General features: G+C 72.5%; 104 protein-coding genes and 2 pseudogenes. 40 read left to right on the top strand and 66 right to left on the bottom strand.

Annotation, left to right across the window (positions count from 1 at the left end):
• Window positions 1-82: 82 nt before the first annotated feature.
• The 8 genes from E1266_RS00515 to E1266_RS37730 form a co-directional block, all read right to left on the bottom strand.
• Complete coding sequence (locus E1266_RS00515) at window positions 83-1246, bottom strand: serine hydrolase (RefSeq protein WP_207945336.1); 1164 nt, start codon at window positions 1244-1246, stop codon at window positions 83-85.
• A gap of 110 nt (window positions 1247-1356) precedes the next feature.
• The gene (locus tag E1266_RS00510; protein WP_132042483.1) at window positions 1357-1530 is read right to left on the bottom strand and encodes a hypothetical protein; all 174 of its coding nucleotides are present in this window, start codon (window positions 1528-1530) and stop codon (window positions 1357-1359) included.
• Between the two features lie 81 nt (window positions 1531-1611).
• Window positions 1612-2190: a hypothetical protein gene (locus E1266_RS00505; RefSeq protein WP_132042481.1), complete on the bottom strand. Its 579-nt coding sequence runs from the start codon at window positions 2188-2190 to the stop codon at window positions 1612-1614.
• A 217-nt stretch (window positions 2191-2407) separates the two neighbouring features.
• Window positions 2408-3280: a hypothetical protein gene (locus E1266_RS00500; protein WP_132042479.1), complete on the bottom strand. Its 873-nt coding sequence runs from the start codon at window positions 3278-3280 to the stop codon at window positions 2408-2410.
• A gap of 147 nt (window positions 3281-3427) precedes the next feature.
• Window positions 3428-4462 carry a DUF5753 domain-containing protein gene (locus tag E1266_RS00495; RefSeq protein ID WP_132042477.1) on the bottom strand — a complete coding sequence of 345 codons (1035 nt, stop codon included), beginning with the start codon at window positions 4460-4462 and terminating at the stop codon, window positions 3428-3430.
• A 127-nt stretch (window positions 4463-4589) separates the two neighbouring features.
• A complete protein-coding gene (locus E1266_RS00490; RefSeq protein ID WP_132042475.1) occupies window positions 4590-5411 on the bottom strand; it encodes an SAM-dependent methyltransferase in 822 nt (273 codons plus the stop codon).
• 391 nt (window positions 5412-5802) lie between these two features.
• Entirely contained in the window at window positions 5803-6177 is a 375-nt protein-coding gene (locus E1266_RS00485) for a hypothetical protein (protein ID WP_132042473.1), read from the bottom strand.
• A complete protein-coding gene (locus E1266_RS37730; protein ID WP_165965881.1) occupies window positions 6174-6335 on the bottom strand; it encodes a hypothetical protein in 162 nt (53 codons plus the stop codon). Before E1266_RS37730 ends, E1266_RS00485 begins: the two co-directional genes overlap by 4 nt.
• A 167-nt stretch (window positions 6336-6502) precedes the next feature.
• On the opposite strand from E1266_RS37730, the gene E1266_RS00480 reads away from it, so the two are divergent.
• The 4 genes from E1266_RS00480 to E1266_RS00465 all read left to right on the top strand — a co-directional run bounded on the left by E1266_RS00480 (window position 6503) and on the right by E1266_RS00465 (window position 10525).
• Window positions 6503-7519, top strand: a complete 1017-nt coding sequence (locus E1266_RS00480; protein ID WP_165965880.1) for a PH domain-containing protein — start codon at window positions 6503-6505, stop codon at window positions 7517-7519.
• Window positions 7516-8085, top strand: coding sequence for a hypothetical protein (locus tag E1266_RS00475; RefSeq protein ID WP_132042468.1), 570 nt, complete (start codon window positions 7516-7518; stop codon window positions 8083-8085). The genes E1266_RS00480 and E1266_RS00475 overlap by 4 nt, the downstream gene beginning before the upstream one ends.
• A 230-nt stretch (window positions 8086-8315) precedes the next feature.
• Window positions 8316-9899, top strand: a complete 1584-nt coding sequence (locus tag E1266_RS00470) for a GMC oxidoreductase (RefSeq protein WP_132042466.1) — start codon at window positions 8316-8318, stop codon at window positions 9897-9899.
• 71 nt (window positions 9900-9970) lie between these two features.
• Window positions 9971-10525 (top strand): TetR/AcrR family transcriptional regulator, encoded by a 555-nt coding sequence (locus E1266_RS00465; protein ID WP_243718138.1) that lies wholly within the window; start codon window positions 9971-9973, stop codon window positions 10523-10525.
• Between the two features lie 7 nt (window positions 10526-10532).
• Here E1266_RS00465 and E1266_RS00460 read toward each other — a convergent pair whose 3' ends face one another.
• Window positions 10533-11813, bottom strand: a complete 1281-nt coding sequence (locus E1266_RS00460) for a hypothetical protein (protein ID WP_132042463.1) — start codon at window positions 11811-11813, stop codon at window positions 10533-10535.
• Between the two features lie 225 nt (window positions 11814-12038).
• Here E1266_RS00460 and E1266_RS00455 point away from each other — a divergent pair, with 225 nt between their 5' ends.
• A complete protein-coding gene (locus tag E1266_RS00455) occupies window positions 12039-12830 on the top strand; it encodes an NUDIX domain-containing protein (protein WP_132042461.1) in 792 nt (263 codons plus the stop codon).
• 41 nt (window positions 12831-12871) lie between these two features.
• Here E1266_RS00455 and E1266_RS00450 read toward each other — a convergent pair whose 3' ends face one another.
• Window positions 12872-14437, bottom strand: coding sequence for an Nramp family divalent metal transporter (locus E1266_RS00450; protein ID WP_165965879.1), 1566 nt, complete (start codon window positions 14435-14437; stop codon window positions 12872-12874).
• Between the two features lie 153 nt (window positions 14438-14590).
• Here E1266_RS00450 and E1266_RS00445 point away from each other — a divergent pair, with 153 nt between their 5' ends.
• Window positions 14591-16720 carry an FUSC family protein gene (locus tag E1266_RS00445; protein WP_132042459.1) on the top strand — a complete coding sequence of 710 codons (2130 nt, stop codon included), beginning with the start codon at window positions 14591-14593 and terminating at the stop codon, window positions 16718-16720.
• Here the strand turns inward: E1266_RS00445 and E1266_RS00440 are convergent.
• The 10 genes and pseudogenes from E1266_RS00440 to E1266_RS00395 all read right to left on the bottom strand — a co-directional run bounded on the left by E1266_RS00440 (window position 16713) and on the right by E1266_RS00395 (window position 24165).
• Window positions 16713-17084 (bottom strand): CrcB family protein, encoded by a 372-nt coding sequence (locus tag E1266_RS00440; RefSeq protein ID WP_132042457.1) that lies wholly within the window; start codon window positions 17082-17084, stop codon window positions 16713-16715. The two genes, E1266_RS00445 and E1266_RS00440, sit on opposite strands and share 8 nt — an antisense overlap.
• Window positions 17081-17563 carry a CrcB family protein gene (locus tag E1266_RS00435; protein ID WP_207945335.1) on the bottom strand — a complete coding sequence of 161 codons (483 nt, stop codon included), beginning with the start codon at window positions 17561-17563 and terminating at the stop codon, window positions 17081-17083. The genes E1266_RS00440 and E1266_RS00435 overlap by 4 nt, the downstream gene beginning before the upstream one ends.
• On the bottom strand, window positions 17560-18552 hold the full coding sequence (locus E1266_RS00430; protein ID WP_243718137.1) for an urease accessory protein UreD: 993 nt from the start codon (window positions 18550-18552) through the stop codon (window positions 17560-17562). Before E1266_RS00430 ends, E1266_RS00435 begins: the two co-directional genes overlap by 4 nt.
• Complete coding sequence (gene ureG / locus E1266_RS00425) at window positions 18537-19169, bottom strand: urease accessory protein UreG (RefSeq protein ID WP_132042453.1); 633 nt, start codon at window positions 19167-19169, stop codon at window positions 18537-18539. The genes E1266_RS00430 and ureG overlap by 16 nt, the downstream gene beginning before the upstream one ends.
• 23 nt (window positions 19170-19192) lie before the next feature.
• Window positions 19193-19897 carry an urease accessory UreF family protein gene (locus E1266_RS00420; protein ID WP_132042451.1) on the bottom strand — a complete coding sequence of 235 codons (705 nt, stop codon included), beginning with the start codon at window positions 19895-19897 and terminating at the stop codon, window positions 19193-19195.
• Window positions 19894-21618, bottom strand: coding sequence for an urease subunit alpha (gene ureC / locus E1266_RS00415; RefSeq protein ID WP_132042561.1), 1725 nt, complete (start codon window positions 21616-21618; stop codon window positions 19894-19896). Before ureC ends, E1266_RS00420 begins: the two co-directional genes overlap by 4 nt.
• A 170-nt stretch (window positions 21619-21788) precedes the next feature.
• Window positions 21789-22091: pseudogene (gene ureB / locus E1266_RS40000) on the bottom strand (urease subunit beta); the annotation flags it as partial.
• On the bottom strand, window positions 22081-22890 hold the full coding sequence (locus tag E1266_RS00405) for a cobalamin biosynthesis protein CbiX (protein ID WP_132042447.1): 810 nt from the start codon (window positions 22888-22890) through the stop codon (window positions 22081-22083). The gene E1266_RS00405 and the pseudogene ureB, both read right to left, overlap by 11 nt.
• Window positions 22887-23198: an urease subunit gamma gene (locus E1266_RS00400; protein ID WP_132042445.1), complete on the bottom strand. Its 312-nt coding sequence runs from the start codon at window positions 23196-23198 to the stop codon at window positions 22887-22889. Before E1266_RS00400 ends, E1266_RS00405 begins: the two co-directional genes overlap by 4 nt.
• Before the next feature lie 52 nt (window positions 23199-23250).
• A complete protein-coding gene (locus E1266_RS00395) occupies window positions 23251-24165 on the bottom strand; it encodes an urea transporter (RefSeq protein WP_243718136.1) in 915 nt (304 codons plus the stop codon).
• A gap of 284 nt (window positions 24166-24449) precedes the next feature.
• On the opposite strand from E1266_RS00395, the gene E1266_RS00390 reads away from it, so the two are divergent.
• Complete coding sequence (locus tag E1266_RS00390; protein ID WP_132042441.1) at window positions 24450-25661, top strand: ammonium transporter; 1212 nt, start codon at window positions 24450-24452, stop codon at window positions 25659-25661.
• A 43-nt stretch (window positions 25662-25704) separates the two neighbouring features.
• Here E1266_RS00390 and E1266_RS00385 read toward each other — a convergent pair whose 3' ends face one another.
• Together E1266_RS00385 and E1266_RS00380 are read right to left on the bottom strand one after the other, a co-directional pair.
• Complete coding sequence (locus E1266_RS00385) at window positions 25705-26379, bottom strand: YoaK family protein (protein WP_165965878.1); 675 nt, start codon at window positions 26377-26379, stop codon at window positions 25705-25707.
• A gap of 123 nt (window positions 26380-26502) precedes the next feature.
• Window positions 26503-27285: an AfsR/SARP family transcriptional regulator gene (locus tag E1266_RS00380; RefSeq protein ID WP_165965877.1), complete on the bottom strand. Its 783-nt coding sequence runs from the start codon at window positions 27283-27285 to the stop codon at window positions 26503-26505.
• 208 nt (window positions 27286-27493) lie between these two features.
• Between E1266_RS00380 and E1266_RS00375 the strand changes: the two genes are divergently transcribed.
• Genes E1266_RS00375 through E1266_RS00370 form a run of 3 tightly spaced genes read left to right on the top strand, consistent with a single transcriptional unit; the run spans window position 27494 to window position 34377 of the window.
• Window positions 27494-31069 (top strand): WD40 repeat domain-containing protein, encoded by a 3576-nt coding sequence (locus E1266_RS00375; RefSeq protein WP_132042435.1) that lies wholly within the window; start codon window positions 27494-27496, stop codon window positions 31067-31069.
• 48 nt (window positions 31070-31117) lie between these two features.
• Window positions 31118-31789, top strand: coding sequence for a hypothetical protein (locus tag E1266_RS37725; protein ID WP_165965876.1), 672 nt, complete (start codon window positions 31118-31120; stop codon window positions 31787-31789).
• A complete protein-coding gene (locus E1266_RS00370; protein ID WP_165965875.1) occupies window positions 31786-34377 on the top strand; it encodes an NACHT domain-containing protein in 2592 nt (863 codons plus the stop codon). Before E1266_RS37725 ends, E1266_RS00370 begins: the two co-directional genes overlap by 4 nt.
• Before the next feature lie 70 nt (window positions 34378-34447).
• On the opposite strand, the gene E1266_RS00365 is transcribed toward E1266_RS00370, so the two are convergent.
• The 4 genes from E1266_RS00365 to E1266_RS00350 all read right to left on the bottom strand — a co-directional run bounded on the left by E1266_RS00365 (window position 34448) and on the right by E1266_RS00350 (window position 36053).
• Complete coding sequence (locus E1266_RS00365; protein WP_132042431.1) at window positions 34448-34939, bottom strand: flavin reductase family protein; 492 nt, start codon at window positions 34937-34939, stop codon at window positions 34448-34450.
• Window positions 34940-34948: 9 nt separating this feature from the next.
• A complete protein-coding gene (locus E1266_RS00360; RefSeq protein ID WP_207945345.1) occupies window positions 34949-35092 on the bottom strand; it encodes a hypothetical protein in 144 nt (47 codons plus the stop codon).
• Between the two features lie 166 nt (window positions 35093-35258).
• Window positions 35259-35462 (bottom strand): hypothetical protein, encoded by a 204-nt coding sequence (locus E1266_RS00355; RefSeq protein WP_243718134.1) that lies wholly within the window; start codon window positions 35460-35462, stop codon window positions 35259-35261.
• Window positions 35463-35591: 129 nt separating this feature from the next.
• Window positions 35592-36053 carry a cysteine dioxygenase family protein gene (locus tag E1266_RS00350; protein ID WP_132042427.1) on the bottom strand — a complete coding sequence of 154 codons (462 nt, stop codon included), beginning with the start codon at window positions 36051-36053 and terminating at the stop codon, window positions 35592-35594.
• A gap of 305 nt (window positions 36054-36358) precedes the next feature.
• Here E1266_RS00350 and E1266_RS00345 point away from each other — a divergent pair, with 305 nt between their 5' ends.
• Window positions 36359-36655 carry a hypothetical protein gene (locus tag E1266_RS00345; protein WP_132042425.1) on the top strand — a complete coding sequence of 99 codons (297 nt, stop codon included), beginning with the start codon at window positions 36359-36361 and terminating at the stop codon, window positions 36653-36655.
• Between the two features lie 45 nt (window positions 36656-36700).
• Here E1266_RS00345 and E1266_RS00340 read toward each other — a convergent pair whose 3' ends face one another.
• Complete coding sequence (locus E1266_RS00340) at window positions 36701-37129, bottom strand: hypothetical protein (protein ID WP_132042423.1); 429 nt, start codon at window positions 37127-37129, stop codon at window positions 36701-36703.
• A gap of 64 nt (window positions 37130-37193) precedes the next feature.
• On the bottom strand, window positions 37194-37682 hold the full coding sequence (locus tag E1266_RS00335) for a DUF5994 family protein (protein ID WP_132042421.1): 489 nt from the start codon (window positions 37680-37682) through the stop codon (window positions 37194-37196).
• Between the two features lie 395 nt (window positions 37683-38077).
• Between E1266_RS00335 and E1266_RS00330 the strand changes: the two genes are divergently transcribed.
• Window positions 38078-38677 carry a hypothetical protein gene (locus tag E1266_RS00330; protein WP_132042419.1) on the top strand — a complete coding sequence of 200 codons (600 nt, stop codon included), beginning with the start codon at window positions 38078-38080 and terminating at the stop codon, window positions 38675-38677.
• A gap of 213 nt (window positions 38678-38890) precedes the next feature.
• Window positions 38891-39094: a cold-shock protein gene (locus tag E1266_RS00325; protein WP_067460243.1), complete on the top strand. Its 204-nt coding sequence runs from the start codon at window positions 38891-38893 to the stop codon at window positions 39092-39094.
• 86 nt (window positions 39095-39180) lie between these two features.
• On the opposite strand, the gene E1266_RS00320 is transcribed toward E1266_RS00325, so the two are convergent.
• The gene (locus tag E1266_RS00320) at window positions 39181-40542 is read right to left on the bottom strand and encodes a M28 family peptidase (RefSeq protein WP_132042417.1); all 1362 of its coding nucleotides are present in this window, start codon (window positions 40540-40542) and stop codon (window positions 39181-39183) included.
• Between the two features lie 435 nt (window positions 40543-40977).
• Between E1266_RS00320 and E1266_RS00315 the strand changes: the two genes are divergently transcribed.
• On the top strand, window positions 40978-41829 hold the full coding sequence (locus E1266_RS00315) for a universal stress protein (protein WP_132042415.1): 852 nt from the start codon (window positions 40978-40980) through the stop codon (window positions 41827-41829).
• Between the two features lie 67 nt (window positions 41830-41896).
• Here E1266_RS00315 and E1266_RS00310 read toward each other — a convergent pair whose 3' ends face one another.
• The 3 genes from E1266_RS00310 to E1266_RS00300 form a co-directional block, all read right to left on the bottom strand.
• On the bottom strand, window positions 41897-43135 hold the full coding sequence (locus E1266_RS00310) for a glycosyltransferase (RefSeq protein ID WP_132042413.1): 1239 nt from the start codon (window positions 43133-43135) through the stop codon (window positions 41897-41899).
• 352 nt (window positions 43136-43487) lie between these two features.
• On the bottom strand, window positions 43488-45647 hold the full coding sequence (locus tag E1266_RS00305) for a serine/threonine-protein kinase (RefSeq protein ID WP_132042411.1): 2160 nt from the start codon (window positions 45645-45647) through the stop codon (window positions 43488-43490).
• A gap of 29 nt (window positions 45648-45676) precedes the next feature.
• Window positions 45677-47731 carry a serine/threonine-protein kinase gene (locus E1266_RS00300; protein ID WP_132042409.1) on the bottom strand — a complete coding sequence of 685 codons (2055 nt, stop codon included), beginning with the start codon at window positions 47729-47731 and terminating at the stop codon, window positions 45677-45679.
• Window positions 47732-47898: 167 nt separating this feature from the next.
• Here E1266_RS00300 and E1266_RS00295 point away from each other — a divergent pair, with 167 nt between their 5' ends.
• The gene (locus tag E1266_RS00295; RefSeq protein ID WP_132042407.1) at window positions 47899-48129 is read left to right on the top strand and encodes a hypothetical protein; all 231 of its coding nucleotides are present in this window, start codon (window positions 47899-47901) and stop codon (window positions 48127-48129) included.
• Between the two features lie 30 nt (window positions 48130-48159).
• Here the strand turns inward: E1266_RS00295 and E1266_RS00290 are convergent, their stop codons facing one another.
• The 5 genes from E1266_RS00290 to E1266_RS00270 are packed head-to-tail and all read right to left on the bottom strand — an operon-like array spanning window position 48160 to window position 53760.
• On the bottom strand, window positions 48160-48930 hold the full coding sequence (locus E1266_RS00290; RefSeq protein ID WP_132042405.1) for a class I SAM-dependent methyltransferase: 771 nt from the start codon (window positions 48928-48930) through the stop codon (window positions 48160-48162).
• Window positions 48927-50429 (bottom strand): ATP-binding cassette domain-containing protein, encoded by a 1503-nt coding sequence (locus E1266_RS00285; RefSeq protein ID WP_207945334.1) that lies wholly within the window; start codon window positions 50427-50429, stop codon window positions 48927-48929. Before E1266_RS00285 ends, E1266_RS00290 begins: the two co-directional genes overlap by 4 nt.
• Window positions 50426-51268 carry an ABC transporter permease subunit gene (locus tag E1266_RS00280; RefSeq protein WP_132042403.1) on the bottom strand — a complete coding sequence of 281 codons (843 nt, stop codon included), beginning with the start codon at window positions 51266-51268 and terminating at the stop codon, window positions 50426-50428. Before E1266_RS00280 ends, E1266_RS00285 begins: the two co-directional genes overlap by 4 nt.
• Entirely contained in the window at window positions 51265-52212 is a 948-nt protein-coding gene (locus E1266_RS00275) for an ABC transporter permease (protein WP_132042401.1), read from the bottom strand. The genes E1266_RS00280 and E1266_RS00275 overlap by 4 nt, the downstream gene beginning before the upstream one ends.
• A gap of 3 nt (window positions 52213-52215) precedes the next feature.
• Entirely contained in the window at window positions 52216-53760 is a 1545-nt protein-coding gene (locus tag E1266_RS00270; protein ID WP_132042399.1) for an ABC transporter substrate-binding protein, read from the bottom strand.
• Window positions 53761-54021: 261 nt separating this feature from the next.
• On the opposite strand from E1266_RS00270, the gene E1266_RS00265 reads away from it, so the two are divergent.
• Both E1266_RS00265 and E1266_RS00260 read left to right on the top strand, forming a co-directional pair.
• Window positions 54022-55167, top strand: coding sequence for an NDMA-dependent alcohol dehydrogenase (locus E1266_RS00265; RefSeq protein WP_132042397.1), 1146 nt, complete (start codon window positions 54022-54024; stop codon window positions 55165-55167).
• A gap of 49 nt (window positions 55168-55216) precedes the next feature.
• On the top strand, window positions 55217-55831 hold the full coding sequence (locus E1266_RS00260) for a hypothetical protein (protein WP_132042395.1): 615 nt from the start codon (window positions 55217-55219) through the stop codon (window positions 55829-55831).
• A gap of 24 nt (window positions 55832-55855) precedes the next feature.
• Here E1266_RS00260 and E1266_RS00255 read toward each other — a convergent pair whose 3' ends face one another.
• The 5 genes from E1266_RS00255 to E1266_RS00235 form a co-directional block, all read right to left on the bottom strand.
• Window positions 55856-56848, bottom strand: coding sequence for a hypothetical protein (locus tag E1266_RS00255; protein WP_132042393.1), 993 nt, complete (start codon window positions 56846-56848; stop codon window positions 55856-55858).
• Window positions 56849-56859: 11 nt separating this feature from the next.
• Window positions 56860-58407, bottom strand: coding sequence for an AMP-binding protein (locus E1266_RS00250; RefSeq protein ID WP_165965874.1), 1548 nt, complete (start codon window positions 58405-58407; stop codon window positions 56860-56862).
• Window positions 58408-58489: 82 nt separating this feature from the next.
• Window positions 58490-59404 (bottom strand): oxygenase MpaB family protein, encoded by a 915-nt coding sequence (locus tag E1266_RS00245; RefSeq protein WP_243718133.1) that lies wholly within the window; start codon window positions 59402-59404, stop codon window positions 58490-58492.
• Window positions 59405-59654: 250 nt separating this feature from the next.
• The gene (locus E1266_RS00240; protein WP_165965873.1) at window positions 59655-62525 is read right to left on the bottom strand and encodes a BTAD domain-containing putative transcriptional regulator; all 2871 of its coding nucleotides are present in this window, start codon (window positions 62523-62525) and stop codon (window positions 59655-59657) included.
• Window positions 62526-63025: 500 nt separating this feature from the next.
• Window positions 63026-67000 carry a hypothetical protein gene (locus E1266_RS00235; RefSeq protein ID WP_132042387.1) on the bottom strand — a complete coding sequence of 1325 codons (3975 nt, stop codon included), beginning with the start codon at window positions 66998-67000 and terminating at the stop codon, window positions 63026-63028.
• Window positions 67001-67784: 784 nt separating this feature from the next.
• Between E1266_RS00235 and E1266_RS00230 the strand changes: the two genes are divergently transcribed.
• The 7 genes from E1266_RS00230 (at window position 67785) to E1266_RS00200 (ending at window position 75303) form a co-directional block, all read left to right on the top strand.
• Window positions 67785-68582, top strand: a complete 798-nt coding sequence (locus E1266_RS00230; protein ID WP_132042385.1) for a hypothetical protein — start codon at window positions 67785-67787, stop codon at window positions 68580-68582.
• Entirely contained in the window at window positions 68575-69897 is a 1323-nt protein-coding gene (locus E1266_RS00225; RefSeq protein ID WP_132042383.1) for a peptidoglycan-binding protein, read from the top strand. Before E1266_RS00230 ends, E1266_RS00225 begins: the two co-directional genes overlap by 8 nt.
• Entirely contained in the window at window positions 69894-70574 is a 681-nt protein-coding gene (locus tag E1266_RS00220) for an ABC transporter ATP-binding protein (RefSeq protein WP_132042381.1), read from the top strand. The genes E1266_RS00225 and E1266_RS00220 overlap by 4 nt, the downstream gene beginning before the upstream one ends.
• A gap of 20 nt (window positions 70575-70594) precedes the next feature.
• Entirely contained in the window at window positions 70595-71866 is a 1272-nt protein-coding gene (locus E1266_RS00215; protein ID WP_132042379.1) for an ABC transporter permease, read from the top strand.
• Window positions 71867-72019: 153 nt separating this feature from the next.
• Complete coding sequence (locus E1266_RS00210) at window positions 72020-72493, top strand: hypothetical protein (protein WP_132042377.1); 474 nt, start codon at window positions 72020-72022, stop codon at window positions 72491-72493.
• 398 nt (window positions 72494-72891) lie between these two features.
• On the top strand, window positions 72892-73446 hold the full coding sequence (locus tag E1266_RS00205) for a TetR/AcrR family transcriptional regulator (RefSeq protein WP_165965872.1): 555 nt from the start codon (window positions 72892-72894) through the stop codon (window positions 73444-73446).
• 150 nt (window positions 73447-73596) lie between these two features.
• Window positions 73597-75303 (top strand): class I SAM-dependent methyltransferase, encoded by a 1707-nt coding sequence (locus E1266_RS00200; protein ID WP_132042373.1) that lies wholly within the window; start codon window positions 73597-73599, stop codon window positions 75301-75303.
• A gap of 79 nt (window positions 75304-75382) precedes the next feature.
• Here the strand turns inward: E1266_RS00200 and E1266_RS00195 are convergent, their stop codons facing one another.
• Both E1266_RS00195 and E1266_RS00190 read right to left on the bottom strand, forming a co-directional pair.
• A complete protein-coding gene (locus E1266_RS00195; protein WP_132042371.1) occupies window positions 75383-76144 on the bottom strand; it encodes an ABC transporter permease in 762 nt (253 codons plus the stop codon).
• Entirely contained in the window at window positions 76141-76881 is a 741-nt protein-coding gene (locus E1266_RS00190) for an ABC transporter ATP-binding protein (RefSeq protein ID WP_132042369.1), read from the bottom strand. The genes E1266_RS00195 and E1266_RS00190 overlap by 4 nt, the downstream gene beginning before the upstream one ends.
• A gap of 127 nt (window positions 76882-77008) precedes the next feature.
• Here E1266_RS00190 and E1266_RS00185 point away from each other — a divergent pair, with 127 nt between their 5' ends.
• Both E1266_RS00185 and E1266_RS00180 read left to right on the top strand, forming a co-directional pair.
• Entirely contained in the window at window positions 77009-78121 is a 1113-nt protein-coding gene (locus tag E1266_RS00185) for a histidine kinase (RefSeq protein WP_132042367.1), read from the top strand.
• Entirely contained in the window at window positions 78118-78780 is a 663-nt protein-coding gene (locus E1266_RS00180) for a response regulator transcription factor (RefSeq protein WP_132042365.1), read from the top strand. Before E1266_RS00185 ends, E1266_RS00180 begins: the two co-directional genes overlap by 4 nt.
• 9 nt (window positions 78781-78789) lie before the next feature.
• Here E1266_RS00180 and E1266_RS00175 read toward each other — a convergent pair whose 3' ends face one another.
• Both E1266_RS00175 and E1266_RS38690 read right to left on the bottom strand, forming a co-directional pair.
• Complete coding sequence (locus E1266_RS00175) at window positions 78790-79017, bottom strand: hypothetical protein (RefSeq protein WP_184889708.1); 228 nt, start codon at window positions 79015-79017, stop codon at window positions 78790-78792.
• A gap of 267 nt (window positions 79018-79284) precedes the next feature.
• Window positions 79285-79395: pseudogene (locus tag E1266_RS38690) on the bottom strand (zinc ribbon domain-containing protein); the annotation flags it as partial.
• A 23-nt stretch (window positions 79396-79418) separates the two neighbouring features.
• Between E1266_RS38690 and E1266_RS00165 the strand changes: the two are divergent.
• Together E1266_RS00165 and E1266_RS00160 are read left to right on the top strand one after the other, a co-directional pair.
• Window positions 79419-80450 (top strand): permease, encoded by a 1032-nt coding sequence (locus tag E1266_RS00165; protein ID WP_132042363.1) that lies wholly within the window; start codon window positions 79419-79421, stop codon window positions 80448-80450.
• The gene (locus E1266_RS00160) at window positions 80447-81205 is read left to right on the top strand and encodes a TIGR03943 family protein (protein WP_207945333.1); all 759 of its coding nucleotides are present in this window, start codon (window positions 80447-80449) and stop codon (window positions 81203-81205) included. The genes E1266_RS00165 and E1266_RS00160 overlap by 4 nt, the downstream gene beginning before the upstream one ends.
• A gap of 9 nt (window positions 81206-81214) precedes the next feature.
• On the opposite strand, the gene E1266_RS00155 is transcribed toward E1266_RS00160, so the two are convergent.
• Window positions 81215-83953, bottom strand: coding sequence for a LuxR C-terminal-related transcriptional regulator (locus E1266_RS00155; RefSeq protein WP_132042361.1), 2739 nt, complete (start codon window positions 83951-83953; stop codon window positions 81215-81217).
• Between the two features lie 123 nt (window positions 83954-84076).
• On the opposite strand from E1266_RS00155, the gene E1266_RS00150 reads away from it, so the two are divergent.
• A complete protein-coding gene (locus E1266_RS00150; RefSeq protein ID WP_132042359.1) occupies window positions 84077-84637 on the top strand; it encodes a dihydrofolate reductase family protein in 561 nt (186 codons plus the stop codon).
• Window positions 84638-84804: 167 nt separating this feature from the next.
• The gene (locus E1266_RS00145; protein ID WP_132042357.1) at window positions 84805-86409 is read left to right on the top strand and encodes an FAD-dependent oxidoreductase; all 1605 of its coding nucleotides are present in this window, start codon (window positions 84805-84807) and stop codon (window positions 86407-86409) included.
• 24 nt (window positions 86410-86433) lie between these two features.
• On the opposite strand, the gene E1266_RS00140 is transcribed toward E1266_RS00145, so the two are convergent.
• From E1266_RS00140 to E1266_RS00100, 9 genes are all read right to left on the bottom strand, one after another.
• Window positions 86434-86877 (bottom strand): protein-tyrosine phosphatase family protein, encoded by a 444-nt coding sequence (locus E1266_RS00140; protein ID WP_243718132.1) that lies wholly within the window; start codon window positions 86875-86877, stop codon window positions 86434-86436.
• Window positions 86874-89417 carry an ATP-dependent Clp protease ATP-binding subunit gene (locus E1266_RS00135; protein WP_132042355.1) on the bottom strand — a complete coding sequence of 848 codons (2544 nt, stop codon included), beginning with the start codon at window positions 89415-89417 and terminating at the stop codon, window positions 86874-86876. Before E1266_RS00135 ends, E1266_RS00140 begins: the two co-directional genes overlap by 4 nt.
• 43 nt (window positions 89418-89460) lie before the next feature.
• The gene (locus tag E1266_RS00130) at window positions 89461-90447 is read right to left on the bottom strand and encodes a TIGR01777 family oxidoreductase (RefSeq protein WP_132042353.1); all 987 of its coding nucleotides are present in this window, start codon (window positions 90445-90447) and stop codon (window positions 89461-89463) included.
• An 82-nt stretch (window positions 90448-90529) separates the two neighbouring features.
• Window positions 90530-91567 (bottom strand): STM4015 family protein, encoded by a 1038-nt coding sequence (locus tag E1266_RS00125; RefSeq protein WP_132042351.1) that lies wholly within the window; start codon window positions 91565-91567, stop codon window positions 90530-90532.
• Window positions 91568-91774: 207 nt separating this feature from the next.
• The gene (gene gdhA / locus E1266_RS00120; RefSeq protein ID WP_132042548.1) at window positions 91775-93115 is read right to left on the bottom strand and encodes an NADP-specific glutamate dehydrogenase; all 1341 of its coding nucleotides are present in this window, start codon (window positions 93113-93115) and stop codon (window positions 91775-91777) included.
• 191 nt (window positions 93116-93306) lie between these two features.
• Entirely contained in the window at window positions 93307-93957 is a 651-nt protein-coding gene (locus tag E1266_RS00115; protein ID WP_132042349.1) for a DUF4360 domain-containing protein, read from the bottom strand.
• 14 nt (window positions 93958-93971) lie between these two features.
• Window positions 93972-94625: a DUF4360 domain-containing protein gene (locus tag E1266_RS00110; protein WP_132042347.1), complete on the bottom strand. Its 654-nt coding sequence runs from the start codon at window positions 94623-94625 to the stop codon at window positions 93972-93974.
• Between the two features lie 257 nt (window positions 94626-94882).
• Window positions 94883-95236: a DUF488 family protein gene (locus E1266_RS00105; protein ID WP_132042345.1), complete on the bottom strand. Its 354-nt coding sequence runs from the start codon at window positions 95234-95236 to the stop codon at window positions 94883-94885.
• 25 nt (window positions 95237-95261) lie between these two features.
• Window positions 95262-95525: a hypothetical protein gene (locus tag E1266_RS00100; RefSeq protein ID WP_132042343.1), complete on the bottom strand. Its 264-nt coding sequence runs from the start codon at window positions 95523-95525 to the stop codon at window positions 95262-95264.
• An 83-nt stretch (window positions 95526-95608) separates the two neighbouring features.
• Between E1266_RS00100 and E1266_RS00095 the strand changes: the two genes are divergently transcribed.
• Window positions 95609-95875 (top strand): hypothetical protein, encoded by a 267-nt coding sequence (locus E1266_RS00095; protein WP_132042341.1) that lies wholly within the window; start codon window positions 95609-95611, stop codon window positions 95873-95875.
• A gap of 59 nt (window positions 95876-95934) precedes the next feature.
• Here the strand turns inward: E1266_RS00095 and E1266_RS00090 are convergent, their stop codons facing one another.
• Together E1266_RS00090 and E1266_RS00085 are read right to left on the bottom strand one after the other, a co-directional pair.
• On the bottom strand, window positions 95935-96735 hold the full coding sequence (locus E1266_RS00090) for a hypothetical protein (RefSeq protein ID WP_132042339.1): 801 nt from the start codon (window positions 96733-96735) through the stop codon (window positions 95935-95937).
• 9 nt (window positions 96736-96744) lie between these two features.
• Window positions 96745-97002, bottom strand: coding sequence for a hypothetical protein (locus E1266_RS00085; RefSeq protein WP_132042337.1), 258 nt, complete (start codon window positions 97000-97002; stop codon window positions 96745-96747).
• 757 nt (window positions 97003-97759) lie between these two features.
• Between E1266_RS00085 and def the strand changes: the two genes are divergently transcribed.
• Window positions 97760-98299, top strand: coding sequence for a peptide deformylase (gene def, locus E1266_RS00080; protein ID WP_132042335.1), 540 nt, complete (start codon window positions 97760-97762; stop codon window positions 98297-98299).
• Between the two features lie 3 nt (window positions 98300-98302).
• Here the strand turns inward: def and E1266_RS00075 are convergent, their stop codons facing one another.
• Window positions 98303-99919 (bottom strand): CocE/NonD family hydrolase, encoded by a 1617-nt coding sequence (locus tag E1266_RS00075; protein ID WP_132042333.1) that lies wholly within the window; start codon window positions 99917-99919, stop codon window positions 98303-98305.
• A 36-nt stretch (window positions 99920-99955) separates the two neighbouring features.
• Between E1266_RS00075 and E1266_RS00070 the strand changes: the two genes are divergently transcribed.
• On the top strand, window positions 99956-100894 hold the full coding sequence (locus E1266_RS00070) for an arginase family protein (RefSeq protein ID WP_132042331.1): 939 nt from the start codon (window positions 99956-99958) through the stop codon (window positions 100892-100894).
• Here the strand turns inward: E1266_RS00070 and E1266_RS00065 are convergent.
• Window positions 100891-102006, bottom strand: coding sequence for a hypothetical protein (locus E1266_RS00065; protein WP_132042329.1), 1116 nt, complete (start codon window positions 102004-102006; stop codon window positions 100891-100893). The genes E1266_RS00070 and E1266_RS00065 overlap by 4 nt on opposite strands.
• Window positions 102007-102466: 460 nt before the next feature.
• Between E1266_RS00065 and E1266_RS37720 the strand changes: the two genes are divergently transcribed.
• Entirely contained in the window at window positions 102467-102625 is a 159-nt protein-coding gene (locus E1266_RS37720; RefSeq protein WP_165965871.1) for a hypothetical protein, read from the top strand.
• On the opposite strand, the gene E1266_RS37715 is transcribed toward E1266_RS37720, so the two are convergent.
• Window positions 102609-103082 (bottom strand): ATP-binding protein, encoded by a 474-nt coding sequence (locus E1266_RS37715; protein WP_165965870.1) that lies wholly within the window; start codon window positions 103080-103082, stop codon window positions 102609-102611. The two genes, E1266_RS37720 and E1266_RS37715, sit on opposite strands and share 17 nt — an antisense overlap.
• Before the next feature lie 331 nt (window positions 103083-103413).
• On the opposite strand from E1266_RS37715, the gene E1266_RS00055 reads away from it, so the two are divergent.
• Window positions 103414-104808 (top strand): HAMP domain-containing sensor histidine kinase, encoded by a 1395-nt coding sequence (locus E1266_RS00055; protein ID WP_243718131.1) that lies wholly within the window; start codon window positions 103414-103416, stop codon window positions 104806-104808.
• A 37-nt stretch (window positions 104809-104845) separates the two neighbouring features.
• Here the strand turns inward: E1266_RS00055 and E1266_RS39150 are convergent, their stop codons facing one another.
• Complete coding sequence (locus E1266_RS39150; RefSeq protein WP_243718130.1) at window positions 104846-105376, bottom strand: hypothetical protein; 531 nt, start codon at window positions 105374-105376, stop codon at window positions 104846-104848.
• Between the two features lie 439 nt (window positions 105377-105815).
• Between E1266_RS39150 and E1266_RS00045 the strand changes: the two genes are divergently transcribed.
• From E1266_RS00045 to E1266_RS00035, 3 genes are all read left to right on the top strand, one after another.
• On the top strand, window positions 105816-108914 hold the full coding sequence (locus tag E1266_RS00045) for a BTAD domain-containing putative transcriptional regulator (protein WP_132042321.1): 3099 nt from the start codon (window positions 105816-105818) through the stop codon (window positions 108912-108914).
• Between the two features lie 83 nt (window positions 108915-108997).
• A complete protein-coding gene (locus E1266_RS00040; RefSeq protein WP_132042319.1) occupies window positions 108998-109870 on the top strand; it encodes an arylamine N-acetyltransferase in 873 nt (290 codons plus the stop codon).
• 53 nt (window positions 109871-109923) lie between these two features.
• On the top strand, window positions 109924-110112 hold the full coding sequence (locus E1266_RS00035; protein WP_132042317.1) for a hypothetical protein: 189 nt from the start codon (window positions 109924-109926) through the stop codon (window positions 110110-110112).
• Between the two features lie 74 nt (window positions 110113-110186).
• On the opposite strand, the gene E1266_RS00030 is transcribed toward E1266_RS00035, so the two are convergent.
• Window positions 110187-110543 (bottom strand): DUF3140 domain-containing protein, encoded by a 357-nt coding sequence (locus E1266_RS00030; protein ID WP_132042314.1) that lies wholly within the window; start codon window positions 110541-110543, stop codon window positions 110187-110189.
• A gap of 164 nt (window positions 110544-110707) precedes the next feature.
• Here E1266_RS00030 and E1266_RS00025 point away from each other — a divergent pair, with 164 nt between their 5' ends.
• Window positions 110708-111541, top strand: a complete 834-nt coding sequence (locus E1266_RS00025) for a phosphoribosylaminoimidazolesuccinocarboxamide synthase (protein WP_132042311.1) — start codon at window positions 110708-110710, stop codon at window positions 111539-111541.
• 7 nt (window positions 111542-111548) lie between these two features.
• Here E1266_RS00025 and E1266_RS00020 read toward each other — a convergent pair whose 3' ends face one another.
• The 3 genes from E1266_RS00020 to E1266_RS00010 are packed head-to-tail and all read right to left on the bottom strand — an operon-like array spanning window position 111549 to window position 112702.
• Window positions 111549-111938: a YccF domain-containing protein gene (locus tag E1266_RS00020; protein WP_132042308.1), complete on the bottom strand. Its 390-nt coding sequence runs from the start codon at window positions 111936-111938 to the stop codon at window positions 111549-111551.
• 58 nt (window positions 111939-111996) lie between these two features.
• On the bottom strand, window positions 111997-112311 hold the full coding sequence (gene trxA / locus E1266_RS00015) for a thioredoxin (protein WP_132042306.1): 315 nt from the start codon (window positions 112309-112311) through the stop codon (window positions 111997-111999).
• Window positions 112193-112702 carry a MerR family transcriptional regulator gene (locus E1266_RS00010; RefSeq protein ID WP_165965869.1) on the bottom strand — a complete coding sequence of 170 codons (510 nt, stop codon included), beginning with the start codon at window positions 112700-112702 and terminating at the stop codon, window positions 112193-112195. The genes trxA and E1266_RS00010 overlap by 119 nt, the downstream gene beginning before the upstream one ends.
• A 167-nt stretch (window positions 112703-112869) precedes the next feature.
• Here E1266_RS00010 and E1266_RS00005 point away from each other — a divergent pair, with 167 nt between their 5' ends.
• Entirely contained in the window at window positions 112870-113436 is a 567-nt protein-coding gene (locus tag E1266_RS00005; RefSeq protein ID WP_243718129.1) for a DUF5996 family protein, read from the top strand.
• The last annotated feature ends 36 nt before the right edge of the window (window positions 113437-113472 follow it).

Below are 113472 nucleotides of genomic sequence, written 5' to 3'. Positions count from 1 at the left end.
CCGATGTCGCGGACGACGAACTCCGGCTCGTCGTAAGCGGGAGCGCAGGTAGGAGCGCCGGGCTCTGCCTACTCCCGCGGGGCTACCGGACGACGGCCTCGGTGACGACCCTGGCGGCCTCGGCCGGGCCGAACGTCGGCGGCTTCGGCCGCGGTTCGGTCGCCCCGATCCGCACCACGACGGTCTTGGACACCGGATCGACCTGGATGAGCTGGTTGCCGAGCCCCAGCGCCCAGTACAGGCGGCGCGGCGCGCCCGGCACGAGCTGCCCGCGCGCCGCCGCGGAGCTCCGCGCGCCGCCGAGGTCGGTCGCCGCGACCGGACCGCGGACGACGCCGCGCCGGTTGAGCCACCACAGGTATCCGTAGGCCGCGTTCAGCTTCGTCGACGACCGGCCGGTGGCCGCCTCGACATAGTCGGCGGACACGATCCTCCGGCCGCGCCACGTCCCTTTGTCGAGCATCATCTGCCCGAATCTCGCCAGGTCCCGGCAGGTGGAGTTCATCCCCATGAAGGTCTGCGTGTTACCGGCCCCGTCCGGGCTCATGGTGGTGTCCTCCATGCCCAGCGGGACGAAAATGCGTTCCTCGGCGTACTGGGAGACGTCCTTTCCGGTGGCCTCCCGCAGCACGCGCTGCAATGTCTGGATCGCGGAGTTGTTGTACGCCCATACCGTGCCGGGTTCGTGCTGCTGCCTCAGGCCGATGGCGAATTTCGTTCGGTCCTGGGCCGCGAGCAGCTCCTGGTAGTCGGTCTTGAAGGTCCATTCCCGGCCGGAGTCGTTGCTCAGCAGGTCGCGGACCGTCACCGCCTCCGCCGGGGTCCCCTTCCACTCGCCGATCCATTTCGCCGCCTTGTCGTCCAGGCTCAGCACGCCGTCGTCCTGGGCGATCCCGACCAGGACGCTGGTGAACGACTTCGTGACGGACCAGACCGGCCGCCGGGTGTCCCGGTCTCCCCCGAAATTCCATTCGCCGGCCAGCCGCCCATGGCGCACGACGGCCAGGCAGTCCGACTTGCCCTTCTCGGCCTGTGCCGCGACGCGCGCGAGCTTCCCCGCGTCCAGGCCCACGGCCGCGGGCGCCGTCGTCTCCCAGGGGGACGGGTCCGCCGCACGCCGCGACGGCTCGGTGGTCGTTCCCCCGGCCCCGCCGCCTGACCCGGACGAGCACGCCCCGGCGAGCAGGGCGGCGGTGACGGCGGCGGCGGCGAGTCGTCCGGTCATCGCCGCCCGGTCCGTTCGCATCTCGTCATTGCACAACTATTGCACTCCTAGTGCAAGGAGACCAGATGATCTACCGACTCGAATGCGGCACCAGGTGCCTGCTCCCTGAACCCCGCCGGGGCGGGGTCCGGTCAAGGAGGCGCCAGCACGCGCGGGGCGGGGCGCCCGGCCGACTCGGCGGCCTTGGTGATCGCGGGCACGATGTGGTCGGCGATCACGTCGGCGCCGGTCCAGGTCGTCACCGTGCCGTCGGCGAGTCCTCCCGCTACGCGCAGCATCGCCGGGTCCAGCGCGGAGAGGATCACCGGGGGCGGGGTGCGCCCGGGGCGTCCACGGTGCCGTCTCCCGCGTGATGCTGGACGGTCTCAGAGCGGTGCCGCAAGAGCTCAGGGAATCCACATCCGAGCCATTGTGTGGGTTTCCTTCACATCCACCTGCACCTTTTCGAGCTTCCTTTCGTCCAGCAGGTGGTATTCCTGGATCTCCTCATAAAGTTCGGTGGAGATGATGACGGCGAACTCCGCTCCGTGTTCCATCATCTTCGCCTTGAATTCCGGTGCGTCCAGGAGCCGCGCGGCCCTGTTGAGCGGGACGCCCGCGTATCCCCTGTCGTCCTGGTGGACATAGCCGGCGTCCAGGGCCTGGCGGAGTTGTACCCGCACGTCGGGGCTGGCGTCCTCGTTGTACCTGCGCACGGCATCGCCCAGGCGCCGTGGAAAGTCGGTCACCAGCACCTCGATGCCGCAGTCGGTGACGAGCATGAGCCCGTCGCCGCGGTCGCTGTGCACTCCGGGCCGGCAGTTGACCTGGAGATCGGCGGCGACCCCCTCGGTGATCGCGAACAGTTCGGTCCGCACGTGGGCCTGGCCCGCGACATCGAGGGCGGAGAAGCGGGAGACGTCCAGCGCGATGCAGTGCCGGTGACGGGGGGCCAGGGGTCGGACGTAGAAGCTCTGTGGAGGCATCGAAGACCTTGGCTTCGGGTCGGGGCGGTCGGTGGCGGCTCATGCGGGGGGTGCCCGTACTGGGCACCATTGAGCACATGCCTCACCTTGGCATATCTGCTTACCAATCCGGGCCTATCAGGCGATACCTGAGATGAAATCTCAAGAAGGAATTCGGACCCGCGAATAAAAAATCTGAAACGCCCGGCAAGCCGCGGCGGGGAAGGGTGCTCTCGGGTCAGTCGCGCAACCGCGGCGGCCGGGTGCGGAGATCCGGGGACTCGACGCGGTCGGCGCACCGTTCGAAGACGCGGACGGCGGCGTGGTCGCCGCGGCCGGCGGCCGCGTAGGCCAGGACGCGGGCGTGGGAGGCGGCCCGGCCGGCGTCGAGGGCGGCGTCGGCGTCGAGGAGGTCGGACGCCGGTGAGGGGCCCGGGGCGGCGACCGCGGCCGCGATGGCGAACTGGGCCGCGCGCCGGTTGTGCGGACTGGACGCCGTACCGAGGATGACGGCCAGCTCGTAGAACGCGCGGTGGTTCGCGTCGGCCGACTCCATCGCGAGGCTCCGGGCGTAGTGGCCGAGGGCGGTCAACTCGTGCATCTCATCCTCGGTGACCTTGATGGGGGTCGTGGGGATCGGCATGGCCGGGGCCAGCGCCGGCACGGCGGGCGACGGCGCGGGAGATCCGGGCAGGCGCAGCGGCTGGGCGACGTCGTACTCGTCACCGCGGATGTAGAGCTTCCGGGCCCGCTGGGAATGGTCCAGCGCTTTGGCCTGGCTCAGCAGGGCCTGCCACCCGGCCAGCGTGCCGCACCCCGGATCGCGGTCCCGGACGTGTCCGCGGTAGGCGAGGTGCTGGAGGGCGAGGACCAGCACGTTGAGCTGGTCGAGGGTGGGCAGTTTCCGATGCTGGCCCCGCAGGATCTTGTAGATGTTGTTCGCGGACAGCCCCGTCGCCTTCCCGCCCCTGTAGTCGGGATAGAGCTCGTGGACCCGCCCCGCCACCTCGGCGATCTCGTCCGGCTGGTACTCCCCGCTGAGGACGTGGTAGCCGAAGAGCAGCTTGACGAACATCTGGTGCGCGGGGGTCCGCCGCGGCGTCGTTGCCATGGGACTGCGCTCTCCTGCGAATCGAACAGGAACGAGGAAACAAGGGACGGCGTAGCGTGCGGCGCCGGGCGCCCGATGCGCGGCGCGCGTCTGCGGGGAGCGGCGCGCGTACGGGGACCTCGCGGAACCCTGGAAGGCCGCAGCATCTCAGACGCGGGCACTCGCTTCTGTGTCATCGGCCACACTCGCGGCGCCCGGAACACCGGCGTCCCCGGCGGGGGCCGCCGCCTCCTCCGCCAGTTCGCGGATCGCCTGGCGCAGCCGGGCCGGGGTCTGATCGGGGTGGGCCGCCTGGACCGCGAGGTTGTTCAGCCAGTGCCGCGCCCGGTCGGCCTCCAGGGGGTACATGGCGGTGTCGAGCTGCTGCAGGTAGGCCACGCGGGTGACGTCCCGGTCCTGGAGCACCCGCACCAGTGCGATCGGGCCCGGCGGCAGCGCGGTCCCCGCGTCCAGCGGCATGACCTGGACGGTGAGGTGGGGCAGCTCGCACAGGTCCAGCAGGTGGTCGAACTGCCGGTACATCGCCCTGGCCGGGACCGCCCGGCGGAGCAGCACCTTCTCGTCGAGGACCACCCACACGTGCGGCGGCTCGGCCGCGTACAGGATCCGCTGCCGCCGCAGCAGCAGGTCCAGCCGCCGCCGCAGCTCCTCGTCGCCGGCGCCCGGATGCGCCCGGACGATCACGGCGCGGGCGTAGTCGGGATGCTGCAGCAGGTCGGGCACCGCGTCCACGGCGTAGCAGCGGATCATCTGGGCGGCCTGCTCCGCCCCGAGGAAGGGCAGGAATCCCGGGCGGATCAGGCTCCGGTACGGCTCCCACCACCCCTCCTGCCCCGAGTGCAATGCCAGTTGCAGCAGCATCGAGCGGGTCTCGTGGTCGGTGACCCCGTAGAGCGTGGCCAAGGTCATCACGTGGTGCGGGGAGGACGCGGTCACGCCCCGCTCCATCGCCTGCAGCAGCGCCCGGGACCCGACGGACGCGGCGGCGGCCTCCACGGAGATCCGCCGGCGCAGGCGCAGGCCCCGGAGGCGGGCCGCCAGTAGCAGCCGGGGACGGGTCAGCGCGTCCGGCTCGCACTGCGGCACCCACACGGGGGCCATGGTGCACCGGCAGCCGGCCCGGCCGCCCGCGTCGCAGCCGCCCGCGCAGTCCGCGCAGCCGAGGTGCCGCTCGGCGCTCATCCGCGCGCCCGCCTCATCTCCCGTCCGCAGGCCACGTGCTCCCTACCTCCCACGCAGTAGACCCCCGATCCGCCGGACGACCCGGCGAGCCGGGTCGTGTCACCGTACGCCCGGTCACCGGGCCGGTTCAGGGTTTGCGGCCGACGCCGCCGAACTGGTCGACCGGGGCGGGCAGCACGTCGGCGGTCTCGGGGCGCCACCGGTTGCACGACACCACACCCGGTTCGAGCAGTTCCAGCCCGATCGCCGCGAACAGCTCCTCCAGTTGCCGCTTGGACCGGCAGACCCCCTTGGGCGACGCGTCCCGGTTCCACATGTCCACCGCGTCCCGCGCCCGCGGCCCGGTCACCTCGTCGGTCTGGTGGCTGATCGCCAGGTGGCTTCCCGGTGCGACCCGCTCCACCAGCCGTCCCAGCACGCGCACGGCCTCGTCGTCGTCGACGATGTGCCAGACCACGCCGAGCATGGTGATCGCCACGGGGTGGCTCAAGTCCAGCGTCCTGCCCGCGAGGTCCAGGATGCGGTCGGGGTCGTGCATGTCGGCGTCCAGGTACGCCGTCCTGCCCTGCGGGGTGCTGGCCAGCAGCGCGCGGGCGTGCGCCAGGACGAGGGGGTCGTTGTCGACGTAGACGACCCGGGCCTCCGGCCGCAGCCGCTGCGCGACCTCGTGGGTGTTGTTCGAGGTCGGCAGCCCGGTCCCGATGTCGAGGAACTGGTCGAGGCCCGCCTCGCCGGCGAGGAACTCCACCACCCGCCGCAGGAACAGCCGGTCGGCCCGCGCCTGGTCGACGATATCCGGCAGCACCTGCTCGACCTCGTCGGCCATCGCCTTGTCCGCCGGATAGAACTCGTCGCCTCCCAACCAGTAATCCCACACCCGCGCCGAATTGGGCACGCCGGGATCGACACCGGGAATCGACGGCAGCTCCCGTCCATACTGCTCGTCCATGATAATCCCATCTGATCGGACATAAAAGGCTACCCGAGGATAAGCGCCCCACCTCGCCCGATTGATGGCCTCAACAGGACATCCGCTGTGCATTGACGCCCACTCGGGATCGCGGCACCGGCCATGTCCGCGGGCGGAGATCGCAGGTCATGATCCCCGCTGGTTCCGTGGCACGACAGGCGGCTTGCACCGACGCAAGCCGCCCCGTATGTCAATGCTTTCCCAGCTCCGGAAGAAACTCTATTTCGGACACTTCAAGATCATTTGATGACCATTGCGTTCCGGATAACCGGCCGCCCGCGGCGTCATTCGCGTCGTCCGAAACGGGTCGGAGCGGCCTTTCCGCACGCATGCTCCCGCCCGGCGGGACGCCCCGCCGGGCGGGGTGCCGTCAGCCGGGGATCTGGAGGGCCTTGGCGTTCCGGCGCCAGTCCGACCACTTCGGGTCGGAGCAGAAGCCGCAGGACGGGCCGAAGAACTCGGTCCGGGCGTTCGGGTCGTCCATCGGCCAGTGGCGGAGCCAGGCGGTGGTCGGGCCGCGGAACCCGCCGCCGTTCCCGACCGGGGTGAAGTGGTGGGCGCCGCGCAGTTCGCCGCACACGGCCGGGATGTGGTCCGAGTCGTTGTAGAAGTTCCGCACCAGGAACGGGAAGACGATGCCGTCGTCCTCACCGGCCACGTAGAAGGTCGGCTCGTCGATCTGGTCGGAGTCGGCGAGCGGGCCGGGCTGGATCGCCAGGGCCGTGCCGACGCGGGAGTCGATCACCGCAGGTTCGCCTCGACGGCCGGCCGCACCGGGCCGTCGATGATCTCCGGCGGCTGGAGCGCGTAGAACGGCACCTGCCGCCGGAACTCGTCCACGATGCGCGGGGCCAGTCGCGGCAGCCGGTCGACCGACCACGAGCGCGGTTTCGAATCGTCCATCATGACTCCCGGGGGATGACCGATGCTCTCTCGGTCGCGAGTCGTGGTCCATGGACGATCATGAGCCGTGACACCGGGACGCGGCGCCGCCGGGTACGGGTACGCGGTGACCGGTTCGCGGGACAAATTCGGCCGACGTGGTTGGCGAATGGCCAATAATGCTCATCATGCGTGCGAGCGGAGTGGCGGCCGGGCCGGAGCCCGTCGAGTTCGGGCCCGGGGCGGCGCAGCGCCGGTCGTGGGGGCTCGCCGGCCTGCTGCTGGCCGGAGGAGTCGCGGCGTACGCCCTGCTCGTCCCCCGGGCGCTCCTGATCCCTCTGGTGTCGCTGTTCCCGCTCGCCCCCTTCGTGGTCGGCGGGTTAGCGGCGCGGATGCGGCCGCCGACGGTGGTGGCCGAGGACGGGATCCACTGCCACGCGGTCTTCTCCGTCCAGTTGCGCCGGCAGTTCGTGCCCTGGGCGGCGATCGCGTGGATCGGCGTGCAGAAGCGGGGCCGCCGGGCGCACGTCGCGCTCCGGCTGACGGACGGGGGCCGGATCTTCCTCCAGCACCCGAACGGCCGGCAGGTCCAGGACGCCGTCGCGTTCATGCAGAGGCAGCACCTGGCGGCTTGCGGCGGGACGCCCCCGGCGATCGACCGGACCCCGCTCCCCTGGCGGCGGCTGCGCCCCTGGGTGCGGGTGACGGCGGTCGCGCTCCCCGTCGTGAGCTTGGCCGGGCCGGTGGCGTGGATCGTCGCGGAGACCGGCGGGGGCAGGTCCTCCGACGCTGTCGTCGCCTGCGACCAGATCCCCCGGGACGTCGTCGCCCGGGTGCTGCCGGAAGGGAGTGCCCACAGTTACGGCCATCCGGTGGCCTGCCGGTGGAGCACCGATTCGACCTCGGAGAGCGGCACCTGGATCGACTTTCACATCGGCTCGTGGTCGCGCTCCTATGCCGAGCGGTCGTACAAGGAGACCTTGAAGGCGATGCGGGACGCCGGGCGCAGGCCGACCATGCTGCGCGACGGCGACGCCTACACCGTGGCCTGGCAGGACGGCTGGGGCTTCACCGCCCAGGGAAGGGCGCAGGTGAAGGGGTACCTGGTGATCGTCGCGCTGCACAGCGCGCGAGCGGGCTCGGCGGACGAGGCCGGGCGGCAGGCCGGTGACGTCCTGCGCGCGGTGACGGAGAAGCTGGCATGAGGCTGAACCGTCGCGAGAGCGGGCTGCTCATGGGAGCAGTTCTCCTTTCGGTGTTCCTGTGTGCGCCGTTCCTGGTGGTCATGGCCGCCGCCCGGTCGGACGGCGGCGAACTCGTCCCGCAGCGGACGCCGCTGGCGGATCTCTGCATCTGGTTTCCGCCCGCCAAGGCCGCGCAACTGGTGCCAGAGTCGCGCGCCCCCGTCTCGCAGGCCATCTTCTACGGGGAGGTGCAGTGCGACTGGGCCAGTGCCGACGACCGCACCCAGTTGAGCTTGAGCGCCTACCGCCCTTCCGGGGCGCTGACAGCCGAGAAGGAGTCCATTGAAGTGCGGGACTTCTACAACGGCCGAGCGCCGGACAAAGGCGAGCCGGCCGGAATCGGCGAGTTGAGCATGATCGGCGTCCGGCACGGATCCGACTACACCGAGGCCCACATCATCGTCCGGGACGGCGTGCTCGTAGCCCAGGTCACCTACCGCGTGCCCGGCAAGGCAACCGACGTCGAAGGCAAGGCCAGGGAAGCCGCCGCCGAACTGATGCGCCTCCTCCCCCCGAAGGGTCGCTGACCGCGGCCCGCCGAGCCCGATCACCGGCACTGCGGCGGTGGTGATCCATGCGCCCACCTCAGCGTCGGAAGCTAGCCGTTCGGCTACGAGAAAACTAGCCGAACGGCTAGACATGGTGGCTCTTGATCATTAGCCTCGGGGGCGCGCCGGTAAGTAACCACTTTCGGCTGCGGGTCCGTTGTCGCGGGCTCGTGCGCCGGGCTCGCCGGTCCCCCGAGGTTTGGAGTGCCATGGCCGAGATCAGCCGTCGCTCGCTGCTCACCGGGGCCACCGCGGCCGCCGGGCTCACCGTGCTCGGAGCGCCGCAGGCGCGCGCGGGTGCGCGCAGACGGGTGCCGGTGACCCGCGAGGAGCACCGCCTCGTGATCGTCGGGTCGGGGTTCGGGGGCGGGGTCGCGGCGCTGCGGTTCGCGCAGGCGGGGGTGCCGTCGCTCGTCCTCGAACGGGGCATCTGGTGGCCCACCGGCCCGAACGCCGAGACGTTCCCGCGCGCCACCAGCCCGGACAAGCGCGTGATGTGGATGGGGCTCGACCCGGAGCTGTTCGGTGTGCCGATGCCCGTCCACGACCCGTACACCGGCCTCCTGGAACTGGTGAAGGGCGACGGGATGAACATCATGTGCGCCGCGGGCGTCGGCGGCGGGTCGCTCGTGTACCAGGGGATGACGCTCCAGCCGACGGAGGACGTCTTCAACGCGACCATGCCCGAAGGGCTCGACTTCGCCCGGATGGACCGGGTGCACTACCCGCGGGTCGCGCGCATGCTCAAGCTGGAGACCGCGCCGGACGAGCTGATCGCCGGCGACACCTACCGGCCGTCCCGCGTCTTCGCCCGCAACGCCGAACGCGCCGGCTACGAGGTGTCGAAGATCCCGATGCCGATCGACTGGTCCTTCGCGTTGCGCGAGCTCAAGGGCGAGATGAAGCCGGCCTACACCAACGGCGACTGCTCCCTGGGCGTGAACAACGGCGGCAAGCACTCGGTCGACGTCACCTACATCGCGGCCGCCCGGGCCACCGGCCTCGTGACGGTCGCGACCCGGCACAACGTCACCGACGTGGCCATGGCGGCGGACGGCCGCTGGCAGGTCCACGTCGACCGGATCAGCACCGACGGGACCGTCCTGGAGCAGAAGATCATCACGGCCGGGGCCCTGGTCATGGCGGCCGGCACCGCGAACACCACGAAGCTGCTGATGCGCGCCGCCGGCAAGGGCCAGATCCCGGACATGCCCGACGGCCTGGGCACCAACTGGGGCACCAACGGCGACCGGATCTACGTCTGGACCGACTTCGCCGACGACTTCGGCGTCCCGCAGGGCGGCCCGGTCGTCTACGGCAGCAAGGAGTGGGACGACCCGGCCACCGCGAACACCGTCATCCAGGCGTCCCTCCCGCCGCTGCCCGCCAACCTGCGCTCCACGATGCTCGTCGGCTACGGCGTGAGCCAGGGCCGCGGGCAGTTCGTCTACGACGCGCGAAAGGACGATGCCGTCCTGCGCTGGCCCCGCGGCGGCGACGGCCCCCTGTACGACCGGCTCCACGAGCGCGCCCGCAAGATCACCGGGTCGGCCTCGCTCCTCCTCGACACCAACGCGATCGTGCCGTCCACCTGGCATCCCCTCGGCGGCGCCTCGATGGGCGTGGTCTGCGACCTGGCCGGGCGGGTCCTCGGCCACCGCGGCCTCTACGTCCTGGACGGGGCGCTCATGCCGGGCACCACCGCGGCCTGCAACCCGTCCATGACCATCGCCGCCGTGGCCGAGCGGGCCACCGACGAACTCGTCGCCCAGGACGTTGGAACGGTGTTCTGACCGTCCCCGCCATGGATAGGCTGCGTGGTCCTCGGGGCGGCGCTCCCGGCGGGGCGGACAGGGGGTTTGCGGTGGGAACGGCTCGGAGCCGGCTGCTGGCGGCCGCCATGGACCTGTTCATGCGGCACGGGGTCAGCGGCACCTCGCTGCAGATGATCGCGGACGAGCTGGGCGTGACGAAGGCCGCCGTCTACCACCAGTTCCACTCCAAAGAGGACATCGTCGAGGCCGTGATCGCGCCCGCGCTGGCGGAGCTGGAGGCCGTGGCGGACGCGGCGGAGGCGCAGCGGCGCCGCAACGACCGGCTCCGCGTCGCGCTGGAGGGCGTGGTCGACCTCGTGGTGCGGCACCGCGGGCTGTTCGCCATGATCATGACCGATCCGCAGGTGGGCCGGCTCGTCCGGAGCCGGCCGCCGCTGCGCGGGCTGGAGGAGCGCATCGAGGCCGTGCTGACCGGCCCGGACCCCGACGCCGAGACGCTGGTGAACAGCGCCATGGTCAGCGGCGCGCTGATGGTCGCCGGCCTGGACCCGCGGCTGGCCGGCCTGGACGACGAGACGCTGCGCCGCCATCTCACCGCGACCGTCTTCCGCATGCTGCACGTGCGGCGGCGCGCGACGTCCTGAGCGTCCCTCAGGGGAGGCGGTACTGCGAGACGAAGTCCCAGATCACGGTGTTGGCGTCGATGTCGTAGGTCGTCCCGCCCAGGAACGGGCCGAGGAACGGGATGCCGCCGGGCCAGTTGTGACCGCCGCCCTCGACCTGGTAGAGGATCACGGGCCCGCCGGCCGCGCAGTCCGGGTGGTCGTGGCGGACTACCGTGGTGTTGTCGTCGGGGGCGATGTCGGGCAGCCGCGTGGCGACGGTCCTGGTGCCGCAGGCGTTGTGCCGCGTCCAGAAGTCGAGCGTCGGCTGCACCGTGGAGTAGGGAACGACGAAGTCGCCGTCGCCGTGGATCATGAGGATCGGGACATGCCGTCCCGGGCTGCACGTCGCGGTGCCGGTCAGCTGGCCGGCGACGGCGGCGTAGGCGGCGAACCGGTCGTTCTCGCAGGCCATCCGGTGTGTGAAGAAGCCGCCGTTGCTCATGCCCGAGGCGTACATGCGCCCGGGGTCCGCGTTGAAGCGCTCGACGAGGATGTCCTGGAGCCGGTTGACGAAGCCGGGGTCGTCCACGTCGGGCGAGGACGCCCCGCCCGGGACGCCCGTCCAGCCGATGCCGTGGTGCTCCGGGGTGATCATGATGAAGCCGCGGGTCTGCGCGTAGTCGGCCATGCGGCCGAAGTACTCGGCGGCACCGGGCGACTCCAGCAGCCCGGGGAAGTGGAACAGCACCGGCCGCGGGGTGCCGTCGTAGTCGTCGGGCAGGCGGAGGACTGCGTTCCTGGCCTGCCCGGCATGGGTGATGCGGATGGCGTGGTCACCCGGGTCGGGCCGCCGGTCCTCGACCGTGAACGTGACCGGCCGGGTGGCGGAGGAACCACCGCGCCGGACGGTGCCGTTCCCCTCCCACTTCACCGTCGCCTGGCCCGGGACCGTGACCCCGCCGTTGATCCTGGCGGAGATCTCCACATCCGCACCGGGATCCTTAAGGGTGAAGTCGCCTTTCAGCCCGAAGAGGTTGCGGGCGATCTGGAAAGAGACATTCGCCGTCCCGCCGTTGGCACCGGGGAGCGTGCCCGTCCCCTGGATTTTGTCGGTCTCGAACGTCGCGACGTTGTCGAGGACGGCAATGGCACCTGAGGACAGTTCTCCCGTCAGCTCGTACGCAGGCGAACCGGCCACGGCGACCGTGACCCGGTCTTCGGCGGGCGGAGCGGCGTGAGCGGCCCCGGCGGGCACGACGCTCAGCGCCGCTCCCGCGAGGCAGGCGGCGGCGAGGCCGCGCGAGAACTGAGAAAGGCGGTGGACCACGGCTGGCCTCCTGCGAACCCGGGTCGCGCCACAGTAAGTCCCGCCCGAGCCGCCGCCAATGCCCGCGGCAGAGCATCCGCCGGCCACTTTTTAGCCCACCCGCACAAACGACCCCCATAAGCCGAGGTAGATCCAGGGAGCGCCGAGATCCTTGCCATCCGGCACTTCGACCAGAGGTTCGGGGAAGTGGGGGTCGGGTGCCGTCGCGGGCTTTAGGGTCGGTTGGTGGCCGACTTCGAGAGTGCTGAGCCCTGCCGTGGTTTCTGGGACGATGCCGCCCGCATCCGGCAGGGTTATCTGGCCGAGTTGCCGACGCAGACGCTGGTGTTGAAGCTCGCCGAGGAGGTGGGGGAGGTCGCGGAAGCCTATCTGGGGATGACCGGCGGGAACCCTCGCAAGGGCAATCACAAGGACCGGTTCGACGTCCTCAACGAGCTGACCGATGTCATGTTCGCCGCCGCGGTGCCCATGCTCGATCTCGCGGGCGGGCCCGAGCAGGCCGAACGGCATGTGGCCCGGAGGCTCGGGGTCGTGTCGGCCCGGGAGGTCGCGGCTCCGCCGTCCGGCGGCTGGTTCGGATCCTTCGTCGCGCCGCATGTGCTGCTGCGGCGCGAGGACGGCAAGGTCATGATGCTGCGCCGCGCCGGCACCGGGTACCGCGACGAGTGGCTCGCCCCTCCGGCGGGACGGATCGAGCCCGGCGAGGACGTTCTCGCGGCCGCCGTTCGCGAGGCGGCGGAGGAGACCGGGGTGCGGCTGCGGCGTGAGGACGCACAGTTCGTCCACGTCATGCACCGGACCGCCCGGACACTGCCCGGCCCCTGCCACGCGATCAGCGACTTCTGGTTCCGCTTCGACCAGTGGGAGGGCGAGCCGCACGCCGCCGAACCGGACAGGGCGTCGGAGGCCCTGTGGATCGACCCGGCGGCCCCGCCCGACGACGTGATCCCCCACTGCGCCCTGGTCCTCGCCGCGATAACCCGCGGCGAACCGTTCACCGTCCACGGCTGGGGATAGCCGCCCGCCCGCCCGGGCGGGCGGCTCCGCGGTGGTGCGGGTCAGAAGGTGACGAGGGGGTCGCCTATGAAGTCGGCTATGAAGTTGAGGAAGAAGAAGCCGAAGAACAGGAAGTTCAGCAGCAGGATGACGTAGTGCCAGGGGCGGGGGCGGGCCGGGCGCGGGAGTCTGCTGTTCAGGTACATGAGCATGAACGGGAAGATCAGCGCGCCCAGGTTCGACATGTTCGCCGACCATTGCACCAGGCTGACCGGCAGCGCGAGGTGCAGGATGACAGCGATGACCACCAGTAGCAGCAGCATGAACGGGTAGTAGAAGCGCCGCGGGTCGCCTTCGAGGAGGGTGCGCAGGCGGGGGCTGGTGGCGTGCGCGGCGTCGGTGGTGACGCGGACCATCGCCTCGAAGATGCCGAGCTGGGTGGTGAACAGGATCAGCACGCCCAGGATCAGCGCGATGTAGAACAGCCAGCGGCCGTACTCGGCGTCCAGGGCGCCGGCGACGAAGGTCGGAACGTTCTCCTGGGTGACCTCCTGGCCGGAGATCTCGACCGCGTGGGCCATCAGGATCGTCGGCAGCAGCATGCCGATGATCGCGCCGGCGAAGAAGACGGCCCACATGTCGGTGAGCAGCAGCCGGTACCAGCGCTTCCACAGGCCCCGGTTCTTCTCGTCGTCGGGGAACGTCACGCCGCTGGGCAGCATCTCGACGCGGCGGCCGCGCAGGCCCGCGATGAAGCCGACCCGGTGCCCCATGCCGTAGCCCTTGTCCCGGTAGTGGCCCATCACGTACCAGTTGAGGCCGGACGCGAGCGCGGTGAACCCGGCGAGCCCGCCGATCTGGGTGGCGGTGATGCCCTCCGGCGGTGCGGCGGGGGTGACGAAGCCGGTGATGCCGTCCCACCAGATGCCGAACGGCACCAGGAAGACGCACAGCACGAGCAGCGTGATCAGGATGACGCCGATCATGACCCAGTTGGCCAGTTCGAGCGTGCGGGAGACGCGGCGGGCCGCGGCGGCCATCAGGAACACCACGACCAGCAGCGCGATCGCCCAGAGCCGCGGTTCCTCGGCGTCGTCGGGCGGGAGCTCGGCGTGGACGAGGGCGTACAGCCCCTCCCCGGCGGAGGCGGCCCAGCCGCCGGCGATGAACGCGAACAGGATGAGGAACACCGAGATCGGCACCCACAGGAACCAGCCCGGCGGGACGCGTCCCCAGCCCACCACCGGCGCCTCGCCGGTCGCGACCACGTAGCGCGAGCACTCGATGTTGTAGAGGGTCTGGAGGAGCGCCGAGACGAGGATGATCCAGCCGACGCCCTCGAACCCGAACTGGCCGACGGCCTGCGGGCCCAGCAGCCACTCGCCGCTGCCGATGGAGATGCCGAGCGCGATCAGGCTCGGGCCGAGCGCGTACTTGACCAGCTCCTTGGGGCCGATCCGCCGGACGCCGAAGACCTCCTCCGGGGTGGGCAGGTCGGTGATCGGCAGGTCGGGGCGGCTCACCCCCAGCGGGTACGTCCCGGTGACGGCGGCCTCCGCCGCCCCTTCCACGGGTGCCCTGCCCTGGTCTTCGGGGCCCTTGCCGGTGGGTTCGGGGGTTTCGCTCATGGGGCGCCTCCCGGCGGAACATGCCCCCGACTCTTCCTCGGCTGCCTGCATGATCCGCCCGCAAGGCGGCTTCGGCAAGACCCCTCTGCGGCGGGTGCCGAGAGTTTAGGGTCCGGGGCGGTTGGAGCGGCGGGAGGCCGGTAGGTACCTCTCGTGATCGCCGGGCGGATGGGCGGGCTGCTCACGCGGATCAGGGAACAGGCCGCGCCCTTCTACGGGCTCGCGGCCGCTCTCGGGATCGGGGCGCCGCTGCTGGCCGGTCTGCTGACCGGGCGGCTGGCTCAGGCGACGCTCGCGGGGATCGGCGCCTTCCTGCTGGCCTTCACCGCACCGACCGGCCCGTACGGGACCCGCGCCCGGTCGCTGGCCGTGTCCATCGTGGTCATCGCGTTGGGCGGCGCGGTCGGCGGGCTGGTGGCCGGGCACCGCTGGGCGGCGGTCGCGGCGGTGGCGGTGATCGTCCCCGCGGCCGTGTCGCTGTCGTGGATGCGGCCGACGGCGGTGCTGGCCGTGCTGCTCACCGCGGTGCGCCCGCCGCCGGGCCATCCGCTGGAGAACATGGCGCTCATGGCCTCGGGCGGGCTCTGGCTGGCGGTGCTGCTGCTGGTTCCGTGGCCCGCCCGGCGGCTGCGTCCGCTGGCCGGGTCGCTGGGCGGCACGGCCGACGCGATCGCCGCGCTGCTGGACTTCGTGGGCGGCGAACTCAAGAACCCCGCGCCGGCGGACGCGCGGGACTCCGCCTGGGACCGCCACCACAAACGCGCGGTCACGGCCGTGCGGGACGCGTCGACCACCTACCGCCTCTACCGGAGCGGGGAAGGGGAAGACCGGCGCAGCACGCAGCCGAACCAGCTCATCGACGCCTTCCACCGGCTGATCTGGACGACCGTCGGCCTGCACGCGCAGCTGGCGGCGCTCACCGCCCGCGGGGGCGTGCCGGACAGGTGGCGGTCCGCCGCGGAGGAGGCGATCGCCGCGCTGGCGGAGCGGGCCCGGCTGCTGTCCGGGGCGCTGACGCGGACGCATCCCGGAGCGGGAGGGCGGGACCGTGCGGTACCGCGAGCGCTCCCCTCCCCGACCGCCACCGGCCGGGACGAGCCCGAGGACGCGGTTGCGGCGGCGATGGCCGGCCAGGCCGGCCGGTCGATCCGCAGGCTCGACGACACCCTGGACTCCGCCCGGCACATCCTCGGCGACGGGTTGCGGCTGGGCCCGCGCGCCCGCCCGCGCCGGCCGAGGGTGCGGCCGGACGGGTGGGCCGCGGCGTTCGGCGGGGCGGTGCGGGGCCGGTCGGCGCTGTTCCGGCACACCGCGCGCGTCGCCGTCCTGGTGACCCTGGCGACCGCGATCTCCGCGGCGCTGCGGCTCCCGCACGGGCAGTGGCTGCCGGTGACGGTGCTGCTCAGCCTCCGCGACACGTTCCGGCAGACGCTCACGCGGGTGGAGCAGCGGGTCTTCGGCGGGGCGGCGGGGGCCGCCGTCGCGGCGGTCCTGCTGGCGCTGGCCCCCAGCCCGCCGCACATCGTCGCGCTCATGACGGTGTTCGCCGCCGTGGGATTCGCGGTCCGGTCGGTGAGCTTCGCCCTCTGGTCCGTGTGCAGCACGCCGCTGGTCATGATGCTGATGGATCTGAGCCACCTGTCCAGCTGGGACGTGGCGCTGCAGCGCATCGCCATGGTCGCCGCGGGCGGCGCGATCGCGGTGGTGGGCGCGCGGCTGCTGTGGCCGAGGGGCGCGGCGCAGGAGATCCCCGCCCGGACCGCCGAGCTGCTGTCGGCGGACGCGGAACTGACCCGCGCCGCCGCGGCGGTGGCCGGCGGGCAGGCGCCCCGGCTGCCCCATGACCGGCTCATCGCCGTGTCGGCGGCCGTCGACGGCGTCGCGAAGCTGCGGTCCCGGCTGGCGGGCGAGCCGTCGTCCGATCCGGACCGGCTGGACCGGCTGGACACGCTCGTCCGGGCCTCCCGGCATCTTCGTGACCGTCTCGTCGCGGTCGCGGGCGCGGCGGAGCACCTCGGCGGGGACGACCCCGTCGCGCGCATCCTCGACCGCGCCGCCGACGGCATCGAGCGCGCCGCCGCGGCCGAAGGCTCCCCCGCGGCGGCCCGGAGTCGGCTCGACCTGGCGGGCGAGTTCGCCGCGCTGGACGACCGCATCGCGTCGCTGACCCGCCGCGGCGGCGGGGCGGAGCTGCGCCGGCTCGCCGCGTTCCCGCACACGCTCGGCGCCCTCGTCGACGACGTCAACGAGCTGGCCGCCCCGGAGGTGGTCCTCGTCAGGTGAGCGCTTTGAGGAGCGCGTGGAAGGCGAGGAAGACGCCGACTCCCAGCAGGAGGGTTCCGAGGACGTTGACGGCGGCCTTTCCGTACTTGCCGTCTTGGAAGAGGTGGACGGTGTCGAGCTCGAAGGTGCTGAACGTGGTCAGCGCCCCCGCCACACCGGTGCCCATCAGTGCCTCGACGTAGGTTCCGCTCGCCGCACCGTGGAAGCCGCCCAGGATCGCCGTGCCGAGCATGTTGACGCTGAACGTTCCCCAGGGGAACGACTTGCCCGCGATCGACTTGACGTAGCCGTCCAGCACATAGCGGACCACAGCCCCCACGGCGCCGCCCGCGAGGACCAGCGCCACCACTACGAGTGTCGTCATTCCGTCTCCGGTGAGCCGTGGCGCGGGATTCGCCGGCCGAGGATCAGGCCGACGGCGATCGCGACCCAGCCGAGCACCACGCTCGCGACCGGGTAGCCGATGCTCAGGCCCGGCTCGCCCCTGTCGCCCAGCGTGTAGACGCCGTCGATGAGGTGCGAGAACGTGGTGAAGCCGCCGAGGTAGCCGGTCACGGCCACCGGCCGCAGCCAGGGGTGCGGGCGGCCGCCGAGCAGGTACGAGGTCAGCACGCCCATGGCGAGGCAGCCGAGCATGTTGACGGTGAAGGTGTCCCACGGGAACCCCGTGGCCGACGTCGGAATCGCCTGGGTCAGCCCATGCCGGGCGAGCGCGCCGAGGGCGCCGCCCATCGCGACCTCCGCGATGACCCGTGGTTTCAAGCCGGGCGGCGGCGCCTTGCCCCGGTGCGGGTGGAGCGCGACGGCCTCCGCTCGCTCGCGGTGGTGCAGGCGGCCTATCACGGCAGCGCCTGCCTACCGCACCGGCCGGGCGCCGGCACGCCCAGCAGTAGTCGGCGGACGGCGTCCCACGTCCGGTGGAACGCGGCCTCCACCTCCGGGGAGCGGTCACCGAGGATCCGGGCCCACGCCCCGCAATCGCCTGGCAAGAGGCTCGCGCCGCCACTCAGACCCGTACCGCCGATGGTCTCGTGCATGGCGTCGGCCACGTCCTGCGCCGGCTTCGCGCTGGTGACGACGTACAGGGACGCCATGAGCCCGTGCTCGCCCATGACCGCCGGGCCGGTGACGTCGTGTTCCTCTGGGACGAGCCTGATCGGATCGGCGAACAGCAGCCTGCCCTCCGTGTCCTGCACCTCCAGGTCCGCGCAGTAGGCGGTATAGGCGTGCCGTTCGTCGCGGGCGAGCCGTCCCGCCATCAGTTTCTCCCCCAGCACAACGGTCGCGTCCGGGGCTGCGGTGACGCTCGTCCGCTGGTAGAAGCGCGCATCCCCGAACGGGATCGTGGTCTCGGGGAGGTACTCGACGTAACTGCCGGGCGCGGCCCTCAGCTCGACGGCCTGCGTGGCGTAGTCGTGTTCCATCCGGTAGAGCCGCGTGGCGGTCTGGGTGCCGAAGTGGACGGACGTCCCGGGCCCGCAGTCGAGTTCGATCCGGTACCGGTCCCCCTGGAGGACGCCCCCGCCGGACGACATGAACATCACGTACGGCATGCCGCGCAGGGCGGCGTCCGGATACAGGGGACGGGTGATGTGCAGCGGCGCCTTCTGGAACTGGGACGCCAGCTCGGTCCGGCCGCCGGACACCCCGAACCCCAGCTCCAGGACCCCGACCTTGCCCGGGGACCCGACGGGCAGGGTGTCGGGCACGGCCCGGTGGCGCGACACCTCGGCGGGAAGCCACCCGGGGGTGCAGCGCTCCGGCGCCGTCCGGACCGGGGCGGTGCCCGGCCCGGGCGGCGCGTCCGGCGGGGCGGTCACGCGGGTGAGCACAACGCCTCCCGGCGTTCGAGGACGAAGTCCGCGACCTCGGTGACGCCCGTTCCGGTGAGGCAGTCGGTCAGCACGACCGGCCCCGTCCCCCGCACCATGCGCGCGTCCCGTTCCATCACCGACAGGTCGGTCCGCACGTACGGCGCGATGTCGATCTTGTTGATGACCAGCAGGTCGGAGTCGGTGGTGCCCGGCCCGCGCTTGCGGGGCATCTTCTCCCCCTCGGCGGTGTCCAGGACGAACACGTACACGTCGGCCAGCGCCGGGCTGAAGGTGAGCGTGAGGTTGTCGCCGCCGCTCTCGAACAGCAGCACGTCGATGTCGGGGAAGCGGTCGAGCAGCTCGGCCGCCGCCGCGAGGTTCATCGTGGGGTCGTCCCGGACCGCGGTGTGCGGGCACGCCCCGGTCTCGACGCCGACGACGCGCTCCGCGTCCAGCGTCCCCGCCAGCGTGCGGCGGACCTGCTCGGCGTCCTCCTGCGTGTAGATGTCGTTGGTGATGACGCCGGGGCTGTGGCCCCGGGCGATCAGGAGGGGCACCAGCGCCTCGATGAGGGCGGTCTTGCCCGACCCCACCGGGCCGCCGACGCCGATCTTGTAGACCTGTTCCAGTTCCATGGTTCCTCCGGGCATTGATCGGGTCAGGTGATGAACAGCCGGGCCTCGGCCCGCTCGTGCACGGCCGATACCGCGTCCGCGGCCGGCAGGGTGGAGTGCAGGTCGCGCGGGTCCCGGGCGGCCAGCGCGACACCGGCCGCCCGGACGAGGTCGGGCCGGACCTCGCGCAGCAGCGCCTGCGCCCGCCGGAAGTCGATCCGGCCGAGCCGGACCGCCGCCGCGGAGCAGCTCGCGGCGAACGCGAACAGGTCGCCCGCCACGGCGCGCTCCACGGGCACTCCCAGCCCCGCGTGCACGGCCCCGACGACGACGGCGTGGTTGCCGGGCGCCGTCCCGGCGGCGACGAGTTCCGCGAGCCGCGCCGCGGCGGCCGAGCCGAACGCGGGACCGGCCGAGTCCAGGACCTGCCGGCCGGTCCGCACCGACGCCCTGCGCTGCTCCGCGCTCAGCTTGATCGCGTGCAGCCTGCGGTCGGTCTCGGCGAGGCGGTCCCAGTCGCCCGCGGTCACCGCCCGGTGCGCCAGCGCCAGCGCCGCCGCGTCGGCGGTGCCCGCGGCCCGCACCAGGTCCGACACCAGGTCGCGCAGGTTCCCGGCGCCGACGAGCCGGAGCTGGACGTGCCCCTCAAGTCCGTGCGACAGGGTGTAGAGGCCGCTCGGAAAGCCGGAGTCGGTGAGCTGGAGGTGCGCCAGCAGCGATTCGAGCTCTCCGGTGTCCGGACGCGTCATGCGATGTAGTGCAGCCGGTTCAGCGGCAGGCTGCTCGCCGGCTTGATGGAGACCGGCTCGCCGTCCACGGTGACCCGGTAGGTCTCCGGGTCGACTTTCACCTCCGCGACGGTCGAGTTGTACTTCATGTGCCGCTTGTCGACGGTGCGGCACTGGCGCACGGGCCGGATGAGCCGCTCCAGTTCGAGCCGCTCGGGCACCTTCTCGGAGATCGCCGCGTCCGACATGAACGTCACGCAGGTCTTCTGCAGCGCCTTGCCGAACCCGCCGTACGTCGGCCGCAGGTACACCGGCTGCGGGGTGGGCAGCGAGGCGTTCAGGTCGCCCATCTGCGCCCAGTTGATCAGGCCGCCCTTGACGACCATGAACGGCTTCGCCGCGAAGGAGCGGATCGGCCACAGCACGATGTCGGCGAGCTTGCCGTCCTCCAGCGACCCGATGTCGTCGGCCATGCCGCAGGTGCGGGCCGGGTTGATGGTGACCTTGGACAGGAAGCGCAGCACGCGGTGGTTGTCGTTGCGCGAGGAGTCCTCGGGCAGCGGGCCGCGCTGGTCCTTGCAGTGGTGGGCGATCTGGAAGGCCCGGGTGACCGACTCGCCGATCCGGCCCATGGCCTGCGAGTCCGAGCTGATGATGCTGATGATGCCGAGGTCGTGCAGCACGGTCTCCGCCGCGATGGTCTCGGCGCGGACACGGCTCTCGGCGAACGCCACGTCCTCGGGGACGTCGTAGCTCAGGTGGTGGCAGACCATCGTCATGTCCAGCAGCTCGTCCACCGAGTTCACGGTGTAGGGCAGCGTCGGGTTGGTCGACGCCGGCAGGACGTTCGGCTCCGAGGTGATCTTCAGGATGTCCGGGGCGTGGCCGCCGCCGGCACCCTCGGAGTGGTACGTGTGGATCGCCCGGCCGTTGATGGCGCTGATCGTGTCCTCGACGAAGCCGGCCTCGTTCATGGTGTCGGTGTGGATGGACACCTGGACGTCGTGGTCGTCGGCGACCCGCAGCGCGCAGTCGATGACCGCGGGCGTCGTGCCCCAGTCCTCGTGCACCTTCAGTCCGCACGCCCCCGCCTTGAGCTGCTCGTCCAGCGGACCGGGAAGGCTGCCGTTGCCCTTGCCGTAGACCGCGATGTTGACGGGGATGTCCTCGTACGCCTGCAGGATGCGGGAGATGTTCCACGGCCCGGGCGTGCAGGTCGTGCCCCGCGAGCCGTCCGCCGGTCCCGTCCCGCCGCCGAGGAGCGTGGTGATGCCGTTGCTGAGCGCGTGCTGCGCCTGCTGCGGGGCGATGAAGTGGACGTGGGCGTCGATCGCGCCCGCGGTGGCGATGAGGTTCTCCCCGGAGATCACCTCGGTGCCCGGTCCGATGATCAGCCGCCGGTCCACGCCGTTCTGGGTGTGCGGGTTGCCGGACTTTCCGACGCCCGCGATCCGGCCGTTCTTGATCCCGATGTCGCCCTTGACGACACCCAGCATCGGGTCGATGATCACGGCGTTGGTGATGACCGTGTCGAGGGTCGTGGTCGCGTTCAGCGAGGCCGGGTCCGCCGACATCCCGTCCCTGGCCGTCTTGCCGCCGCCGTACTGGCATTCGTCCCCGTAGTGGCCCTCCGTGAAGTCCTTCTCCACCTCCACGACCAGGTTGGTGTCCCCGAGTCGGATCCGGTCGCCGACCGTGGGCCCGTACATGCTCGCGTACTGCTCGCGCGACATCGTCGTCATCGTCGTCATCCCTTTTTCTTCGAGCGGGACGAGCCCGCCTGCGTGCGTTCCCGGCGCTTCGCGCCGCCCCGGTGACCGTTGCCGGCCCCGTTCCCCCTGCCGTCGGGCTCGTCGAGGTAGCCCAGGTCGTGCAGGCGGGTGAACGCGTCCTCCCGCGCCACGCGGGACCGGACGCTCCCGTTGAGCAGGCCGCCGAACCCGACGATGCGCATCCCGCCGCCGTACTCGACGAGGCCGATCTCCTTGGTGTCGCCCGCCTCGAAGCGGACGGCCGTGCCGGACGGGATGTCGAGCCGCATCCCGAACGCCTTCTCGCGGTCGAAGCTCAGCGCCCGGTTGACCTCGAAGAAGTGGAAATGGGAGCCGATCTGGACGGCCCGGTCCCCGGTGTTGTGCACGGTCAGCGTCTCCCTGCGCTGCCCGGCGTTCAGTTCGATCGGACCGTCCCCGAAGATGTAGACGTCATCCGCCATGAGCGGTCGCCTCCTTCAGCCTTAGTTGGGTCGTTTCCGGAAAAGCGGCGTGCCGGTGTCGTTCGTGTCCTCCGCCGTGGGCGTGGACGCGCTTGTGGTCGTGGGTGTGGGCATGGGTGTGGCCGTGCCCGTGGGCCGCGGCCGCGGCCAGGCCGTCCTGGCCGTCGCGGTCCCACCGCCGCTCCGCCTCTGCCACCCGCTCGCGGATCAGTGCCGTGAGCGCCGCCCGCCCGAGCAGGGGCCCCGCGGCGGGGACCGTCCCCGGGAACGGCGGCGGAGGGACGAGCGACGCCGGGACCAGCGCGACCTCACCGGCCCCCAGCCGGCGGCAGCGCTCCACGCCCTCGGCCACCCCCGGCTCGCCGCCGGTGAGGGCGACCTCGACCCAGCGCACCGGCAGATACCGCCAGACGAGCCTCGCCACCTTGAACAGCTCCGCGTCCGCCTCGGGGTCGGCCGCGGGCGCCACCAGCAGCACCGCCCCGTCGAACTCCCCCTCGCGCAGGACGCGCATGACCGCCGCCCGGATCCAGCCGACGAGGTGCGTCACGGTGCCGAGCGGCTCGGCGAGCAGCAGGTCGCCGGGCATCCGGTCGCGCGCCGCCCAGCCGAGCGTCTGCGCCGCCGCGGGCGCGAGGCCGGGGTCGCGGCCCAGCGTCATCGGCACCGCGACGGCGCGCGGCCGGTCCCGCAGCGCGGTCCGCAGCTCCCGTCCGGGGCCGTGCACGCCGCCGGCACCGGTGCTCTCGTGCCCGCCGACCGGCAGCACCGCGCGGCGCCCGCCGGGGGCTGCGGTCACTTGCCGCCGCCGACCGGGTCGTGGCACGAGACCAGCTTGGTCCCGTCGTCGAACGCGGCCTCGACCTGGATGAGGTTCAGCATTCCGCGCACGCCGGGCATGACGTCGTCCGGCCCGACCACCCGCTTGCCCAGCTCCATGCAGTCGGAGACGGTCTTGCCGTCCCGCGCCGCCTCCACGATGGCGGAGCTGATCAGCGCCACGGTCTCGCCGTGGTTCAGCTTGAGGCCGCGGTCCTTGCGCTTCTGAGCCATCTCCGCGACGACGAAGATGAGCATTTTGTCGATCTCTCGTGGTGACAGGTTCATCTGTGATCCTCTCTGCCCGGTACCGCCGGGACGCGGGACGGCGGGCCGGTCGTCACGGGGCCCGCCGGAGATTGGAGAAAAGCGGGACGGCGGCCAGGAAGACCCAGCTGACCAGCACGAACGGCCAGGTCAGGGTGTGGCCGCCGAGCACGTCGAACAGGTCGGTGAGGCCGGCGGTGAGGCCGGCCGCGGTCGCCGCCCCGATCACGGCGTAGACCACGCCGGCCCGGGACAGCAGGACGAACGTCCCGGTCAGCGCGATCCCGGTCAGCACGGGGTTGTAGCCGTACAGACCGGCGCCGAGGTCCGCGGCCTGCGCCCCGAACCACCAGCCGACCAGCAGGCCGATGACGCTCGACACGAACGCCGCCGCGGCGACCAGCCGGCTCGCCACCGCCAGCCCGGCCAGGAAGATCAGGCCCACGTACCACTTGTCCTGGAAGAACACCTGGCCGACCCCGTTGAACGAGCCCCGCCAGAAGTCGCTCCAGCTCATGGCCGTGCCGGGGTCCGCGGCCGACGGCGGGGGGAGGTCGGGAGCCCCCGACCACAACCGCTCGAAGGACGGCGCCCCCAACACCACCACGGTCGTCACGACGCAGAACGGCGCGGTGAAGGTGGGCAGGTTGTACGGCGTCAGCACGGTGTTCATCGCCGACGTGAGCACGCTGCCGGCCACCGCCGCGCCGATGACCAGCGCCACCGTCATCCAGTCCGCGCCCAGGTAGAGGACGAGGCCGACGCCGATGAGCGTCCCGTTGAACCCTTCGAGCCCCATCGAGACCCGGTCTTTGGTGATCCCCAGCAGATACGCGGTCAGCGTGGCCGTGACGGTGCCCAGCAGCCCGAAGACGCCGAACTGCCAGCCGCCGACGAACAGCGCGATGATGAAGAGGAGCCCGGTCCAGTAACTGGACTGGAAGTCGACCTGGGCCACGCCCCGGGGGATCGTGAGTGCCGCGTCCACCGGTTTCAGTGGCGCCTCGCCCTCTTGCGAGGCGTCCTCAGCCGACGATGCTGACACCACGGATGCTCCCATCGGACGTTGTTTCGACAGCAGTCGGACTGAATCGTCCACTTGGCCGAAGGTGACATCCGCACCCGTTCCCCGGTCCCCGCGGCATAAATTCTGCCGTTCCCCAATAGTTGATCAAACCGCAAAAGATCATGTTTGCACCGCGGCCGGGGAGCGAAGCATAGAGGCGGGGTCCACTCCCTTCGGCGGAGCAGAATCAACCGATAGGTACAGAAATGCCGAGCGGTCTGAATACGGGCGATTCCGCCTGGATGATGGTGAGTACCGCGATGGTGCTCCTGATGACACCGGGGCTCGCCTACTTCTACGGCGGCATGGTGCGCTCGAAGAACATGCTGACGCTGCTCTACATGAGCTTCATCAGCATCAGCCTGGTGACCGTGCTCTGGTTCCTCTACGGCTACGGGATCGCGTTCGGGAAGGACGCCGGCGGTCTCGGGCTCATCGGCTGGGGCGACTGGCGCCTCGGGAACGTGGGGCCGGACACGCTGCAGGGGCGCATCCCGGAGCAGATCTACGCCTGCTTCCAGCTCACGTTCGCCATCATCACCGTCGCGCTGATCAGCGGCTCGATCGCCGGCCGCGCCCGGTTCGGCCCCTGGGTCCTCTTCGTGGTCGTGTGGGTGACGCTGGTCTACCTCCCCATCGCGCACTGGGTGTTCGACAGCTCCGGCTGGATCAACAAGTGGGGCGTGATGGACTTCGCCGGCGGCCTGGTCGTCGAGCTGAACTCCGGCATCTCGGGCCTCGCCCTGGCGCTGGTGCTCGGGCCCGGCATCGCGTTCCGGCGCCGGGAGGGCCCGCGGCCGGACAACATCCCCTTCGTCATGCTCGGCATCGGCCTGCTGTGGTTCGGCTGGTTCGGGTTCAACGCGGGTTCGGCGCTGACCGACGGCGCGCTCGCGACCCGCGCCTTCGTCAGCACGATGCTCGCGGGCTGCTCGGGCATGCTGACCTGGCGGCTGATCGAGTGGCTCCGCTTCCGGCACCTGACCAGGCTCGGCTCGACCTCCGGGGTGCTCGCCGGGCTCGTGGCCATCACCCCGTCGTGCGCCTTCGTCGGCGTCGAGGGCGCCCTCGTGATCGGCGTCCTGGCCGCCGCGGTCTGCACGTACGCGGTGGAGCTGAAGCTCGTCGCCGGCTACGACGACACGCTCGACGTCACCGGGATCCACGGCGCAGGCGGGATCGTCGGCGTCCTGTCGCTCGGGTTCCTGGCCACCGGCTGGGACGTGGGAACGGCGGGCCTGTTCTACGGCGGCCCCGCCTCCGTGCTGGGCAAGCAGTTCGTCGCCGTGGTCGCCGTCGGCCTCTACGCCTTCGTCGTCACCTTCGTCATCGGCAAGGTCATCGACCGCCTCTTCCGGATGCGGATGACCGACGAGGAGCAGGAGCGGGGCTCGGACGTCGGCTTCGCCGAAGGCTGACCCTGGAGCGGGCCGGGAGCTGGCCGGGAGCGGGCCGGGCGGGTCAGGCCCACCGTCCGGCGTCGGCTCGCCGTGCGGCGCGCAGGCTGAGCACGGCGATCAGCGGCAGCAGGGCCGCGCCCGTCCACAGCGGCGCCACCACCGAGATGCCCCTGTCGAGCAGCGCGCCCAACGCCGCCCCCGCCAGCAGGGAGCCGACCGACAGGATCCGGCGCGCGGCCTGCTCCCTGGACTGCCCGGAGTCGGCGATCAGCGCGGTGATCGTGGTCGTGACCACGACCGTCCGGATATCGGGCACGTCGACGCGGCGCACGATCGCGAGCTGCCACCCCATCGCGGTGGCCAGGACGGCGATCAGCACGTGGCGCTCGAACGTGCCACCGGGGCCGTACCAGGTGACGATCAGGGCCGCGGTGGCGAGGGGCACCGTCTGGAGGAACGCCGCGACGCCCAGCATGACGCCGCGGTGCACCCGCCCCGCGAAGGCGAGATGGCCCCCGAGGAAGGCCCCGACGCAGAAGAACAGGGTCGCCAGGGCCGAACCCGTGACGCTTCCACCCCCGCCGAGCCCGAACCCGAGAAAGATGATATTGCCGGTTATGTTCGCCACGAACACATTGCCGAGCTCCATATAGCTAAAAGCGTCCACCAAGCCGGTGAATATCGTCAGGAAAGCCAATATGAGCGGCAACGGACCGTGTTCGCGCGCCTCGGGCATCCGAATACTGTCGCAGGACCCGGGGCGTAATTCACCCATGCGGAAAGCGGCGTTTCGCATGGGTGAACCGTCGTCCGAAGGCGGCACCGCCGGCCCCGGCCACGGGCTCCGCTACGGGCTCGGCTACGGGCTCGGCCGCGGGGCGCCGATCGTCAGGAGGTCGGCGTGGAGGCGCTGCAGGGTGGGGTCCGGGTCCACGCCGAGCTCCCCGGCGATCCGCGTGCGGATGGTCTCGTAGCGCGCCAGGGCCTCGGCGCGGCGCCCCGACCGGCCGAGGACGATGAGCAGCCGCGCCCACAGCGACTCGCGCAGCGGGTGGCGGGCGGTCAGCTCGCTCAGCTCCACGGCGAGTTCCGCGTACCTGCCGGCGGCGATGTCGAGGTCGAGGCGGGATTCGAGCGCGGTGAGGTACCGCTCGACCAGCCAGGGCGCCTTCGACTCCGCGAGCCAGGGCGACGGCACGCCGTCGAACGGGCGGCCGCGCCACAGGCTCAGGGCCTCCCCGAGCCGCGCCCGTTCGGTGGCGGGGTCCGGGGCGGCGGAGGCCATGCTCAGCAGCCTGGGGAACATCAGGGCGTCGACGCGTTCCGGGTCGGTGGCGAGGACGTAGCCCGCCGGCCCCGAGCGGATCGCGTCTTCGCCGAGCGCGCACCTCAGCCGCGCGATGTAGGTCTGCACGCTGCGCCGGACGTTGCGCGGCGGGTCGTCGTGCGCCCACACCACGGCGGCCAGGCTCTCGATCGACACGGCCCGGCCCGCCGACAGCGCCAGGACGGCCAGCAGCGTCCGCAGCCGGCCCGGCGTCAGCACGATGGGGATGCCGTCCACCGAGACGTCCAGCGGCCCCAGCAGCCGGACGGACAGCGTCCCCCGGCTCCGTACCCTCAGCTCAGTCGTCTCCATCATCCCGCCCCCGTGACGTGTGCGCCGGGCCCTGTCCGCTCGTGCTGGCCGAGCGGGACCCGCCGGATCAATCGAAAGCCCGTCCCGGGCGTTCCGGCAATCGGTCGGACGGATTCGTACGGGATCGGACGCCCAGGTGAGGGCCGCGCCCGGCCCGCGGGGCCCGCCGGCGCGTTGATCATCATGGCCGCGGGTGTTCAGAATGAACGCCATGAGCGACGCGGAGCGGGACGGCCACCCATCGCGGACCGCTGCACCGACCGACGCGCCGCCGGACGGGGACGCCTGCCCCTACCAAGGTCTGGCGCCGTTCGAGACCGAGCGGTCGGAGCTGTTCTTCGGACGCGTGCGGACCACCCGCGCCCTCCTCGACCGGCTGGCCCCGCGGCTGGGCGAGCGCGGATCGGTCCTGCTGGTCTCGGGCGCCTCCGGGGTGGGCAAGTCGTCGCTGCTGCGGGCGGGCCTGCTGCCCGCGCTCGCCGACGGGAGGCTGCGGGTCGCCGGGTCGCGGCACTGGCCGCGCCTGCTGGTCACGCCGACCGCGCGGCCGTTCGAGGCGCTGGCCGCGGCCTGGGCGCGGGAGTTCGGGGGGAGCCGCGAAGAGCTCTGCCGGAGGCTGCGGGAGGAGCCGCACCGCGTCCGCGTGGAAAGCCGCATGGTCCTGGTGGTCGACCAGTTCGAGGAACTGTTCACGCTGGTCACCGACGAAGCGGAGCGCCAGGCGTTCGCCGGGGCGCTGCACGCCCTGGCGGAGGGCCCGCCCGGCGCGGCGGTCGTCATCGGCGTCCGCGCGGACTACTGGGACCGGTGCGCGGCCTACCCGCAGTTCGCCGAGGCCATCCAGGACGGCCAGGTCATCGTCGAGCCGATGACGGAGTCCGACCTCCGGCTGGCCATCACGGGCCCCGCGGCCGCGGCGGGCCTGGAACTCGAACCGGGCCTGGTGGAGACCATCCTCGGCGAGCTGCGCGCCGACGGCGGGTTCGAGGCCGGCGCCCTGCCGCTGCTCTCGCAGGCGCTGCGCAACACCTGGGAGAGGCGCGAGGACGGCCGGCTGACCATCCGCGGCTACGAGGAGACGGGCCGGGTCCACGACTCCGTCCGGCGGACGGCCGACGCCGTCCTGGACGGCCTGCCGCCCGCGGACCGCAAGACCGCGCTCCGGCTGCACCGGCGGATGACCCTGATCACGCCGGGCGGGCGGATCGTGCGGCGCAAGGCGACGACCGCCGAGCTGAACGCCGCCGCGGCCGCGGACACGGCGGAGCGGCGGGAGCGGGTCGCGGCGCTGCTCTCCGCGTTCGCCGGCCGGCGACTGCTCACCCTGCACGAGGACGGCGCCGAGATCGCGCACGACGTCCTGCTGACGGCCTGGCCGGCGCTCCGGCAGTGGCTCGGCCCCGACCTGACCGCGCAGGCGGTGTACGACCGGCTCATCGAGGACGCCGCCGAGTGGGCCGAGAACCATCGGGACCAGGCGTTCCTGTACCGGGGCGCGCGGCTGCTCGCGCTCGACGACAGCAGGCCCCGCTGGGAACGCGACCCCGCGAGCTTCCCTCCGCCCGGCCCCACCGTGACGGGCTTCGTCGCCGCGTCCGCCGCGGCGGCGCGGCGGGCCGGGCGCCGCCGCCGGCTCGTCGTCTCCGGGCTGGCCGTGCTGACCGTCCTCGCGCTCGTCGCCGCCGGCGCGGCGGTCCGGGCGGCGAACCAGGCCGGCGAGCAGCGCAGGCTGGCGCTGTCGCGGCAGCTCGCGGCGCAGAGCGAGGTCGCGGGCGACCCCGCGCTCTCCGCGCTGCTGGCCGTGGCGGCGTGGCAGATCGCCCCCACCGCCGAGGCCCGGCACCGGCTGCTCGCCACCGCGGCGCGCACCGGCCGGGGGCACCTCACCGGACACGAGGGCTTCGTCCGGTCGCTGGCGTTCAGCCCGGACGGACGGATGATCGCGACCGGCGGCTTCGACAGGACCGTGCGGCTGTGGGACCCCGCCACCCGCAGGCAGCTCGGCACCCCGATCGCCTTCAAGCCGGGCGAATGCGGCAACGACCCGCCCGTGGCGTTCAGCCCCGACGCCCGGCTGCTGGCCACAGCGTGCCTTGGCAGCGTCCGGTTCTGGGACGTGGCCACCCATCGGGAGGTGGGAGCGCCGCTGCGGAGCGAAAGTGGGGTGTCGGCCATCGCGTTCGGCCCGGACGGCACGCTGGCGACCGGAAGCCTCCACGGGACCGTCCAGCTGTGGGACGTGAACACCCGCCGACCGCGCGGGAACGTCATGGGCAGCATCGACCGCAAGCTCCAACACATCGTCAACGCCGTGGCCTTCAGCCCGGACGGGACGCGCCTGGCCACCGCGAGCACGGACGGCACCGCGCGACTCTGGGACACCGCGACCTACGAGCAGGTCGGTCATTCCCTGACCGGGCACGACGACAACGTCACGGACGTCTCCTTCAGCCCGGACGGCACGACCCTCGCCACTGCGAGCCTGGACGGCACCGCCCGGCTGTGGGACGTGGCCGGCGCCCGGCAGGCCGGAGCGGCGCTGAGGTCCGGCAGCAGGGCATCGCTGTACGGAGTCGACTTCAGCTCCGACGGTACGAGGATCGTCACCGCCGGAGCCGATGGAAGCACCCGCCTCTGGGATCCCGTCAGCCGCGAGCAGGTGGGCGCCCCTCTGCGCGACACCGACTTCGCCGTCAGGGCGGTGGAGTTCAGCCCCGGCGGGACGCTCTTCGCCGCCGCCGGCGACGACGGCGTGGTGCGGCTGGGGGACTCGGCCGCGCATCAGCAGATCGGCGGGCCGGTGGCCGGATCGGCCACCGTCGCGGTGAGCCCCGATGGGCGGATCCTGGCCACCGGCGGTCCGAGCGAGAGCGACCCCGCCGTCCGGTTCTGGGACGTGGCCACGCGACGTCCCACCGGCGGGCCGCTGGAGTCCGCGGCCGGCGCCGTCTCCCTGATCCGCTTCGGTTCCGGGGGCCGCACGCTCCTGACGGCGGACTCGGACGCCATACGCACATGGGACGTGGCGAGCCGGAAGCAGAGCGGCTCCCCCGTCTTCGCAGCGAAGCCCCACGGCAGGGCGGAGCTGAGCCCGGACGGACGGCTCCTCGCCGTCGAGCATGGCGGGGCGGTCCTGATCCTGGACGTCGAGGCACGCCGCGAGACGGGGCGGCGGATCCGCGTCCCCGGCCACACCGAGGGCGTCTCCGCCCTCGCGTTCAGCCCGGACGGCGCCACGCTGGCCATCGCGGGCGGAGAGCGCCGCGTGCGGCTCTTCGACGTGGCCACCGGCCGGCAGACCGGGGCGCCGCTGCCCGTCCGCACCGGCGGGTTCGTCGACGACCTGGCGTTCAGCCACGACGGCCGGACGCTCGCCGTCACCGCCGACGACCAGGCGGTGCGGCTATGGGACGTCCCGGGCCGCCGCCCCCTCGGCGCCGCGCTCACCGGCCACACCGGCGCGATCAACGCGATCGCGTTCAGCCCGGACGACACGGCGCTCGCCAGCGGCTCCGACGACGACACCGTCCGGCTGTGGGATCTGGCCACCCACCGCCAGATCGGCACCCCGCTGACCGGCCACACCCGCGCCGTGCTCGACGTCGCCTACACCCCGGACGGGTCGGCCGTGGCGTCGGTGAGCGGCGACGGGACCGCGAGACTATGGAATGTCGCACGCCCGGCCGATCCTGTTGGCGCGGCCTGCGCCAACGCCGGCCGCTCCCTCACCCCCGCCGAGTGGAAGAGCTATGTGCCGCACGAGGATTTCCGCCGCGTATGCGGTTGACCCCGCGCACCGACCCGGTCGGCAGGCTCCCGCCGACGGACGGGCGTGGTGACGATGCTCCTTCGAGGCTTCATCCGAGGGTTCCGGCGCCGGACGGGCCGTCCCGTCCCGGAGCTGGCCGCGCTGTTCCGCTCGATCGTCACCCAGAGCCGGGACACCTACCCGATGGCGGCCGACGTCCTGGACCACTTCATGGACGGCGCCGGCGCCTCCCGGACGCTGTCGCGGCGGTGGCTGCGCTCGTTCAAGGTGATCAAGAAGGCCGAGCGGAAGAACCACCGCCGGTTCGAGAAGCAGCTCGCGCGGGAGGCGCGGCTCCTGGACGACGGCGCCTCCACGTGGCTGCGCGACCACTGGGACGCGGCGATCAACGCGTTCATCGGAACCGAGCTCTTCTACGTGAGCAGGATGAGCCTGCTGCGCTCCCAGGGCTCGTTCGTCCTGACCCGGGCGGGGGCCGAGGTGCAGGTGTCCGGCACGGTGCGGCACCACTGGTTCGACCCCTACGACTGGGACCGCGGCCGGTGGGTCTTCATCCCCCGGCACGGGTTCGTGCCCATCTCGGTGGGGCGGGAACTGGTCGAGTCCGACGAGGCGCGCAACTTCCTCATGGAGTCGCGCCACGTCCAGACGCTGACGGGCACCTGCCGGGACGGCCGCTGGCCCCGGAGGGGCCGCGCGAGGTTCGAGTGGTCGCTGGTGAAGGCGGCCCGCACGTGACCGGAGGCCGCCCGGGCCGCCCCGACCCCCTGGAGGCGGACACCGTCGCCGACTTCGTCGGGTCGCTGGTCCGGCTCAGGCGGTGGGCGGGCGAGCCGCCGCTGAGCAGGCTCCGGTCGCTCGGCGGCCAGACCGTCACCCCGGACGGGGTCAAGGTCGACGCGCTGCCCAAGAGCACGACCTCGCACGTGCTGCGGCAGACCGACCGGCTCCCCCGGTGGGACTTCGTGAAGGCGTTCGTCACGGCCTGCCTCCGCTACGGCGACCATCCGGACGAGCTGATCCCCGCGGAGCTGGAACGCTGGCGGTCCGCCAGGACCGCCCTGGCCCCGGACGCGCCGCCCCAGCGGCCCGCGGCGGAGCGGGCGCTCCTTCCGGAGCCGGACGTGCCCGCCCCACCGGAGAGCGCGCCGCCCGAGAGCGCACCTCCCGAGACCGATCCGGCCGTCGCGCTGCTCGCCCGCCGGGTCGCGCGGGAGGAGGACCGGACGCGCAAGGGCCTGCTCGGCGGCTACACCGTCGCGCAGATCTCGTTCGGGCCGGACGCCGCTGGACATGATGAGACGGCCGCGCATGACGAGACGGCCGCGCATGACGAGACGGAGGACGGCCCGCACTCGATCGACCGCTTCTTCGCCGGCCTGCCGTCGCAGCGGCTGATGGTCGTGGGCGACCCGGGCGCGGGGAAGACCGTCCTCGCGATCGAGCTGGTGCTGCGGCTGGTGGAGCCCATCGTGGCGGCGGACGGCCGTCCCGGCGGCCGGCCGATGGTGCCCGTGCTCCTGGACGCGGCCCGCTGGCGGCTGGGCAGCCCGTTCGAGACCTGGCTGGCCGAGCGGCTGGTGCACGAGTACGGGCTCACGGCCGAGGAGGCCACGCGGCTGGTGCGCGACCGCCGGGTGCTGCCGGTGGTGGACGGCCTGGACGAACTGGACCCCGACCCGTCCACCGGCCCGCCGCGCCAGGCGATCGGCCTGCTGGCCGAGCTGAACCTCTACAGCGACCTTTCCGGACGGCATCCGGGACCGGTCGTGGTGACCTGCCGCTCGGACCGGCACCGGGAGCTGGCCGCCGCGCGGGCCGGGCTCGACGACGCCACGCGGATCCACCTCCGGGATCTGACCCGCGATCAGATCGGCGCGTACCTGCACGCCCGCTGGCCGGACGGCGATCCGTGCGAGGCGCACCGCGACGCCGTCCTGGCGGCGCTGGACGGCCCGCCGGGGACGGCCGTGCGGATCGCCCTCGCGACGCCGTGGCGGCTGCTGCTGCTCGCGACCGCGGTGGAGTCCGGCGCCGACCCGTGCGAGCTGCTCCGCGCCGAGCCAGACGACGGCATCGGCGAGGCCGCCGCCGTGATCGCCCGGCGGCTCCTCGACGCCTACGTCCCCGCCGCGACCCGGCTCGCGCCGCGCACCGCCCACGGGGCGCCGTACCGCCCCGAGCAGGTGCGGTCGTGGCTGGAGAACCTGGCCGGGCATCTGCGCTGGCAGGCGGACTGCGCCGCCGGGACGAAGCGCCCGGTGCCGGGGCTGACGGGGATCGACATCGTCCCCCATCTGCTGTGGCCGCTCGGCGGGCGGCACCGGGTCCTGGCGCTGCACGCCCTGTGCGGCGCGGCCCTCGCCACCCTCGCCATGCTGGCGTTCTGGACGGGCTCGGCCGTCGACCGCCCCGGCAGCCTGCGGGGCGGGCCCGACGTCGGGGCATGGCTCACGCTCGCGCTCATGGTCTCCTGGGTGGACATCGCCACCGGCCTGTCGCTCTCACCGTGGCCGACCGCCACCGGCGGGCGGAGCGACGTCCCGCTCAGGCGGCGCCTGATGGGCGGTCTCGTCGGCGTCCTGGCGGCCGGGCCGGTCGGCGTGCTCGGCGGGCTGGCCGGGTTCCTGCTGACGAGGGGCGAGGTCTTCGGTCCCGTCTTCGCCGTCGCCGCGGGCGCGGCGGGGGGCGCGGCGCTCGGCGCGGTGATCGGGGTGACCGCCGCCGGACGGCAGGGCACCGAGCGGGTGACGGTGTCCGAGGCGGTACGGGCCGAGCCGGTGACGCTGCTCGGCTTCGGCCTGTGCGGGGCGCTGACCGGCCTGCCGCCGCTGCGGCTCGCCGGCGCCGGGCCGCTCGCCCTGGTGGCGGGGGTCGCGGGGGCCTTCGCGCTGGCCTTCGCGCTCGGCGTCGTCTTCAAGATCGCCACCGGTGGCTGGAGCAAGGAGACGGAGCTGGCGCACCCGCGCGAGGCCCTCCACCGCAACCCCACGCTCGGCGTCGCGTTCGGCCTCACCGGCGGGGTCGCCGCGTTCCTCGTGTTCGTCCAGAACCAGGACGTCTGGACGTCGCTCGCGTGCGCGCTCGCCGGCGGGGTGGCCTTCGGCCTGGCGTTCGGCGCGGTCGCCTGGTGCCGCACCATGCTCGGCCTGGTCGTGGCGGCCGCGCGCGGCCTGCTCCCGCTCCGGCTGTGGACCTTCCTCGACTGGGCCTGCGAGGCGCGGCTGCTGCGCGTCAGCGGCGCCACCTACCAGTTCCGCCACCGCGAGCTCCAGGAGTACCTCACCCCGCCCGGCCCGCACCGCCGCGCACCCGGCGGCCGCTGAGCCGCGTTCGTGCACCGCCCGGCCCACCCGTCCACGCGCGCCTCCGTTTCCGGGTGGGCCGGGGGCGCGGTCACACGGCGGCCGCGGGGGGTTCGAGCCGGTGGAAGCCGCCGGCGTGGAAGACCAGCGGCGCGACGTCCGGCGTCACGTCCAGGTCGTGGACGCGGAAGATCACGATGTCGTGGTCGCCGGCCGGGACGTGCCGTTCGACGCCGCACTCGTACCAGGCCGCGGCGCCCGGGATGAGCACGCCGCCGTTCGCGGTCGAGCGCCACGGGACGCCGGCGAAGCGGTCCCCCGTCCGGGCGCCCAGCCGGCGCCCGGCGGCCTCCTGGTGCGCGCCCAGCACGCTGATGCCGATGCGCGGCACCGCGCGCAGCCGCGGCCAGGTCGTGGACGAGTGCGCCACGCACACCGACACCAGCGGCGGGTCCAGGGAGACCGGGACGAACGAGCTGGCGGCGATGCCGACCGGCTCGCCGGCCACCAGCCCGGCGACGACGGCGACCCCGGTCGGGTACGCGCCGTAGACGCGGCGGAGATCGAGTTCCAGCATCGTCATGGCGGTGCCTCAGCCCGTGGCCCGCAGGTGCGGGACCTGGCCGCGGCGGCGGAGCTCGGGCAGGACGCCCTCCCCGAACCAGTACGCCTCCTCGATGTGCGGGTAGCCGGAGAGGATGAACTCCTCGCGCCCGTGCTGCTCGCGAGCTGCCACAGGGCCAGCAGCGCCAGCGGGCTGGGGACGCGCGGCCCGATGCGGGGCCGCGGGAGTGCGGGGAGTCGGGGGCGCGCCCCGGATGCCGGGCGCGCGAGGTCTACGGACGATGTGGACATGGGGGCTCCAGGTCCTTCGTGAGAAGGCGGTCGGGGGGAGAGACCGGTCAGGAGGTGGTGGTGGCCCTCGCGGCGAGCAGCCCGGCCACCTGCGGTGCGACCTGGGCGGCCCAGGCGTCCAGGAGTTCGCCGGCCTGCTCGATCCGGTTCTCCGGGACCGCGGCACCGGGGGTCGGGACGAAGGCGCCGAGCTCCGCGAGCAGCGGGCGCAGGTGGACTTCGACGGCCGGCGCGTGGCGGGCGTCGCCCATGACCATCAGCGGGAGCGCGACGGCCGAGGCCAGCGCGCCGCCGGGGAGGCGGTCCAGGAAGAAGGGCGCGGGTCCGCGACTTCGGCCGGGGGTTGCCGACCAGCGTGACGAGCCGCGCGGGCGGCGGCGTCACCACTGGCCCGCGTCCTCGGTCACGAGCCGCACCAGCCGGCCGTCGGCGAGGTCGTAGCGGTTCATGGTCGCCAGCGGCGGGGAGTAGGCGTGCACGCTGACCGCCGGGGCGGCGGAGACGTTGCGCACCTCGTGGACGTAGTCGGCCCCGAACGTGCGGACCGTCCCCGGCCCCACGTCCCGCACCGCGCCGAGGTCCCGCTCCCGCAGGCCGCCCAGCGCCACCGCGAACGCGCCGCGCGAGCCGCCGTGGTCGTGCAGCCCGGTGCTCTGGCCCGGCAGCCAGCTGATCAGCCAGATCTCCCGGTCACCGTCGTGGTGCAGCCGCTCGTACCAGCGGCCGACCGGGCTCAGCCGCACCCGTGGCAGCCATGCGCCGGGGTTCCCGGCCAGTTCCGCCACGGTCGCGGCCAGCGCCACGGCCACCGTGTCCCGCACCGGGGCGATCGTGTTCGCCATCCGTCGTTCCTCTCCCTCTGTCCAGTGGATTGCGCGTCGTGCGCGGCCGGGTCGCCGCGCGGCGACACAGGCCGCTCGACAGCCGGCCGAGATCGACGTGCGGTCGCGTCCACAGAGAGAACCCCGAGTGCATGCGGCCTAGCATGGCCGCAATTCCCTACCAAGTCAACCGGAAATGTTCTCTACTGTGTCCGGCCGTCCGGGTTTCCAGCGGCGCGGCACGGGCAGGACGAACCCCGCTACGCCCGGCGGCGCCCGCGGATGAGGGCCGCGCCGCCGCGGCCGGAGGCGAGGAGATGAGATCCATGAGCGGGACGGTCCCCGAGGTCTGGATCGAGGCCGGCGGGGGGCAGGACATGGTCCGCGCGGACATGATCGTGGTGCTCCGCCTGGACGAGACAGGGCGGCTGACCGCGCAACTCCGCGACGAGGCCAGGGTCAGCGTGACCCTCCTGGAGGGCTCGGCCGAACCGCGCCCGCCCGACGACTTCCATCGCCGGCTGATCCGAACCATCGCCGAACTGGGCGAAACCGGCAGCGCGCAGCTCGTCCGTGCGCGGCACGACGGCGACGGCTGGCACTGGGTCAGCGAGCCGATGTAGGGAAGCGCCGTCCCGCCTCCGCGCGCCGGTCCCGCCCGGAGCGGCTCACCCGTCGGCGGTGGCCGCGTCCTGGTGCCACCAGGTGAAGGAGTGGATGTACCGGGTTCCGTCGCGCGCCGGGCGGCGCCCGTAGGTGAGGGCCACGATGCCGCGGCCGGGTGCCTCGGGCACCGGTTCCGGCGCCGCATTGTGGATCTCCCCCAGCAGGAGCCGCGCGGACGCCCGCAGCTCCAGCCGCAGGTCGATCGGCCCGCGCGCCCGCGAGGCGGTGCGGGCCAGGAACTCCTGGACGAGGGCCGTCAGATGGTCGGTGAGGTCGCCGGCCACGGGGCCGAGGCCCCACCCGTGCAGTGCGCCGTGGACCGTCCGGCGGACCTGGCCGGCCGCGGCGCGGCCGCCCGGCAGCCGGCATCGGGCGACGCGCAGGCCCGTCCCCGGGTCGTCGTCGGCGTCGTGCTGGGTGAACGCGGTCACTTCGCTCTCCGATCGGGAAGCACGTCCGGTGTCGCTGTCCGTGTTGTCCCCGGCGGCGGGCGGTTCAGACACGCTCGGTGGAAATGTCGCAGGAGGCAAGGATCTCCTGCGGCATCATGTCCCCGGTCTCGATCGCGGACCTGGCCAACGCGGCCTCGGCCGACGCCGGCGCCGCGCCGGGCGGGACGACGAGGAGCAGGAGCGGGTCCGCCTGCCCGCAGGTGACCGCGACGACGTGGTCGAGGTGCGCCAGCCAGCCCACCCGGACCTCGCGCCCCTTGACGGTGACGCGGAGGGGGATCTCGTCCCAGTCGTAGAAGTCGATGGTCACGCGGGACGCCGGGACGCCGTCCGGCGCGGCAAGGGCGGTCAGGAGCTCGGTGAGCTCGGCGGCGGTGTCGCGGGACCGGGGCCACCAGCCGCCGTCCAGGACCCCGCGGCCGGTGCCGCTCGGGACGAGGCGCACGCGCGGCCGGGGCGATGCCGCGGCCGCCGGGGCCGCGGTGTCGAAGGGTTCGGTGTCGGGAGCTGCGGTCGCGGAGAGTGAGGTCACGGAGAGTGTGATCGCGGGCTTTGCGTCCGGGGAGGCGAGCCGTACTGCTTCACGGGCCATGGATGGGCCCCATTCTCGGTCCGTACGGGACCGGTTCGTGTACCGCCGGGGACGGCGCGGCAGGACCGCCGGCGCGCGGGATGCCCTCGGGGCCCGCCAGTCTACGTCACGGCACGTGGGCGGCCCGGCGCGTAGACTCGCGGTGACCAGGAGTTCCCATCGCGGGCGGCCGTGCCCGCGTCTCCCCGGTTTCTCGCCTCTCGGCCCGCCACCGGGCCAGACGGGGTCCGCCGCCGTGACATCTCCGCACCTCCCCGCACTCCCCCCGCCGGACGCCGCCGCCCGGCCCGCCGCCGCGCCGGGGCCCGGTTCGAGCCGGGGAGCGAGGTGCGGGCATGACCGGTGACGACCTGCGCCCCGGTGCCTGGGGGCCGCCCAGCGGCGCGGAGGACGCCCGGCGCCTCGCGGCCTCGTTCGACCTCATGACGGCGGTCCGCGACGGGACGCCGCTGCACGGCCTGCTGACCCTGGTGGCGGAGCAGGCCCGCGCCATGGCGGCCGTGCCGCTGGCGTTCATCGCCCTGCCCGCCGAGGACGCCCTCATGCTGCGCATCGAGATCGCGGTCGGCGCCGGGAGCGAGCGGGTGCGGGGGCTGACGGTGCGGCGCGGGCGGTCGATGCTCGGCCGGGTGTTCAGCTCCCACCGGGCGCTGTCCGCCCGGATCGCCGCCGACCAGACGCTCAGCGCGCTGCCGGCCGGCCCGATCCTGATCCTGCCGCTGGACACCGGGGAGGCGACGCGCGGGGTGCTCGCCGCCCTCGGCCCGCCCGGCGCGGCGCCGTGCAGCCCGTCCACCGCCCGGCAGCTGCTGCTGTTCGCCGACACCGCGGCCCGCCTCGTCCAGCTCGCCGAGGACCGGCGCGCGGCCGTCCCGCGGGAGCCCGCGGACGCGGACGTCATCCCGCTCCAGCCGCCGGGCGCCCCGCGGCCCTGAGCGGGGCGGGAACGGAAATCCGACACGCCCCGGTCCGTACCGCGAATCATGTGGTACCGTGACTCGTAGTTGCGGTTCCCATAGACATTTTCGTGCGCCTGTCGGATCTGACCTCAGGCGCATTTTTTGTTGTTCTGGATCTTCCGGATGGGCCATCGCGGCGTTTCGGTCGCGCACGGTGCGCGGCCGGGATAGACCCAGAAGGAAACGAATATGGCCACCGGTACCGTTAAGTGGTTCAACGCGGAAAAGGGCTTCGGCTTCATCGAGCAGGACGGCGGCGGCGCCGACGTCTTCGCCCACTACTCCAACATCGCGGCCCAGGGCTTCCGTGAGCTCCAGGAGGGCCAGAAGGTGTCGTTCGACGTCACCCAGGGCCAGAAGGGCCTGCAGGCGGAGAACATCGTTCCCGCCTGACACGCGACAGCGCGGGCGTGCCCGCCGCCCCGGGGTCTCCCCCGGAGCGGCGGGCACGTTCGTTTTTCCGCCGCGGTGCGCGTGCGCTACTTGCGGCGCGCCACGTCGTACGCGGCGCACCCGACCAGTTCGAGCGACACCTGGAGCCGCTTCAGGCTGATGTTCTGGGCGATCGTGTCCTCGGGGGTGTGGTAGATCGGTTCGAGCTGGCTGGGCGCCTCACCGCCGCGCCAGCTGAAGTTGCCCGCCGCGATGCCGCGCTCGTAGAACGCCTCGTGGTCGCTGGAGCCGCGGGCGGTGGGGCCCTGGACCTGCCCGGTGTAGCCGAGCCGGCCCGCGGCGGCGTTCACCGCGGCCGTGGTGGTGTTGTCGGCGCCGTCCACGGACAGCAGCCAGTAGGTGCCCGCGGGCGGATGGCTGGTGGCGACCATGTCGTTCTGGAAGCAGCCGGTGATCTGCGCGACGCCCGCCTCGTCCAGTTCCCGCACGTAGTGCCGGGCGCCGATCAGGCCGTACTCCTCCGAGCCCCACAGGCAGATGCGGATCGCCTGCTGGGTGGGCAGCCGCCGCAGGACGCGCGCCAGCTCCAGGCACAGCACGGTCCCGCTGCCGTCGTCGTTGGCGCCGGGCGAGCCGGGGACGCTGTCGTAGTGCGCGCTGACGATGACGGCCTTGCCCTCGGGGTTGGGCAGCGTGGCCTTCCGCTCGGCCAGGACGTTGTACGAGGTCAGCCCCGAGTGGTGCGTGACCTCGAACGACAGCCGCCGGGCGCCCGCGCGGATCCGCTCGCCGTGGTACTCGGCCAGGCCCAGCACCGGGATCGCGACCTGCTCCCCCAGGTTCGGGGTGAACGAGCCGGGCTTGCGCTCCGGGTAGGTCTCCGAGCGCGCGTTGACGATGAGCGCGGCCTTGGCGCCCGCCCCCGCGGCGGCCTTGGCCTGCTGGGTCTCCATGCCGGTCACCCGGTCGAACAGCACCAGCTTGCCCCGCACGTCGCCGGTCACCTCGGTGACGCGGCCGACGTCCACGACCTTGCCCTCCACCGAGCCGACGGCGCCCTGCGGCGCGGCGCTGGCCTGCCAGAGCCGCTCGCCGCGGGCGCGGATCTCCGCGAGGTACTTGTCGGCGACCGGGAAGGGCTGCAGTTCGACCTCGTAGCCGTATTCGCGCAGGGTTCCGGCGATGTAGCGGGCGGCGCGGTGCTCGGACCGCGTGCCGGCGATGCGCCAGCCGATCTCGTCGCTGAGCACCTTGAGGTGCCGCAGCGCCCGGCGGGCGTCGACCCGGGCGACCACGGCCCGGTCGCCGACGGAGAGGGAGGGCGGCAGGGCGGCGCCGGGGCGCTGCCGGGTCGCGGCGGCGGCGGTGCCGGGGAGCAGGCCGACGGTCGCGAACCCGGCGAAGGCCGCGGCTCCGGCCAGCAGGTCGCGGCGTTTGACCTCGGACATGGCGTCTCCTCGTGGAGATAGGTGCCGTGCCCGCCCGGCTCGGGTCTCAAGCGTGGCGGACGACGGCCTGACAAGGACCTTTGCCCCCGTTTGCACGAACCTATGAAAAGGGATCTATAGCGGCAAGAAACGCGTACCGTTCCGCAACTCAATCGTGATCAAGACCGGGCCGGGTGATCACGACGGGTTCGGCGGCATGCCGCCGCCGCACGGCCGCCCCGATCGGCCGCGCGCCGCGCGACGTGATCAGGTACGCGCTTTACCCTTTCCTCGCCTACTCGAAAAGGGACCAATGGTGGGCGGCCATGGGACCAAGGTCTCTATTCGCCCGCGAATTCCTGATGGACCCTCATATTGACGGGATTAGTGTCTGAACCACCCTCGTCGCGCACTTCGCGGACACTCACCGTATACACCTCAATAAAGGAGGAGGATATGTCCACGGAACGAAGAACCATCCTCGTCGGGGCCGACGGCTCCGCCCCCTCCGACCTCGCCGTCATCTGGGCCGCCGACGAAGCGGCGCGCACCGGCAGGTCCCTGCGCCTCGTCCACGTCGTGGAGACGGCCATGCTGGACGTCCCCGGGCGCACGACCGACGGCATCGTCGAGGAGCTCACCGAGTCGGGCGAGCGGATCCTGCGGGACGCCGAGGTCCTCGCGCTGCGCCGGCAGCCAAGGCTCGCCGTCGAGACCGAGGTCGTCCAGGACCAGAACGTGCCGGACGGGCTGCGGCGGTTCGCCCGCGACGCCGCGGCGGTGGTCGTCGGCCACCGCGGCCGGGGCGGCTTCACCGGGCTGCTGCTCGGCTCCACCGGCCTGCGCCTGACCGGCGGCTACCCCGGACCGGTGATCGTCGTCCGGGACCGGGCCGACATCACGGCCGACGAGGTCGTGGCCGGCGTCGACCTGGACGAGGACCCCGAGCCCGTGCTCGACTACGCCTTCGCCACCGCCGCCGCCCGCGAGGCCCCGCTGCGCGTGGTGCACGTCCGGCAGCCCGCACCGCTGGCCGTCGAGGCCCGGGTGGACCGGCGGGACGCGACCGAGACCGCTCGCGAGCGCCTGACCTCCGTCCTGGCGCCATGGCGTGAGCGCTACCAGGACGTCAAGGTCAGTGAGGAGGTCTTCATCGGCCACCCGGTCGACGCGCTGGCGACCGCGTCCGCGAACGCCGGCCTGGTCGTCGTCGGCTCCCGGGAGCGCCTCATCCCGCTGGGATCGGTGAGCCACGGCGTGCTCCACCACGCCCGCGGCCCGGTGGCCGTCGTCCGCCCCTACGCGTGACGCCCTACGGGTGACGGTCGCACCCCCTCGCCGGGCTCACACACACCGGCCAGGACCGCGGCGGACGTCACCGGGCCAGGCGCGCCACGGCCGCGACGACGGCGCCCGCGCCGTCCTCCCCGGCGAGGCGGGCGGCGATCTTCGCGGCGTTGTCCCGGTACGGGGCGGCGGTCGCCTCGCGGACGGCGGCGGCGAGCGCACCGGCGGTCAGCCGCCGGAACGGGACGCCCTCCGGGCCCGCGCCCGCGGCGCGCACTCGGGCCGCCCAGAACGGCTGGTCGGCCGCGACCGGGACGGCCACCGTCGGCACCCCCGCGCGCAGACCTGCCGCCGTCGTCCCGGCGCCGCCGTGGTGCACGACCGCGGCGGTGCGCGGGAACAGCCAGTCGTGCGGGACGTCCCCGACGGGCAGGACGTCGTCGGACGCGTCCGCGACCATTTCCCCCCAGCCCGCCTGGACGATGCCGCGCATCCCCGCTTGGCGCAGCGCGTCGGTCACGGTCCGCGCGACACGCTCGCCGTCGTCCAGGGCCATGCTGCCGAACCCGACGTAGACGGGTGGCGGGCCCGCGTCGAGGAAGTCGGTGAGCCGCTCGGGCGGCTTCCAGTCCGGGACGGGCTCGGGCCACCAGTACCCCACCACGTCCCGGCCGGGCGGCCAGTCGGCCGGACGCGGCACGAGCCGCGGGCTGAAGCCGTAGTGGACGGGCCAGGCGTCCCGCTCCAGCCGCCGGAACAGCGCGGCGGCGCCGATGGGCGGCAGCCCGAGCCGCTTCCGCAGGTCCCTCACGACCGAGCGGAAGGGCGCCTGCCCCGCGGCGCGGAGCGTCCGCGCCGCCGCCCGGTTGCCGACCCCGCCCAGCGAGCGGGTCGTCAGCAGCGCCGGAGGGAACTCCCGGGTCGGGTCCAGCGGCTGGAGGTACACCCCCATGCTCGGGATGCCGAGTCCCTCCGCGACGTGGATGCCGAGCCACCCCATCGCCGACAGCAGCAGGAGGTCCCGGTCGCGGGAGGCGTCCAGGATCGCCTCGCCCATCTCCGCCCACCGCGCGGCGTACATGCGGGCGAACCGCGCCAGCGCGAGCGGGGAGCCGCCGAGCGCGCCGCGCCCCGCATCCGAGCCCAGCTCCGAGCGCAGGTCCATGGGCAGCGGCCGGAACGCGATCCCGCGTTCCCGGACGAACTCCTCGAACGGTTCGTGCGCCGCGATGGCGACGTCGTGCCCGGCTTCGCCCAGCCGGGCCGCCAGTCCGGTGTAGGGCGCCACGTCCCCGCGCGACCCGACCGCGACAATGAGTATCCGCATCTATGTCCCGCTTTCGTTCTTCCGGCGTTCTCCGGCGTTCTCCGGCGGCCTCGGGCGGCGCCGTCTCCCCTCGTGCACGGGCATCATGACCCGGACGGCTCCGCTTCCCGCGGGCGGGGGGCTCGCCAGCGCGACCGCGGCGGGAGCCCTGTAATTGCGGAACATCGTGTCCTCCAAGAATCGGCGCTCGAATGCGAATGGCCGGGGGGAGTCCCGCGGGTCCGAGTCGCGGGGGTGCCGCGTGCACGTGGAGAACGCTATTGACCGGACGGTAGCGGGATCATCACCGTGCGGTGGACAATCGCCTGTAGCTCGCACGGGGACAGCGGTGCCCGCTCCCTGGAGCGGGCCTTTACGCGTCGGGGCGAATTGCCTGCACAACGGCGTTGTCCACGACGCAGTACACCGTTCCGCCCGCCGCGGTGTAGTGCTGCGTGGATCCCACCACGCGCTGGACGTCTTCGAACTCGAACCGGTAGCGGGTGCGGCCGGACGCCAGGTCGAAGACGGACATGCCGCCGACCGCGCCGTAATAGACCAGGGATCCGGAGATCAGCGGCCGTTCGCCGAGGCCCTTGTCGACGCCCCGTTCCCAGCGGGGTTCGCCGGTGGCGGCGTCCAGTGCGGCGACCCGTCCCTCGTCGTCGGTGACCACCGCCAGCCCGCCGCCCACGGACGGGATCGAGAAGCCGCGTGATCCGCCGCGCTCGGAGGCGCCCGCGCCCGGCCGCTTCCAGCGGACGCGTCCGGTCGCCGGTTCGATGGCGTGCAGGGTGCCGTTCAGGCCGCCGACGAAGGCGAGGCCGCCGGCGACGCCGACCGGGAGCCCCTCGGGGGCGTCGGTCGCCGCGTCGTCCCCGAGGTCGGTGCGCCAGCGCTGCCGCCCGGTGGCCGCATCGAGGCCGAGGACGGCGCCGTCCCCGGTGAGGACGGCCACCACGTCGCCCGCCACCATGGGCGTCGTGGTGGCGGGCCCGCCGGTCCGCCGCTGCCAGCGGGCGTTGCCGGTGGTGACGTCCACGCCGTAGACGAAGCCCTTCCGCGTGCCGAAGCAGCACGTGTCGCCCGCCAGCACCGCCCGGCTCTGCAGCAGGTCGTCCGCGCGGTACCGCCAGCGGGGCCGGCCGGTCGCCGCGTCGTACCCGTACAGGCCGTACTCGCCGGTGCCGCCGCTGCCGGTGAGGCAGACGACGCCGGACCCGGCGACCGGGGACGGCGCGAGCCCGAACGTCCTGAGCTGCTCGGTCCACAGGGTCTTGCCCGTCGCCAGCTCGAACCCGGTCAACTGGTTGCCGGACGAGTCGTACAGGAAGCCCCTCCCGTCGAGCAGGGCCGCCGCCGAGTCGCGGGCGGCCGTGAAGCTCCCGCGCCACCTCTGCTTCCCGGTCCGGGCGTCGATCGCGAACGTCGCGCCGGACAGCCCGGCGGAGCCGAACGCGAACACCGCGCCGCCGTGCGCGACCAGCCGCGTCCGGACGTACATGCCGTCGGGCAGCGCGAACGTCCAGCGGACCGGGTCGTCGCCGCGGCGCATCAGGAACGTGGCGCCGCTGCCGCCCGCCGCCAGGGCGGTGAAGGCGACGCCGGCCGCGCCGATGGCGAGCAGCCGGCGGCGGCTCGGACCGCCGGGGACGGTCGCCTCCCCCCGCCGCGCGACATCGTGCGCGACCTGCGGCGGGAGCCAGTGCGTGCCCTGCGGAGCGGCGGCCGGGTCGGCGGACAGCTCCGCCAGCAGCCGGTCGGTGCCGGGACGGCGGTCCGGGTCCTTCTCCATGCAGGCCGCGATCAGGGCGCGCAGGCCGGGGTCGGGCACGGCGTCCAGGTAGGGCGGCAGGTGCATGACCCGGTACACCATCTCGTGCAGGGCGCCCACCCCGAACGGGCCGGTGCCGGTGGCCGCGTAGGTCAGCACGGAGCCGAACGAGAAGACGTCGGTCGGCGGCCCGGCCGGCAGGCCGGACGCCTGCTCCGGGGACATGTAGGCGGGGGTGCCGAGGGTCGCGCCGGTCCGCGTGAGCGTCGTGGCCTCGCTCGGGCGGGCGATGCCGAAGTCGATGACGCGCGGCCCCTCGGGCGTGAGCATCACGTTGGACGGCTTCAGGTCGCGGTGCACGATCCCGGCGGCGTGGATCGACCGCAGCGCCTCCGCGAGCCCCGCGCCGAGCGCCCGCACCGCGGGCGGGGGAAGCGGGCCGTGCGCCGCGACGGCGTCCTGGAGGGACATCCCGCGCAGGTACGACGTCGCCAGCCAGGGCGGTGCGGCGTCGGGGTCGGCGTCGACCACCGGGGCGGTGTAGACGCCGCCGACGGCGCGGGCCGCGGTGATCTCGCGCCGGAACCGCGCCTTGAAGTCGCCGTCCTCCGCCATGGCCGGGTGGATGACCTTGACGGCGACCGTGCGGCCCGCGGGCGACCGGCCGAGGAAGACCTGGCCCATGCCGCCCGCGCCCAGCCTGCCGACGACGCGGTAGGGCCCGACCTGGCGCGGGTCTCCCGGACGTGTCGCGGACATCGCTCTCCGTTTCTCAGCCGGTCGGGTTCTCAGCCGGTCGCGGTGCCCGAGCCACCGCGCGCGTCGAGTGCGTACAGGTAGCCGTCCTTGCAGCCGGTGTACACGATCCCGCCGGCGACGGCCGGGCTCGACTCGACGCCCTCGTCCGCCTGGAACCGCCACAGCTTGCGGCCGGTGGCGGCGTCCACCGCGTACACGCCGCCGTCGGAGTAGATCCCGCTCGGAACGTACAGCGTGCCGCCCGCCACGACCGGATTGTCCTGGATCTGGCCTTCGAGCTGGGCTTGCCACCGCATGGTCCCGGTGGCCGGGTCGAGGGCGGACACCTTGCCGCCGTAGTCGGCGGCGTACACCGCCTGCTCCGTGATCACGGGCCGGGAGGTGGCGGTCTCGCCGATGTCGAACGTCCAGCGGCGCCTGCCGGTGCGGGCGTCGACCGCGTGGACCTTCTCGCCCTGGAAGTCGGCGAAGCAGACGAGGCCGTTCGCCGCCGCGGCGTCCTGGACGCCGCCGGGCGAGGGGTAGGTCCAGCGGGCCCGGCCGGTGGACGTGTCGTAGGCGACGAGCTTCTTCTCGCCGGGGACGTAGACGGCGCCTCCGGCGGCGGCCGGGGTCCGGCCCGCCCCCGTCCCCCGCCAGCGGACCGAACCGCCGGCCGCGTCGAGCGCGTTGAGGGCGTCGCCGCCGCAGTAGACGAGGCCGCCCGCGACGATGGGGTCCGCCTGGGTGTTCCCGACCGCCCGCTGCCACTTCAGCCGGCCCGTGCGGGCGTCGACCGCGTGCAGGACGCCGTCCTGGGAGAGTGCGTAGACGAGGCCCGCCGCGGCGGCCGGGCCCGTGACGATCCGCCGCGCGGCCCGGTACGTCCACCGCGGCTCGCCGGTCCTGGCGCCGAACGCCAGCAGGTTCCCCTTCTCGCTGCCGACGAAGACCTGCCCGCCGGCCACCACGGGGCTGGAGACGAGGTACTCGTCGCCGGACGGGCGCTTCCACAGGACCTTGCCGTCCCGCATCGGCGGGGGCGCGGACGCGGCGGGCGACGTGGCGGGGGGCTGCGCGGCGGGCGCGGCGGCCGGTTCGCGCAGCACCCGCACCAGCGCGGCGACTCCCCCGGTGCCGAGCGCGACGGCCGCGGCGGCGCCGCCCACGACGAGGAACCGCCGCCGGCCCGGCGCCCCGGCCGTCTCGATCCCGGTGGGCGGCGGCTCCGGGATGTCGGTGCCCGCCTGGGCGATGCGCTCGCCCAGGCCGGCGGGCAGCCAGCCGACGCCGTGCAGGTCGGTGCTCGGCGGCACGTGCGGGGCGAGCCCCCGCAGCAGTTCGTCCGGGCTCGGGCGGCGGCTCGGGTCCGGCTCCAGGCACGCCTCGACGACGGCCCGCAGCGCCAGGTCGGTGACGCCGTCGAGCCGGGGCCGTTCGTGGACGGCCCGGTAGATGAGGACGTGCGGCGGCCCCTGCCCGTACGGGCCGGCGCCGGTCGCGGCGAAGACCAGGACCGCGCCGAGCGAGAACACGTCGGCGGCCGGGCCGGCCGGCGCGCCCCGGGCCTGCTCGGGGGCGATGAAGCCGGGCGACCCGACGGTGGCGCCCGCCCGGGTCACGACGGCGGCGTCCGCGGCGTGCGCGATGCCGAAGTCGATCACCCGCGGCCCGTCGAGCGCCAGGATGACGTTGGACGGCTTGAGGTCGCGGTGCACGACCCCCGCGCGGTGGATCGACACGAGCGCCTCGGCGAGCCCCGCGCCCAGCGCGAGGACGGCGGGCACCGGCAGCGGGACGGCCCGGTCCAGCGGGACGCCCGGCAGGTAGGCGGTCGCCAGCCACGGCAGGGCGGCCTCGGGGTCGGCGTCCACGACGGGCGCGGTGAACGCGCCGCTGACGGCCCGCGCCGCGCCGACCTCCCGCCGGAACCGCGCCCGGAAGTCGGGGTCCTCGACCAGGTGCGGGTGGACGACCTTGACCGCGACCGGCATCCCGCCGGGCGAGCGCCCCAGGTACACCAGGCCCATGCCCCCGGCGCCGAGCCTGCCCAGCAGCCGGTGGCCGCCGACGCGCCGGGGATCGCCGGACCGCAGAGCCTCCATGGCACCCGCCTCCCGTCCCGGACCCGTGCCAGGACCAATCGAACACGGAGTTCCGCGCCCGCGCGGGATTTTTGATCCAACCGCAGGCCCCTCGGCCGCCGGATCCCGGACGCATGGCCCGCGCAGGCGGGGGTAGGCCCGGGGACGAACCGATCGTGAGGAAGGCCATGGGAACCTTCGTCCACCGCAACGGCCCGGAGTCCGACGTACCGCTCGACAAGGCGGTGGCGTGGTCGCGTGCCGTGGGCGGGGAGTCCAACCCCTCCTACCCGGACCAGGGCAGCACCACCGGGACCACGCCCAACGAGACCTTCGTGGGGCGCATCGCCGGTGACGACGTCGGCTACTTCGAGGAGACCGGCGCCGAACGCCGCGCCGCGGCCGCCGAGGACCGCTAGGCGGAGCCGCCTAAGGCCGGTGGGCGCGGCCTACCGGAGTGCGGCCGTCAGGGCGTCGCAGTGGGAGCACCAGACCTGGCGGGCCTCCGCGAAGCCCTGCTCGCGCAGCGCGTCCAGGTGCCACCGGGTCGCGGTCGGGCGGTCGGCCTTCGCCTGTGCCGGGTCGCGGGGGTCGCCGTGGATCTCGAAGCGGCGGCGGGCGGGCTCGGCGAGGACGGGGTCGTCGGCGACCTTCGTCCACCATGCGCGCCAGTCCAGTGCTCCGGCGGCCCGCTCGCGCTCCTGCCGCGCGTTGTGGAGCCTCTTGGCCGCCGCGTTGATGCGGGGCGCGGACTCGTCGGTCACGTGGTCGGCGTTCAGGAACACGCCGCCGTCGCGGAGCACGTCCCGGATCCGGCCGTACAGCTCGCGGAGCGGGTCCGCGTCGAGCCAGTGCAGGGCGGTCGCGGTGAGGACGGCGTCGTAGGGCCGGGCGGGCAGCGCGCCGGTCCAGGACGGGTCGGTCAGATCGGCGGTGACGAGTTCGACCCGGTCGTCGCCGGCGAAGGTGCCGCGGGCGATGGTGAGCAGGGCCGGGTCGATGTCGACGCCCGTGACGCGGGCCTTGGGGAAGCGCCGCAGCAGGCGGTCGGTGATGCTGCCGGTCCCGCAGGCGAGGTCGAGGACGTTCGGCTCGGTTCCGACGAGGGCCTCGACCATGTCGAGCATGACGCGGAAGCGCTCCTCGCGGTCGGGCATGTACCACTCCTGCTGGCGGTCCCAGCTGTCCTGCCATGCCTGCCAGGCGGCCGTGTCGGTCATGGGTCGCTCCTTCGGGGTCGTGCCGCCCGGATCAGCAGGCGGGTCGTTTCGGAATCGGGTTCCGCCAGCACGCGGCCGAGGTTGCCGCGCTCGACGACGCGGCCGCCGTCGAGGACGAGGAGGGTGTCCGCGACGGCGGGCAGCAGGGACAGGTCGTGGCCGATCCACAGGATCGCGGCGCCGTCCGCGCGGAGCCGCGCGACCTCGCCGAGGACGAGATCGGTGGCGGCGGCGTCGAGCGCGGTGGTGATCTCGTCGCAGACGAGCACGTCGGGGCGGGCCAGCGCGGCGCGGGCGAACGCGGCGCGCTGGAGCTCCCCGCCCGACAGGGCCGCCGGGGGGCGTCGCGCGGTGGACGGGTCGACACCGAGGCGGGCGAGGAACTCGGCGGCCTCCTCCACGGCCTCCGCCGGGCGCACCCCGCGGAGCCGGACGGCCGTGCGGGCGACCTGGTCGAGGACCGGGCGGCGCTCGTCGAACGAGCCGCGGACCTCCTGCCAGACGTACTGGACGCGCCGCATCTGCGTCCGGTCACGGCGGCGCAGGGGCGGCAGCGGCACGCCGTCCAGCAGGATCCGCCCTCGATGCCTTTCGTGGAGCCCGGCCATGCATCGGGCCAACGTGGTCTTACCGCTTCCCGAGGGCCCGGCGACGGCCAGGCAGCCTCCTGGCGTAAGGGACAGGGAGACGTCGTGCAGGACCTCGTCTCGTCCTCCTGGACGTATCCAAGCGGTCAGGTTCTGGACGTCCAGACGTGCCGGTGCGGTGGGGGCGCTCTTACGAAGGCCAACCGGCGTTGTGGCGGCGGGCAGCAAGTCCTGGGGTGAGCCCTGTGCGGTGACACGGCCGTCGTCCAGCAGGACGACGTGGTCGGCCAGCGCGCGGACCATGTCGTGGTCATGGCTCAGAAGGAGCAGCGCCATGCCGTCGGCGGCCAGACCGGCGAGCTCCTCGATGAGCCGAAGGCGGGTCACGCTGTCCAGGCCGGTGCTGGGCTCGTCCAGGACGAGCGCCCGGGGCCCGCAGGCGAGCACCTGAGCGAGGGCGACCCGCTGCCGCTGCCCTCCGGAGAACTGGTGCGGGAAGCGGCGCAGCACGGGCTTCTCCGCGGGCAGCTGGGCCTTGCGGACCGCCTCGCCGGCCGTCGACCGCCCGTGCAGCCGCGCCAGCTCCCTGAGCACCGCGCCGGTGCGGCGGGCGGGGTTCAGCGCGCTGCCCGGGTGCTGCGGCAGGTAGGCGACCGTCCCGCCGCGCAGGCCCGCGGCCTCCGGCGTGACGCCGTCCTCGTCCACCACCGGAACCCCCGCGACCCGCACCGTGCCGCGCAGCTCCACGCCCGGCTCGGACTCGCCGAGGAGGGCCAGCGCGGTGGTCGTCTTGCCGCTGCCGGACGGCCCGGCCAGCGCGGTCACCCGGCCCGGCGGGACGCCGAACTCCACCCCGCGCAGCAGCTCGGCGGCGCCGGCGCGCGCGGTCAGCCCGCGGACCTCGATCATCATCGCGCCGCCCTCGCCGCCCGCAGCCGGTCCCGGACGCCGCCGTCGAGAAGCCGGTCGGCCAGCAGGTTGAGGCCGACCGTGAACATGACGAGCATCGCGGCGGGCGCGCACACCGCCCACGGCTGGATGAGCAGGGCCTCGCGGCTCGCGGCGATGGTGACGCCCCAGTCCGGCGAGGCCGGGTCCAGCCCGAGGCCGAGGAAGTTGGCGGCCGCGACGGTGAACACGGCCAGCGGGACGCGGGTCCCCGCATCGGCGGCGGCGACCGGGAGCACCGTCCGGCCGACGTAGCCGAACAGGACCCCGGCCCGGGACTCGCCCTGCATCCGCATCGCCTCCGCGACCGGGCCGGACGCGGCGTCCAGCGCCGCCGCCCGCACCAGCCGCGCCACCGCCGGGACGTTGATCGCCGCGACCGCGAGCGCGACGGCCAGGGGGCTGCCGCGCCAGCCGACCCCGACCACGCTGATGACGAGCAGGGACGGGATGGGCAGGATGAGCTCCACCGGCCGCATCGCCAGCTCGTCCAGCCAGCGGTGCCGGGTCGCCGCCGCCGCGAGCCCGAGCGGCCCGCCCAGCAGGTAGGCGAGGGCGACCGCGCAGCACGCCACGCCGAGGGCGGTGTGCCCGCCCCGCAGCAGCAGGCCGAGGACGTCCCGCCCCGTCCCGTCGGTGCCGAGGAGGTGGCCGCCGCCCAGGGCGTAGGGGGCGCCGTCGTCCGGGGTCAGCGGGGCGAGGAACGGCCCCAGCACGGCGGCGAGGACGGGCACCGCCAGCAGCGTCGCCGCCAGCGCGGTCGTGACCGGGACGCGGTGCCGGCCGGCGGTGGCGGCGCTCATCGCAGCACCTCCGAGCGCGGGGCGAGCCGCCGGGAGACCAGGTCGGCGGCGACGTTGAGGGCCAGCGCCACCGCCGCCAGCAGCAGCGTCAGCGCCTGCACGGCCGGCACGTCGCGGCTCTGCACCGCGTCGATCAGCGCGGTCGCGGTGCCGGGGATCGCGAAGACCGCCTCCACGATCAGCACTCCGCCGAGCAGCTGGTCGCCGGTCCGCGCCAGCTCCTGGACGCCCGGGACGGCCGCGTTCGGCAGCACGTGCCGGAGCACGAGCCGTCCGCGCGGGACGCCCAGGCGCCGCGCCTGGACGGTGTAGCCGGCCTCCAGTGCCGCGATGGTGCCCGCCCGGATCTGCCGCGACAGCCCGCAGACCGTCCGGGCGAGCAGCACCGCGACCGGCAGGACCAGCAGCGCCGGACTGGTCAGCAGCGCGCCGCCGTCGGCGCCCAGCCAGGTCGACGGGAACCACCCCAGCCGCAGCGAGAACACCGCGACCAGGACGAGCGCGAGCACGAAGTCCGGGACGGCGTTGAGCGCCAGCGTGACCGCGGTGATCGCGCGGTCCAGCCTGCTCCCGGCGCGCAGCCCCGCCGCCAGGCCGAGCAGCATCGCCAGCGGCACCAGCAGCACGGCGGTGACGGCGGCGAGCAGCACGGTCGCGGTGAGGGACCCGGTGACGATCTCCCGCACCGGCACCCCGCCGACCAATGAGACGCCGAGGTCGCCGGACAGCAGCGCCCCCGCCCAGTCGGCGAAGCGCTCGGCCGCCGGCCGGTCGAGCCCGAGCTGCTCGCGCAGGTGGGCGATCTCCTCCGGGCCCGCCTGCTCGTTGAACTGGACCTCGGCGGCGTCCCCCGGCAGCAGCGAGGTCAGCAGGAAGACCAGGACGGCGAGGCACACGAGCTGGACGACCGCGAGCAGCACGCGCCGGACGGCGTGGGCGAGCACCGGTCAGGCCAGCCACACCCTGTCGAACCGCGCCCAGTCGACGGTGTTCGGCCGCGCGGCCTCCACCCCGTTCAGGCGGGACGACACGGCGTTCAGCCAGTCGGGGTGGCCCCACAGCAGCAGGCCGCCCTCGTCGCGGACGCGCCGCTGGAGGCCGCCGTACCGCCGGGTGCGCTCCTCCTCGTCGACGATGGCCTGCGCCTCGCGGAACTCCTTGTCGAAGTCCGCGCGCCGCCAGGCGGAGGCGTTCTGCGGCGCGTCGGTCAGCAGCCGGTCGCTGATGTAGGTCGGGATGGGGGTGGCGCCGGTGCGGTGGCTGCCGAGGACGCCCTTCTCCAGCTGGTCGGTGTAGTAGCTCTCCGGCGGGCCGGTGACGACCTTCACCCGCAGCCCGGCCTCGCCCGCCTGCTCGGCGAACATGTGCGCCGCGTCCACGAAGCCGTTCGCGGCCGTGGAGGTGTAGAAGGTCACCTCCTTGTTGAGCGCCCCCGTCTTGCGCAGCAGCGCGCGGGCCTCGGCGACGTCGCGTTCGCGCTGGGGCACGTCCTCGGGGTAGTAGGTGAAGCCCTTGCCGTACATGTCGTTGCCGACCGTGCCGCGTCCGCCCATGACGACCTCGACCAGGCGGGCGCGGTCGGCGAGGAGCTTGACGGCCAGCGCGGCGTCCGGATCGTCGAACGGCGGGCGGTCGGTCTTCATCACGATGCCCTCGACGCCGCTGCGGGGCGCGGCGACGACCCGCACGTTCCGGTTCGCCTGCACCACCCGGGCGAACGTGGGCGTCATCTCATGGGCGTACTCGACCTCCCCGGCCTGGACGGCGTTGGCGCGGGCCTCCGTCTCGGCGGACAGGATGCGCAGCTCGTCGAGATACGGCGCGCCGTCCCAGTGGTCGTCGAAGCGGCGGCCGGTGAAGGACCGGCCGGCCGTGAACGACTGGAACCGGAACGGTCCAGTGCCGACCGGCCTCGACGGGTCGGCGTAGCCGCGCCGCACGATGGCGGTACCGGTCATGGCGAGCAGCGAGGGCAGTTCGGCGTTCGGCCGCTTCAGCGCGATCTCCACGACCCGCTTGCCGGCGGCCCGGGAGCGCCCGAGGTCGATGCCCGCCAGCGAGGTCCGCGCCCTGCGGTCGACGCCCTTGGGGTCGAGGATGCGGGCGAGGCTGTAGAGGACGTCGTCGGCGTCCAGCGCGTGACCGTCGTGGAACACGGCAGCGCGCAGGTGGAAGCGCCACAGGGTCGCGTCGCCGTTCGCCTCCCAGCGCTCGGCGAGCCGCGGCACCGGCCGCAGCGTCGGCCCGAGGTCGACCAGCTTGTCGAAGACCGCCTTGTGCCGGGCGATGTCGACGAACTGCCGCTGCGCGTGCGGATCCATCGTCTCCTTGGCGCCGGACCCGGGGAACACCGCCCGGACCGTGCCGCCCCGGCGGGGCGTCCCGCCGGACTCCGTCCCGCCGGACGAGCACGCGCCCAGCAGCACCGCCCCGGCCGCTCCGGCCAGCCCGAGGAACCCGCGACGGCTGGTAGCGCTCGGCACGCCGACCATCACCCCTTCACCAGCGACACTTCATGCACATCAGAAGCAAATGCAACCATATTGCAAGAAGGACCGGACACCGGCCCCCAGGTCGGTGCCGCGCGGCCACGGGCGGCTACGAGCGGCTACGGGCGGCCCGGCGGAGCGCCGACCAGCGGAAACCGAATGCGGTCACGGACCGATCGAGATACGCCGAACTATGGAGTTCCGAATCAAGTTCTAGTATTCAAGAGGCACAACCGGCTCCAGCACGTCCATCAGGAGGCATAAGTGGAGACTCGAGCGGCGATTCTGTGGGAACCGCACACCGACTGGAGTGTCGAAGACATCGTGCTCGACGACCCCAAGGCGGGCGAGGTCAAGGTCAAACTCGCCGCCTCCGGCCTGTGCCACTCCGACGAGCACGTGGTCACCGGGGACATGGTGCTCAGCGACGAGATCGCGGCGCTGCTGGGCGCGGAGCAGTTCCCGCTCATCGGCGGCCACGAGGGCGCCGGCGAGGTGGTGGCGGTCGGTCCCGGCGTCACCACGCTGCAGGAGGGCGACCATGTCGTCCTGTCGTTCGTCCCGGCCTGCGGCCGCTGCCCCTCGTGCGCGAGGGGACGGCAGCACCTCTGCGACATGGGCGCGGTGCTGCTGGCCGGACGGCAGATCAGCGACATGACCGCCCGGCACCACTCCAAGAGCGGCAAGGACCTCGGCACGATGTGCTGCACCGGCACGTTCGCGCCGTACACGGTGGTCAACGAGGCGTCCGCCGTCAAGATCGACGACTGGATCCCGCTCGACAAGGCCGCGCTGGTCGGCTGCGGCGTGACCACCGGCTGGGGCGCGGCCGTCAACGTCGCCAAGGTGCAGGCGGGCGAGAGCGTCGTGGTGATCGGCCTCGGCGGCATCGGCATGAACGCCGTGCAGGGCGCGGCCATGGCCGGCGCCCGCCACGTCATCGCCGTCGACCCGGTCGACTGGAAGCGGGAGAAGGCGGCCGAGTTCGGCGCCACCCACTCCGCCGCGTCCATGGAGGAGGCCGCCGCCAAGGTCGCCGAGCTCACCTGGGGCGCGAACGCCGACAAGGCCCTCCTCACCACCGGCGTCGCCACCGGCGACCTCATCAACCCGATGATGAGCATGGTCGCCAAGGGCGGCCGCGGCGTCGTGGTCGCCGTCGCGCCGATCCTCCAGGAGGACGTCAAGCTGAACCTGTTCGACCTGGCGATGCAGCGCAAGGAGCTGGTCGGCTGCATCTTCGGCAACGCCAACCCGCGCCGCGACATCCCGCGCCTGCTCCGCCTCTACGACGAGGGCAAGCTCAAGCTGGACGAGCTGGTCACCAACACCTACACCCTCGACGAGGTCAACAAGGGCTACCAGGACATGCGCGACGGCAAGAACATCCGCGGCGTGATCAAGTACTGACCCGTCCGGGCATGATCTCCGGTGACACCGACGCTGATCCGGGGGCCCGATGAACGACGAGATGCGCGCGGGGCTGGCCGAGATCGAGGCCAAGCTGGAGCTGCTGCGGCGGACGGAGGCCGAGCACGGCTTCGGGGTGACCATCGAGGGGCCGCTTGATCTGGAGGACGTCCCGGACCTGCCCGCCGGGGTGACGGAAGTCTTCCGGTTGTTCTCCCACCTGGCCGGTGACTACTTCCGCTTCAGGCAGCCCGAGGAGATCCAGAACCCGGACGCCTGGGCGAAGCGGCAGTGGATCGAGCACTGCCCGCTGGGCGATCCCCTGGTCATCGGCTGGGAACTGCACGGGATTCCGGCCGATCTCCTTGAGGAGATCGACGGCGGCGGCCCCATCCGGCTGGACCTGAACGACGGCAGCGTCTACTACGTCGACCCCGACGACTACGTCTTCATGTACAAGAACATCGAGATTGAGCAGATCGACAGCGAGGACTTCGCGGACGACGTCGTCGCGTTCTTCAACCACTACGTCCTCGGCGAGCGCTATCCGCGGCTGGTCGAAGGCGTGCTCGGCGCCGGCGCGGTCACCGCGACCGACCGGAAGGGCCGGCACAGGGACCGCTGGATGCGCCTCCTCTCGGCGAGCGGCCTGCTCGCCGCCTGACCGGCGGGGGCCGCACGGGCCGCCTCAGCGGGTGTGCCGGTACCAGGCGCCGTCCGATCCGGTGGTCAGCCACGAGCCGTCCCCGAGCGGCGTGACGTCCTCCCTCTCCGCGAAGGCCGGGGGCATGAGGCCGAGCACCCGGCCGGTCCGGACGTCGACCAGGTGGTTGCGGTGGAAGTCCAGCGGCTCCTCGGGCTCGGTGTCCTCCGGCTCGGTGTCCTCCGGCTCGACGTGCTCGCCGTGCACGGAGACGATCGCGGTGCCGGCGTCCAGATGGCCCACGGTCCAGCCGATGAAGAACGTCTCGTGCTCGTCCTCGTCGTACCCGAGCGCCTCGGCGGGGACCACGACGTCCTCCCGCCCGCCGGGGAACGTGCGGACGACGAGTTCGTCGAGAAGGCTTCCCGGCGCCTCCCGGACGGTCAGCATCCGGGCGCCGTCCGGGGACAGGTCGTACAGGGCCGCGCTCCACGGGAACTCGGTGACCTCGATCCCCGTGCCGTCCAGCCGGGCGAGGTAGACGCGCGACCCCTCCTGCCCCTCACCGACCTCCAGTAGGACGTGCTCGCCGTCCGGGTGGACGAAATGGTGCGCGCCGTGGCCGGCGCTCCCCAGGTCCGCCTGCCCGAGGACGCGGCCCGTGGCGGCGTCGAAGGCCAGCCACTGATCGGTGTGACCGGGTCCCCGCAGCGCCAGATCGGGCCGGTAGAGCCACACCACGTCGCCATCCCGCGAGAACGCGCAGGCGGCCCGGCCGTTCATGTACGGCTCCGGCGCGGCGCCGAGGTCGCCGCGCCACGCGACCGCCCCGTCCCGCCCGGCGCAGACCAGGGTGCCGCCGGTCGTGTAGGCGGCGCGCTCCAGGTCGGGCGCCGCGGCGTGGCCGGCCGGCTCCCCTTCGGCGGGGAACAGCGCGGCCGGTTCGAGCGGCGCTCCCACCTCGAACGGCAGGGACAGGTCGTAGGCGGCGACACCCGCCGGCGTCGCCCTGGTCCGGATTCGCCGATTCGGGGCCATGCGTCCGGAGATTAGCCGATCTTGGTGTTCCGGTTCTCCCAGTAGGGGTCGCGGAGGCTGCGCTTCAGCGTCTTGCCCGAGGGGTTGCGGGGGATCTCCGCGATGCGGTCGAAGCCCCGCGGCGTCTTGTACGAGGCCAGGTGCTCCCGGCAGAAGCCGCGCAGGTCCTCGTCGGTGACGGCGTCGTCGTGCAGCACGACCGCGGCGTGCACGGCCTCGCCCCACTCGTCGGACGGGACGCCGAACACCGCCGCGTCCGCCACCGCCGGATGCGCGGTCAGCACCGCCTCGATCTCGGCCGGGTAGATGTTCACCCCGCCTGAGATGATCATGTCGGTGCGGCGGTCGCAGATGTAGTAGAAACCCTCCTCGTCGCGGTAGGCGATGTCGCCGACCGTCAGCCACTCGCCGCGGCTCGCGTCGCGGTACTTGCCCTCGGCCTTGTAGTAGTCGTGGAAGACGGCGGCGCCGCGCACGTACAGGTCGCCGGGCACGTGCGGCTCCTCGACGGGCCGGCCCTCCGCGTCGAACAGGGTGATCTCGACGCCGGGGGCCGCCCGGCCGCAGCTGCCGGGCTTGCGGAGCTGGTCCTCGGGCCGCAGCACGGTGTCCACGCCGAGTTCGGTGGAGCCGTACACCTCGAACAGCGACCCCTCACCGATCTTGTCGACGTAGCGGCGCTTCAGCTCGAACGGCCACGGCGCCGCGTTCGCGATCATGCGCTGCAGCGAGGACAGGTCGCGGCGGGCGATCACCTCGTCCGGCAGGTCCAGCACGCGGCGGATCGGGGTCGGCGCGGAGAACGTGGTGGTCACCCGGTGCCGCTCGACGAGGTCCAGCCAGCGTTCCGGGTCGAAGTCGCGCATCACGACCACGGTCCCGCCCATGAGCTGGACGATCAGCATGAAGCTCATCGGGCCGGAGTGGTAGAGCGGGCCGGTCGTGAGGTAGACGTCGCCGGGCTGGAAGCCGATCTCCCCGACCAGCCCGAGCACGATCGCCTGGTCGATCTCGCCGCGCACGACTCCCTTGGGCTTGCCCGTCGTCCCCGACGTGTAGAACATCGAGCTGCCGGCCACCGGATCGGCGCCGCGGGGCGCGGGCTCGGTCACCGGGCTCTTCGCGGCCAGGGCGTCCAGGGAGGACGCCCAGTCCGGCGCGTGCCCGCGGAAGGCGAGCCACCTGCGGACGCCCGGGGCCCGCCAGGACGCCGGTTCCAGCTGGGGCGCCTGCTCGGCGTCGAACACCACCAGGGCGGCGTCGGCGTTCTCGATGACGTAGGACGCCTCCTCCGGGGTCAGCCGGTAGTTGAGCGGGACACCGACCGCGCCGCACTTGCGCAGGGCCGCGATCAGCGCGACGACCTCGGTGCTGTTGCGGCCGCACCAGACCACCTTGGTGCCCGCCCTGACGTCGTGGTCCACCAGCAGGTTGGCGTACCGGTTCACCAGCGCGTTGAACTCGGCGTAGGTGAGGCGCCGATCGTCCTCGATGACCGCGGTCCTCGCGGGTTCGGCGGCGGCCAGCAGCGACAGCGGGTCCCCGGTCGGTGCGGTCACGGTGATCGACCTCCTTGGCGGCCGTTCGTGCGGCCGGTTCGGGCGGCCGCCCCGGCGGCGGCCGCGGCCTGGTCGCGCGGGCTCACATGGGGCGCTGCGCCAGCGTGCGCTCCAGCCGCTCCCGGGCGCGGGCGGCCTGCCGGGCGCGGTAGGCGATCGGCATGTAGCGGACGCGCTCGGGCAGCAGCGGCGTGCTCCGCCCGATGAGCTGCCCGGCCACCTTCAGCCGCCGCTCGTCCGACGCGGTCCACGACACCCCGAGCTTCCGGCGCGCCTCCGCCGGGAGGGTGCCGACCGTGATCAGCCGGCCGAGCCGCCCGCCGGCCGCGCTGAGCGGGGCGACCGCCGGCCGCAGCGGTCCCGGCACGTTCGGCGGTACCTGGCCCATCTGCGCGAGCACCTCGTGCGCCACCTTGTGGGGGACGAGGGTGTTCGCGACCATGTCGTCGAAGTAGTCCCAGTAGTCCGGGATGGTCTTGGGCAGCATCCGCTCGGGCACCCGCAGGATCCGGCCGAGGTTCATGAACTCGTCGAAGACCTGCTGCTCCTCGTCGGGCGTCAGCGGCGCGGGCGCGAAGTACCTCGACGCGGTGACGGCGGCGTAGAAGCCGGTGAGGTGGACCCACGCCCACGGCTCGGCCGACAGCGCGTGGTGGCGGTTCCCGTCCTCGTCGACCGCGCTGAGCGGCTTGTGCATCTCGCGCAGCCGCCTGCCCTCCTCGATCGCGGCCTCCCCGCCGTACACCCAGGTCTGCACGGACGCGAAGCTGCGGGCGGCCCGGCCGAGCGGGTCGGTGCGGAAGCTGGACAGCCGGTCGACGACCGTCCCGATCGCGGGGTGCATGACCTGGAGGATGAACACGCCGTTCCCCGCGATGGCCGACGTGTAGAGCCCCATCGTGTCCCACAGCACCGACCCCGGTCCGAACGGGACGGGCTCCCGGGCGCTCTCCTTCTCGGCTGACGGGCTCTTGGGCATCCCATCGGTCACCGTCATCTGCGCGACCTCCTGACGACACGGCTCTCCCTGTAAGGTAAACGCGAATAAGGAGTCGCTTACAAGTCGCGTTTGGAAGGTATCCGCCGACGGCCCGCTCACCTGGGCTTTCACCTCGGAAGATCCCGCGCCGGCACGCTCCCGGCAGACCGTGGAACGCATTCTGGAGGCCGCCACTCGCGTTCTGTCCGACCGCGGCTACGACGGCGCCTCCACCGAGATGGAGGGCCCTGCGACTCCGGGCATGACCTCACGCTCGCAGATCGGCGAGAAGGCGCCCGATGCCGCTGAGCGTCCGAGTCGCGGTCGCGCTGTCGGGGATGCGCTGGGCGGCCGCGCCGGCCAGCGAGAGGACGTGCTCGGCGGTGTCCCGCTCGCCGCTCTGCAGGTGGGCGTGGGCCAGCCCCTGCAGCGCCATGGCCTCGGCCCGCGCGTCACCGATGGACGAGACCCTGGTGACCGCGCGGGAGAACGCCTCGGCGGCCGCGGCCGCATCGTGCCTGCCCAGGTGAGCCGAGCCGAGCCAGTGGTCGATATAGCCTTCGAGCGGCCCGCCGTCCACGGACCGCGCGATGGAGCGGGCCGAGCGAAGGCTCCGCTCGGCGGCCATCAGATCACCGAGCGCGAGATGCGTCTGCCCGGTGTGCAGCAGGACGTGGGCCTCGGCGAGGGCGTCACCGCGGTCTCGCAGGAGCTCATGGCCGCGGTGGAAGTGCGAGAGGGCCCTGCGACGGTCACGCCGCCCCCGCTCCGCGATGCCCATCGCGACATAGCAGAGCGCCTCCGCCCGGCGCTCCCCTAACCGGGCCAGCGTGTCGGCGGCGGGCGCCAGCAGGTCGAGCGCGTCCGTATGGCGCTGCTGGTAGATCCGCAGGCCGGCCAGGTGGCTCATGACGATGGCCTCGCCACGGCGGTTCCCGCTGCGGACGGTCGCGGCGAAGGCCGTCTCATGCGTGGTCTGCCAATCGCCCAGATACCCGTACGTGCCGAACAGCGTCGTCGACGTGACCGCGAGGTCCCAGGCCGCCTCGTCCAGACAGGCCCTGGCGGCCTGGGCCACCATGGCCACGAGCGAGCGATGCTCGGACTCCCACCACGCCCAGGGGTCGGCCAGAAGCTGGCCGACGTAGGCCGGGGCGAGCGGCCATCGCGGGAAGGTGCCGTGGTTCAGCAGGAAGTTGGCGCCGTAGCTGGTCTCGTGGGCGCGGTCGGTGAGCGTGAGCCAGGCGCCCAGGAGCCGCGCTACCGCGTCCCGCCGCTCGGACACGGGGATGTGCCGCTCAGCCAGGTCCCCGCTGTAGAGATGGATCAGATCGTGCAGGCGATACCGCGTCTGGCCGGCGCCGTCCCGGCCCGCGACCTGCACGAGCTGGTTCTCCACGAGCACTTCGAGGTGATGCTCGCCCTCCCGGACCGTGGTGTCCAGGAGCGGGGCCGCGACCCAGGCCGCGAAGTCCTCGGCCTCCACCAGGCTGAGAAGACAGAACAGCCGGCGGGCACGCGCCTCCAGTGCCTCGTAGCTCAGTGTGAAGCTCGCGCGGACGCTTTTCCTGCCGTACTCGAGTTCGTCGATGCGCAGCCGCTCGTCCAGCAGCCGTTTCGTCAGCGTGCCGATCGTCCAATGCGGCCTCGCCGCCAGGCGGCTGGAGCAGATGCGCAGCGATAACGGATGGCGCCCGCACAGGTCGACGAGCTCGGCCGCCGTGGCCGGCTCTCTCGCCAGCCGATCCGGGCCGACGACGCTCGCGATGAGGTCGAGGGCCTGGCCCGCGCTCAGGACGTCGAGAACGATGTGCCGGGCACCGCTCAGGCCGGACAGGGGCTTCCGGCTCGTCACCAGGACCGCGCAGGTCGGGCCGCCCGGCAGGAGGGGCTCCACCTGCGCCTCGTCCGTCGCGTTGTCGATGACGATCAGGATCCGCCGGTTCGCCAGCGCACTGCGGTACACCGCCACCCGCTCATCGGGATCGGACGGCACATCCCGGCCGGTCATCCCGATCGCGCGCAGGAACCGCAAGACCACCTCGTCCGGGCTCTGCGCCTGCGGCCGCGACTCCCCCGACCACAGGTCCACGTAGATCTGCCCGTCGGGGAAGTTCCCCCTGAGGCGATGGGCGACCTGCAGCGCGAAGGTCGTCTTGCCGACCCCCGCCATGCCCGACACCGCCACAGTCGGCGCCGAGCCGCCGGCCGGTGCCCTTCCGAGGACCGTCAGCGCCCGGGCGAGCTCTTCTTCCCGCCCGGTGAAGTCGGGAATGGCCGGCGGAAGCTGCGCCGGAGACGCGGAGAGCCGCGGCGCCCTGGGCTCCGGTGCGGCCGGCGGTACGGAACCGGCCAGGACCTGCCCGTGGAGCCGCCGCAGCCCTTCCCCGGGCCCGATCCCCAGCTCCGCGGTCAGCAGCCGCTCGGCGTCGCCGTAGACGGTGAGCGCCTCGTGGCGGCGGCCGCTGCGGTAGAGGGCGAGCATCAGCTGCTCCCACAGCCGCTCGCGCAGTGGATGGTCTGCCAGCAGGGCGGTGTTCTCGGCGATGACCTCGTCGTTCAGCCGGCGAGCGAGCCGGAGGTCCGCGCGCGTCTCCCACAGGGCGAGCCGCGCCTCCTCCAGCCGCGTCCTTTCAACGACGATCCGCGGCGACGCCGGAACATCGGCGAACGCCGCCCCGCGCCACAGGTCCAGCGCCCGGTCGACGTCGTCCGCGAGGTCGTCCGCGAGGTCCGCCGCTGGACCGGCGGCCGACCGAGCCCGGATCCCGGCCACGGCCTGGTCGAATTCCTGCAGGTCCAGGCTCGCGTCGTCAGGAAGCGCGAAGGCGTAGCCGGAGGCGTTCCCGACGAGCAGCCGCCCGTCGGTGGCGCGGTCCTCACCCAGGGACCGCCGCAGCCGGGAGACGAGCGACTGCAGCGTCCCGCGTGCGGACACCGGCGGGTCATGGTCCCAGAGCTCGGAGATGAGGCGCTCAGTCGGCACCGTTCCGCCCCGATGGATCAGCAGGAGGGCGAGGACGGTGCGCTGCTTGGCCGCACGAACGGTGACCTGCTCCTCACCCTTCTGTATGTGGAGAGGGCCGAGAACTCCGAAGCGCAACACCAGCCACCCCGCCATCGCACGCATGATCAACATCTGTGCAGAGATCATGTTAATGCGAAACGAATTCCTGTCCAGGTCACCCGCAGGCCGCCTGCGGCCGGCGGCGACCGCCCCACCGAATGCGCGATCACGCGGCGTTGCGGGGCGGCCACGGCGCCCGAGTCATCCGCTCTATCCCCGCCGGCACGTCATCAAGCGAATGAAGGCCATGAGGGCGCCTGGGCCGAAGAGAAGCAGCACGTGAACGGATGGCCCGCCGGTCCCCAAAGAGACGACGATGACCACGGAGGCAAGGAGGTACAGACCGAGGAACAACCGCCAGCCGTAGGACAGCCGCCGTCTGAATGGAAGGAGACCGAGCACGGTCCACAAGCAGAATGCGACCATCCAATAGACCAGATACGCCTGCCCGCCGAGGCCCATGCCCACCACTCTTCCGCTTCACGTCGGAGACGAAGACTCTCTGGCCGTCCCCGGTACGGGAACGGCCAGAGAGTCACTGGATCGCGCACGTCATCCGCTTCCGGCGAACGCTAGACGCAGAAGTGCACGCTGTCAGGGTTGGTCCCCGCCCCGCCCGGCGGAGCGATGTTCCACGGATTTCCGCTCTGCCCGGAGCCCGAGCAGGAACCGTAGGGGTTGTCCCATATGCCGCTTCCCCCGTCCGGGAGGCGGCTGAACAGCCGGAAGTTCCCGTTGATGATCGGACCGGAGCCGACCGGCTGCCCGTCGGTGTTGATGGCCCTGCCCTCGAAGTAGAGGTACTGGTCCGGCATGAAGCTGGACCTCAGGATCGGCCGCCCGCCGTTCTTGTGAATGGTCCCGTCCGCGCAGACCATGAAGCTCAGCTGCTGCCAGATCGGCGCCGCCATGTTGAACGGCGAGCCGGTCGCACCGCGGTGGAAGAAGAGGTTGTAGATCTCCCTCACCACTCGCGTGACGTTGGGATGAACGCGGAAGTCGTGGCTCATCGTGTCGATCCACGCCTGCATGGCGGCGGCAGGTCCCGCCTCTCCGAGCATGGGCCGGTACCCGATGCTCCCGCCCGAGACGGAATTGGCCGGGACGCAGCCGCCGACGATCGGCGCCGGCTCCTGGTCGTGCAGCGGAAGGTAGGCCCGTCCGGGGAGTATCCCCGTGGAGTGCGGCCTCGCCGTGCGCCTTCTCCCGTCGTGCTCGTTCAGGTCCTCGGTCGTGTAGGTGAGGTCCGGCCGGTCGATCCCGTAGTCGAGTTCGATGGCCCGGAGCGTGTTCTTGACGAAGTCCGGCAGTACCGTGTCGCCCGTCCGGTCGTCGTACTCGACGTACGGACTGCCGTCGACGATCGCACCGTCCTCGCCCCGGATGAACGAGACGGTGGCACTGGCCTTGATCTTGTACGAGGTGTCATCGGTGTCGAAGTGTCCGGGCTTGGAGGAGCTCGTGGGGCGATCGGTGTACGGGTTCGCGAAATGGATCCAGTTCGCGATCCCCTGACCCGGCGGATGGTCGAGCGGGTCCGTACCCGCCGTGATGATCTGGTTCCGCCATGTCTGCATCGCGGACTTCATATGCGGGCCCGCGCATTCCTCGTCCGTCCCGTCGCACGTGGGCAGCGCGAGCACCCTGCCCGCGGTCTCCAGCCCCCAGTCATAGAGCTTCTGATGGGTCTCGACCGGGCTGTTCAGGAACCACGAGCTGACCGAGTCGGTGTTGATGTTCTGGGTCTCGTCGAACAACGCGACGGCGTCGACGGTCCGTTCGACGTAGGTCCCCTTGATGGGGCGCACCGCCAGCGCGTCGAAGGCGATCGTCTCGTCGCCGGTCGCGCCGCCGACGACGCTGCTCAGTTTGACGCTGGGCCTGCCGTCGAACATGAAGGCGCCGATCGACAGCCACTGGTTGCCGCTCACCCGCTGCGAGATGGTGCGCTTACGGGTGCCGCGCGCCGTCTCCACCTCGTAGGTGGCCCGGTGCGTGTACCCGTAGTGGTCGGGGAGATGCACCAGGACCTGGGCCGGCCCGTTGATCTCGCGGTCCAGCTTCCAGGCGCCCGAGACGCGCAGATGCGGACGATCCGGATCACGGGTATGGCCGAAGTAGTAGTGGCCGCCGAAGCCGCCCCCCATCTGGTGCAGATCGATCTTGGACGGGTACTTCCCGCCGGAGTCGGCGGCGAAATCGAAGGTGAACGCTCCGGCGTTGCTCCAAGGACGCCCGCAGTTCGGCGCGGGGGTGGGCGTCCCGTCCGGCACATCGTCGATGACCAGCGACCCCGACGGCAGGCCGTTCAGGGTGCAGGTCGGCGGATAGTTCACCTGGTCGGGCTGGTAGGCGTATCCGGGATCGAAGCGCAGGACCTCGTTGCCGCACTCGGCGGGGCAGTTCTTCCAGGTGATCGGCTGATGGAACCAGCATTTGAGGTCCCGCCGGCTGCAGGGCCCCTCCGGTTCGTCCAAATCGTTCGGATACTTCGCTCCAGGCGTGCAGTAATTCGAGGAGTTGCAGAACATCTCCGCCGGGGGCTTGATGCCCAGCCGGTAGATGTCGGTGTTCCACCAGGCCGCGCGGTAGCCCGGAACGTAGGTGTCAGGCGCCTTCTCCAGGGCTTCGATGGGGTAGGCGGCCCAGCCGAGGACCTTCTCCTGGTACGGCCACCACTGGGGGTTCTTGGCATCGGCGTAGGTGGTGCTGAGGAAGGGCGCGCGGTCAGCCGGATAGCGCGGGTTGATCGGATTGTTGGCCCAGCCGACACCCCATGGCCCGCCCTCATTTGGGTAGAAGCCGCTGTTGTATGACCACAGTGCGAAGAACCAGTTCTCCGGCTTGGCCGGGTCGCCGTTGTTGACCCGCATGCCGGCCGCCATCGTCTGGTTCCACTTCTGCTCCAGCAGGCGGACTCCGGAAGCGATGTTGGCGGTGAAGTCGAGGGCGACCGCGCGCTGGTGCTGATAGGGCAGAGCCGTCTCCCCCGGCTTCTCCCGGCCGGCGAGGCGCATGCCGTCGGTGCGTTGCGTGATGCCGTACCCGCAGTCCGCCTCGGAGAAGTCGATGTCCCAGTCGTTGGCCGGAGAACTGTCGTAGAGGTTGAGGCCGTAGTAGTTGCCGATAAGGGGGTTGCCCGTCTCACCGGGCGTGACCCAGCGACTGGCCTGCCACAGGTTCGATTCCTGTGCCGCCACGCCGAGCATCACCTGCGCCGGGATGTAGCCGCCGCCGGTGAGCCCGGCCCGGGGGAAGAGGCCCTGCGGGGTGTAGGCCGGCATGCCCAGGTTCTTCCAGTTCTGCGGCCGCTGGATCGTCAGCGCGCCCCGGACCGCCTGGTCGACGGCCCATTCGACCTGCCGGGGAGTCGGCTGGTACGCCTGGTTCCGCGGGTCGTTGCGCGGCACCGAACAGGTACGTTCCGACTCCACCGGGTTGGTGGGCGATCCGTCCGCCGCCGCGCGTGGCCGGGCGTCGCTCCCGCCGAGCACCGGGCTTGCCTTCCGACCGGCCGTGGCATCGCCGGGCGACACGGACAGTTCCGGCTGCTCGCCGGTCGCGAGGACCTTCATCTTGAGCGTCAGGCCGCCCCGGCCCCGGCGCGGGACGGGCACCGGGGCCGGCTCTCCGCCACGGGGCGATGCCGCCGCGGCGCCTCCACCGGCCGCCGAGAGCAGCGCCGACCGGCCGTGCGAGGAGACCTCCGCGCCGCGCGGCACGTCCACTCTGGAGATCTTCGGCGGCAGCGCGCCGACCTTGGCCGGACGGCCGGTCAGGAACACCCGTCCGCCCGCCCCGGCCTGCACCCCGACCTGCCCCAGCACGCCCGTGGCCAATTCCTTGGCCGGGCCGGGCCGCCCCGCCGATCGCCGCACCGAGACGCCGGCCTGGCCGCGTTCCATGAACACGACGCCGCCGTCCGCGTCGGCGGCGAGGTGGAAGGGCACGCCGCTCGTCTTGGTGAGCGGCGTGCGCCCGCCGCGCTTCGAGACCCGCACCAGGCGGTGGCCGTCGGCCGCGACGATCTTCCGCCCCACCGGGACCGCGGAGGTCACCTGCCCGGTCAGCACCGTCGCGGTGCCGAGGCGGCCGGTCACCGCGTCGACCCTCGTCAGCCGGGTTTTGCCGGCGTGGGACCCGGCGCCGCCCTCCTGCGTGATCACGGCGTCCTCACCGGTGCCGCACCCGGGACTGAAGTAGGCCAGCGACGACTGGAGGGGCAGCTTGCGAACCGAGCCGCTCGCGAGGTCGACAACGGCTGTGAAGGCGCCCCGGGCGTTGAGCGGCGGCTTGTTCGTGAACGCCCGCGGCGCGTAGGCGACCACGGCGCGCTTCCCCGAGCCGGTGAGGCATGCGTTGCCGATCCACTGATCGGCGTCGAAACCGGGTTCGGAGAGCGTCGCGACGTTCCGCCACGCATACCCGTTCTTCTCCTCGGCCACGAGAACGTGGAGGCCGCTGGAGTCTCCGGTCGTCGTCCATGCCCGGTCGCCCGATGATCGCCAGCCGGGCCCGAGCACCTTGTCGCGGCTTCCGGGAGCCACGGCCGGGGCAGGCGCGGCCGAGGGCCGGGAGGGGGGAGCCGGCGACGCGAGCGCGGTGTCCACGGGTGCTACGAGCGAGAGCCCCATGCCCATGAGGGCGGCGCACCACCCAATTCTGGTCCAGGGAGCCGGCGCTCTCACGTTGTTCTCCTCATCGAAAGCACATCCCTATTGGTGCCGTCACCGAGCGGAACTAGAAAGTTATCCGGCCTTCTTGCGCGCCACTTGCGCGGTACTTGCGGGGGTGCAGCGCGTTAACTGAATAATGGCGCTGACCAGCAACTACCCGAGACAGGATTCGTCCAGACGGCCGACAAGCGGGTACCTCAGAAGAGCAAACCAGAATGGATTGTGATGTATCTCACTCCAGGGCATTTGGCTGTCAGATAAGAGCCGGCGTGAGCGCCGGCCAAAGGAACTCCAGCCAGCGAGAACATCACCGGTCGCTTGGGGCTTGAGCCGTTTCTGGTAGCGGAATGCTCACTCCGTGTCGAGTTATCCGACCGTTGACAGCCTTCCGCCCCGCTGGATACAAGCTTGGACGTCGGCAACTCGGAGATGCGGCCGCCCCGCCGCTCGACCGCCGCCGAGAACGATCGACATAGTCGTCCATTTTCCTTGTCTGACGTCCTTTGCGGCGAGCGGAGCACGCATGTTTCAGAAAACCAATCTCCTCTTCATTGCCTCTGCGGGGATCGCCTGCCTCGTTGCGTCCTCCGGTTGTGGGTCGATGTCTGCAGGAACGTCTACGCGAACTCCGGTCGCGACCCCTACCCCGACGAGCATGGCACAGCTCAGTTTTCCGTTGGACGCCTTCGCCCCTTCCGTAGCACAGAATGCCCAGGAAGGGCAGTTGTGGAGCCATATGGTGAATCTCTGCTTGCGAAAATTCGGCTTGCCGCCGCTGTCGTCGACAAACCTGTCGGAGTCCATCGATCAAGGCATCCGGGTACGGCAGTACACCAAGACGCGTCGCTACGGGCTGTCCGACCGAGCCAGTGCCGAACTGTACGGGTACGGAATGCCGAAGTGGGCACGGGGCAGCGCCAAACCGCAATCCTTCGACGAGGTACCGCCAGAGCAGGCTCTAGTCCTCCGCGGCGCACCCCAAGGCTCCGCCGACGTGCAGCACCAGAGTCAATCCATCCCGGACGGTGGGTGTGCGGGCGAAGCCACCAGAGCCATCGGCACCGATGACGGGGGCTCGTACCTCGCAGAAAGCCTGCAGGCGAAAACATTCGAACTCATGAGGACCAAGCCACGAGCGAAGAACGTCATCGAGCAATGGTCGCAATGTATGAAGCGCAAAGGTTTCAACTACCCCGACCCCTGGAATGCGGGCAACGGGTTCGGGGCCGCGGACGGTGAGCCCGGGCCGCCGACCTCCGAGGAGATCAAGTCAGCTGTAACCAGCGTCGACTGCAGTTATGCGGTCAATCTCCCAGGCAAGCTGTTCGCCGTGGAGTCCGACCTGCAGAACATCGAGATCGACAACAATGCTGAAGCTCTGAAGAAGGAGAAGAAGCGGGTGGAGTCCCGAGCCCGGCACCTGCAGTCATTGGTGCAGAAACACGGTGGCTGACCTGATGAGTCGGGAGAAGACATCCGTTGCCGCCGACTCGCCGACGGATCCGGCGACCAGACGCACGGCCTCCAGGGAGCCGGGCTCCCCCATTGCGCGTCGCCAGCGCCAGATGCTGGGCGTGGCCTGCGCCACCGCCGTGCTGTCGACCACGGGCCTGATCGCCTCGACCTGGGTGAGGTCGCCCGCCGAGGTGGCGGCGCGGACGGAACCTCCCCCGGCCAGCGTGCTCACGGCTCCGGTCGAGGCGAAAGTACTCCAGCGCACAGTGATTCTTCGCGGCGAGTACTCGTCCGTGCGGTCGTTGACCTTCACGCCTTCGACCGTGCTGAGTCCTGACGGCACCGCAGGCCGCACAGACGGCGAGTTGCTGATCACCAGATCGGTGAAGAAGGCCGGTGATCAAGTACGCCCTGGAATGTTGATCGCCGAGGTCTCCTACCGGCCGGTCTTTGCCCTGCGGGGCAGGATCCCTGCGCTCCGTGATCTCGTCCAGGGCATGCGAGGACGCGATGTCACGCAATTGCAGCAGGCTTTGGCCGAGGCGGGTTACCACCCTGGCTCTGACCAGGAGGGCTACTTCGGCGCCGGCACCGCCGCCGCCTTGAAGCGGCTATATGAGAAGCTCGGCTACGCCGTTCCCACAGTGCCTGGCCGTACCGGCGCAAACACCGATAATGAAGCCGGGAAGGCAAGTGGACGAAATATCGGTGCCGCCGGGGGCGGGAAGCGCGACCAGCTCGCCATGGCACCGAAATCTGAAGTGATGTTCGTGCCCTCCTTTCCTGCGCGGATCGTCACGGTGAGCGACTCGGTCGGCACGAAGATATCCAAGGACCTGATCAAACTGGCGGTCGGCGGTGTGCGGCTGATCGGCCGCCTCAATCCGTCTGAAGGTGAGATCGTCGAACCCGGACACGTTGCCGAGGTCGTGATCGAAGAAGATGGAATCCGGCATCGCGCCGCGGTGGCCAAGGTCGGCGACCTCGTCACTCCCAAGGCCGGCAGCAAGATGCGCCAACCGCCCTACATTCCGGTGACCTTCAAGGCGAAGGCTCCCTGGAAAGCGGAGCTCAACGGGAAATCCGCGCAGATCACGGTGACCTCTGCGGCCACGTCCAACGAGGTTCTCACGGTACCGCTGAGTGCCATCACGGCACCCGCCGACGGCAAGACGTCGGTAACCGTCATTACGGGCTCGGGTGAGAGACGCCGTGTCAGAGTGGCCGCCGGCGCGTCTGCGGACGGGTATGTCGAGGTAACCCCGGAAGGCGGCGGCCTTCGGGAGGGGGACCAGGTTGTGGTCGGCCGATGACACCCGTAATCAGTCTTGAGCGAATCAGCCACACCTACGCGGGGCCACCTCCCGTAACAGCGCTGCACAATGTGTCTCTCGTCGTGGAGCGCGGCGAATATCTCGCCATCGTCGGCCCTTCCGGTTCGGGAAAGTCGACCCTGCTCAACGTGATCGGGCTGCTGGACCAGGTCACGACCGGACGTTACCTCCTGGACGGGGTGAACGTCGCGGCCCTGAGTGACGCGGAACGTGCAGCCATGAGGGGCGGGCGCATCGGTTTCGTATTCCAGGCCTTCCACCTACTGCCTTACCGCAGCGCACTGGAGAACGTGATGCTCGCCCAGCTCTACCGGTCCGCGCCACGGAAAGCGAGGCTTGCCGCCGCGCGAGACTCACTCCGGAAGGTCGGACTTCAGCACCGGCTGGAATCAATGCCGACCCACCTCTCCGGTGGTGAACGGCAGCGAGTCGCCATCGCACGGGCACTGGCCAACCACCCGCAGTTGCTCCTCTGCGACGAACCCACCGGCAACCTCGACTCCGCCACCGCCGGCACGATCCTCGACCTCCTGGACGAACTCAACAACGAGGGCCAGACCGTGCTGACCATCACTCACGATCCGCTGGTCGCCGAGCGAGCGCAGCGCCTCGTGGCCATCCGGGACGGGCGGCTGACAGATGAGGTGCGCTCGTGAGGCTACGGCGCCGTCCATGGATGGTCGATGTCGAACCGTCTCGATTGTCCGTCCGCGACATGGCGGCGGAGGCTGCGGCGGGCATCGCCCAACGTCCTGGGCGCTCGGCGCTGACCACACTCGGCACGGTTCTCGGCGTCGGCGCCTTCGTCGCGATCCTGGGTCTCACGTCCACCGCGTCCGGCCAGATCAGCGAGCAGTTCAATGTACTGACCGCGACGACCGTCACCGTCAAAACGGTTGACGATCGGGGCTTCGGGGAGTCGCCGGGTGTCCGGCCGGCGACCGGGACCGAGCCCGTCGACAGCGCGTTCCCAGCCGATTCGGATGCGCGGATCACCCGCCTCAATGGCGTTGACACCGCAGGCACCTGGCGTCGGGTGCACTTCGATGGCGATCCGGTGATCGCCGCGTCTCCCGAGGTGCGTCCCGGGAGCAGCACCAGTCTGGGAGGGATCAGCCCGGTGTTCGCGGCCTCGCCGGGAATGCTGCGCGCGGCCGAGGCGTCGGTCACGCGCGGGACGCCCTACAACGGGTTCCACGAACGGCGCGGAGAGCGCGTTGCCGTACTCGGCGCGACGGCCGCCCAGCACCTCGGCGTCACCCGGCTGGACTCGCGACCCGCAGTGTTCATCAATCAGCAGGCGTTCACCATCGTAGGCATCATCGGCGACACCCGGCAGATGCCCGAACTGCTGGCGGGCGTCATCATCCCGCGCGGCACGGCCGACCGGCTCTACGGGCCCGCCTCCGTGGAGAGCCCGGAGGAAATGCTTATCAGGACCCGGCTCGGGGCCGCTGCGCTCATCGCCGGGCAGGCGCCCACCGCTCTCCGGCCGGAAGATCCCGGCTTGTTCACTGCGGTGCCCCCGCCAGATCCCCGTTCGCTTCGCGAGAAAGTAGACCAAGACCTGACCGGCCTTTTTCTCGTACTCGCCGCGATCTGCCTCACTATCGGCACTCTAGGAATTGCCAACACGACTTTCGTCGCTGTCCTTGAACGCAGGGCAGAGATTGGCCTGCGTCGCTCGCTGGGTGCTCGGCCCAGGCATATTGCTGCTCAGTTCCTCGCCGAATCGACAAGCCTCGGCCTACTCGGTGGAATGGTGGGAACATGTCTCGCCATCGCCACGGTGGCGGGTGTCGCCGTTGTTCAGGATTGGACCGCCGTGCTAGCGCCGGTCGCCGTGCTGCCAGCGCCGTTGATCGGCGCCCTGACAGGGCTCATAGCGGGATTGTATCCCGCGTTGCGGGCAGCCAGAATTGAACCTCAAAAAGCCCTCCGCCAATAGATGAACCACCATGCCACCACCACTAGGGAGGTGTTGATCCAATTACTTGACCAAGTAGTGCCACACAATCGAGCGAGGGTGGACCAAACAAGTCGAATGAGGTGAAGGCAAAGGATTCTTCTGACGGTAAACGGTATCAAGAAGGGAAGTCACGTGAGGTACACCATACGACGCCCGCTCGCGGCCGTGGCCGCCGCGGCGCTGACCATGGGCGGAACCAGCGGCCTTGTGGCCGGCTCCGCGCAGGCCGGCGACGCCATCCAAATCAGTCAGTGGGCTTCTTGGGGGCAGCCCTGCGGCACCTACCTCTGCCTCTACTACTCGCCGGGTCTGTGGAACGCGAGCTGGCGGCCCGCTCACTACGTCGACAAGGACCTGAGCGGGAACAAGTTCTATGACAGCGGGTACTTCGGATCCGCCGGCAAGGGACAGGTCGTCAACGACAATGCGGCTTCCGCCGGGAACCGCAGCACGAACTGCTTGCTGATCATCTGGCGGGACAAGAATCTGATGGGGTACGGCAACTTTCTTCACCCCGGCTGGTCCGGCGACTTCATCGAACACAGCCCCGCCGTGTACCACCTGCGGAATGCCGGATCGTCCGTTGACATGCTGACCTGCAACTAGCCGCGATCGTGCGTAGAGCCGGTTGGCCGCGAAGCGATCCAACCGGCTTTACGTTCTCAGTAGCAGGTCACCGGTAGGCACCCGACTGCCGTGACGAATAGGCGGGCGTCTCGGACGCCGAGTGCCCTGCTTCCCGACTATCGGGTGCATGGAGAGCTATTACCTGGTGACGTACCGGTACCAGGCGGTGGGCTTGCGGACCCGGTAGTGGTCCAGGCCGGCGAAGGCGTCGGCCCGGGTGCGGGCGCCGCCGAGCACGAGCGGATGCCGTGTCCGTTGTACAGTGCACGCGAATAAGGAGTCGCTTACAAGTCGCGTTCGGGAGGTATCCGCCGATGGCCCGCTCACCTGGGCTTTCACCTCGGAAGACCCCGCGCCAGGACCGCTCCCGGCAGACCGTGGAACGCATTCTGGAGGCCGCCACTCGCGTTCTGTCCGACCGCGGCTACGACGGCGCCTCCACCAACCGGATCGCCAAGGCCGCCGGGATCAGCAACGGCTCGCTGTACCAGTACTTCCCCAACAAGGACGCGATCGTCATCGCGGTGCTGGACCGCTTCGCCGACCGGCTCGCCGACCGCCTCGGCGCCGAGATCGAGGCCACCATGCGCCTGCCGTGGCAGGAGGCGGGGCGCGCGCTGCTCGACGTCCAGATCCGGCTGTTCGAGGAGAACGCCGACCTGCTGCGGATCATCGTGGAGCAGATCCCCCGGCTCGGGCCGTTCGACAAGCTCGCCGCGCTGCAGCGCCGGCTGACCGACCTCGTCCGGGTCTACCTGCTGGTCAACCGCGCCGAGTTCCGCGACGACCTCGACGTCGAGGCGACGGTGTGGATCCTCGCCGAGACCGTCGGACTGCTGTCGATCAAGTACGTCCTGGACCGGCCGCCCATCCCCCACGACCGCATGGTGGACGAACTCGCCGACCTGGTCATCGGCTACATCCGCGGCTGACCGCCGCGCCACATCGCAGCGCCTCATGTGGTGACGATCACATCACCTGAAAGCAAGATCTATCGCGCCCACCCCTTATCTCAGGCCGTGCGCATGGCTAACGTTCGCCCTGTCTGTCCTGTCCGCCCCAATTTGTCACCCTATGTCACGATGACCGACCCAGCGGTGACCACCGTACGTCTCTCCGGAGCCGCGTACGGTCACCGGGAAGCTCGTTTCACAGGAGGCAGTCCGATTCAGCGCCAAGAGTTCGGGGAAAATCCGACCGAGGTTCGCGACACCGACCATTACACGGAGGAGTACGTCCAAGGCTTCGTCGAGAAGTGGGACGAACTCATCGACTGGAAGAGGCGCTACGAGAGCGAAGGCAGCTTCTTCATCGACCAGCTCAGGGAGCGCGGCGTCCGGAAGGTGCTCGACGTCGCCACCGGGACGGGCTTCCACTCCGTCCGGCTCCTGCAGGAGGGGTTCGAGACCGTCAGCGTCGACGGCAGCCCCGAGATGCTGCGCAAGGCATTCGAGAACGGGTTCGCGTTCGGCGGCCACATCCTGCGCGTGGTGCACGCCGACTGGCGTTTCCTGAACCGCGACGTCCACGGCGAGTTCGACGCCATCATCTGCCTGGGCAACTCGTTCACCCATCTCTTCTCGGAACGCGACCGGCGTAAGGCCCTGGCGGAGTTCTACGCCATGCTCAAGCACGACGGCGTGCTCATCATCGACCAGCGCAACTACGACTCGATCCTGGACAACGGCTTCTCCAGCAAGCACTCCTACTACTACTGCGGCGAGGAGGTCACGGCCGAGCCCGAGTACGTCGACGAAGGACTCGCGCGGTTCCGGTACCGGTTCCCAGACGACAGCGAGTACTGCCTCAACATGTATCCGCTGCGCAAGAACTACATGCGGCGGCTCATGCGCGAGGTCGGCTTCCAGCGCATCGACACGTACGGGGACTTCCAGGCCACCTACGATGACGACGACCCCGACTTCTTCATCCACGTGGCCGAGAAGAAATACCTGGAAAACGACGTGAACACCGGCTACTCCAGCGCGGTCAACACCGCCCGCGACTACTACAACTCCAGCGACGCCGACGCCTTCTACCACTCCGTCTGGGGCGGGCAGCACATCCACGTCGGCATCTACGAGGACGGCGACACGATCGACGCCGCCAGCGCCCGGACGGTCGAGCGGATGGCCGCCGGCCTGGACCTGACGCCGTACTCGCACGTCATCGACCTCGGCGCGGGATACGGCGGCTCCGCCCGGTACCTCGCCCGCACCTACGGCTGCCGCGTCACCTGCCTCAACCTCAGCGAGGTGGAGAACGAGCGCAACCGGGCGATGAACGAGGAGCAGGGCCTCGCCGACCTCATCGACGTGGTCGACGGCTCCTTCGAGACCCTCCCGTTCAACGACAACTCGTTCCACGTCGTGTGGTCGCAGGACGCGCTGCTGCACGGCGGCGACCGCATCCGGGCGCTGGAGGAGGTCGCCCGGGTCCTCAAGCCGGGCGGGGTGTTCGTCTTCACCGACCCGATGGCGGCCGACGACTGCACCCGGGACGTCCTGCGGCCCATCCTCGACCGCCTGCACCTCGACACGATGGGGTCGCCCGGCTTCTACCTCCGCGAGATCGCCCGGCTCGGGCTGACGCCGGCCTTCGAGGACCTCACCCCGCACCTCACCACGCACTACGGGCGGGTCCTACAGGAGACCGAGGCGCGGGAGGCGGAGATCTCCCGGCAGATCAGCGCCGAGTACCTGGAGCGCATGAAGGCGGGCCTGGGCAACTGGGTCCGCGGCGGCGAGTCCGGCAACCTGAAGTGGGGCATCTTCCGCTGTAAGAACTGACGGGCCGCGAGACCGGCGAGGCCGGGAGAGGACGCTCCTCTCCCGGCCTCCGGCGTCCCGGGCGCCGTCGAGGCGGACGTCAGTCCCAGCGGAACGCCTTCGCCGCGACCGCGCCGGCGAGCGCGGCCGTCCCGGCGAGCGCGCCGAGATGCGCCAGGTCCGGTGGGACGCCCGTCCAGGCGGCGCTCAACGCCTCCACGCCCGCCCCGTACGGGAGGTACTCGCCGAGCGTCGCCAACGGGTCCGGGAGGTTCTCGCGCGGTCCGAAACCGCCGCCCAGGGCCATCGTCAGGAAGAACCCCACGAGGCCGAGCGCGACGGCCCCGTTCGCGGACGGCGCGACCGCCGCGACCAGCATGCCGAGCGCGTACATCGTCGCCGTCACCAGGCAGAACACGCCGACCGCGGTGAGCGCGCCGCGCGGCATCGACGCGCCGAACGCCAGCCGCGCCACCATGAGGGCCGCCAGCACGCCGACCAGCACCTGGGCGAGGCTCGCCAGCACCTGGGCGGCCAGGACCATCAGCGGATGCGCGGGCGTCACCGCCAGCCGCCGCAGCACGCCCGTCCTGCGATAGGTGGCGAGGACGGCCGGCATGTTCACCAGGCCGATCAGCGCGACCACCATCACCATCGTCATCGGGACGACGAAGGCGTCCAGCGCGGGGAGCCCGCGGAAGCGCTCCGCCCCCGCCCCCTCGGCGCCGAGCCCGGACATCACCATGATCAGCATCGGCAGGCCGAGCGGGATGACCAGCCCGGCGGTGTCCCGGGCGACCAGCTTCGCCTCGGTCCAGGTCAGCATCGCCCACGCCCGCGCGGGCGGCCGGCGGGCCGTCATCCGGCCTCCTCCTCCGGCGCCCGCCCGGTCAGCGCCAGGAAGGCGTCTTCGAGGGTGGCGCGCTCAAGGCCGGTCCCCGCCCGCGCGATCAGGCCGCCCGGGGTGTCCAGCGCGGCGATCCGTCCCCGGTCGATGACCGCCACGCGGTCGCACAGGCGCTCCGCCTCGGGCATGAAGTGCGTGACGAGCAGCACCGTCACGCCGGTGTCGCGGATCCGCTCGATCAGCTCCCAGGTGCCCCGGCGCGCCCGCGGGTCGAGGCCGGTGGTCAGCTCGTCGAGCACCGCGACGCGGGGCCTGCCGACCAGCGCCAGCGCGATCGACAGCCGCTGCGCCTGGCCTCCGGAGAGGTCCTCGAACGCCGTGTCGCGCTTGCCCGCCAGCCCGAGCTCGTCCAGCAGCTGCCCGGGGTCGGCGCCGTCGGTGTAGAACGACCGGTACAGCGACACCGCCTCGCCGACCCGCAGCTTGTCGGGCAGCCCGCCGCCCTGCAGCTGCGCCCCCAACACCTGCCTGAGCCGCGCGCGGTCCCGCAGCGGGTCGAGCCCCAGCACGCTGATCCGTCCCGCGTCGGGCCGCCGCACCCCCTCGACGCACTCGACCAGGGTCGTCTTGCCCGCGCCGTTCGGGCCGACGATCCCGAAGATCTCCCCATGCTCGACGGTGAACGACACGTCGTCCACGGCGACCGTCCCGCCGTACCGCTTGCGCAGCCCCTCGACCTCGACCACAGCCATCGTCACGCCCCTTCCGGCCGCAAACGCTAGGCGGCCGCCGCGCCCGCACGCGCGTGCCGGAGGTCATGGACCGCACCCATGACTTCCGGCACGGTCCGGCCCGGCGCGATGCCCGTAACCTTCGAGCATGGCCAAGTCCCATCTCGCGGTCTGGGGCGCGGCGAGCGTCCTGGCGGTCTGCCTGCTGGTCGGCGCGCCGGTGGCGTTCTCCGCCGCAGACGTCACGATCGGGCCGGCCTGGCTGTGGTGGGCGTGCTACCTCGGGTTCCTCGCGCTGTTCACGTCGGCGCTCCTGGACGACGCGCCGCGCCGCACCGGCCGGTGGGCGCTCCTGCTCGCCGTCGCGGCCGCGGGCGCCGCGACCGTCCTGCTGGGCGCGCAGGCCGCCTGGCTCGCGATCCTGCTGGTTTTCGTCACCGCGGTCACGGCCCACCGGACGACGCTGCGCAACACGGCCGCGGTGCTCGGGTTCAACAGCGCCGTCGCCGGTGCGGCGCCAATGCTGCGCGACGGCACCGTCGCGGACGTGGTGCTCACCGCGTCGCTCTACACGATGCTCCAGGTCTGCACGGTGTGGGCGGTGCGCAGCGAGCAGCGCGAGAGCGCGGCCCGGGAACGCCTCGCCGTGGCCAACACCGAGCTCCGCGCCGCCACCGCGCTGCTGGCGGAGTCGAGCCGATCCGCCGAGCGGCTGCGCATCTCCCGCGAGCTGCACGACCTCCTCGGGCACCAGCTCACCGCGCTCGTCCTCGAACTGGAGGTGGCCGCGCACCACAGCGCGCCGCCCGCCGCCGACCACGTGGCACGGGCCCGCGGGCTGGCCAGGGACCTCCTCGGCGACGTGCGCACGGCGGTGGGCGAGCTGCGCGCCCGCACCCCGCCCCTGCACCGCGCGCTCGCGGAGATCGTCGCGGACCTCCCGCACCCGCGCGTCCACCTGAGCGTCGCCGGCGGGGTCGAGCCGGACGAGGCGCACACCGCGGTGCTGATCCGCTGCGTCCAGGAGGTCGTCACGAACGCCATCCGGCACGCCGAGGCCGAGAACCTGTGGATCGACATCGGCCGGACCGGGCGCGGCGAGATCGTCCTCACCGCGCGCGACGACGGCCGCGGCGCGTCCGTGCTGCGCCTCGGCAACGGCCTGACCGGCGTCCGCGAGCGCATCGCCCAGCTCGACGGCGAGGTGTCGTTCGACACCCGGTCGGGCTTCACCGTCAGCGCCAGGGTGCCGGCGCCGTGATCCGCGTGTGCGTCACCGACGACCAGACGCTGGTGCGGCAGGGGATCCGGCACCTGCTGGAGCTGTCCGCCGAGGTGACCGTCACCGCCGAGGCGGCGGACGGGGACGAGGCGCTGGCCGTCCTGGAGTCCGACCCCCCGGACGTCCTCCTCCTCGACCTCCGCATGCCCGGCCGGGACGGCATCGCCACGCTCACCGCGATGCGCGAGCGCGGCCTCGCCGTCCCCACCCTCGTGCTGACGACGTTCGACGACGACGAGCTGGTGCTGCGCGCCCTCCGCGCCGGAGCGTCCGGCTACCTGCTCAAGGACGTCACCCTCGACCAGGTCGTCACCGCGATACGCACGCTCGCGGAAGGCGGCACGCTGGTCCAGCCGGGCCTGACCGAACGGCTGCTCCAGGCCATGCGGCGCATGCCGGACCCGGACGACCCCCGGGACCTCCCGCCCCAGCCGCTCACCGGCCGGGAACGGGACGTGCTGCGCCTGCTGGCCGCCGGCTACGCCAACCGGGAGATAGCCGGCGCCCTCCACCTGGCGGAGGGCACGGTGAAGAACCACGTCTCCAGCGTCCTGGCGAAGCTGGGCGTGCGAGACCGGACCAGGGCCGTGCTGAAGGCCCTGCACCACGGCCTGCTGGACGCTCCGCCGGGCCGCTGAGCCGGACCTCTAGAGCTTCAGAAGCTTGCTGTACGGGGCGGGGATGCGGACCTTCCCCGTCCCGAAGTCGACCAGGACCGCTTGGCCCTCCTCGACCTCGAGCACGCGTCCGAGCCCGTACTTGTCGTGCGTGACCCGGTCCTCAGGTGCGAACTCCTTGGCCGGTGGCGCAGCGGGCGGGGGTTTGAAGGGACTGGTGGGCAGATGTCGCCGCCTGGCGGCTCCTGTGGGTTTCATCAATGCCCAGTATGCGCCTGCCGGGGCCCCTGAGGCAGCCCGACCCCTCGATTCGGTCCGGACGTGTCGCGCGAAGGGTCGCGGTTTCGGCCCGGCCGCTCTGGCACGATTGTCGCCTTGACGTCCTCCCCGCCTGAAGTGAAGGCGGGGGATCCAACCCGGTCCATACGCAGGCAGGAGAGCAGGTTGAGGTTCGCGGTTCACCGGCCCGCCCAGCGGCGTGCCTCCCCGCGCGGCCGCCGTGCGTCCCACGGCGGTGTCTCGGATGTTGCGTGCGGCGTTGACGTCGGCGTTGGCCCGATGCCCGCAGGCCGCGCACCGGAACACCGCTTGCCTCTCGCGGTTGTCCGGGGCGCGGTGCCCGCAGGGGTTGCAGGTCATCTCCACGCTGCAGGTATCGGATGAGCGACCGCGTCGGCCTGCGGGAGGCCGAGGACGAGCTGCTTCCGCCGGCCGATTGGGGCCGCCGTGATCCCGTCACTCCCGGTACCCGCGCCGCCCTGGTCTTCGGCCTGCTGGCGGCCGTGCTCGTGCTCGGGCGGACGTGGCTGGCACCGCTGATCGACGCGGGCGCGCTGGACGCGTGGACCACCATCTTCGTCGCGGTGTGCGTCCAGGCCCTGCCCTTCCTGGTGTTCGGGGTGGCGCTGTCGGCCGCGATCACCGCGTTCGTCCCGGCGTCGCTGTGGCGGCGGGTGCTGCCGCGCCGGCCGGGCGCCGCGGTGCCCGCCGCGGGCGCGATGGGGGCCGTGCTGCCGGGGTGCGAGTGCGCGTCGGTACCGGTCGCGGGCGGGCTGATGGCGCGCGGGGTCGCGCCCTCCGCCGCGCTGACCTTCCTGCTCGCCGCCCCCGCGATCAACCCGGTCGTGATGGTCGCCACGGCGGTCGCCTTCCCGGGGAGACCGGAGATGGTGGTGGGCCGGTTCGCCGCGTCCCTGCTCGTGGCGGTGCTGGTCGGCTGGGTGTGGCTGCTGGTGGGCAAGGGCGAATGGATCCGGATCCCGTCCCGGCCGGAGGCGCACGGGAGGGCCGGGCGCGCGGAGGCGTTCCGGCAGGCGATGCGGCACGACATCGTCCACGCCGGGGGGTTCCTGGTGGTCGGCGCGATGGCGGCGGCCACCATCAACGTGATCGTCCCCGCGGGCTGGGTGGACGCCGCGGCCGGGGACGCCGTCGTCTCGGTGCTGCTGCTCGCGCTGCTGGCCGTGCTGATGTCCATCTGCTCGGAGGCCGACGCGTTCGTCGCGGCGAGCCTGTCGCAGTTCTCGACGACCGCGAAGCTGACCTTCCTGGTCGTCGGGCCGATGGTGGACCTGAAGCTGATCGCGCTCCAGGCGGGCTTCTTCGGCCGCCGCTTCGCGGTCCGGTTCGTGCCGCTGACGTTCTGCCTCGCGGTCGGCGTCAGCGTGCTGGTGGGAGGGCTGCTGTCGTGACCAGGGCCGCGCAGAACCTGCTGCTGGTGTTCCTCGGCGCCGCGGTGCTGTGGATCACGCTGGTCAGCGGCGAGTACGTCAACTACGTGCGGCCGGGCTTCCGGTATCCGCTGGTGGCCGCGGCCGTGGCGCTGCTGGCCCTGGGCGCCGCCGGGCTCCGCCGCGATTGGCGGGACGCCCCGGGCCACGACGACGGCCACCCCGACCACGGCCGCACCGACCACGGGCACGGGCATGATCACTCGCGCGGGCCGCGGGTGGCGTGGCTGCTCGGACTGCCCGTGCTGGCGCTCTTCGTCATCGCGCCGCCCGCGCTCGGCTCGTTCAGCGCGGCGCGCGACACCGACCGCGCGGCGCCGCCGCCCGCCCCGCCGGACGACGGCTTCCCCCCGCTGTCCGCGGCCGCCGGGCCGGTCGACATGAGCGTGGGCGAGTTCCTCGGCCGCGCCCACGAGGCCCAGACCGGCGACCCCGCGAAGCTCCAGGGCGTCCCCGTGCGGCTGACCGGGTTCGTCACCCCGGCCGGGAAGGGCCGGGGCGGCTGGCGGCTCACCCGGATGAAGATCGCCTGCTGCGCGGGCGACGCCGTCCCGTTCCCGGTGCGGGTGCGCGGCGTCCCGCAGCCGCCCGCCGACTCCTGGGTCCGGGTCACGGGCGTCTGGGAGCCGCCCCGCCAGACGGACAGGACTGTCGTGCAGACCCTCCGCGCCCACTCCCTCAGGGAGATCGAAGAGCCGAAGAACCCGTACGAGTGACCCGGTCCGTCAGGGTGCGTGCATGTCGGCGAGTTCCTTGCGGCCCTCGTCCAGCCTGCCGGGGATGAGGAGCAGCGTGCAGGCCCGCTCGTAACGGGCGCCGATGCGCTCCCACGCCTCGGCGGCGGCGGACAGTTCGCCCGGGTCGTCGTGGAGGCGTCCGGCGGCGCGGGTGAGGGAGGCGGCGGCCCAGTCGCTCTCCGCCGCGGCGTCGCGAGCGGCGGCGAGCCGTTCGGCCGCGTCGGGGAGCCCGGCCGCGACGGCCAGCTCGGCACCGGCCGCACGGGCGTACGTCCGGTACCAGTCCTGCGGCGGGAAGTCCGCGAACGCCGCGTCGACCAATTCAGCCGGGCTCGCGTCCGCCGTTCCGGACCGCAGCGCGATCCGGGCGTCGACGAACGCGGCGAACGAGGCGAGGTACCGGGAGCGGGCGGCGCCGGCGACGCGTTCCGCGCGGGCGCGCCACACCCGGAACCCGGCCTCCTCGCCGAGCAGCCCGTGCGCGAGGGCGACCGCCGCGACCGCCGGCGCGACCCAGGCGAGGGGGCTGCCCGCCTGCTCGCACACCCCCCACAGGGTCGGCGCGTGGTCCAGCGCCTCGCGCAGGCCGCCGGTGAGGACGAGCGGCGGCAGCAGGGTGCTCACCGCGACCGGCGACCGCTCCCCGATCAGGTCGTCGGCGGCGGCGAGCCGGGCCGCGGCCAGCGCGGCGGGCAGGTCCCCGGCCGCGACGGCGCAGGACGACCCCATGTGGAACGCGTCGGTGATCTCCGGGGCCGGGTACGGGACGTCGCGCGGCATCGCGGGCAGCAGCCCGACCCGCTCCGCGGCGACGCGGTGCGCCTCGCGGAACCGCCCGGCGGTGAGCGCGGCGATCCCCGCCGCGTCGAGCGCCCCGCAGAGCAGCACCGGGTCGCCGGTCGCGCGGGCGGCGGCCACCGCGCCGCCGACCAGGGACGGCTCCGGGGCGACCTTCTCCTCGCGGGCGTTCCAGGCGCGCGCCGCGGCGAGGTGGGCGGCGACGAGGGGGTCCCGGTCGTCCCCGGCGGACGCGGCGGCGGCGAGGAGGTCCCGGAGGCGCCCGTGCGGGATCTCGGCCGCGAACCCGGACGGGTGCCGCTCGGCGGTCGTGACGGCGAACGCGAGCGCGACCGCCTCGGCGTTCCCGGCACCGGCCGCGCGGGCCCGGTCCGCCGCGGCGAGGAGCAGCTCGAAGGCGCGGCCCGTGTCGATGAGCGCGTGCGCGGCGTCCGCGGCGGCGCGCAGGTCGGCGGCGGCCTCGCCCGGGTCGGGCGCCCGCCGGGCGGCCTCCTCGTAGTGGCCGGGCACCTCGCGCAGGAACCTGCGGGCGTAGGTGAGGTGGGCGAGGGAGCGGGCCAGCCGGTGCGGGACGACGGCGCGGCCGGGCGGCGCGCCCGCGAGGGCCGACCGCAGGTCGTCGGCGACGGCGTCGAAGCCCGCGCGCGTCCCGCCGTCCATCCGGCCGTCCAGCCGGTCCTCCAGTTCGGCGGCCGTCTCGGTGGCCCACCGCAGGTGGCGGTCCCGCACCGCGTCGCCCTCGCCGGCGGCCTCCAGCCGTTCGGCGGCGAACGCGCGCACCGTCGCCGGCAGCCGCCACCGGCCCCGCGCGGGACCGGCGACGAGGCTCTTGTCGACCAGCCGCCCGAGCAGGTCGGCGGTGCGGCCGGGGGCGGCCGTGCCGGGATCCGCCGCGACGGCGGCGGCCGTCGCGAGGTCGAACGCGCCGGCGAAGACCGACAGCCGGCGGAACAGCACCCGCTCGTCGTCGGTGAGGAGGTCGTGGCTCCAGCCGAGCACCGCGCGCAGCGACCGGTGCCGTGCCACGGACCCGCGCCCGCCGCTCAGCAGGCGCAGGACGTCGTCCAGGGCGGCCAGCAGGCCCGGCGCGCCGAGCGACGCGCTGCGCGCCGCCGCCAGCTCGATCGCCAGCGGCATGCCGTCCAGGCGGCGGCACAGCTCGCGGACGTCGGCGGGGTCGGCGGTGAAACCGGGGTCGGCGGCCGCCGCCCGGTCGAGGAAGAGCCGTTCGGCGTCGGAGTCCAGCGGGAGCGGCGGCACCGGGACGGTCCGCTCGCCGGGCACGCCGAGCCGTTCGCGGCCGGTGGTCAGCACGGTCACCGCGGCGCAGCCGGACAGCAGCCGCTCGGTGAAGGCGGCGACGGCGTCCAGCAGGTGCTCGCAGTTGTCCAGGACGAGCAGCGACCGCCCGCGGCCGAGGTGCCGCGCGACGGCGTCCTCCAGTGCCTGCCCTGGGCGTTCGGTCACCCCGAGGGCGGACGCCACCGCCTCCGCGACGAAGCCGTCGCGCACCGGCACCAGGTCGACGAACGCGCCGCCCAGCGGGAACGCGGACGCCGCGGACTCCGCCACGGCGACCGCCAGCCGCGTCTTGCCGATCCCGCCCGTGCCCAGCAGCGTCACCAGCCGGGTGTCCCCGAACAGGCCGAGGGCCAGGTCCAGCTCGGCGGCGCGGCCGAAGAACGCCGTGCGCGGCGCCGGGAGGCCGGACAGGTGGCCGGGCGGCGGGGTGCGGCGGGACGCCTCGTCCGCGAGCGCCCACCGGTCGGCGACCCCGTACTTGCGCAGCAGCGACGAGATGTGGCTCTCGACCGTGCGCACGGAGATGTGCAGGCGCCCGGCGATCTGGGCGTTCGACAGCCGCGCGCCGAGCGCGGCGAGGACCTCGGCCTCGCGCTCGGTGATCTCCACAGGCCGCTCGCGGGTCACCACGCCAGTCTGACCGATCCGCGGGGCCTCGGTGGCCTCCGTGGTGCTTCAGTGGCGCCACGGATGCCCGCGCACCGGTCGCGGAACGAGGCTGGAGCCACGGTTCGAGATCGGAGGAAAATCATGCGACGCATCATCAACTCGACCTTCGTCACGATCGACGGGGTCATCAAGGACCCGCAGGACTGGCCGTCGCTCGACGCCACGGACGACACCGACGCGCAGACCGAGGTGCTGGCGGGCTGCGACGGCGTCATGTTCGGCCGGCACACCTACGACAGCTTCGCCTCGGTGTGGCAGGGACGGTCCGGCGACCCGTACACCGACAAGATGAACGCGGTGTCCAAGTACGTCGTCTCCACCACCATGGACAAGGCGGACTGGGCGAACTCCACCGTCATCGGCGGCGACGTCCCCGCCGAGATCGCGCGGCTGAAGGACGGCCCGGGCGGCGACATCGTGCAGTACGGGTTCGGCAGGCTCTCCCACACCCTGATGGAGCACGGCCTGCTCGACGAGCTCCGGCTCTGGATCCACCCGTTCTTCTTCGGGCGGGCAGGCGGCGACGGGCTGCTGTTCCGCGAGGGCACCCGGGCGATGTTCGAGGTCAACGAGACGAAGACGTACGCGTCGGGGGTCGTGCTGCTGTCCTACCGGCTCAAGCCGGAGGCCGCCCGGTCCTGACCCCGGTCCTGATCCCGGGGGGCGGATCGCCCGGTGGCCGGTCGGTTCCGGTCACCGGGACTCGCGTTGGCGGGGGCGCCGGGGGCTTCTACCGTGCAGCCATCCGGGCGATCGGGCCAGGCGCGGGTCCCCACCAGTGGTCGCCTCACGGACGCTGAGAGGTGCACATGGATCGGACCGCCGATTACGTCGTCGTGGGGGCGGGCAGCGCGGGCTGCGTGCTGGCGAAGCGCCTGGCCGAGTCGGGGGCGGACGTCGTCCTGGTCGAGGCGGGCGGATCCGACCGGACCGCGCTCGTCCGCAAGCCGGGGCTGATCGCCATCTTCCACAACGTCCCGCAGCTGAAGAAGCGGCTGGACTGGGGCTTCTACAGCGCCCCGCAGCCGAACGCGCTCGACCGGAAGATCCCGCAGACCAGGGGCCGGGTGCTGGGCGGCTCCGGGTCGATCAACGGGCTGCTGTTCGTGCGCGGCCACCGCAGGAACTACGACGACTGGGCGGCGGAGGGCTGTGAGGGCTGGGGCTACGACGACGTCCTGCCCAGCTTCCGGCGGATGGAGAACTGGGAGGACGGCGCGACCGACCTGCGCGGCGCGGGCGGCCCGATCCAGGTGACCCGGCAGCGCGACCTCACGCCCGCGTCCGAGGCGTTCCTGGAGGCGATGGCCGACACGGCGGGCGTGAAGCGGAACGACGACTACAACGGGGAGGAGCAGGAAGGCGCGTCGATCTTCCAGCAGAGCGCCCACGACGGGCTGCGCTACAGCTCCTCCGTCGGCTACCTCGACGACCACGGCCTGGACAACCTGACCGTGCTGACCAAGGCGACCGTGGGGCGCGTGGTCGTCCGGGACGGCCGCGCCACCGGCGTCGAGATCGTCGACGGCAAGGACCGCGGAACGATCCACGCGACGCAGGAGGTGATCCTCGCGGCGGGCGCGTTCGGCTCGCCGCACCTGCTGATGCTGTCGGGGGTCGGGCCCGCCGCGCACCTCCGCGAGCACGGCATCGAGGTCCACGCCGACCTGCCCGTCGGCGACAACCTCCACGACCACATGTTCGTGCCGATGACCTTCGTCATGGGCACCGCCCGGAACCGCGGCACCGCGCCCTACTTCGCGTCGGGGCTGCTCAAGGAGTGGACCCGCGGCGGGACGTGGATGGCGCGCAGCGTGTTCGAGGCCGTCGGGTTCGTCCGCAGCCCGCAGGCGGGCGACATCCCCGACCTGCAGATCCACGCGCTGCCGTGGTCGTACCCGTTCCCCAACCAGGACGCGCCGACCCGGCACAAGGTCGACAAGCGCCCCGCCCTCACGATCATGCCGACGCTGATCTACCCGAAGAGCCGCGGCACGGTGCGGCTCGCGTCCGCCGACCCGGCCGCCGCGCCCGTCATCGACCCCGGCTACCTCAGCGAGCCCGACGACGCCCGGCTGCTGCTGGACGGCATCGAGCTCGTCCGGGAGATCATGGCGAACCGGCTCATCGCCGGGGACGTGACCGCCGAGCTGTCCCCCGGGCCGGAGTTCCCCGACCGCGCCACGATGGCCAGGGAGCTGCCGAACCGGGCGACGACCGTCTACCACCCGGTGGGCAGCTGCCGGATGGGCGCGGACGAGCGCGCCGTCGTCGACCCCGCGCTGCGCGTCCGCGGTGTGGAGGGGCTCCGCGTCGCGGACGCCTCGATCATGCCGAGCATCACCGGCGGGAACACCGCGGCGCCGAGCATGATGATCGGGGAGCACGCGGCGTCGCTGATCCTCGGCGGCTGACCCGGCGGGTCGGCCGGCGGCGGGTCAGCCGGGGAACGCGGCCACCCAGCGGCGCTGCCAGGGCGTCTCCACGGCCCGCGGGTGGTGGTGCTCGCGCGCCCACGCGACGGCGTCGGACGGTGCCACGCCGGACAGGACGGCGAGGCACGCGACCACCGTCCCGGTGCGCCCGACACCGCCCCCGCAGGCGACCTCCACGGGCTCGCCCGAGCGGGCCCGCTCGTGCAGCGCGCGGATCTGCCGGACGGCCTCGTCCCGGTCGCGGGGCAGCCGGAAGTCGGGCCAGTCGAGCCACACGGACGGCCAGGTCAGCGCGGGCTCGTGCTTGCGGCGGAGCTTGCCGTGGCCGAGGTAGAGGCCGAAGCCGGGGACGGGGCCGTCCGGCATCGGGTTGCGCAGGCCGCGCCCCCGGATCCAGGTGCCGTCCGGGAGCTGCAGGGAGCCGGTGAGGGGGGCCGTCGTCGTCACGACGACGACTGTAGCCCCTCGCCCGTCGCCGGTTCCGTCTCCTCGGTCGTGACGTGGAACTCCAGGCCGCCGTCGACCGTGGAGACCCGCACGTGGCTGCCGTGCCGCAGGTCTCCGGCGAGCAGCAGGTCGGACAGCTGGTCGTCCACCTCCCGCTGGATCGTGCGGCGCAGCGGGCGGGCGCCGAACTCGGGCTGGTGGCCGCGCTCGGCGATCCAGTCGACGGCCTCGGCGGTGAAGGTGACGTCGACGTCCTGCGCGCGGAGGCGGCGGCGCGTCTCGTCCAGCAGCAGGTCGGTGATCTGGCGGAGCTGCCCCGCCTCCAGCCGCTGGAACACGATGATCTCGTCGATCCGGTTGAGGAACTCGGGCCGGAACGCCTCGCGCAGCCGGCGCATGATCCGGTCGCTGAGCGCGGCGCCCTCGCCGCCGGCCGTCCCGAACCCGATGTCGGTCCGGCCGGTGATCAGCTCGGAGCCGAGGTTGCTGGTCATGATGACCACGGTGTTGCGGAAGTCGACGGTGCGGCCCTGCGCGTCGGTGAGGCGGCCGTCGTCCAGGAGCTGCAGGAGCACGTTGAAGACGTCCTGGTGCGCCTTCTCGATCTCGTCGAGCAGGATCACCGAGTACGGCTGCCGCCGGACCGCGTCGGTGAGCTGCCCGGCCTCCTCGTACCCGACGTATCCGGGCGGCGCGCCCATCAGCCGGCTCACCGTGTGCCGCTCCTGGAACTCGCTCATGTCGAACCGGACCAGCCGGTCGCGGCTGCCGAACAGCGCCTCGGCGAGCGCCTTGGCCAGCTCGGTCTTCCCGACGCCGGTCGGGCCGAGGAACAGGAACCCGCCGATCGGACGGTCCGGGTCGCCCATCCCCGCGCGGGACCGGCGGACGGCGCGCGCCACCGCGGCGACGGCGTCCTCCTGCCCGATCACGCGCTCGTGCAGGTGCTCCTCGAGCCGCGTCAGCCGCTCCCGCTCGGCCTGCGTGAGCTGGGTGACCGGCACGCCGGAGATCCGCGAGACGACCTCGGCGATGTCCTCCGTCGTCACCTCCGGGACCGTGGCGGGGCCGCCGTTGTCGCGGATCGCCGCGATCTCCCGCTCCAGCCGGGCGACCTCGTCGCGGAGCTCGGACGCCCGCTCGTAGTCCTCGTCGGCGACGGCCTGGTCCTTCTCCCGGCGCCGCCGGTCGAGCCGGTCCTCCAGCTCGCGGCGGCCGCCGTCCCGCCCGGAGCGCAGCCGGACGCGGGCACCGGCCTGGTCGATCAGGTCGATCGCCTTGTCCGGCAGGAAGCGGTCGGTCAGGTACCGGCTGGACAGGTCCACGGCCGCGACCAGCGCCTCGTCGGTGAACCGCACCCGGTGGTGCGCCTCGTACCGGTCGCGGAGGCCGCGCAGGATCTCGATGCTGTCGTCCACCGACGGCTCGGGCACCAGGATCGGCTGGAACCGGCGTTCCAGCGCGGCGTCCTTCTCGATGTTGCGGCGGTACTCGTCGATGGTCGTCGCGCCGACGACGTGCAGCTCGCCGCGCGCCAGCGGCGGCTTCAGCATGTTGCCCGCCGACATCGCGCCCTCGGCGCCGCCCGCGCCGACCAGCGTGTGGATCTCGTCGATGAAGATCACCAGCTCGTCGGCGTGCGCGCGGATCTCGTCCACGACCTTCTTCAGCCGCTCCTCGAAGTCGCCCCGGTAGCGGGTGCCGGCGACGACGCCGCCGAGGTCGAGCTGCACCAGCCGCTTGCCGCGCAGCGTCTCCGGGATGTCGTCGTCCACGATCCGCTGCGCGAGCCCCTCGGCGATCGCGGTCTTGCCGACGCCCGGGTCGCCGATCAGCACCGGGTTGTTCTTGGTGCGCCGGGACAGGACCTCGACGGTCTCCTCGATCTCGTCCTCGCGGCCGATCACCGGGTCGATCCGGCCCTCCCGGGCGAGCGCGGTCAGGTCGCGGCCGAACTCGTCCAGCGTCGGGGTGCCGGTCTGCTGCCCGCCGCCGGGACCGCCCGGGGGATGCTGCCCGCCGCCGGTCGCCGCCGACTGGAGCGTGTCCGGCGTGACGTGCTCGGCGTCCAGGATCCGGCCCGCGCCGGAGCCGCGGTCGAGCGCCAGCGCGAACAGCAGGTGCTCGGGCCCGATGTAGGACGACCCCAGCGCCCGCGAGACCTGGTGGCTGTCCAGGAGGGCGCGCTTGGCCGACGGCGTCAGCTCGGGCGGCACGTCCCGCGGCTCACCGCGGCGGACGTGCTCCTCGATCTCTTGCTTGATCTTGTCCGGGTCGGCGCCGGCCCGTTCCAGCCAGTGCCGGGTGCCCTGCTGCCGGGTCGCCGCCCACAGCAGGTGGTCGGTGTCGAGGTCGACGCTGCCCCACTGCGCCGCCTGCGTGGCCGCGTCCCGCACGAGCTCCCGCGCGGGCTCGCTCATCAGCCGCGCGATGCTGATCCGCTCCATCGGACGGCGGTGCGCCCGCGATCCAAAGAAGCGGGCGAGCATCTCCTCGAACGGGTCCATGCCGCCGCCCGATCCGTACCACCCCGATGCCATGTCCCAAACCCCCCGCGCTGGAGACGACAACGTTCGGCAACGGTCACTCACCTGCCCGGACACGCATTCCGGAAACCCGCCGCGGCCGTGCGCGACGCAGGCGCCGGGCCGCGAGTTCCCCGGCCGCGTCCGGCCAGCTCGGGTGGTCGAACGTGAAGCCCGCTTCGAGGAGGCGGCCCGGGACGACGCGGCGGCTCTTCAGCAGGAGTTCGGTGTCGGAGCGGATCGCGAGCGCCCCCAGCTCCGCCATCCACGCGGTCGCGGGCAGCCCGACCGGCATGCGGCACGCGGCGCGCAGGGCCCGCATGAACGCGCGGTGCGGCAGCGGGCCCGGGGCGGCGATGTTCACCGGCCCGGCGATGTCGTCCCGGTCGATCAGGAACTCGATCGCGCGGACGAAGTCGTGCTCGTGAATCCAGGAGACGTACTGCGCGCCGCCCGCGACCGGCCCGCCGAGGCCGAGGCGCGCCATCCACAGCAGGACGTCGAAGACTCCGCCGCGGTCGGGGCTCATGACCATGGCGGAGCGCAGGGCGACCTTGCGGGTGGCGGGTGTCGCGGCCTGCTCCTGCGCCCGCTCCCAGTTCCTGGCGATCTTGACGCTGTAGGCCCAGTACGCCGGGACGCCCGGCTCGGCACCGCCGATCACGCCGGTCGCCTCGTCGTGGGGGGCGTCGAAGCGGTGGGCGTAGACGGTCGCGGTGCTCATCTGCAGCCAGACGCGCGGCGGCCGCGCGGCGGCGGCGATCGCCTCGCCCACCACCTCGGTGGAGTGCACGCGGGAGTCCATCATGTCCTGGAGGTTGGCGGGCGTGTAGCGGCAGCTGACGCTGCGCCCGGCGAGGTTGATCACCACGTCGCTGCCGTCGACGACCTCGGTCCAGGGGCCCGGCGTGCGGCCGTCCCAAGCGACCTCGCGCTCACGCGACGGCCTCCTGGTCAGGACCGTGACCTCATGGCCCGCGGCCGTCAGGGCGCGATCCAGGATCGTGCCGACCTGGCCGGTTCCTCCGGGAATCACGATCCGCATGGGCCCCACTCCTTCGTGCATTCGGGATCCTACCTCGAAACTGAACGCGTTCAAAGAACGTGGTCGGCCTGCATCGTGATGTTCACCGGACGATCGCCGGAGCGATCGGCTCCTCCTCGTACTCCTCGTCGTCGTACTCGTCGTCGTATTCCTCGTCGGCCTCCTGCCGGCCACCGGCGTCGATGCCGACCCCCGCGGCGGCGAACCGGCCGCGGACCCGCTCGGTCATCTCCTCCGACATGTGGTGGTGGTGCAGGTCGAGGCGGTCCAGGCCGAGGAAGGCGGGGGCGTCGAGCAGAACGCCGGCGCCCTTGTCGGTGAGGGTGCCCAGCGACAGGTCGAGGACGGCCAAGCGGCGGGTGACGGGCGCGTCGGCCAACGCCGCGACAAGCGAATCGGTGTCCTGGCCGTTGCGCAGGCCGAGGGACTTCAGGGCCGGGAACGCCGTGCCCCCGAGCAGCCGGGTCAGATCCTCCGGAGAGGCGCCGTCGCCGTCCGCCGAGCCGAGGTACAACTCCAGGTGCTCCAGCGCCGGAAGATCCGAGGAGAGGACGTCGCGCACCACGGAAGGGTCGAGCCGATGGGTCTGGAAGGTCAGGCGTCGCAGTTCTTCGTGCCCGGAGACGTTCCAGGCGAGCTTGAACTCCCCCCAGCTCCCCCCGAACCTCATCTCGTCCGCCCCCCGGACGACGAACTCGCCCAGATGCGGAAAGGCGGCCAAGAGCGGGGAGACATCGGTCTGCGCGATCCAGGAGAACTGGGGGATCTCCCGGCGGGTGACCTCACCGAAGAACAGCGCCCGCAGCGCGGGGAACGCCCCGGCGCGCTCGGCGAGCGCGTCGCGGACGGCGTCCACATGGTCGTTGGCCGGACCGGGGTCCCAGCAATTCCCAATGATCAGTGCGGTGACGGCGGCGGTGTCGATCTCGGCGATGAAGCGCTCGAGGAAGGTACGGAAGTCCTCCTCTTCCCCGAAGGGCATCAGGCGCAGCCGCCAGGCGAACGCCCCCGGATCGGCCTTCGCCGGAACGAGCCCGTGCTCCGGCGGAAACGTCTCGCGCGAGGGGAAATCGACGGTCGGCAGCCCCGCGAACTCGGGGAGATGCTTGCGGTTCGGCACGGGCGGAACTCCTGAACGGCGACAATGCCGATCAAGGTACAGCGCGAATCCGACACTCCCCCGGGCGTCCGGAAGAGCCGTGAAGGTATCGGGAATTGCCGGAGGCGTTCGGTTCCCTCGTCCGGCGCGGTATCGCCGCCCTCGCCTTTGAAGGCGGACGACCCGTCGGAAACGGTTGCCCGGGCCTGCGGCCGGGCAGAGGCGGGCCTAGATGAGGCCCTGGGCGAGCATGGCGTCGGCGACGCGCTCGAAGCCCGCGATGTTGGCTCCCACGACGTAGTCGCCGGGCGCGCCATAGCGCTCGGCCGTCTCGTAGCACTTCTCGTGGATGCCGGTCATGATCGAGGCCAGTTCCTCCTCGACCCGTGCGAACGACCAGCACGCGCGGCTGGCGTTCTGGCGCATCTCCAGCGCGCTCACCGCGACGCCGCCGGCGTTGGCGGCCTTCCCCGGGCCGAACGCGACGTCGGCCTCCTGGAAGATGTGGACGGCCTCGGGCGTCGTCGGCATGTTCGCGCCCTCCGAGACGGCCTTCACGCCGTTGCGGACGAGGGTCCGCGCCGCGGCGGCGTCCAGTTCGTTCTGCGTCGCGGACGGCAGGGCGATGTCGGCGGGCACGTCCCACACGCAGCCGCCGGGGACGAACCGGGCCGAGCCGCCGCGCAGGTCCGCGTAGTCGGAGACGCGGCCGCGGTCGACCTCCTTGACGTGCTTGAGCAGGTCGAGGTCGATGCCCTTCTCGTCCACCACGTAGCCGCCGGAGTCGGACACGGTGATGACGTTCGCGCCGAGCTGCTGGGCCTTCTCGACCGTGTAGATCGCGACGTTCCCGGAACCGGACACCACGATCTGCTGGCCGTCCAGGTCCTCGCCGCGCCGCCGCAGCATCTCGGCCGTGAACATGACGTTGCCGTACCCGGTCGCCTCCGTCCGGCCCGCGGAACCGCCCCACAGCTGGCCCTTGCCGGTCAGCATCCCCGCCTCCCAGCGGTTGGTGACGCGGCGGTACTGGCCGAACAGGTAGCCGATCTCGCGGGTTCCGACGCCGATGTCGCCGGCGGGGACGTCGGTGTGCTCGCCGACGTGCCGGTACAGCTCCGTCATGAACGACTGGCAGAACCGCATGACCTCCTCGTCGGAGCGGCCGTGCGGGTCGAAGTCGCTGCCTCCCTTTCCGCCGCCGATGCCGAGCCCGGTCAGCGCGTTCTTGAACACCTGCTCGAAACCGAGGAACTTCACGATGCCGAGGTTCACGGTCGGGTGGAACCGCAGTCCGCCCTTGTAGGGGCCGAGCGCCCCGTTGAACTCGACGCGGAAGCCGCGGTTGACTTGGACACGGCCCTGGTCGTCCTGCCAGGGCACCCTGAACATGATCTGACGTTCCGGCTCGACCAGGCGCTCCACCAGCTTGGCTGCGGCCAGGCCGGGACGTGCGGCGAGCACCGGCCCGAGGGACTCCAATACCTCGTGGACGGCCTGGTGGAACTCCGCCTCGCCCGGATCGCGCCTCAGCACCCTGTCGTACGTCTCCTCTAGGGCAGACAACATCTCGGGTGGGGCCGGCAGGCGGGGGGCCAACGGCATGTGATGATCCCTTCCTCGAAGACCCCTCCACTGTAAGACGTGCGCATCAGCGCACGTGACAGGCCCTGCCGCAGGTTATGGCGGTGTATCGGCGCCGGACGGAACGGCCGCCGGGCCGCGTCCCGGTCTGGACGCGGCCCGGCGGAGAGGGGGGATCAGGCGGGGCACTCCTTCCACGCGAAGTGGTAGGTGGTCTTGACGCTGCCGTCGGCGGAGTCGAACGCCATGAAGCTCGTCTTCGCGGGGTCCGAGCTGCCCCGGTACACGCGCAGCTCCGTGTTGATGTTGAAGTTGCGCTCCTCGCCGCACGGCTTGTACACGAGCTCGGCGACGTCGGTCCGGTCGGAGAACTGCCAGTTGTCGGAGTAGCCGCCCTTGATGGTGTGGCTGACCGACGCGGTGTCCGACAGGCCCTGGTGGTAGTAGCTGGCCTGCTCCATGCCGGTCGCGCCCGGCTGCAGGTGCGCGAAGCCCCGGTAATCGGCGCCCGCGATCGCGTACGTGAACCCCTGCGGGACGTGGACGCGCAGGTTGATCTGGCAGTTCTTGCGGAAGTCCGTCGGGCTGGAGTTCCCGCCGGTCTGCGCCAGGTAGTCGCTGTAGGTGACGGTGAACGCGGTGTTGTCGCTCGCCGATGCCACCGCCGCCGTCCCGGCGGAGCAGCCGGACCCGTTCACCGTGAGCACGTCGATGAGGATCTGGTCGGGCGGCGGCGAGTCGGCCGTCTCGGCGGACGCGGCGGGGGCCGCCGGCAGCGCCAGCGCCAGAGCGGCGAGGCCGGCCGCCGACGCGGTCAGTTTGCGCATCGGTTCTCTCCTTCTTACCGGGGCGGGCATGTCATCCAGGCGAAGTGGTAGGTGGTCTGGATCGAGCCGTCGGTGGAGTCCATCGAGATGAAGCTGGTCTTCGCCGGGTCCGAGCTGCCCCGGAAAACGCGCAGTTCGGTGTTGATGTTGAAGTTGCGCTCTTCACCGCACGGCTTGTAGACGAGCTGCGCCACGTCGTTCTCGTCCGTGAACTGCCAGTTGTCGATGTACTCGCCGGCCAGCGTGTGGCTGACGGCGCTGGTCTGCGGCATGCCCTGGAAGTAGTAGCTCGCCCTCTCCATGGCGGTGGCGCCGGGCTGCAGGAAGGCGAAGCCCCGGTAGTCCGCGGACGCGATCGCGTACGTGAAACCCTGCGGGACGTGCACCTTCATGTTGATCTGGCAGTTCTTGCGGAACTCCGTCGGGCTGGAGGAACCGCCCGTGACCGCCATGTAGTCGCTGTAGGTGACGGTGAACGCCTCCTTGTCGTCCGACACGGCGACGGCGGCCGTGCCCTCCGGGCAGCCGGACCCGTTGACGGTCGCGATCTCGATCGTGACACCGTCGGGGCCGGGCACCCTGCGGGGAACGGCGGCGTCGGCCGGCGCCGCCAGTGCGGCGGTGGCGGCCAGTGCGACGGCAGCGGAAATGGCGATCCCTTTACGCATGCGATTCCTCCTCGCTGGAGCCTGCGCAAAGGGAGCGTAAACATCGCAGGTCAGCGCGGTCAATCGCGACTTTTCAACAATGAAAGGCGCTGCAAGGCTCCTTGACAGGGCGCGCGATCAGGCGATTTGGAATTTCCAATCGAGAACTGATTGAAAGGAGCGTTCCATGCAGCGTTCCATACAATTAAAGAGAGCCTTGCAGAAGGCATGGAAAACGTCCCCCGGGGCGGGCGGCCGGGGGACGTCGCAGAAAACGGTCAGCCGCCGCGCAGGCGAGCCGCCAGCACGGCCGCCTGGCTGTGGTCGATGTCCTTGGTCGCGGTCAGCAGGGTCACCGGGCCGCCGCCCGCGATCTCACGCAGGCGGTCCAGCGCGGCGGCGCGCTCGGGCTCGTCGAGCTCGGCCTCGTAGCGGCGGGCGAACTCGCCGAAGCGGTCGGCCTCGTGGCCGTACCACTTGCGGAGCTCCGTGGACGGGGCGACGTCCTTCGCCCACTCGTCCAGCCGCGCCTTGTCCTTCGACAGGCCCCGCGGCCACACCCGGTCGACCAGGATCCGCTTCCCGTCGTCGGCCGAGGCGTCGTCGTACACCCTGCGCAGTCGTACCTCCATGGTTCCTCCCATTCCCTCCCTACCCTCACGCACGCGGCCTCCCGCCCGCATCCGGCGCACACGGAGGCGGGACGCGGTCGGCGGCGCGGCGGGCGAACTCGGCGGCGGCGGTGCGGCGGGCTAACTCCCCGGCGAGGGCGCGGCCGAGGACGTCGTCGTCGGGACGGTGGCGTTCGAGGTAGCCGAGGGCCTCGGCGAGCTCGCCGGCGGTGAGCTGCCGCACCGGCTTCACGGCCCAGCGAGGCGGTGCCGGAGCGACGGGCGGCGCCGCACGGGGTTCTGTGGTCACGGGTAAAAGCCTTTCCTTTTCGGTTGCCGTAACGGGCGGCGCGGCGGCGGCGCGGAATTCGACCGGGCCAATAGAATCGCCGCGTGCATTGGTGGAGCCAGCAGGCGTGCGACGCGGCCGCGGAGGCACAGGCCGCCGATCCCTCGCCGGGGAACCTCATGGCGGCCGCCCAGGTGCAGGCGATGGTCTCGATGGCGGAGGCGCTGCACCGCATCGCCGCGGCCCTGGAGGAACGGGGCGATCCCGAGAACGCGCCGCCGGCCCCGGCCGCTTTCCCGGCGCGGCCTTCCCGGCCCGTGCGGCAGCGCGCGGAACAGCCGGAAAAGCACGCGCCCGCCCGGCCGCGATAGCGCGGGGTCAGCAAAATACCGGTGCACCCGACGGGGGTGCACCGGTATCTCACGTGTGCTCAGACATCGCTGAACGATTTGCGTTCCGTCCTGCCATTGGTGCTCGCGGCGAGCCGGGAGGTCTTGGCGGCGGACGGGCGCGGCGGGGTGGTCTCCAGCTGGTAGTCGGTGTCGGGCACCGGGGAGGCCGGCCGCTCCTCCGCCGCGGCCGGGCGGGGCTCGTCGCGCGGGCGGTCCCGCAGCCGGCGCGCGGCCTGCCGGAGGGCGCGCTCGCCGACCAGCCGGGTCAGCTCCAGGCCCCAGCAGTCCAGCTTGTCGGCGTCGGTGAGGTCGTCGCGGTGGCTGAGCTCGGCGGCGAGGCCGCCGAGCCGCTGCGCCTCGGACAGGTCGAACTCGCGCATGAGGTGGCAGCACAGTTCGGCGAGGGCCGCGTGGTCGCGTTCGAACGACAGGCCCGACAGGTCGTTGTGCGACAGCCGGCTGAGGGCGCGCTTGCGCTCCAGCTCGCCGTCGGCGATCCGGAGGATGCCGTTCAGGAGGGCGACGGGGCCGGTGCCGCCGGCCCTGCCGTTCGCGGGGCCGAACGACATGCGCAGGAGGGCCGCGGAGCCGAGCCCGGCGGTCATCACCTGGATCACCGCGAGGCTGGCCGGGGGCGTCGCCGCGGGCAGGCCGAACGTCCAGCCGGAGGCGGCCACTGCGATGAGCGCGACGATCGCCGCGCTGGCGTTGACGAAGACGAACAGCAGCCCGCTCGGGGACAGCAGGGCGCCGACCGGCTTGTCGCGGTAGCGCGCGATGAGCTCGGCGAGGCCGATCGCGCCGCCGATCAGGGCGGCGAGCAACATCTCGATGGTCATGGCGTTCCTCTACGCGCTGCGGGCGGTCAGCCGCCCGAACGGGGACTCCTCGGGCCTGCCGCGGCGCGACAGCAGCGGCGCGGCGCGCTCGGGGCGCTGCCGGGCGGCGAGTTCGGTGCGCTCGACCTCCAGGAAGACCAGCAGCCATTCCGTGGGTCCCGCGGCGAGTCCGGTATGGGTGCGCATCGCCTGTTCGCGTGCGCCGAGAAAGGCGAGCAGCCATCTTGTGGGCCCGGACGTCCCGGCACCCTTCAATCGTGAATACATGGGGGAGACCATTTCGCAGCGCGCCCCGGAAGTCGACCTCCGCCGCGTCAAGTTTCCACGGCGGGGCCAATACGGGAAGCCGTCACCGTTACGCCGGGAACGTCCCACCGCCGCGCTGATCTAGCTTCAATTTTCGCCAAGCCCCACGTCTTTTGCCGAACTCAAGAAGACCTTTGCAAAGAATTCCAGCCGGCATCCCGAAGGAAGATCCATCACCCGGCGCGGACGACCGCTTCCCCTGCCGGGCCACCCCGCCGACACGACACGCCGGGCAAGCCCCAAAGAACCGTCCACCGCCCGCGCATCCGCCGCGCCCGGTGGCGGCGCAGAGCGCGGAGTTGATCGACGTGGTGGCGGGTTCGCGGCCCGTGCCGCTGCTGCGGGGGCTCATGCGCGAAGACCGTCCGGTATCGGATCCGCAGGCTGGAGGAGACGCTGGGCGGGATTCTCCCGAGTCCCCCGGAAACGGACGGAGGGGTCACTTCCCCCGAAGTGACCCCTCTTCCCCCCGTTCCGCCGGGTCGGCCCCGGATGCGTACAGGACCGGCCGCTCCCCCCGAAGCGGCGGTCGCACCGGCCGTTCGGCGGATGTGACGAACGTAGCGACGCGGGGCGGCGGGTTCGAGGCTTCGGCCGTCCGCGTCGATGAGCGGGCGACGGTATGCGACGAACGGAGCACGCTCCGCGGTCACGCGGGCGATGTATTTTTGCACCGACGTATAAGGAATGAACCCTGGCGGGCCGGGAGGCACGGGCGATGGCGGGACGGGCGCGACCGATCACACTGGTGGGGACGCCTGTCCTGCACCGTCCATGCCGTCCCGTCGAGGAGTTCGACGCGGCGCTGCGGGAGCTGGCCGACGACATGTTCGCCAGCATGTACGAGGCGGAGGGCGTCGGCCTGGCCGCGAACCAGATCGGCGTGGACCTGTGCGTCTTCGTCTACGACTGCCCGGACGAGGACGGCGAGCGGCGCAAGGGGGCCGTCGTCAATCCCGTCCTGGAGCTGCCGACGCTGGAGAACCGGCGCCTGGACGACGACGAGGAGGGCTGCCTCTCCGTGCCCGGCCCGCACGCGCGCGTGGCGCGTCCCGACCAGGCCACCGTCTACGGTTTCGACGTCACCGGGACGCCGATCTCGGTTGAGGGGACGGGCCCGCTCGCCCGCTGCCTCCAGCACGAGACCGACCACCTCGAGGGCAAGCTCTACATCGACCGCCTGTCGGCCCGCGCGCGCAAGAAGGTGCTGAAGGAGTACGAGGCGCTCCGCGCGGAGTCAGGGGCGCTGCCCGGCTGACGCCTACACCCCGCCGTCCCGGACGGGCAGGTGGACGGCCGACGGGTACGCCGCGCCGCGGAAGACCTCGAAGCGGGTGCGGCGGGTCGCGACGGCCTCGCCCGCGGGTTCGCCGGTGCCGGGGTTGCGGGCGAACCGGGGGAAGGCGCCTCCGGCCAGCATGACCCGGAGCCGGTGCCCGCGCGGAAACCGGTAGGCGGTCGGATGCATCTCAATCTCCGCGCGGACGATCCCGTCGGCCGTGGCGTGGTCGGGGGTCAGGCGGAGGATGCCGTCCGTGACGTTCCGGGAGACGCCGTCGCGGTCGACATCGCAGAGGCGGAGGAACAGATCGCCGTGCCCGGTGTTCGTGCGGACGTGAACCGTCGCCGAGACCGGGCCGATAATGTCGAGGTCGCGTTCCAGGGGTGCGCCGGTGAGGACGACCACGTCGTGACGGCGTTCGATCCGCGTGTTGTCGCGCTGCCCGCCCTTCCCAGGGGACAGCAGGGGGCCGCCAACGCTCGGCGTAGGGTCGAGCGGGTCGTAGACGAACGTGGCACGCTCGGCATCGGCCGGCACGTCCCAGGAGAGGCTTCGGGACAGATAGAGCGGTGTGGGCTTGGTGCCGGGCGGCGGCCAGTGATCGAAGTCGAGCCAGCGACCGGCTCCCTGGAGGTGAAGCCTCACCGGTGCCTGACGCAACCGGGCCTTGCCGCCGTTCAGGTGGGCATCGAGCCACGAGACCTGGTCGATGAGCATGGCGCGGAGGGCTTTCGTGTCGTGTCCCCATGGGCCGATCGTGATGCGGACGTCGCGTCCGGCGGCCTGGAGTGCGGCGAAGTCCCGGAGCTGCCGGCGGAGGAAGAGGTCCCACCAGCCGGTCACCATCGTGGCGGGCGCGGTGGTCTCGGGGACGCCGCCGCTGTGGTCGGTGGCCTTCCAGAAGTCGCCACCGGACCCGGCGTGGCCGGTGACCTCCTGGAAGAACGGTTCGGGACGTCCGATCGCGACCGTGTCGGCCTCGCCCACGGGCAGGTGCCGCATCGCCCGGCGCACGCGCCGGTTGTGCAGGGGACGCGCCCCGTCGCCCTGGGTGCCCATCAACGACGACCAGATCAGCGTGTTGTGAAGGGCCAGCGCACCGCCCGGATAGAACGAACTGGCGAACTCGGACGCGGTGACGCCGAGCCCCAGCGCCTCCAGGGGCGGGTCCGCGTAGGGGGCGACCGCCCAGGCGGTGAAGCCGAGGTAGCTCGCCCCGGCCATCGCCACGCGGCCGTCGCACCACGGCTGCGCGCGGAGCCACGCGAGCGTCGCGAGGCCGTCGTCCTTCTCGCGGTGGAAGGCGCGGAACTCGCCGCCCGACCCGGGGACGCCGCGCACGTTCTGGACCACGACCTGGAGGCCGCGGCGCGCGAGGACCCCGGCGAACAGCCGCAGGGCGGGCCGCTCCTTGCCGTACGGGGTCCGGATCAGCACGGCGGGCAGCGGCCCGGCGCCGCGCGGGCGGCGGAGGTCGGCGGCGAGCACGACCCCGTCCGGCATGGGGATCCGCAGGTCGCGCTCCACCGAGACGCGCCGCGCCGGTGCCGGGGGAAGGCCGAGCAGGCGGTCCGCGAACCGCAGCGGGCCGGCCATCGGGCGCCCCCTCTCCGACTGGTCTAGATTGCGAGAATGATCGCAGTCCTCGACGCCCCGTCCAACCTCGGGCTGCGCCCGCCGCGCGAAGGGCACGAGCCGGGGGTGCGCCGGCTGGCCCGCGCGCTGCGCGGGCACGGCGTCCTCGGCCGCCTCGGCGCCGAGGACGCCGGGCGGGTCGACCCGCCGCCCTACCTGTTCGGCCCGGACGAGGAGACCGGCTACCTCAACGGGCCGGGCATCGCCGACCACGCGGAGCGGCTGGCGTCGCGCGTCGGGGAGCTGCTGGACACCGGCCGGTTCCCCGTCGTGCTCGGCGGGGACTGCGGCATCGTGCTCGGGCCGATGCTCGCGCTGCGCCGCCGCGGCGCGTTCGGGCTGGCGTACCTGGACGGGCACGACGACTACTCGCCCCGCCGCGACCCGTCGGCCGTCGCGGGGCGCCTCACCGCCGGGGGGATGGCGCTGGGGCTGGTCACGGGGCACGGCCCCGGTGCGCTGACCGACATCCGCGGGCTGCGCCCCTACGTCGCCGAGGAGCACGTCGCGCACCTCGGCGGCCAGGTGGAGCCCGAGGACGTCGAGCTGTTCGACCTGGCCGCGTTCGACGCCTCGCGCGTCCGCCGCTTCCCCATCGAGTACGTCCGCGAGCACGGCGCGGACGCGGCGGCGCGGGCGGCGCGGGACCATCTGGAGGCGGCGCCGGTCGACGGCTTCTGGATCCACCTGGACGCCGACGTCCTCGACCGGAGCGTCATGCCGGCGGTCGACTCCCCCAACCCGAACGGCCTGTCGTTCGAGGAACTGACCTCCGTGCTGACGACACTGGCGGCGAGCCCGCGCGCGCTCGGCGTCGACGTAACCATCTACGACCCGGAGCTGGACACGGACGGCATGGCGGGCGCGATGCTGACCGACACGGTGGTCACCGCCCTATGCGGCAGGGACGACATCGACGAGGACGACGAGAGCTAGGGCGACAGGAGCCGCTCGTACTCGTCGAGGACGCGGGCGAACTCGCCGGTCGGTATCTCGCAGGCGTGTCCGGGAAGCCACAGGTGCTCCAGGCGGGCGGTCTGCACGTCCAGGCGGAGGTGGCAGGCGTTCCCCGTGTGCTCCCATCCCGGGCGTGCCGCACGGACGACCTCGAGATGGTGGCGGTGGCTCTGCACGTCGTGAAGCAGGAACGCGGTCAGGACGTGCCTCGGCCCGTACACCGATGAGGTGCACCCACTCGCCGTGGACGCCGCCGCCTCCAGGTCGACACCGGAATCGGCCAGCTCGGGGAAGAACACCCTCACCCGCTGCATGACGCCCGCGACCTCGATCGGCTCGCAGGGGAGACGCAGCACCATGTCCGGGTCGACGTAGCCGTGCGCCGGGACACCGGCGACGAAGCCGTACCACGCTCCGGGGACCGACCTGAGGAAACGGGCCTGGGTCAGGGTGTTGCCCAGTTCGGTCATGAGTCGCTCTGGGTCGATGCCACGGGGCATGAACGTCTTGGTGCCGCTGCGCAGCCGCGTGTGCGTCCCGTCCAGGACGGCCAGGTCCGCCCAGCACGCGCCCGAACCGGTGCTCAGGACGCCGTGCGGAAGACATGCGTCCGGGTGGGGGGTGAGCCCCGCCATGTCCTCCAGAACGGCGCGCGGCGTCCGGATGAGACCCCAGCCCTGCGTCCGATGTGAGACGGACCCCAGCGCGAGGGAGGTGGCCACAGGCTCGCCGGACGACGCCTCGTTCAGCGTGCGCTGGAGGCTGCGGCGGCTCTGCAGCGCCCCCACCTGCTGGAGGTACTCGTCCAGGCACCTGCGCAGCACCGCCGGGTCGAGGTCGCACGACGCCCATCCGGCGACGTCGCGCACGTGGACGATCGTTCCGTCGAAATCGAGGCGGTGGTAGCGGTAGAGCTCCTGCCAGGGCTCGTACCCGTCACCGCTCAGCCTTCCCTGGGCACGGACGATCGCGGAGATGTCCTCGCCCAGGTCGTTGAGGAGGAAGTCGCGCAGGGGGGCGTGCAGCGGATCGGTCTCCACCGCCACCCGCGTCCCGTCGCTGCGGAACCGCACCGGGAGCGATATCGCCATTCGCGTGATTATGCCTATAAGCGAAGATCATCACTGCTTTGGCGGAATGTTCGGTGTGCTGGCTCCGGTTCGCCGGCAAGACCCGCCGACCGGATCGCACCATGCGTGCCGGGAACCTGACCGTGTGTGACCGGGCGAGCGGCGCCCGGCCCGCACCGCTCCCCCGCCGGGCGCGAACGCCCGCAGGGCGATTCCCAACTCGCGGCAATTAATGGGTTGACACCAATCGGCCCCTTATGGCTAAATCTTACCCATGGAGCTTTGATACCTCTCCGGTCGAGCCGCCCGCCCACTCTGGGCACGGGCCCGCTCCCATCTCACCCAGCGGCATGACCGCTGTCATCCGGCGTCCCCGCCACATCCGTTCCACATCGGCCATGGCCTGCGCCGTCATGCTGTAAAGCCTTTTTCATCGGTCCTTTCGCGGCCGAATTCAAACGTGCCCGGAGGTGTTCTCTTCATGCGTGCCATACACAACAATCCCGTACCCGCGCCCTTCGCCAAGACCAAGAAGAAGGGCAAGCGGAAGAATGCCGACTTCACGTCGGTGAAATTCGCGAACAACAACCGCCGCAACGCCCGGCAGCTGCCGACCCGGCAGCTCAACCGCGGCCGCTGAACGGCTCCCGGTCCCGGCCCCGAGCGGCCGGGACCGGGAACTCCGCCCACACCACCGTCCGGTGGCCGTCCGCCCGGAACCCCCAGCGGGACGCCAGCGCCTCGACGATCCGCATCCCCCGCCCCGACTCCGCGCCCACCTCCGCCCTGACATGCGGCCGCGAGCCCGCCGCCCCGTCATCGGCGACCTCCAGCCGGTACAGGCCGTCCCCGGCCGACACGACGACCGTCACCTCCCCGCCCGCCAGCCCGGACGCCGTGTGCGTGACCGCGTTCGAGACCGTCTCGCTCGCCACCGTGACCAGGTCGTCCAGCACCTCCTCGTCCGGGGCCCGCCCGGCCAGGCGGGAATGGGCTGTCACCGCCTCGCGGACGAAGCTCCGCGCGCAGCCGACGGACCGCCGCACCCCGGGTAACGTCACCTCGCCGAGGACCGCCTCGTCCCGAGCCCCGCCCACAGACCCGCCTCCCCGTCGCCGGGAGCCGCCGGCCGCGAGGCCCGCCTCTCCGGCGCCGGCCCGACCGGCAGCTCGCAACGCATCCTCGACGCCCACCGAGACGGCTCCCTTCGCGTCGGGAAAGTCGCCCGTCACCCCCGCTGTACGGCCCGGGACCCGGCTACCGTTCATGATCGGGCGAACGTTTCCCCAGATCGCACCGTCCGCCCCACACGAAACGCAACAGCCCGCAGGTCCCACCAGAGGGACACCACCGGCGACATGTCGCCTACCCTGAGTCAATATATGGTCGCCTAGAGTGACGGACCGTCCGGGATTCGGGGGCTCGGCTGTGACGACGAAGTCGCGGGAAGGCGCCCGCCGTGGTGGGACGCGCCCGGCGGCCACGATGCGGGGACGCGCGACCTTCATCACCGCGGTGGCGGGGGCGCTGATCCTCTTCCTGCTGGTCTCCCTGCTTCTGCTGCTCGCGCGCGACTGGACGCAGAACCGGGCCCGGCAGCATTCGGAACAGGCCGTCGAACGGATCGTGTACGACCTCGCCACGGAAGGCCGCGACCCTCTCCTCTCCCGCGGGAAGGGCGACACGGTGGTCCAGGTCGTGGACTGGGAGGGCCGGGTCGTGGCGTCCGGACCACGGCTCCAGGGGCGTCCGGCGCTGGCCGGGCCCGAGGAGACCAGGGGCAAGCTGCTGCTCGACCAGCGCTACTGCCCGGATTTCCTGGACGAGTGCGCGTGGGTCTTCGGCCTGCGGGTGCGGAGCTCGCCGTGGGGCGAGGGAGTGCTGGTCCTCGCGGCGACGCCGCTGCCGGGCGCGGTGACCATGTGGACGCTCCTGGCCTCCATCGTCCTGGTCACAGTGGCGCTCCTCGTCCTGATCGCCTGGTGGACGTGGCACACGATCGGGCGCGTCTTCGTCCCGGTCGACCAGATCCGCTCGCAGCTGGCGGACTTCTCCACGCACGGCCTCGGCCACCGGGTGCCCGTCCCGGAGAGCGGCGGCGGGATCCGCTCCCTCGCCGAGACCGTCAACGCCACGCTCGACCAGCTGGAGGACGCGAGAGTGCGCGAGCGCCGGTTCGTCTCCGACGCCTCCCACGACCTGCGCAACCCGATCGCCGGGCTCCAGATGCAGCTGGAGCTCGCGCTGGACGAGCCGCGCGACGCCGACTGGAAGCCGATGGTCGGCGCGGCGCTGCGCAACGCCCGGCGGCTGAACGACATCGTCATGGACCTGCTGGAGCTGTCCCGGCTCGACTCGCGCGCCCCGGTCGCGGTGGAGACGATCGACCTCGCGGGCCTCGCCCGCCGGGAGGTCGATCGGCGCGCGCCCGGCGTGCCGATCGAGACGCGGCTGGAGCCCGGCGTGCCCGTCCGGGCGAACCCGGTGCGGCTGGCCCGGGTGCTGAACAACCTGCTCAGCAACGCCGAGCGGCACGCGGAGTCGCGCGTCGAGGTGACCGTCGCGCGCGACGGCTCCGACGCCGTCCTCGAAGTGCTGGACGACGGTTCCGGCATCCCGGAGGAGCTCCGGGAACGGGTCTTCGAGCGGTTCTCCCGCCTCCCGGAGTCCCGGGCCCGCGACCCGCAGGGGACCGGGCTCGGCCTGCCCATCGCCCGGGAGATCGCCGAGATCTACGGCGGTTCCCTCCGCATCGCCGACAGCCCCCGCGGCGCCCGGTTCGTCCTGCGCCTCCCGCTGGCCGCCTGGACCGCGACCCCGTGAGACCGGGCCTTGACACCGGCACCGTGCCGCCGCCGCGTCAGGGCGCGGGAGCGCGGATCACCCTGATGACGCTGCTCAGGTCCTCGGCACCGTGGCCGGCGTCGACGGCCCGCCAGAAGAGGTCCCTGAGCGCCAGCGGCCCCGCCGTGTCGATCCCCGCCTCGCGGGCCGCCGCCACGATGTGGTCGGCGCCGACCGCCTGCATGCGGAGGCTGTGGTCGTCGCCCGGGTGGACGTCCGCGTCGATCGCCTCGGCCATCTCCTTCAGGAAGCCCATCGGGCCGTCCTCGGCGAGCTCGCGCACGGTCGTGGCGGCGAACGGGAAGAACTGCTGGGCGGAGACGCCCGCCGACCCCAGCAGCGCGATGGCGTGCATGTAGGCGGTCAGGGTCGACCAGAACAGGTAGAGCTGCGCCTGGTAGTACAGCATCGACAGGCCCCGGTCGGTGCCGACGAACGTGACGTCCCCCAGCACCTCCAGGGTCTTCCTGTGCCGCTCGATGACCGCTTCGGGGCCGCTGTAGAAGACGTACGCTCCCGGCTGCCCGATGCCCGGCGGCGGGACCATCACGCCCCCCGGTCACCAGGTCGCCGCCATGCTCGGACGCCCATTCCCCCGCGCGGCGCAGTTCGTCGGGGCTGCCGGAGCTGAGGTTGACGATGACGCGGCCTTTCAGGTCCGCGCCGCCGAGCGAGTCGTACATGGCCCGGTAGTCGGTCTGGCTGACGACGACCAGTTCGGCCGCGGCGACCGCGTCGGCGGCCGTGGGAGCGAGAGCCGCCCCGTCCTGGACCAGCGGAGCCGCCTTGGCCGCCGTGCGGTTCCACACCGTCGTGGAGTGGCCTGCGGCGAGGAAGGTCCTGGCCATCGTCGCGCCCATGGGCCCGAGGCCGATGACCGTCACCGAAGTCTTCATGAGGTTCTCCTTCATCGGTTTCCTCCACCCTCGTCCGGCCCGCTACGGAACGGCTGCGGGTCCGTCCGTAGCGGCGGTTACGCTGGCGGGGTGCGCTTCGGGGTGTTGGGGCCGCTCGCGGTGTGGACGGACGCCGGAACGCCCGTGCACGTCCCCGAGGCGAAGGTCCGGACGTTGCTGGCGGTGCTGCTGACCGCCGCCGGCCGTCCCGTCTCCGCCGACCGGCTCGCCGACGCCCTCTGGGGCGACCGCCCGCCGCGGAACCCGAAGGGAACGCTCCAAGCCCGCGTCTCCCAGCTCCGCGGCGTCCTCGACGCGGCGGAACCCGGCGGCCGGAGCCTGATCGTGTCCCGGCCGCCCGGATACGTGCTCGACACCGCCCCGGAGACCGTGGACGCCGGACGCTTCGCGGCACTTCTCCGCCAGGCCCGGGACACCGCCGACCCCCTCGCCAGGGCACGGCTCCTCGGGGACGCGCTCGCCCTCTGGCGCGGACCCGCCCACGCCGACTTCGCCGACGCCGAGTTCGCCCGCGCCGCGATCACGACCCTTGAGGAGAACCGCCTCACCGCCCTGGAGGAGCACGCGGAGGCGCGTCTCGACCTCGGCGAGCACGCCGCCCTCGCCGCCGAGCTGGCCGAACCGGTGGCGCGGCACCCGCTGCGGGAACGGCTCCGCGCCGCGCACCTGCGCGCCCTCTACCGCGCCGGACGCCAGAACGAGGCCCTCACCGGCTACCACGACCTGCGGGAAAGGCTCGCCGGCGAGCTGGGCGTCGACCCGAGCCCGGAGCTGACCGCGCTCTACCGCGCCATCCTCGAACAGGATCCGTCCCTCGACGCAGACCCGCCGGAGGCGGGGCGCGCGGCTCCGCGCCCGCCCGTACCGCTGGACGAGCTGATCGGGCGGGACCGCGAGATCGCCCAGGCCCGCGCGCTGCTGGCGGCGCACCGCCTGGTGACGCTCACCGGGACCGGAGGCGTCGGCAAGACCAGGCTGGCGCTGGAGACCGCCGCCCGCTCGGCCGCCGACCATCCCGGCGGCGTGTGGCTGGTCGAGCTCGCCGCGGGGCGTCCCGCGACGGCGGACGAGCTGGCCGAGCACGTCGCGCGCGTCATCGGCCTGCGCGGCGAGCCCGCGGCGGGACCGGTGCAGCGGCTCGGGGCCGCGCTGCGCGGGCGGCGGGCGCTGCTCGTCCTGGACAACTGCGAGCACGTCGCCGAGCCCGCCGCCGAGCTGGCCGGGCGGCTGCTCGGCGATGTGCCCGGCCTGCGGATCCTCGCGACCTCGCGGGAGCCGCTGGGCGTGCCCGCCGAACGGCTGCTGATCGTCCCGCCGCTGGGCCTGCCGGGCCGGGAGGCCGCGCCGGAGGCGCTGCGGCGGTCCGGCGCGGTCCGGCTGTTCACCGCGCGGGCGGCCGCGGCCGCGCCCGGCTTCGCGCTGGACGAGGGCAGCGCCCCCTGGGTCGCCTCGATCTGCCGGCGGCTGGACGGCGTCCCGCTCGCGCTGGAGCTGGCGGCGACCCGCGTCCGCGCGCTCGGGGTGCGGGAGCTGGCGGCCCGGCTGGACGACCGGTTCCGCGTCCTCGCCGGCGGCCGGCGCGGCGGCCCGGCCCGGCAGCGGACGCTCCGCGCGGTGATCGACTGGAGCTGGGAGCTGCTGACCGGGCCGGAGCGGGTGGCGCTGCGCCGCCTCGCCGTCCACGCGGGCGGCTGCACCCTCGACGCCGCCGAGGAGGTCTGCGGTGCGGGCGTCGACGCGCTCGCGCGGCTGGTCGACCGCTCCCTCGTCGTCCGGGCCGGGGACGGCCGCTACCGGCTGCTGGAGTCGATCGCCGCGTACGGCCTGGAGCGGCTCCGGGAGGCCGGGGAGGAGGACGAGGTCCGCCGCCGCCACGCCCGCTACTACACGGACCTGGCCGAGCGGGCGGCGGAGCGGCTGCGCGGCCCGGAGCAGCCGCAGTGGCTGGAACGCCTCGACCAGGAGGCCGCCAACCTCGCGGCCGCCCTCGACCGGGGCGACGCCGTCCGGCTGGTCAACGCCCTGGGCTGGTACTGGTACCTGCGCGGGCGGTTCGACGAGGCCCGGCGCGCCTTCACGACCGCGCTGGCGGCACCGGACGCCGCGGCGTCGCCCGCCCGCGTCGAAGCCGGCACCTGGCTGGCGGGCTTCACCATGCTGGCCGGTGCCGACACCGACTCGGAGGAGCTGCGCCGGGACGCGCTGAAGCACCACGGCGACTCATTCGCTCAGGCAAAGGCGGAATGGCTCCTCAGCCACGTCCACTGGGCGTACGGGGACCTCGCCGCGAACGAGGCCCGCACCGACCACGCGCTCAAGGTGTTCCGCGCGCGCGGCGACCGCTGGTTCACCGCAGCCGCGCTCGCCACCCGCGCCAAGTTCGCGATGGGCCGCGGCGACCTCGCGGCGATGGCGCGGGACGCCGGGGAGAGCCGCGCGATCTTCGACGGGCTCGGCGACCCGTGGGGGCGCCTGGAGGCCGCCGACGCCCTCGCCCGGCACGCCGAGATCACCGGCGACCACGACGGGGCCGCGGCGATCCTCCGCGACACCCTGCGCGTCGCCGAGGAGCTGGGGATGTGGCCCGAGGCGTCGTTCCGGCTCTCCGGCCTCGGCCGCTTCGCGCTGCTCAAGGGCGACCTCGACGCGGCCCGCGACCTGCACGAACGGGCCCGCGAGCTGGCCGTCCGGCATGCCGCGCGGTCCGCGGAGGAGTTCGCCGGGATCGGCCTCGGCCTCGTCGCCAGGGCGCGCGGCGACCTCGACACCGCCGAGACCCACCTGCGCGCCTGGCTCGGCTGGCTGCACGGCATCGGCGGGACGGCCGGGATCGCGTTCCTGCACGCCCAGCTCGGCTACATCGCCGAGGAGCGCGGCGACGCCGCCGCCGCGCTGGCCCTCCACACCGAGGGCCTCGCCCGCGCCCGCGCCGTCGGCGACCCGCGCGCCGTCGCGCTCGCATTGGAAGGGCTCGCCGGGGCGCGTGCCCTAGCGGGCGAGCAGGCGGCGGCGGGAGACCCCGCCGCGGCCGCCGCGTCGCTGGCGGAGGCCGAGGCCCTCCTCGCGGAGGCCGCGGAGCTCCGCGCGCCGGCCGGCGGCCCGCTGCCCGCCGCCGAACGCCGCGACGTCGACCGCGCCCTCGCCCGGATCGCCCGCGGGGGCCGGTGACGCCCGCACGGCGGCCACCAGGGAGGATGCAGGCGGATTCCGGTGTTGTCCCCCGCAAGGGGCGGGCCGAGCGAGAGGAAGACATGACCGAGGATCTCGGGTACGGGTGGCAGGGCGACCTGGTCGACCTGCCCGCCTATCTGAAGCGGATCGGCCACGACGGCGACCTGTCCCCGACGGCCGGCACGCTGCGCGCCCTGCACCGCGCCCACGTCATGTCCATCCCGTTCGAGAACCTTGAGATCATGCTCGGCCGGCCGATCGGGCTGTCGCTGGACGCCGTCCAGGCGAAGCTCGTCGACGCCCCGCGCGGCGGCTACTGCTTCGAGCACAACCGGCTCTTCGCGGCCGTCCTGGAGCGGCTCGGCTACGAGATCACCGCGCTGGCCTCGCGGGTGATGATGGGCGGGCAGGTCTTGCGCCCGTGCTCGCACGTGCTGCTCCACGTCCGCCCGCCGGACCTGCCGCGGGACGAGCCCGGCTGGCTGTGCGACGTCGGCTTCGGGGGCGGGCCGCTGGAGCCGCTGCGGTTCCGGGACGGCGAGGAGGCCGCGCAGGACGGCTGGGGATTCCGGCTCGGCAAGGAGAAGGCCACCCCCACCCCATGGGCCGAAGGTTCAGCGGAGTGGGCGCTGTACCAGCGTCTCCCGAAGGGCTGGACCCGGCGCCAGACGTTCGCCTTGAACGAGACGTTCCGCATCGACTTCGACGTCCTCAACCACTACGTCTCGACCAACCCGCGCTCACCGTTCACGATGCGGCCGTTCACGCAGCGGTTCCTCCCCGACGTCCACTACGTGCTCGACGGGACGACGCTGACCACCACCCGCCCGGACGGCGCCGTGGAGACCCGCGCGCTCGCCCCCGAGGAACTGCCCGAGGTACTGGAGAGCCGGTTCGGCATCGTGCTGGCCACCGAGGACGTCCCGCGCCTCATCGCGTTCCTCCGCGCCTGAGCGAGGTTGAAGCCCTCCCTCCGGGTATTCGCCCCGGAGACGAAGGAGGGGTGATGAGCGAACGCAAACGCGACGAGGACAAGCCGCTCGCCGACCGCCGCGCGGAGGAGGGCGCTCCCCAGGAGACCGACCACGACTTCGCGGACGAGCACACGCCCGGCCCCACGGACCCGCCGATCGCCGAGGCCGAGGCCCCCGGCGGCGAGGACGAGGGCTACAGCCCCCAGACCGAGGTCCCCTGAGGGCCCCGGAACGCGGAAGGGCCGCCCCGGCTCGGGGCGGCCCTTCGGCTGCGGGTTCGGCGTGATCTCGCCTCCTAGGCGCTGGACGGATCGGGACGCAGCGGGTCGTGCCCCACGGTCATGAGCGCGTGGCGCCACTCCTCGTCCCGCTCCGCGTTCGGCGGGCGGTTCTCCAGCCGGTCCTCCACGAAGTCCACGACCTCCTGCATCACCTCGGCGTCGCCGTCGGTGAGGTCGACCTTCCGCTTGCGCAGCACGTCGACCACGCGGGCGCCGAGCTCGGAGACGCCCGGAGCCGGGCCCGGCGGGAAGGCGTCCTCCCCCGAGGCGTCGGTGAGCAGCCAGATCCGCAGCTCGTCGGAGGTCATGTTGACGAGCCGGTGGAAGTCCTCCCAGGCCAGCTCCGCCTCCGCCGGAATGCGTTCGTTCATCGGTAACTCCCTGTCGGCTTCCCGGACCGCCCTACCCGACGCCCGCGCCCCCATTCATCCAGGCGCAGTTCGCCCGTACCGAACGCTCCCCGCAGGTGGCGAGGGGGCTTGTGACAAACTCCTGCGGGCAGGACCCCGCAGGGGAAGCGAGCAGAGGGAGCGCAATGGAACTCGTCCACTCGGGCAAGGTCAGGGACGTCTATGCGGACGGGGACGACCTGATCCTCGTCGCGTCCGACCGGGTCAGCGTGTACGACGTCGTCCTGCCGACGCTCATCCCGGACAAGGGGAAGATCCTCACGCAGCTGTCGCTGTGGTGGTTCGAGCAGCTCACCGACATCATCCCCAACCACGTCCTGTCGGCGACGGACGTGCCGGAGGAGTTCGCGGGGCGGGCCGTCCGCTGCCGCCGCCTCACCATGCTCCCCTTCGAGTGGATCGCCCGCGGCTACCTCGCCGGTCTCGGGCTCAAGGAGTACGAGAAGAGCGGCACCGTCTCCGGGATCCCGCTGCCGGACGGGCTGGTCGAGGCGTCCCGGCTGCCCGAGCCGATCTTCACCCCGACCACGAAGGCGACCGAGGGCCACGACGAGTTCATCACCTACGACGACGTCGTGCGCGAGATCGGCGACGACACCGCCGCCCGCCTCAAGGACGTCACCCTGGAGATCTACAAGCGGGGCGCGGCCATCGCCGCCGAGCGGGGCATCGTCATCGCCGACACGAAGCTGGAGTTCGGGCGCGCCGCCGACGGCACCCTGACCCTCGGCGACGAGGTCCTGACGTCCGACTCCTCCCGCTTCTGGCCCGCCGACCAGTGGGAGCCGGGCCGCCCGCAGCACGCACTGGACAAGCAGTTCGTCCGCGACTGGAGCAGCACCCTCGACTGGGACCGCACCCCGCCCGGCCCCGCCGTCCCGCAGGATGTCGTGGACGCCACCCGGGCCCGCTACATCGAGGTCTACGAACGCCTCACCGGCCGCACCTGGACGTCCTGAGCCCCGCTCAGAAGGAGGCGCGGTCGCCGCTCGCCACGATCTCGCGGCCGAGCGGCGCGAGCGAGACCGGGATCAGCTTGAAGTTGGCGATCCCGAACGGGATGCCGATGATCGTGATGCAGAGCAGGGCGCCGGTGACGAGGTGCCCGAGGGCGAGCCACCACCCCGCGACGATGATCCAGATGACGTTCCCCAGCAGCGAGCCCGCGCCCGCGTCCCGCCGCGGGACCGTGGTCCGCCCGAACGGCCACAGCGCGAACCCCGCGATGCGGAACGACGCGATGCCGAACGGGATCGTGATGATGAGGATGCAGCAGATGATCCCGGCCAGCACGTAGCTCAGCGCCAGCCAGAAGCCCGCCAGCACCAGCCACAGGATGTTCAGCAACGTCCGCACCACGGCCTCCCCGACCCAGATCGTCGACTTTGATCTTAGGCGGCCGCGGCCGGGGACGTCAGAACTGGCCGTCGAGGTCCGCGAGCAGGGCGCGCTTCGACCGCGCGCCCACGATCTGCCGGACGACCTCGCCGTCCCGGTACAGGTTCATCGTCGGGAAGCCCATGACGCCGTACCGCGCCACGACCTCCGGGTGGTCGTCGCCGTTGAGCTTCGCGACGGCGAGGCGGTCGCCGTGCTCCGCCTCGATCTGCTCAAGGATCGGCGCGATCATCCGGCACGGCGGACACCAGTCCGCCCAGAACTCGACCAGGACGGGCTTCCCCGCGCGCAGCACCTGCTCGTCGAAGTTCTCCGCCGTCAGTGTGATCATTCGTCCCCTCCGAGGTCGGCGCGCAGCCCGGGCAGGCGCCCGGCTCGGTCGCGCGCGCCAGCTGGCCGGCCACGTCCGCGCGGCGGCGGATCAGGGTGCGTATCTCGGTGTCGATCTCGGCGAGCTTGCGCCGGTACACGGCGACCGACTCGGGGCACGCGGCGCCGTCCGGGTGGCCGGCCCGCAGGCAGTCCACGAACGGGCGCGCATCGTCCAGCGTGAACCCCGCCGCCGCCAGCGAGCGGATCTCCAGGACGAGCCGCAGGTCGGACTCCGCGTACTGCCGGTAGCCGTTGGCCGCGCGGCGCGCCGGCAGCAGCCCCTGCTGCTCGTAGTACCGCAGCGTGCGGGTGCTCACCCCCGCCCGCGCCGCCAGCTCCCCGATCCGCATCGGGCCTCCTTCGTCCGTGGCGCTGATCCGTGGCCGCTGATCCGTGGCCAGTAACGACGCTAACCCTTGACCCCGGCGTCAAGGTCAACCCGCTCGCCCCGGTGATTCCGGGCGTCGCGGCCTGGGCAGGATCCGGACAGCCGGAAATGTCGATGGAGAGGTGCGGGATGACCGAGCAGAAAGCGTGGCCGCGGCTGCGCGTCGCCGACTGGACCGACACCCGCGACACCCTGCACATGTGGGCGCAGATCGTCGGCAAGATCCGGCTGGCGCACGCGCCCCTGCTCAACCACTGGTGGCAGGTCACCCTGTACATCAGCCCGCGCGGGTTCACCACGTCCGCGATCCCGCACGGGTCCGGGGCGTTCGACATCGAGTTCGACTTCGTCGACCACGTCCTGCGCATCCGCAGCAGCGACGGCCCGTCCCGGGAGGTGAAGCTCGAACCGATCTCAGTGGCCGACTTCTACGCCCAGACCATGGACGCCTTGAGCGACCTGGGCATCAGGCCCCAGTTCCAGACCCGTCCCAACGAGGTGGAGCCGTCCATTCCGTTCGCCGAGGACCACACCCACGCGTCCTATGACGCCGAGGCCGCGCACCTCTTCTGGCGGCAGCTCCTCCAGGCGAACCGCGTCATGGGCGAGTTCCGCTCCCACTTCGTCGGCAAGGTCAGCCCAGTGCACCTGTTCTGGGGCGCCCTGGACCTGGCCCTGTCTCTTATACAAATCTGACGCTGCCCACGAATAGCCTTGTGTAGATCCCGGTGG

The sequence above is a fragment of the Actinomadura sp. 7K534 genome, assembly GCF_004348575.1.
Classification (GTDB): Bacteria; Actinomycetota; Actinomycetes; order Streptosporangiales; family Streptosporangiaceae; genus Spirillospora; species Spirillospora livida.
The sequence above is the reverse complement of the archived record's forward strand: the minus strand, read 5'-3'. Positions and strand labels throughout refer to the sequence as shown.

Coding starts and splice junctions, on each gene's coding strand:
- E1266_RS00515 (WP_207945336.1), bottom strand. CDS start 1,246: ATGCGAACGGACCGGGCGGCGATGACCGGACGACTCGCCGCCGCCGCC.
- E1266_RS00505 (WP_132042481.1), bottom strand. CDS start 2,190: ATGCCTCCACAGAGCTTCTACGTCCGACCCCTGGCCCCCCGTCACCGG.
- E1266_RS00500 (WP_132042479.1), bottom strand. CDS start 3,280: ATGGCAACGACGCCGCGGCGGACCCCCGCGCACCAGATGTTCGTCAAG.
- E1266_RS00495 (WP_132042477.1), bottom strand. CDS start 4,462: ATGAGCGCCGAGCGGCACCTCGGCTGCGCGGACTGCGCGGGCGGCTGC.
- E1266_RS00490 (WP_132042475.1), bottom strand. CDS start 5,411: ATGGACGAGCAGTATGGACGGGAGCTGCCGTCGATTCCCGGTGTCGAT.
- E1266_RS37730 (WP_165965881.1), bottom strand. CDS start 6,335: ATGGACGATTCGAAACCGCGCTCGTGGTCGGTCGACCGGCTGCCGCGA.
- E1266_RS00480 (WP_165965880.1), top strand. CDS start 6,503: ATGCGTGCGAGCGGAGTGGCGGCCGGGCCGGAGCCCGTCGAGTTCGGG.
- E1266_RS00475 (WP_132042468.1), top strand. CDS start 7,516: ATGAGGCTGAACCGTCGCGAGAGCGGGCTGCTCATGGGAGCAGTTCTC.
- E1266_RS00470 (WP_132042466.1), top strand. CDS start 8,316: ATGGCCGAGATCAGCCGTCGCTCGCTGCTCACCGGGGCCACCGCGGCC.
- E1266_RS00450 (WP_165965879.1), bottom strand. CDS start 14,437: ATGAGCGAAACCCCCGAACCCACCGGCAAGGGCCCCGAAGACCAGGGC.
- E1266_RS00440 (WP_132042457.1), bottom strand. CDS start 17,084: ATGACGACACTCGTAGTGGTGGCGCTGGTCCTCGCGGGCGGCGCCGTG.
- ureG (WP_132042453.1), bottom strand. CDS start 19,169: ATGGAACTGGAACAGGTCTACAAGATCGGCGTCGGCGGCCCGGTGGGG.
- E1266_RS00420 (WP_132042451.1), bottom strand. CDS start 19,897: ATGACGCGTCCGGACACCGGAGAGCTCGAATCGCTGCTGGCGCACCTC.
- ureC (WP_132042561.1), bottom strand. CDS start 21,618: ATGACGACGATGTCGCGCGAGCAGTACGCGAGCATGTACGGGCCCACG.
- E1266_RS00400 (WP_132042445.1), bottom strand. CDS start 23,198: ATGAACCTGTCACCACGAGAGATCGACAAAATGCTCATCTTCGTCGTC.
- E1266_RS00390 (WP_132042441.1), top strand. CDS start 24,450: ATGCCGAGCGGTCTGAATACGGGCGATTCCGCCTGGATGATGGTGAGT.
- E1266_RS00385 (WP_165965878.1), bottom strand. CDS start 26,379: ATGCCCGAGGCGCGCGAACACGGTCCGTTGCCGCTCATATTGGCTTTC.
- E1266_RS00380 (WP_165965877.1), bottom strand. CDS start 27,285: ATGATGGAGACGACTGAGCTGAGGGTACGGAGCCGGGGGACGCTGTCC.
- E1266_RS00375 (WP_132042435.1), top strand. CDS start 27,494: ATGAGCGACGCGGAGCGGGACGGCCACCCATCGCGGACCGCTGCACCG.
- E1266_RS00365 (WP_132042431.1), bottom strand. CDS start 34,939: ATGACGATGCTGGAACTCGATCTCCGCCGCGTCTACGGCGCGTACCCG.
- E1266_RS00355 (WP_243718134.1), bottom strand. CDS start 35,462: ATGGGCGACGCCCGCCACGCGCCGGCCGTCGAAGTCCACCTGCGCCCG.
- E1266_RS00350 (WP_132042427.1), bottom strand. CDS start 36,053: ATGGCGAACACGATCGCCCCGGTGCGGGACACGGTGGCCGTGGCGCTG.
- E1266_RS00345 (WP_132042425.1), top strand. CDS start 36,359: ATGAGCGGGACGGTCCCCGAGGTCTGGATCGAGGCCGGCGGGGGGCAG.
- E1266_RS00330 (WP_132042419.1), top strand. CDS start 38,078: ATGACCGGTGACGACCTGCGCCCCGGTGCCTGGGGGCCGCCCAGCGGC.
- E1266_RS00325 (WP_067460243.1), top strand. CDS start 38,891: ATGGCCACCGGTACCGTTAAGTGGTTCAACGCGGAAAAGGGCTTCGGC.
- E1266_RS00320 (WP_132042417.1), bottom strand. CDS start 40,542: ATGTCCGAGGTCAAACGCCGCGACCTGCTGGCCGGAGCCGCGGCCTTC.
- E1266_RS00315 (WP_132042415.1), top strand. CDS start 40,978: ATGTCCACGGAACGAAGAACCATCCTCGTCGGGGCCGACGGCTCCGCC.
- E1266_RS00310 (WP_132042413.1), bottom strand. CDS start 43,135: ATGCGGATACTCATTGTCGCGGTCGGGTCGCGCGGGGACGTGGCGCCC.
- E1266_RS00305 (WP_132042411.1), bottom strand. CDS start 45,647: ATGTCCGCGACACGTCCGGGAGACCCGCGCCAGGTCGGGCCCTACCGC.
- E1266_RS00300 (WP_132042409.1), bottom strand. CDS start 47,731: ATGGAGGCTCTGCGGTCCGGCGATCCCCGGCGCGTCGGCGGCCACCGG.
- E1266_RS00295 (WP_132042407.1), top strand. CDS start 47,899: ATGGGAACCTTCGTCCACCGCAACGGCCCGGAGTCCGACGTACCGCTC.
- E1266_RS00290 (WP_132042405.1), bottom strand. CDS start 48,930: ATGACCGACACGGCCGCCTGGCAGGCATGGCAGGACAGCTGGGACCGC.
- E1266_RS00285 (WP_207945334.1), bottom strand. CDS start 50,429: ATGATGATCGAGGTCCGCGGGCTGACCGCGCGCGCCGGCGCCGCCGAG.
- E1266_RS00280 (WP_132042403.1), bottom strand. CDS start 51,268: ATGAGCGCCGCCACCGCCGGCCGGCACCGCGTCCCGGTCACGACCGCG.
- E1266_RS00270 (WP_132042399.1), bottom strand. CDS start 53,760: ATGGTCGGCGTGCCGAGCGCTACCAGCCGTCGCGGGTTCCTCGGGCTG.
- E1266_RS00260 (WP_132042395.1), top strand. CDS start 55,217: ATGAACGACGAGATGCGCGCGGGGCTGGCCGAGATCGAGGCCAAGCTG.
- E1266_RS00255 (WP_132042393.1), bottom strand. CDS start 56,848: ATGGCCCCGAATCGGCGAATCCGGACCAGGGCGACGCCGGCGGGTGTC.
- E1266_RS00245 (WP_243718133.1), bottom strand. CDS start 59,404: ATGACGGTGACCGATGGGATGCCCAAGAGCCCGTCAGCCGAGAAGGAG.
- E1266_RS00240 (WP_165965873.1), bottom strand. CDS start 62,525: ATGTTGATCATGCGTGCGATGGCGGGGTGGCTGGTGTTGCGCTTCGGA.
- E1266_RS00230 (WP_132042385.1), top strand. CDS start 67,785: ATGGCACAGCTCAGTTTTCCGTTGGACGCCTTCGCCCCTTCCGTAGCA.
- E1266_RS00220 (WP_132042381.1), top strand. CDS start 69,894: ATGACACCCGTAATCAGTCTTGAGCGAATCAGCCACACCTACGCGGGG.
- E1266_RS00215 (WP_132042379.1), top strand. CDS start 70,595: ATGGTCGATGTCGAACCGTCTCGATTGTCCGTCCGCGACATGGCGGCG.
- E1266_RS00200 (WP_132042373.1), top strand. CDS start 73,597: ATGACCGACCCAGCGGTGACCACCGTACGTCTCTCCGGAGCCGCGTAC.
- E1266_RS00195 (WP_132042371.1), bottom strand. CDS start 76,144: ATGACGGCCCGCCGGCCGCCCGCGCGGGCGTGGGCGATGCTGACCTGG.
- E1266_RS00190 (WP_132042369.1), bottom strand. CDS start 76,881: ATGGCTGTGGTCGAGGTCGAGGGGCTGCGCAAGCGGTACGGCGGGACG.
- E1266_RS00185 (WP_132042367.1), top strand. CDS start 77,009: ATGGCCAAGTCCCATCTCGCGGTCTGGGGCGCGGCGAGCGTCCTGGCG.
- E1266_RS00175 (WP_184889708.1), bottom strand. CDS start 79,017: ATGAAACCCACAGGAGCCGCCAGGCGGCGACATCTGCCCACCAGTCCC.
- E1266_RS00165 (WP_132042363.1), top strand. CDS start 79,419: ATGAGCGACCGCGTCGGCCTGCGGGAGGCCGAGGACGAGCTGCTTCCG.
- E1266_RS00150 (WP_132042359.1), top strand. CDS start 84,077: ATGCGACGCATCATCAACTCGACCTTCGTCACGATCGACGGGGTCATC.
- E1266_RS00145 (WP_132042357.1), top strand. CDS start 84,805: ATGGATCGGACCGCCGATTACGTCGTCGTGGGGGCGGGCAGCGCGGGC.
- E1266_RS00135 (WP_132042355.1), bottom strand. CDS start 89,417: ATGGCATCGGGGTGGTACGGATCGGGCGGCGGCATGGACCCGTTCGAG.
- E1266_RS00130 (WP_132042353.1), bottom strand. CDS start 90,447: ATGCGGATCGTGATTCCCGGAGGAACCGGCCAGGTCGGCACGATCCTG.
- gdhA (WP_132042548.1), bottom strand. CDS start 93,115: ATGTTGTCTGCCCTAGAGGAGACGTACGACAGGGTGCTGAGGCGCGAT.
- E1266_RS00115 (WP_132042349.1), bottom strand. CDS start 93,957: ATGCGCAAACTGACCGCGTCGGCGGCCGGCCTCGCCGCTCTGGCGCTG.
- E1266_RS00110 (WP_132042347.1), bottom strand. CDS start 94,625: ATGCGTAAAGGGATCGCCATTTCCGCTGCCGTCGCACTGGCCGCCACC.
- E1266_RS00105 (WP_132042345.1), bottom strand. CDS start 95,236: ATGGAGGTACGACTGCGCAGGGTGTACGACGACGCCTCGGCCGACGAC.
- E1266_RS00090 (WP_132042339.1), bottom strand. CDS start 96,735: ATGACCATCGAGATGTTGCTCGCCGCCCTGATCGGCGGCGCGATCGGC.
- E1266_RS00085 (WP_132042337.1), bottom strand. CDS start 97,002: ATGTATTCACGATTGAAGGGTGCCGGGACGTCCGGGCCCACAAGATGG.
- def (WP_132042335.1), top strand. CDS start 97,760: ATGGCGGGACGGGCGCGACCGATCACACTGGTGGGGACGCCTGTCCTG.
- E1266_RS00075 (WP_132042333.1), bottom strand. CDS start 99,919: ATGGCCGGCCCGCTGCGGTTCGCGGACCGCCTGCTCGGCCTTCCCCCG.
- E1266_RS00070 (WP_132042331.1), top strand. CDS start 99,956: ATGATCGCAGTCCTCGACGCCCCGTCCAACCTCGGGCTGCGCCCGCCG.
- E1266_RS00065 (WP_132042329.1), bottom strand. CDS start 102,006: ATGGCGATATCGCTCCCGGTGCGGTTCCGCAGCGACGGGACGCGGGTG.
- E1266_RS37720 (WP_165965871.1), top strand. CDS start 102,467: ATGCGTGCCATACACAACAATCCCGTACCCGCGCCCTTCGCCAAGACC.
- E1266_RS39150 (WP_243718130.1), bottom strand. CDS start 105,376: ATGGTCCCGCCGCCGGGCATCGGGCAGCCGGGAGCGTACGTCTTCTAC.
- E1266_RS00040 (WP_132042319.1), top strand. CDS start 108,998: ATGACCGAGGATCTCGGGTACGGGTGGCAGGGCGACCTGGTCGACCTG.
- E1266_RS00035 (WP_132042317.1), top strand. CDS start 109,924: ATGAGCGAACGCAAACGCGACGAGGACAAGCCGCTCGCCGACCGCCGC.
- E1266_RS00030 (WP_132042314.1), bottom strand. CDS start 110,543: ATGAACGAACGCATTCCGGCGGAGGCGGAGCTGGCCTGGGAGGACTTC.
- E1266_RS00025 (WP_132042311.1), top strand. CDS start 110,708: ATGGAACTCGTCCACTCGGGCAAGGTCAGGGACGTCTATGCGGACGGG.
- trxA (WP_132042306.1), bottom strand. CDS start 112,311: ATGATCACACTGACGGCGGAGAACTTCGACGAGCAGGTGCTGCGCGCG.
- E1266_RS00010 (WP_165965869.1), bottom strand. CDS start 112,702: ATGCGGATCGGGGAGCTGGCGGCGCGGGCGGGGGTGAGCACCCGCACG.
- E1266_RS00005 (WP_243718129.1), top strand. CDS start 112,870: ATGACCGAGCAGAAAGCGTGGCCGCGGCTGCGCGTCGCCGACTGGACC.